The organism is Vibrio bivalvicida, assembly GCF_001399455.2.
In the GTDB taxonomy this organism is placed as follows: domain Bacteria; phylum Pseudomonadota; class Gammaproteobacteria; order Enterobacterales; family Vibrionaceae; genus Vibrio; species Vibrio bivalvicida.
On record NZ_LLEI02000014.1, the window covers coordinates 1 to 115343 of the forward strand.

Below are 115343 nucleotides of genomic sequence, written 5' to 3' on the forward strand. Positions count from 1 at the left end.
AACGTCTTTGGAGGATCGTTCAACCGATCATTTTAGGCTTAACTGATCGGCATTAACCCACTGGCGCCCTTCGTATCTTTTAATTTGCTCTGCTAAGCCGCTGTATTTAGCTTAGCTTTACCCTTTTTTGGCTTGCCATTGGTATGAACATCACTGAAGTCATGGCTAAAGTGGTCAACTTGAATTGCTTTATAACGCAGCTTGTCCGCCGCAACAATCTGATCAACCTCTTCTTGAGTCAGCACGTCAGCCTCTAATGCTTGTGCCAATTTGTCTGCCAGTAGGCCTTTACGAGCTACTTTGCCCTCTTTCGCGGCACGCATAAGCTTACGTTCCAGGCTCTTAACGTCGTACATCGCTAAGAATGCCGTTTCCATTAGACCAACGCTGTCATTCTCTTCTTTACCTACGTAGCACAACTTAGTAAGTCGATCACGTTGTGCGCCTGGAGTCATCAGGCTTTCTGCAAGTTTCACTGTTAAATCATCGCTTGGTTTAGCAAAATGGTTACCCAATGGGAAAATAAGTACTTTCAGTAAGCGGCCAACTGCCTTTTGCGGGTAGTTGCTAAACGCCTCTTGAAGCGAATTTGCCGCGTTATGCAAACAGTGCTGAACCGAGTAGTGAACAAAGTCTAGATCTTGTTGCTGACGCCCTTCATCTTCATACTTCTTAAGTGCTGCTGACGCCATATATAGGTAAGCTAGAACATCACCTAGGCGAGCAGAGATCATCTCTTTACGCTTCAGGTCGCCACCCAGTGTCGCCATTGCAATATCAGCGCTGACGGCAAGCGCACGGCTTAGTCGCGTCATCTCTTTGTAGTACTTCTGAGTCGCACCGCTCATGTCTGCTTTAATGAAGCGAGAACCAGTTAAAGCTGCGCCGAACGCACCGAATGTGTTGCCCATTGCGTGTTTAATATGTTTGAACAATAAGTCATCAAACTCTTTCGCACCCTGTTTCTGATCTGGGTTTGCTGCCGCTTCCATCTCTTTCAGTACGTATGGGTGACAACGTGTCGCACCTTGACCAAAGATCATCAGGTTACGAGTAAGAATGTTCGCACCTTCTACCGTAATAGCGACTGGAATACCTAGGTATGGTGATGCTAAGTAGTTCATTGGCCCATCTTGAATGGCACGACCAGAGTGAATATCCATTGAGTCATTAAGGATGGTGCGCGCCATTTCTGTCATATGGTACTTAGCAATCGCTGTCACGATACCTGGTTTCTCTTTTAGATCGAGAGAGGTCGTTGTTAGCGTTCGGCTCGCTTCTAGCAAATACGTTAGCCCGCCAATACGACCAAGTGCTTCTGCTACCCCTTCGAACTTACCAATCGACATACCGAACTGCTTACGAACGTAGGCGTAGGCACCTGTTGTACGAGAAGTCAGGTGACCAACCGCAGTACCAAGGGCAGGAAGAGAAATACCACGACCGGCAGAAAGACACTCAACCAACATACGCCAGCCTTTACCTGCGTAGTCTTGACCACCAATTAGCCAATCCATAGGAATGAAAACATCTTTACCAAATGTTGGGCCATTCATAAACGCGAGCCCTAGTGGGTCATGACGTTCACCAATCTCGACACCTTTGTGGTCAGCAGGGATAAGGGCACAAGTAATGCCAAGCTCTTTCTTGTCTCCCATAAGGCCTTCTGGATCGTACATTTTAAATGCCAAACCAAGTACAGTTGCCACAGGAGCAAGTGTGATGTAGCGCTTGTTCCAGTTAAGACGAACACCAAGGACTTCTTTACCTTCGTGCTTGCCATAACAAACAATGCCTTCATCAGGAATACCACCCGCATCAGAACCCGCTTCTGGGCCTGTCAAAGCAAAACAAGGGATATCAGTACCGTCAGCTAAACGTGGCAGCCAGTAGTCTTTCTGTTCTTGCGTACCATAGTGAGACAGCAGCTCACCTGGACCTAACGAGTTTGGTACCATAACAGATACCGCAGCGCTGATACTGCGCGTTGCAATACGGGTCACAATTGTTGAGTTAGCCAAAGAAGAGAACTCTCGACCACCATACTCTTTTGAGATGATCAAAGAAAAGAAACGCTCTTTGCGCAAGTATTGCCATACTTCAGGAGGCAAATCACGATCTTCTTTTACGATCTTGTGGTCATCCAACATTGCTAGCAGAGTCTCTAGCTCGTTATCCATAAACGATTGTTCTTCTGCTGTTAGCGTTGGTTTTGGGTACTGGTGCAGTTTGGTGAAATCAGGTCGACCTGAAAACAGCTCACCATCCCACCAAACGCTACCCGCTTCCATTGCTTCCTTCTCTGTGCTCGACAGAGGTGGCAACACTTTTTTAAACATTTTGAAAGCAGGGTCACTTACCCATTTTCTTCTTAGAGAGCCCATAATCAGATCCTTTTGTTCGCTATTTGTCTGGTCTAATATTCTTGTTATTTGTATTTTGTAAGTACTAGTTAAAACTTCTATTCCGCAGCGACGCCTGCTGCTAAGAATGGAATTAGTTGGTCAACAACCGATTTAGCATCCATTGCTTTTCCGTAATCATTCTCTGCGATCTCAAGCAGTGCTTGGCTCGAAGCCATTGTGAATACACAAGTACCGAGCGTAAAATGCAAACGCCAGAACAGCTCTTCTTGAGACAGTTTCGGATTGGCTTTCATTACTGACTCTGTAAATAGAGAAAGCGCATCCGAGTAACGAGTGGTGATAAACCAGCGGAGGTGCCCCTGCACATCTGTGTAACCACGACCAATCAATAGCATGAACCGACTGGTTCCATTTGGCCGTACATCATTTAGATTACGTAACGGCCCGCGTAAAGACTCAAACACGTCTGCCATCTCATAACGCTCGTTAAAGTTGAGATTGATTAATGCATCTTGCACAGCCGGCATAAATGCCTCTAGGTAACGATTAAGTACGGCTCTCACCAAAGTTTTCTTGTCACCAAAGTGATAATTAACCGACGCTAGATTCACGCCAGCTTTGCTGGTAATCGTACGTAGAGAAGTATCTTTAAAGCCATGCTCTGCAAAAAGCGCCTCTGCTACATCAAGAATTTTCTCTTTAGTGGAGTTTTTACTTGGCATTTTAATCACTCGTATTAAACAACTGTTTGAAATATACAATCGAAACAGAAAAGCAACAAGCCATTAACATCACACTTTTAGATATTGGTCTGACCAGAAGGTCGGAAAAGGGTTCTAAGCACCTGAAAGAAGAAAATTAAATATTTTTTGAAAAAAGTTGGAACTGTTTTGAAAACGCCCGGTCTGAATAATTGTAGTTAGCAGAGCATTCGAGGGTTTGAACAACCCATTAAGTTTACAGGCCGTCAACTTGTCTTCTTACTGAAGCTACTAATTTACGCTGCTTTTTCTTATTTAACTCCTATGTTTATTTGTATCCGCCCAGAGCCCGATTGCTCTGGGCTTTTTTTATTCTGCGCGTTTATTACCAACCTGAGCAAAAACCCAGCGCGAGCTTAACAAGTAGTTACTCACCATCCCTACCAGTATCCCAGCAACTAAAGCAATCAAAGGTCCAAACCCAGCCTCTCCTAAAACTGATGACAGCACCTTAAACACAATAAAATTCGGCAATGCAGAAAAGCTCGCTCCACACATGAACTTCATCCATTGCTGAAAAGCTTTTTGTTCTGTGCTGTAGAAAGTGAAGATACGATTACCAAACCATGTCACCGTAGCCGCGCCAACAAAAGCTATCGCACGAGCAAACATAATTGACGTGTCTGCTAGATAAAACAGAGCCGAAAAAACCGCAGCATCGCCGATAAAGCCGATGCCTCCTATCAGCGCAAAGCGTACAAGTCTGACATTCACACTCACGACTGTTGACCGCAACGATACAGCGAGCGGCGACTCTTAGAGGTAAACTCGATGATGCAACTTAATTGTTTCTCTTGAACAAGCTTATCGACAGCAGCGCGTTCACCAATCAACTGCACCTGAGGCAACGAGTCAAGCACGGTTTCATCACCCAATAATTTTGCCTGACCAAAACTGTAGAACTGGCCCGAAAAAGGACGAGACCCAACGTAGTAAGTCGCTACACTCGGGTCTGCCATCGTTAGAATGACTTTATCACTGCGCTTATCACCGACATCAAAATGAATAAACCCGATAGCAACAAGCAGTAATACAGGCACGATGGTAGCTGTGACCTTAAACCACTTGTGATCTTGTTTTACATCCGATACTAGAATGGCTATCAGCAAACCGATCGCTGGCACACCAGGCAGTACATAGGCAGGTAAAATATTTCCCGAAAAAGTAAACAAAACGAGTGGCGCAATAAGCCAAAGTAGGAGGAAGCTGACAATGCCATTTTCAGCACTAATAGCTGACTTCAAAATGCGACGTTTTTTCCATAATAAAACTGGTAACACAATAGACCATGGTGCAGCGGAATAGAGCCAAAATAGCCAAATAGTGCCGCGAGCCTCATTGTGTGCAGTCCCGTAAAGGTCACCTTCCCAGCCGCTGACCAAAAAGCGCTTAAAGTGTTCACCGATGATGAAGTAATCTAAAAACCCCGGGGTAGCTTGCTCTGCCAGTACATACCAAGGCAGTGCGATCGCCAACATAAGTAAAGTGCCTCCGACAAGTGGAAAACGTTGCCATATCACTTTGAATGCATGAACAAAACCGTGCTGCAAGATCAGCCAAGGCCCGACAGCCAATCCCATTAGCACAACAACAAGCGGGCCTTTCGCCAACAAACCAATAGCTAAGCCAATAAAACCGACATAGCCCCATACTTTATTAGGATGACTGCTTTCATAGCTCAACCAACACAGATAAAAGCCTATCATTGCGATTGTCATGCCGAATGTGAGCGCCATATCTGTCATCACAGCACCCGCTGCAATCGAGAAGATTCCGCAGGTCGCCAAGACCAACGAAGTGACTAAACCACTGTACCCCAGTCGCTTTGCGAATAACCCCATCAATAACAGAATGAACACACCTGCAATCCAGTGCGGCACTCGAACCGCAAATTCATTAACACCGAATGTTTCGATACCTAGCGCACTCATCCAGGTAAATAATGGTGGCTTACCCCAAAAAGGCACCCCGTAATCAAACTGCGGTGTGACCCAATTTCCGGTCTCTATCATCAAACGCGCCATTTCACCGTATCTGGCTTCAGTAGTATCCATTAATGGGTAGGCACCAAGGGTAACCAGTCGGATAAACAGAGCGGCACCTAAAATGGCCCACAAATGAACTCGGTTAAGACTCATGCTTGTTTCTCCGCTTTTTGATTCTGATGCAGTGCTTGCTTCTCAGTAACCGATTGCACGAGGTATAAAGGTCTTTGTTTGGTTTCGATGAAAATTCGTCCGATGTATTCACCTAATACACCGATACTGAGCAGCTGGATTCCACCCAAAGCGAGTTGCACCACCATCATTGACGGATAACCCGTGACAGGATCACCGAACAACAGTGTTTTAACCACAATCATCACACCATAGATAAAAGCACCACCAGCAATTAAACATCCTAGGAGTGTCGCAATTCGCAAAGGACGAATAGAAAAAGAAGTAATGCCATCCACCGCCAAACCGATAAGTTTTAGGTAGTTCCACTTCGTTTCACCACAAAAACGCGCATCGCGTTTAAACTGAATCGTTGCCTGCTTAAAACCAGGCCATGCAAAAATGCCTTTCATATAACGATTGCGCTCAGGTAACCGATTGATATGGTCAACAACCTCTCTTGATAGAAGTCGAAAATCACCAACATTTTCAGGAATGTTAGACTTAACCATCGAATTCAGAATCCGATAGAACGCGGCGGCAGATTTACGTTTAAACCACGTCTCCCCTAGCCTTTCTGCGCGCTGCATGTTAACGACATCATATCCCTCTCGCCATTTATCTAGCATCTGAGGAATCAGCTCTGGCGGATCTTGTAAATCAGCGTCAACTAAGATCACCGCGAGCCCGTTACAATGCTCCAGGCCAGCACTCATCGCAGCCTCCTTGCCAAAGTTGCGGCTTAAGGCAACACTTTGAATCGACGAAGAACGACTAATAAAACTCTCGACAACCGATAAGCTACGGTCTGTGCTACCATCATCGATATAGATAATTTCACTGCTATCAGGCAGCCGTTCGAGCACAGAGGTAAGACGAGAGTGCAGCTCTGGAAGGACATCTTGTTCGTTGAAGTAAGGAACGATAACACTGAGTGTGATGGGTGACTGAGTACGACTTGGCACTGAGGTTACATAACCCATATTGCCCCCTATGTTGGATTAGGTTCTCAAACGCAGCTCTGTCGAACTGCTTCATTGCAATCGAATCTATCAGTAGAGACGTGAAAAGCTTGTTATTCACGCTTTTTTCACGCTCCCATTGAGATCATCAACCTCCTTAAAATGAGAGTGTGTTATGAATAGAGTGCTACTGGTTGAAGATAATCGCGAAGTTGCGGGGATCTTGTTCGACTACTTTGAGTATGAAGGTATGGAATTAGACTACGCCGACAACGGTGAGTTGGGTCTTCAACTAGCGCTTGAAGGAGCATTCGACATCATTTTGCTTGATCTGATGCTGCCTAGAATGGATGGGCTGACGGTTTGCAATAAACTAAGAGACGCAGGCATCAACACGCCCGTGTTAATGTTGACCGCTCTGGACAATCGTGACGACATGCTTAACGGCTTTAAACATGGTGCAGATGACTACCTAACCAAGCCCTTTGATTTAGAGATCCTCGAAGCGCGAATTCATGCATTGATCAAACGCTACAAAGGACAAGTCGCCAACTCCATTTTACAATTTGGTAGCCTTAGAATTGATCAGAAAACTCGTCAAGCATACCGCCACAGCAAACTACTGGCTTTAAACCCAACCACCTACACTATTTTAGAAATGCTTTGCCAGCGCGCCCCAGAGGTAGTCACTCGTAGAGAAGTATCTGAAAAACTGTGGCAAGAGAGCGGACCAAACAATGACGTATTACGCAGCCATATTTATCAACTTCGCAATCAGCTCGATAAACCTTTTCATGCCCCTATGCTGACGACCATTCCCAAAATTGGCTTTCGCTTAGAGGACATCTAATGCCACACGGTTTTTTGTCAAACACCCGAACTCTGACTGGTCGACTTGCAGTATTCTTTACTGGCATGTCTTGCGTGATTGGCATCGTCACTTTCTTAATTTTCTATTTTGCTCTGCAATGGTCAGAAGACCGCGTGGGTGAACGACGCATCTTAATTGATCGCGATAGCGCCGTAGAACGCTTTCTCGCAGGAGAAAAAGGAGAGATTCGCCTCGATTCGTTAACCGTAGCTTACAATGACGTGAATTTGGTCCCCAAAGAGTACCGCAAGTATGTCGATGATCATGAAAGCTTTCTAGGTGAAGTGGGGTCTCTGCTCTCGCCTCATGGACATATGGTATACAACGGCTATTACTCAGACAAAGGAGAGCGAAAGGTCATTGTCTTGCTCTCTTTGATCGACAAAGTCGAGTTTGGCAATGAAGAAATTCTCTATTCTGGAATCATAGTCATAAGCTTTGTTTCCCTGCTTATGTTTACTTTCGGTGCGCTGCTGTTTCGTCTTTCTAGGCGCTTGATTGAACCTGTCAACGACATTACCAAACAGCTCAACGACCTCACAGGTGATACAACCCAAGCTTTCGATATTCATCATGAAGCAGCGGAAGAATTTCAGTTACTTACCACTCACCTCAATCAGTATCGCAAAGAACTTAATCTCGCATTAAAACGAGAACAAGCTTTCGCACGCTATGCTAGCCACGAGCTAAGAACACCGCTTACTGTGGTAAAAGGGGCAAATAAGCTATTGACTCGCTCTAGTCTCAGCGAGTTTCAGCACAGACAAGTCGCACGTATTGAACACGCAGCACTTGAAATGATTACTTTGGTCGATGCACTGCTCTCTATTGTGCGTTACGAGCGCAATGTTGATGATGCGCCACTTAGATCTATCCAGCCGCAAGAGATAGCGAACATTGTTGCTGCTAATAGGGTGCATGCGACAGAGAAACAGCTTGAGATTGATGTCCGCTTTAATGGTCAACCACAGCTCAGAGCCACACCTGCGGTATTAAACATGGTGCTAGGTAATCTTATCCGCAATGCAATCGCAGCGTCAGATCATGGCAGAATCGACGTTGAAGTTTCTTCTCAGCACATAGAAGTGATTGATGATGGTCCGGGTCTAACAGAAATACCCGATTCTGAAGGTCATGGGCTTGGCCTTTTGATCGTTGAAGACCTATGTAGACGCTACCAATGGCAATTTGAGTTGACCAATCATGACAAGCGTGGCTGCTGCGCCACCATTAAATTTTGATCTAGATTGATACTCGTAGCCGCTAATCCGTTAAGATAGTCGGCCAATTTTTTACTATCACTCTCTATGAAGCTTGCCAACACGCCAATAACCCAGCACCAGTTTGGAACTATTCCGTTTTTCTTAAAGCGTGATGATCAACTGCACAGCCATTTCAGCGGTAATAAAGCACGTAAGTTTATGGCCGTGTTAGAGCAAGACTACCCATCAATTCAAACACTAATCAGTTATGGCAGTACCCAATCTAACTCGCTCTATTCCTTGTCAGCTCTGGCGGCCATTAAGGGTTGGCAACTGGAGTTTTACGTAGACCGAATCCCATCGTGGTTGAGTGATACCCCGCTAGGAAACTATCGCGGCGCTTTAGAACTCGGCGCTAAGATCATTCCAACCGCCGATTATCACCTTCACCCCAAAGACTACATCGAGCAGATTCGACAACCAGATAACTCGTGCTTGGTGTTACCTGAAGGTGGGCGCTCTAAGCTCGCGAGACAAGGTGTTGATCAGCTAGCGGCTGAAATCCTGTCTTGGACAAGATTCGAGCCCAATCATCAGTTCGTTGTCGCCCTCCCAGCAGGGACTGGCGCGACTGCGCTGTATCTGCACAAGTATCTGAAACCACATTCAATCCCAGTTATCACTTGCCCTTGCGTAGGAGGAAAAGAGTACTTAATCCAGCAGTTTGAAGAGCTGGGTGAGAATGATTTCCCACACATCCTCGAGTTAGAGACCAAGCATCATTTCGCCAAACTGTATGAGCAAGATTATCGGATCTGGAAGCAGCTTCTCGCCGAAACCCACGTAGAGTTCGATCTTCTCTATGATCCGATGATGTGGCAGTGTCTACAATCATGGTATAAAGAAAACCAAGATAAGAGCATCATTTATGTTCATCAAGGTGGTTTGCTCGGCAATGAAAGTATGCTGCCGCGCTACGAGCGAAAATTTGGTGAACGCTTTGGGGACTAAATATGAAGTCATACATTATATTGCTACTTGCTACGCTCTCTTTACCTCTGTTCGCGAACACGATCATCACCACACCCGCGAAACCCATCATTGGTATTAACGCTAGTGAGATTAGTAAACGCGTCTGTTATTACCAAGATCAAGCTTATTCTGATGGCGCAATTATCCAAGTCGACGAATATTATATGATCTGTTCGTCAGCCAATGATTTTGAATCCAATGGCGCTTTAAAGTGGCACAGTATTGATGAGCACGAAGCGGCAGAATCGTCTAATCAAGAGCCCGCAGAAAAACCCGTCAAGCGATATTCAGTCAACTAGCGTATGTTCTACCAATAAACAAGGCACATTTTGATCACACCAATAGCCACTCGTCTAACTAAAGGTGACGACCTTAAGCATAGTATTCAGGACTTGGTCACTAAACACAGTATCAGCGCTGGGACAATCGCCTCTTGCGTAGGTTGCTTTACTCACTTTCATATCCGATTGGCGGGAGCAACTGACACTTTAGAATTAAGCGAACCATTAGAGATCGTCTCTATCATGGGCACGCTAACGCCCAACCACCAACACATTCATATCTCGGTGGCCAGACAAAACGGAGAGGTTGTGGGAGGTCACCTGCTGGAAGGATGCTTAATTGATACCACTGCAGAGCTGATCATTCATCAGTATCACAAGCTGAGCTTTAGCCGCGAAGCTGATCCCAAGACTGGATACACAGAATTGACCATTGGCACCCACGGCCATTGACGTTGTTTTCCAGCCAGATGGCATTGTCGTGACAAACGCTTTATCTATTTACCTCGACACTGGTGAATAGCACTAGCTTTACTATCCTTAGCAGAAAGAAGTAAAGTGAGATGCGCTATGAAAAACACGCAATCCGTCGGCCTCTTTGGCAACTTGTCCGTACGCTGGAAGTTTTTGCTTGCCGCAGGAGGAAGCCTAATTATTACAGCTTCGGCACTGATGGTTTCATTTTTGTACGCCAGTGACCAGGCTCAGCAGCTAGTCCGTCGACAAACTGAAAACAATTTAAAACAATCCGCCGAACAATACATCAATGAACTCGCGAACCAGCAATCTTTAAAGATGCAGAGCTTCTTTGACGGTTCGTTTGATCGAGCTGATATGTTGGTGAAAAACATTGTCTCTCTTAAAGAAAACACCGACCAAGGATTAGTTGATTCCGATTCACTGCGGCCTCTCCTGAATCAAATCATCAAAAAAACCGTGAGTGACCACAGCGAGATGCTAGGCCTATACGTGGTTTCAGAAACAGAGGCGCTCGATAACAGTGATGTGTATTACGTTAATAGTGAAGAAGCTGCGTCCAATGAAGTCGGTCGATTTGCTCCGTACTGGGCTCGCTCAAGTGATGGAAGCGTAGAGCTTGAAGTTCTGGTTGAAGAAGACATCAATGATACTGAACTTGACGAAACCAATACGCCGTTCAATGAATGGTATGCATGCCCAATACGCAATCAAAATGCCTGTGTTCTTAATCCATATCTAGATACTGTGGGTAATGAAGAAATACTGATGACCTCACTTACCTTACCCATTGTGTCGAAAGGGCAGCTCGTCGGTATGCTGGGGGTCGATTTTGGATTAAACAAGATCCAAACCCTAATCACGGACGCAGACCAGAATATGTTCTCTGGACATGGCCAAGTGTTATTGCTCAGTCATGGCGGGTTCATTGTCGGTTACGATGTAGACCAGAGTTTAGTGGGTACACATTTATCCGAAGCCAGTATTACTGGCTCTGATTCTCTGCTTAGCTGGCTTAGTCAGCCCACCTACTCGGTCAACTGGGAGGACAACGGTGAAACACTTCGCGCCAAGATTCCCGTTCAGTTGTCAGCTAATGCGCAGCCATGGGGGCTAGTTTTCGACGTTCCGCGTAAAGATGTTATGCAGCAAGCGCTGGAACTAGAAAAGACCTTAAATCAAGCCAATCGAGAGTCTGTCACGAATATCTTTCTGATTGGCATATTCATTACCATCACCGTTCTCATATTAAATGCGCTTGTGGCCTCCAAGCTAGTCAGCCCCATACGCGTTGTCTCCCGTAGTCTTGAAGATATCGCAGGAGGCGAAGGGGATTTGACCCGACGATTGGCGGTAAACAGTAATGACGAAATCGGTGCTCTCGCTTCTGGCTTCAACCAATTTGTTAGCAAACTTCAAGGTATAGTGGCTCAAATTTCGACCTCTGTCGCGGGAGCAAAACTAAACGCAGAAGAAGCGTCAAGTATTTCTCAACGCACTAATCAGGGAATGCAGCAGCAGTTTACCGAAATTGATCTGGTCGCGAGCGCCTCTGCTCAACTGGCTTCAACCGCACAAGAAGTCGCCAACAGTGCTAGCCAGGCTGTAAATTCTGCCAAAGAAGCCAACGATGCGGCAGAGCAAGGGAAAGTCGTCATTGACTCTACAACGCATGCAATGGAATCACTGGTTGCAGAGGTAAGTGCTGCCGTCCCGATAGCCGATAATCTCGCCCAAAACAGCGAAAATATCACCTCTATCTTGGTGGTTATTGAGAGCATCGCCGAACAAACCAATTTACTGGCACTTAACGCAGCAATTGAGGCCGCCCGTGCCGGAGATCAAGGCAGAGGTTTCGCCGTTGTCGCTGATGAAGTAAGAACCCTCGCGGGAAGAACTCAGGACTCTATCAGTGAAATTCGCGAAGTCATCAACCAATTGAAAACAGGTACTAACGAAGTCGTCGTTGCGGTACAAAAAGGTAATGAGAATGCTCAACAGACCGCAGAACAAGTCAACAATACTGTAACTGTATTAGAGCAAATCATTACCCATATCGTCAGTATTGATGAAATCAGCAACCGCATATCTGAAGCGGCAATGGAACAACGTGGCGTCGCTGAAGAGTTAAGCCACAACGTCACTAATATAAGAGATGTTAGCCAAGCGGTCAGCCAAGAAGCAGACTCATCTGCTAGGGTAAGCCAAGAGCTATCGAACTCAATGTCAGAGCTGCAAAGCTTGGTTCAACAATTTAAGGTCGAATAACCCGCAATAGTTCGATAGCAGTATTCATTCAGATAAGAAAAAGCTCCATCGACTGATGGAGCTTGGAGCATAAATAGTTCGGGGGAACTATTTGACTAAACTCCGTTTGGATTTGATCAACGCAGCGGCGTTATGCATAGCATCTTTGGTACTGACATCGATAATCGCGATATTGCTAAACCTTTCTGGCTCTTTTATTGCCACGTCATGAGCGAAGATCACCAGTTTTGCTCGCGCGATATCTAGTTCGGTGATGCGGTTGTTAATGCCATCTGCGCCTTGGGTTTCTACTTTAATTTTGATGCCCATAGAATAGGCTGCTTTCTCCAATGATTTAGCCGCTAGAAACGTATGGGCAACACCGGAAGGACATGAAGTCACCGCAAGTACATCGGCTTCCCCCTCTGTTTGCACTGATGAGTATGCGCGGCGAAACGAGTCATACTCTTCATCTTCTCGTACCGTTTTTTTCAATAGAATGACAATACACGCCGTCGTGAGTGCGCCCGCAACGGTTCCGACGATATAGCCCAACTTACCATCAACGACAGGAAGTACGATCCAACCTCCCCACGGTGCATGATTGATAACGTGGAACATAAAGCCAATGACATTACCAACAATCCCACCAGCAACAATAGCCGGAAGAACCCGAGTAGGATCTGCAGCAGCAAAAGGAATCGCTCCTTCGCTGATACCAATCATACCCATTATACCTGCTGCTTTTCCTGCTTCGCGTTCATCACGCCTAAATTTATTCGGTGACAGCAGCGTCGCTAATGCTAGCCCCAGAGGAGGTGTACAGATTGCAATACCAACGCCGCCCATAAGCCAAGGCTGAGTATTAACCTGAGTTTGAGCAAACAACGTGGCTACCTTGTTCACTGGCCCGCCCATGTCGAACGCGGTCATCGCACCAAGCACTGCGCCTAACACCACTTTCCCCGAACCTGCCATATCCGTTAACAGTAAATTCAAGGCATTCATGGTGGCTGAAATAGGTGCTCCTATTAACCACATGACGAGCCCACAAGTGGCAAATGTTCCGGCCAAAGGATAAATAAAGATACTGCCTAACGAAGTCATGCTATCAGGCAATTTAATCTGCTTAAGTAGCAGCACAAAGTAACCAGCAAAAAAACCGACAACTATGGCACCGAGAAACCCGGTATTGTATTGGTCTACCGCTACCCATGTACCGATCATCCCCGGTGCCAACCCCGGTTTATCTGCAATCGAATAAGCGATGTATCCACCCAGAACGGCAGTAAAAAGCGTTAATCCGGCAATGCCCATGTGCGCCATATCAGCCAGAACGCCCTGCTCTGGCAATGCTGCATGACCTGTCATCATTACCGACAGTGAGAGCAGCACACCACCCGCAACGATAAAGGGGATCATGTGCGATGTGCCAAACAGTAAGTGTTCTTTCACTCGCGCTAAATGCCTTTTGAACGGGCTTAGTGGCTCTATGCTTAACGCCTGCGCAAGGTTATCTTGTTCAAAATATGGTTCTGGCGTACTTTCAGTGATCAGCAATAAAGCCGCCTCTATACTTTCTGCCTGTTTAAGCTGATCGATAAACTCCTCTTCAATCAACTTGGTAGAAAGCTGCGCCAACACCTCTATATGATGGTGGTCGTCGCCATCTGGGGAAGCAAGCATAAAGAACACATTCGATCGCTCGCCATCTTCGGCGCCATAATCAATCCCACTACGGCTAATGCCAACTGCAACGGCAGGTTTTGCCACCGCTGAACTTTTGGCATGTGGAATGGCAATCCCATCTTCAAACCCGGTATTACCAATCTCTTCTCTTGCCCATAAATCAGCAAGAAACTGATCTTTATCGGTTAGCTTTTTGGCATCATGAAGCAATTCCACCAACTCTTTGAGCGCTGCCTCTTTTGTGGTTGCTTTTAAGTCGAGACAGATGGTCTCTGATTGAACTAGGTTTGTAATATCCATTATTTCTTGCCTTGCCATGCTCGCGCTCGAACATAGATTAATCACCTCGCCTCGCCCGATATATAGGACTAAAACGGCATTAACTGGATTATTGTAACACCCCATAAAAAGTGTGAAGCCTATCTTTCAAATTGTTGCTCTTGGTCGAGGCAATCACACGGCGCTGTGTTAATATCCGGCAAAATAGCCACAGAGAATTATTATGAAAATCATTGCTGTCACTGCTTGTCCAACAGGCATTGCACATACTTATATGGCAGCAGACGCGTTAACCAAAGCTGCGCCCAAACATAACGTGCAAATTAAAGTTGAGACCCAAGGTGCAATGGGAATCGAGAACCCGCTAACACCTCACGATATTACCCATGCAGACAAGGTGTTGATTGTCTCGGATATTGAGATTGAACAGGCAAATCGATTCGACGGCTTACCCTGTGTACAAATCCCTATCGAAGACGTACTGCTTAACGTTGATAAAGTTTTTATTCTCCACTGCAGAACGTAGCGCACTGTCATGACAGAGTATCAAATCACCTTTCTTGTCGAAGACTCCAATGCGAGTGCTCACGCTAGCAAGCCCTTGTGCAGTCTTGCTAGAAAGTTCAAAAGTAGCATAGATATTATCAACATCACCCGAAATCGTAGTGCTGATATGGCCAAGTCTGTTGCGTTGCTGCAAGCTGGGCTAGTAGAGGGGGATTTGTGCCAGATAACTGCTTTTGGCATTGACGCTGAGCTTGCTTGTTTTGTACTAAAAGATATCGTCGCAGAGCACTATGCCTTGGTTGGATCCAACATTAACTATGAGTTTTCCGACCAACTTGCCAAGCGATTACCTCAGCTTCGTACACCCAGTGAAATTAACTGGCACTATGCCAAAGCGCATACCGAGCTGACCAAGTTTGAATGCTTAAAAGGATTGGCTCAACTGATCTACCCGTGCTCTGCTGATGACCTGATCCTTGCTTTCATTAAACGCGAAGAGCGTTCATCAACGTGTGTTACAGCGGGTATTGCTTTGCCCCATGTCATGTTTGATGATGTCGACCAAATCTCCATTGCCGTGATTAGCAGCGATACCCCAATAGATTGGGCTTCAAAAGTGGGGGGGATTCACTTGGCTATAGCACTAGTGATGCCTTCATCACCGTCCCGTGAACAGATAGTGACCGCAACAAACCTAACCAGAAACCTGCTGTATGGAACGTTTGCAGAGCGTTTATTAATGACCAAAAGCAGTATCGATCTCCAAGCCCTGCTGATGTATTCCATGTCACGATTGATCGCTTAGCCACTAAATAGATCCACGATAATCAGATGGCGTTCTTCCAGTACGATTTTTAAATACTCGACAGAAATAATTCACGTCTTTAAAGCCACACCTTACCGACACCTCGTTGAGCTTGAAGTTATACTTCTTGAGCATGAACTTAGCACGTTCGATTCTTACCCACGTAATGTAGTCGGCTAATGTCATGTGCCCTTGCTGACGAAATAAGCGCGATAAGTGGTTGGCCGAGATACTAAAGCGCGTCGCGATGCTATCTCGGGTTATCTGGCGATGGAAGTTTTCCTGGATGTAGATACAGATCCCCTGATAAAGATCCTGAACTCGGCTATGAGACTGCTCTAATGGCGCATCAAGCATGGCTTTGCAGTATTGAAGTAACGCTTGCAGCAACAACTCATCCATCGGTTTTTTGGTGCACTCTCTAGCAAGCGAACTGAGCGCCTCTAGAATATTATCTATCGCAAACCCAGAGCGTGTCTGAATACTGTGTTTTTGGATGTCGTAAAAGGTAGCTTCTCCCTTGCGCTTACTGACCAAACTTAACCCCAGTTGACGCCGGCCAAAAAGAATACTCAGCACCGAGCAATTGGTGTCCCAGTCGGGTTTGTTCCAGCAATTAGGCGGAATAAAAATAGCATCTCCAACCTTAGCGACAATTTGCGTGACTTTGCGCTCATGGTCTTCCATCTCATTAATGTACTCACCCTCTAACACGATCTCCAAGCGCGGAAAGTTCACTTGATAACTGCATTCTGGTGGCGTGTGAAAATCTCCTGCAAACCATATGTGATGAAAAGCTTCCCTCTCGCTCAGTACAGAAGAAATTAGATCATGAAATACCATGTTGGATACTCTCAATAAGTCGCGCGTGTGCTACGGGCATAGGTATACCGCTAGTTGAGATTCTATGCTATTGAGCAAAATCACAATTTAAGATTAATGATACAAAAATCCAGCTTTAGCAATAAATTTCTAGCTAATTAGTATTATGGGCACCTCAAACCACAACCCAAAACAATACATAAGCCACTGTTTTATAACAACATACAATCAAAAACCCGCATGTAACCTTGACGATATAGGCGATCTTAATCACACCTCAAAAATGCCGTTACAATCCTCTAGTAAATGCATTTTTTCTTCACTACAGTCCATTTCGTACAGCTTCCAAAATACCCCTGATACAACATTAAAATTATTAGGGGTTCAAAATGATCACCAAACTCATCAATGAGAATTTGATTACGCTAGATCTTAAAGCGCAATCCAAAGAAGAGGTTTTTCAAGAGCTAATCGAGGTACTTTATTCACAGGGCAGAATCTCCGACAGACAGCGGTTTCTCGCTGACATCAAGGCTCGCGAAGAACTTGGCAACACCGGTTTTGAAGAAGGTATTGCCCTACCACATGCCAAAAGCGCTGCGGTTATCGAACCTGCGGTAGTGATAGGTGTCCACCGCTCGGGTATCGAATACGGTGCAGAAGATGGATTGCCATCGAAATTGTTCTTTATGATCGCGTCTCCCGATGGTGGTGACAACCACCACATCGAAGTACTGGCAGAGCTCTCTTCTAAGTTAATTGAAGAAGGGTTTATAGAGCGATTCTTAAGTGCCGCTTCTAACCAACAAGCATTGGAATTGCTGCTACAAAAACAGATTGAAAACGAGATTACTCATGATGAACCTAACGGCTTTGTCATTGGTGTAACAGGTTGTCCTGCCGGCGTTGCGCACACCTACCTAGCAGCAGAGGCACTTGAAAAAGGTGCAGCCAAACTAGGCTACGAAATCAAAGTCGAAACCAATGGCTCTATCGGGGTAAAAAACAGCCCTAGCGCAGAAGAAATTGCTCGCGCTGATGCCATTATTGTCGCCTGTGATAAGCAGGTAGACATGGCTCGTTTTGCGGGTAAACGTGTGGTTAAAACCAATGTAAAAGCGCCGATTAAAGATGCCGAAGGATTAATCACAAAGGCATTAAGTGCACCGACCTACCAAGCTGAAAGTCGGGCGAATGAATCTTCTGTAGCGGATAAAGCTTCTCAGGCTCGCTCTGACTTGTACCGCTTTTTGATGAATGGCGTATCTCACATGATCCCATTTGTTGTCACTGGCGGCCTATTAATCGCACTTGCTCTTGCCATTGGTGGCGAACCCACTGAATCAGGTATGGCGATTCCGGCGGGCAGCATGTGGAACCAAATCTTAGAAGTGGGTGTCGTCGCCTTTACTTTGATGATTCCTATTCTGGCAGGCTACATCGCTTACGCCATTGCTGATCGCCCTGCTCTCACTCCTGGCCTTATTGGTGGCTGGATTGCCAACAATGGTTCTTTCTATGGCGCAGAAGCCGGGACTGGTTTCATCGGTGCGATTGTTGCTGGCCTACTTGTCGGCTATTTCGTTAAGTGGCTTACATCCATCAACTATCACAAGTTCATTCAGCCACTTGTGCCTATCATGATCGCTCCCATTACAGGCTCTCTGTTTATTGCTGGCCTATTCATCTTTGTCATTGGTGCTCCCATTGCAGGACTGATGGAAGGCTTAACCGCACTACTTACCTCAATGAGCACTGGCAACGTTGTGTTACTTGGCATTGTACTGGGAGGTATGGCTGGCTTTGATATGGGCGGGCCATTCAACAAGGTCGCCTTCTTATTCTCTGTCGGCATGATCGCAAGTGGTCAAACTCAGTTTATGGGCGCAATGGCTTGTGCAATCCCGGTCGCTCCTCTTGGTATGGCGCTAGCAACTGCACTTGGACGCAAATTCGAACTATTTGAATCTTCAGAACTGGAAGCAGGTAAAGCGGCTGGCGCGATGGGCTTAGTGGGCATCTCTGAAGGTGCGATTCCTTTTGCAGCACAAGATCCGATGTCGGTTATCCCTGCCAACGTTCTTGGCTCTATGGTCGCCGCTGTAATGGCGTTCTCTTTTGGCATCACTAACAGCGTGGCACACGGCGGCCCAGTGGTGGCACTACTTGGTGCAATGAATTACCCGCTACTTGCATTGGTATGTATGGCTGCAGGTACGGTTGTCACCGCCTTAACGTGTATCTCACTGAAAAAACTTCGCAAAGAAAAGCTAGTTACCGCTACTGCTTAAACCTTTCCCACAACTCCCAATGGCTTGAGCGTCCCTCAGGCCATTCTTCCTATGGTGAACTCAATGCCAGAACTAACCACCTCAATAACAGAGACTCAACACGACTCTACAGCCACGACTCAATTATTTGAACCGAGTAACAGTTTAACCCCAAACAAGCCTCACCAAGCCTTCTACGTTATGAGCAACGTGATTCAAAGTTACGCTTGGGGTAGTAAAACGTCACTAGGTCAACTATTTGGCATCGATAATCCAGGTTCAACTCCGCAGGCTGAACTGTGGATGGGCGCGCACCCGAATGGCTGCTCTAGTGTATTGAAGCAAGGCATCCCCACTGCTCTATCAGCGCTTATCGCAGCCAACCCGCAGCGTTATTTAGGTAAGGAGACGGCAACCAAGTTCGGCGAACTTCCCTATCTATTTAAAATCTTGGCAGCAGAACAAGCCCTTTCGATCCAAGTCCATCCGAGCAAGGCTCAAGCAGAATCTGGCTTTACGAAAGAGCAGCAACTTGGTTTGCCATTAACGGCCAGCAATCGTAATTACAAAGATCCCAACCATAAACCAGAGTTGGTATACGCCCTTACCCAATACCAAGCCATGAATGGCTTTCGACCAATAGCAGAGATCATTGAATATTTTGAACAACTTGCGATTGCAGAGATACAACGGCTACTTGATGAGCTAACCAAGGAGCCCAACTCACACGGATTGGCAAGCTTCTTCGCGGGGATACTTTCGTTGCAAGGCGAACAAAAAGAAATGGCGCTAACGATACTGTTGCTCAAAGCTAAGCTTTCTACTGATCCCGTGTTTAATCTGATCATAGAACTCGCAGATCAGTATCCGGGAGATATTGGCTTGTTTGCCCCCTTGATGCTCAATGTTATTACATTACAGCCAGGACAAGCCATGTTTCTTGATGCGCAAACACCTCACGCCTATCTGCACGGAACAGGGCTAGAGATCATGGCGAACTCAGACAATGTACTCAGAGCGGGTCTAACGCCTAAGCACATAGATGTCGAAGAGCTAGTCTCATGTACCCGATTTACTCCAAAGCCAATCAATAACCTCAGGCTGGCCCCCTGTATTGAAAATGGCATTGAACAATTTCAGGTTCCCGTTGAAGACTTTAAGTTTGCGATTATTCACAACTCTGATAACCGCCTGATTTCCGCCACCAGCGCAGAGATTCTTCTACCGTTAGATTGTCCGATGAGCCTAACCGATTCACACGGTGAAACTTGCCAAATAGTAGTTGGCGAGTCTGTTTTTGTGCCTGCTGACACTAAAGATTATCAGCTCACCTGCCACGGCCGGGTGGCTCGAGCATACTGCTAGTTAAGCCAGACTCAATAATAAGCCTCACACCGCTGAGGCTTTTTTACGCTTGCTCCACAGTGAGCTTATCTAAATAAAATGACGCCAATCACAGTTAGTTTTAGCGGGTACAAAAGTATAGCAATAGCCTTATTTTTACTATTTCGACAAACCACCTAGTGAATTAATTTTAACTCACAGCAAATCGTATTGATCTCAATATTCAGGTTCTTCAAGAACAGGTAGGAAAGGCCAGCGAAGAATTTATAGAAAACATTATAAAAGCAATAAATGAACATCTGATCCTAGATATTTTAATTAATTCATAAGGTAATATAGATATGAGTACAATAACCGCTCAAGCTGCTAATAGTAGCGATCTTAAAAAAAACCTCAGTACCCTGAAACAACACCTTTTATTCGGTACCTCACATATGTTGCCATTTATTGTCGCGGGCGGTGTCTTGCTCGCACTGGCAGTAATGGCATCAGGTAAAGGGGCTGTACCGGCAGACGGCCTACTCGCTGATATTTCCAACATCGGCATTAAAGGATTAGTGCTGTTCCCAATTATTTTGGGTGGTTTCATCGGCTATTCTATTGCCGACAAACCAGCCCTTGCGCCTGCGATGATCTCTTCCGGCATTATGGCCGATATGGGTGGCGGCTTCTTAGGTTGTATTGTGGCAGGATTTATCGCCGGTGGTGTGGTTTTTCAGCTTAAGAAAATCCCTCTTTCTGCCAATTTGACCGCGCTTGGCGCTTACTTTATCTACCCTCTTGTCGGCACGTTAATCTCTGCGGGTATCGTTCTTTGGGGCATTGGTGAGCCAATTAAGCTGTTTATGGCATCTATGAACGAGTTTTTGGCATCTATGGCGGGGGCTTCTAAAGTAGTACTTGGTACCATTCTTGGTGGTATGACGGCTTTTGATATGGGCGGCCCAATCAACAAAGTGGCGACCCTATTTGCCCAAACTCAGGTTGATACCCAACCATGGCTGATGGGTGGCGTTGGTATTGCTATTTGTACTCCTCCACTAGGCATGGCGCTTGCTACTTTCCTATTCAAAAAGAAATTCTCTAAGCAAGAGCAAGAAGCAGGAAAAGCCGCAGCGATCATGGGCTCTATCGGGATCTCTGAAGGGGCTATCCCATTTGCTGCCAACGACCCAATGCGAGTACTTCCTTCTATTGTGGCTGGCGGCATTGTGGGCTGTGTATTTGGATTCTTAACCGATGTTCTACTGCACGCACCTTGGGGCGGTTTAATCACAGCTCCTGTATCAAGTAACATCCCAATGTATGTGGTGGGCATTGCTCTTGGTTCATTAACAACGGCTGTAATTGTCGGTTTTTGGAAACCAGTAGCGGAAGAAGAGAGTGAAGAGCAGCTATCAGAAGCTACTCCTGCGCAAGTTGCACCACAAGCCGGAGAAGGCGAGTACGATATTGTTGCTGTCACTTGTTGCCCATCCGGTGTTGCACATACCTTTTTGGCAGCCAAAGCGCTAGAAAAAGCAGGCGCTGCGGCAGGCATTAAGATCAAGGTTGAAACCCAGGGCCAAAACGGTATTCAGAACCGCATTACAGACCTAGACGTTGCTAATGCAAAACTGGTTATCTTAGCTCACGATATTCAAGTAAAAGATGCACATCGTTTTGCTAACGCAAACGTGGTGGAATGCTCAACCAAAGAAGCAATGAAAAAAGCGAGCGAACTCATCACTGCCTAGCGACGAGCTAACCGAGCAAAAGAATTATTCAAACAAAAACGCCACCTGACAAGGTGGCGTCAGACAGCGATGTCTGTTTTTTATTGGAAGTGCAGAAAAAGTTAGAACCCTTTAAACAACACCCCACGATGGTAGCCAAGATAAGGCTTATTCTCTCGTCTGATATTAAAAGACATCCCTTCACTAAGGCCTAAAACATCGGGCGCTTCAAGGTATTTTGAAATCATCACCTTGCCGCCATCATCAAAGGATATAAACCCGAGATCGAACGCCTTATCCAAGTTCGCAACAAGCAGCAATCCGTTATACTTATCGAGCCTCTCTTCGTTGTTTGAGTTACGCCAAGGCTTAATATGTGAAGCGAGCAGAAGTTGTGTATTACGATAACCCGTCACCGCGCAACCGCCCCACATTTCGATCAGTTTTGATCGAAACTGGCCCTGCCCCAACCGAGTGTTAATCAAGATCGCCTTTTCAGTTTCCGTCAGCTTTTTATCGCTCATAACACCGCGAACATCGGCATTAACATCAACCTGAGACAGATCGGCTAAAAATTGGTGGTAGTGATTTAGCGCCGCGCTATACATCCCTTTACCACGCGAGTCTCGAATCTTAAATTCATCCAACTGCCTGACTCGCTCCTCATAGCGAATAAACTGCTTGTAAGATTTAACCTCAGTGAGTGGCTGTTCGAGTTCACCTACATCTGCGAGCCAATTTGAGATAGAGCCTCGAATCGCTCCCACGTAGTTCTTCGCCGTTTTCTCAGACTTACCAATATCGAGCAGCCATTGGCGGAACAAGGATGGAAGATCGGCGAAATTCGCCACGAGGGCATCTTTCAACTCATTTGAAACGATAGAGCTATTCATATAGTCAAACAGCTCTTGGTCTAAATAAGCATACTCTATCGCTTTAGCTGAATACCTTTTGGTGTTTAGCTCATCAAAACCAGGGTGATAGCTCAGGTGCCAAAAGCCTTCACTTTTGAGATGGTAAAACGGGTTCTCTGGAGTATTACGATCATTTCCTTGGGCGAAACTCTCAAAGTAATGGCTAAAGCGATCTTTCACGGCTTGGTTGAACTCAATTCTGTTCTTTACCAGATGACCAGCTTGAATTAAATCCATGACCGTCAGCAGCATGCACACCTTATGCGGGCTTTTCTTACCACAAGCACTGTTCATATTCAGGTTCTGGAACTTTTCAACATAGAACTCAAGAGACACTACTTATTTCCTCTTTATCTGCATGTTTGACGCTTTTTCTAATACTACTGTTTGCCAAGTCAACCCTGTCCGAGATAGCCCATCTTCAGTATCTTCAACGTGGCAAACCACTAACTCTAACCGTTGAGCAATCTGTTCTAACTCCGCAAGAGAGACACCATAGCTTGTACGCCCATCACCGAACGCACCATGACGCAGAGTAATGACTATTCTGCCCCTTTCAGCTAACCGTTCCACCAAAGAGCAAAGAGACTGATAGCGCTTAGGCACAGGAATATGCATCCACACTGCTGAAACAAGAATAAGGTCGAAGCTATGGGATAAAGTATCTAGAGTGCTAAGGTCAGGGAGTTGGGCATCGACCCAATGAATTGCCGCCGAAGTACGCTTTTGGCCTAACTGACGAAAAACTGCCGAAGGCTCAATAGCCACAACCTTGCAGCCATGTGAATCAAACCACTGAGCATCTCTTCCCGAGCCTGCACCTACATCCAGCACTAAGCTACCAGATAAGGGCCAGTATGAACGCCAGCTGCTATGTACGGATTCAAAATCAACCGAGTCATACTGCTCAGCCAATTGAGCCGCATTTTCGTCGTAAAAAGAGAGGTTTACATCCATGGCCAATACCCAAAAGTTTCCCTAAAGGAATAATAACCATCTTGATTGCATATAGCGATAAAGTATTAAGAAGGAATGAGGGATTGCGATGAGAATACGGATCGATGAGGCCAGATACGAAATTCTCTGTTAAAAAGCTGAAGTCGAGCGTGTAAATCCACACTAGTTCACTCACACGTGTTTTAAAGTGCCCACTGGAACTGTTCTGGACAGAAGTTTGTTAGTGGTTTTGCTAAATTAGCAAGCGAAGAATAACTTCAAGTGTGGCAAACCGATTTGTGAAGGGTAGCGCAAGTAGTAAACCCGCGCTTGATTAAGCAACGACTTGGTATCCTTAGTTGGTATACACTAAAGAATTTAAGTTAAATTATCGCGCTTTCACATACATAAGGTGTATTCCTGTCGGGGTGATTTTGGTTAAATCTCGGCTGTATACATAACCATTTTTTTCTAACAAGTCGATAGAGTGATATGTCCATCCAGCAGCAAATGCTACGCCAGCTAACGCAAAATAAATAGTTACTTTATTAGCCAGTTGCATAGCTTTCGGTGAATATACTTTACCAATTCCTTTCCCTAAATAAATAGCTTTTGGTGACATAAAAATTAGGCTTAATACAGCCCCTAACATACCGATCGGACACCATAATGTAATAATAGAAACTTGGACTTTATCTAAATGATTTAATAAATCCATATAGTCCATAACTACTACATAGGTGATACTACTCCATAAAAAAATCGAGATAAGAAGGAGTAGTGAACAAGCAATTCTAGGACTAATCTTTCGTTGCACTTTCAAGTACCTCTGTAATCTCATTAGAGATTTTCAACTGTCCCCACAAAACTTCAATACCGACATAGACAGCAAACACTAAAGCAGCACCAACAAGAATAGGGGCGTTTGCACTAGCAGCAAGAAGTAACAAGGCCTCACCAGCCCCAAATTGAACTAAAGCCTTAAACATGTCTGAGCCAACGTTACCGAACCAATTAACAAGGTGATAATCGTCTTTGAATACTAAATCACTAGTAGCAATACTGGCGGACACCACAAACGTTAAGGCACCTGCCCCTTTGAAGTTTGCAGCCCTTGATTTCGGGCTAAAACCAGCTTGCATTGATTTAAATGAGTTGAGCGGATATTTTTTTCCGTTCATGTTGATACGAGTACTATTCACAAACGCATGTTTGAGTACTTTTCCGTTCTGATCTGTTCCATTAAAAGCGACAAATATTTTTCCTTTGCTCTCTACGAGATCTGCCTTAATGTTCATATCCCCGAATTGCTTAGTAATAGACGCAGCATCAAACATTGGATCGGTGTGGTTAAACCATGATTTCGCGGTGTTTATACTCGCAGCAAGAGCTGCAACGTCTTTACCAGAATCCAACCAAACGTTATGCAATATCTTGTGAGCATCTTCTAAATCAGTGATAAGTACATGCTGGTGATTCTTCGCCATTTCATCTTCAAGCGAACACTGTAGCCCGATAGAGTCACTCAGAATTTGAGGTGTTTTCAACCCATGAGAGATTTGACCTAACCCAGCTTCTTGTCTGTCTCGAAGAACCCTCTCTCTAATTTCTGCCCATCGTTTCTCATCGCTCGCGGTATATCTCAGCTCTTCCTGACGTTCTCGGTGTTGACGTGCTGCACGTTCTCTTGTGGTTTCTTGTCTTACTTCTGGAGCTACAGGAGCGGATTCATATCTCATGGGAGTCGGTTTGACGGATAAATAAAAAGGATAATAACAATATTTTCAGTGGTTTATCACCCTCAATAAGATAAACTGATGATTTAACCAGTTAAATAGGCAGTTTGATAGGTTAAACAGGCAGAATGAAAGATCAATCGCGTTAAGTTGCATTCTGTCGGATAACGTTTTGTAGAGTAAAATGAACGACACAGATCTTATAGAGTATTTGTTCTAGCTGGTTTAGGGGTAAAAATGTGTTTTATTCAGTGCAAGTTCGGCGACTGTTAAAGCGAAGATTCCTTTACCTGAAACCTGCTCAGCTTCACGTTCACAAATCACTAGTGTAACGACACTTCGGATAAGCAGAACAACCATAAAACTGACGCCCTGCTTTTGGCCCTCTCCTAGCTACGCGCAGCACAAGTTTGGATTGGCAGCTAGGGCAAACTTCGGAATCTGTCTTTGGCGCAGGTATTGGTTCAGGTACTGATGGCTGATCCTGAAAACGACGCCCATCTTCAATCATATGAACCAGTTCACTACCATTGACCAGCCACAGTCGCTTATCTAACGCAAAAGCGACAGCTTCGGACGTGAAATCTCCTGACGTTACAATAATCATTTTACTGGCATTGTTAGCAATCATTACCCCGTACATCTCGCGCAGCACTTGCACTCCAACTTTTCGAGATTTCCAATGTTTACATTGTACGAGGCTTAACTCATCATCCTTTGTAAGCCAAATATCAACACCCCCATCGGGTTTCTGTGAGAACTCCTGTTTGACTTTGTATCCCTGGCGTTTGAAGTACTCACCGATATAGCTTTCAAACTCTAACCAGCTAAGAGCATTCAATGGCGAGGTACTTTTGTGCGATTTAATCCGAGATGTCGTTGTGACATAGCTGCGCTTTCTCTGATACTGCTTAAATAACGCCACAGGTGCAGGGAGCAAAAATAAAAGCGCAAAGTAAGGCGCTATTTGAGGAAGGCTTTGACCAATGGCATCAAAAACAAAATTACCACTGTTTGTAGCCATGCTTGGTAAGATATATGAAAAACCGAGATAAATACTCGCAGAGAGTAAAACGCTTAACCACCAAGGCTTGTCCATTAAGTGCCATATAATCCCATCGTTCTTTCGCGCCATCTGACTCCCTCCAATAAGCATTTGAGCGCATTTAATCACAAACGATAAACACTGAGAATAGCAAATAGCCTTATAAGCTCAGTTTCATTTGAAATTACACAAATTATATAAGGTCTCCCGAAGTGCTCGCTTTAATTCGAGATAGCGGATTACAAGAAATATTACTTACCCTAAAAGTCTAAAATGGAATCTAAGCTATTGATTTATAATATTTCAGGCATAAAAAAGACGTCCTAGGACGTCTTTTTTCAAGAAGGTGGGAGGGAGACAGCAGGTTTTAACTCCTAAGTTATTGATTTAATGTTAATTATTAAAATTTTAACCCGGAAAGTATTACCGCAGGTATTACCTTATGCATTTACTATAATTGGCACTGACGACTAGAAATTTATCTTTACTGGATAACCCAATGCCCGTAGTGATTTGTTGGTTCTTCCATTCCTTGGTGGTGTGGTTTCCGGTTGAGCCCAACCCACAACTTCAGCAATTGAGTTTATCCCATAGTGAGGTATCCAAAGCTCGTCTGTTTTAGTCGCTGCATAGATTCTTTCCCAAATCTCATCAGACTTTCCAACATACAAAATATTGAACAAGATCTGTCTGATATCTTGTCCTTTCTTATTTCGCTGATTCATCAACCAACGCGCGTATAGCGGTACTCTTTCATCGCGCGAAAGTGTTTTGACTTCAGGTCGGCCTAATATTGCTGTGCTCATTTTTATCACATGGTCTTTAGTTGCATGAGTACACCAACATATTTCTTCTACTTCATCTATAGACAGATTAAGTATTCTATCTTTAGCAAGTAGTTCACGTAGCTTTGGAGCTGTATTATAAAATGTATCATCTTCGTGCGATGGGGCTGCAGGGTGCTTTTTCCACCAAGCCAAGGCATTCATTAACGCTGCATTTGGATCTTTTTCATGCCTTGAATGAAACTCTTCATAAGGATAAGTACCATTTTTTTGTTTTACTTCGTTATAGTAGTATGCATGTAAAAACTGGTCGACTTGCCAATATGCCGGAATATCCTCTGAAACCCAATCAGGACGAAAATCATTAATCTGTGAGGCTATATTGTCAATTTTTGAAATGGCAGATTGCCACTCTTTCCTGAAGTTTTCTTTTCTCTTATCAACAGTATTTGATTTGGTGCAATCACTAACTCCATTGAACTCTGGGATTTTTCTCCCTTTTCGAGTTTTGTCATCAAACTGATCAAGACCCGCCTTTTTTCTATCTTTAAGAAGTGTGAGCTGTTCATCAATGATGTCTTGTGAGAGAGGAAATGACTCCTCCAACTCTTTCAGCTCATCAAAGTAACTTTCTAGCTGTACGACCATATTATTTGAAACAAGATCTTCTTCCGTAAAGAACATTCCCGTTTCAATATTTGTCCACCAAGCTCTGTTTGAAAGGTTAGCTGAGCCGATGTAAGCACCATAGCCTTGCCACCAAATGATTTTAGCGTGAAGAACATCCGGGATTAGCTGACAAAAAATATTGTTCTTTATGTTTTTTAGTAACTGCGTAAGTAGCCTTGGTTGAACAGGAACGGTATGATCGTAACGCATCCAAATATCAAGCCGATACTTATTATCAATACAATTTTTCAACAACGTATCAGTGTCATCACCATATGCAATTGCTGCGAGCACGCCGTCAACTTCATCTTCAATTTTGGGCAAATAGGAGGATAAATAACGTTTATTAATTCCGTTGGCGATTAGCTCCATAAGTCACTATCTCCCAAACACTGCAGCTACTACCGGTTCAGGCGCTTTCTTTCGAATACAAGCTTCAGCTACAGACGAAAACTCCGCTTCATATTTAATATTGTCTTTCAATCTAGCTATTGCAGTCTCCTTCATGAGCCAAACTAAAGCTTGAGCCCCTTGCGCTCTAGCGCCCTTATAATCTTCAATAGCCGAAAGACACTCATCCCATTTTTTACCGCGCTTTTGGTTCAATTTATCTAAGCGATTCAACCCAAGGATCTCAATGGTTTTTTCAGCTTTGAATTTTTCAATATCATCAATACCACCAGCTAAGACAGCTATACAGCCATCGTCATCTCTATCGAAAGAAATCAAACGAGTCTCATCCGTTAAAGGATCAATTAGCACAGCCCCTTCAAGTTTCAGAATCATTTCCGTACAGTTAGCAGGGGCACGAATTTCACCGTCTAGGATAGGAAAAACATCACTTTTCTTGCTGTTAATTAAATGACCGGCGATTACGTAATTTTTCCAATTGAACGTTAACCACCAATAGCCAGGCTCATAAGTGCCATCGAGGTTTTTCACGCGACCTTTGGGCCTAAAGTGATCAACATGAATTGGGGAAATGGACTCTTCTGCTTCCGTATACCAGCACTTGTTTGAGAACTGTTGCAACAACCAATCACGAATTCTATCGTCTCGCCAAAAACCTTCTTTTTCCTGGAGAATAGTTTTCCTTGCCGCTTCATTGGGTGCAGCTCTTAATCTTGCGGTAATAGCGTCAGCTTCTGCAACCCAATCAGCTGGGGGGGTACCTTTAATAACGACTTTTCTCACTTGCTACCCCTTCACTTTTTCCGCCAACTCTCGCGCAAGAGCTGACAACTCATCCGTTCGTTGCGCCTTCACTAATTGCTCCATAATTTGCTCAGCAAGTGCATTCTGGGCATTAAGTTCTTCTTCATCTAATAATTGATCTAAAGGTTTTCTTCTCACCTCGTACATCTTTTCAATGAAAAGCTGATACATTGGGTCTCTATACTCTCTTGAAAAACCAAGATCTTCTAGGCGAACAACTAAACATTCTAGCTCTTCTCTCTCGTCATCAGACAGTTCACCTCGCTTCTTTCTAGCCAACAAATCATTGCGTCTATCTAGGGCGCTTAATGTGTGTCTATCCAACGTTGATGGTAAACCAAACATATCACTCTTCAATAAGCCCGAAACCCCCATTCCCTGAGGATGTTCATCTGGTTGTTCAACAAGAGTTTTCAAGCCATTTTTACGAATGATATGAACTTGTTCCTTCTTGAGTGAACCCACCATCATTGGGTCATGAGTGGTAATCAGGATCTGTGACTCACCTTGAATAGCATTTTCGCTACGAGGCTTAAGGACGTTTTCGATGTCATCAAAATAGCGAAGTTTCCAAATTGGATTTAGGTGAGTATCTGGTTCATCAAGAAGGAAAAGGCAATGATCTTCGCTGGTTATTCGCATCAGTCCAAGAACAGTCAGCATTTGTAGCTCACCTTCGGATAGTTGAGTAAAACTCACTTTACCACCATCCTCATCTTTCTTTTTAACGGTAATGCGCACTTCATCAATTAGATCACCAATGTAAGCACCTTCTGCATAACGGAAAAAGCTTTGAGGAGTCCCAACTAATTCGCCTAGCTCTCTTAACTTCTCTGATGTTGGTACGTACGTGTACAGCTGCTTTTGACGCTCTTGGCGACCACGAAAATCCACTAATTTTGACTCTTCGTGCCTAATGGGGGCCCAGCTAACCTGCCATAATTTGTCTAAGAACTCGGAAACCACATTACCGCGTGCGTACCAGAATCGTGGATCACCTTGTTCAATATCATCATCTTCCAGACGACGTAATCGATGAGGTTGTTTCAATACAAATAATGCCGAGTCTAACGATTCAATATTTAAACTCTCGAGTACTCTTTTAAATACAGGATCATCTGAAAGTAGGCACGCTAGAAGCACTAGTTGGCTATGACCTCCTCGACAATAGAAAAGTCGCCTTAGGCGATCATCGCCAAAGCTTTTAAGCTGCTTGTTTTCTTCACGTTTTCTAAGGCGCTCTATCGTCTCCCTATCAGCCTCAGAATCTGACAGGTTTCTCAATAGTTCTGCAGGAATAACTTCTTCGGCAATAATTTCTTGGCGTCGATTAAAACGTCGCTGGTGCTCTTGGAAAAGGGCTTCCATGCGCTCATTTCGCCCAGAATAGTAAGCAAAGATATGAGATGGCAGAAGCTCCTTATTTCTTAATAAGTAACCTTGAGATTGTGATTTCCCATCGACCCATACATAAGGGCGTTTTTGCTTCTTGGTATCAGCCTCAATCTTAACGATATGCTCTCGAATGCTATATTCCAACAAGAAATCAAACTCAGCATCTCTATCTAAATCGACATCTCTGAATATAGTGATCAACGCTTCCATCAAGTTCGATTTACCCGTACCGTTTTGACCAATCAGGGCATGACTTCGGATTGCCTTTTGTTCACAAGGCTTTGAATTTGATTGCCGTTCATATTTTTCTGCAAAAGTAATATCCACCCCACGCAGGTTACGATATTCCTTCAACTCAAACTTCCTCAACTGCATGGGGGGGTCCTTACTACTCTTCGTCTTTTTCCAACATACTCGCTGTTTCTGGCTCTGCTATCCAGCCATGGGCGACTTCCACTTTTAGCTGAGCATAAAAAGCATCTATTTCGCCATCAAAGCGTTGCCACAAGTCGTTTGCATTCATTTGACCATTTTGTCGAGCTAACAACGCAGCCAAAGGAGCATCATCTTTACTATTTGGTTTATTTTTACCAAGAACAACAGGAGCAACTAATTCGGTTTTTGGAACTTTCAAGGACTCTTCCTTTTGGGTTATATTGATTCCAGTTAATTCTGCAGTGGATGAAGAAGCTAGATTTTCAGCAACTCTATTTTTATTGCTAAGTCCTTGCTCCAGCTTTTCACAAAGAGAGAAAAAGTGATTCAGAATAACAACTATTAGATCCTGTTCGCTCTTAGGAGGAACTGGAACAAAAAGATTTTCAACTCCTCCAACTCGCAAATGCTTTACTGTCATTCCAACAGCAGCTTCTACCATACGCCTTTGAAAGCTTGGGCTTCTTATAACGTACAATAAGAATTCATTGTTGATGTGTTCTGGAAAGAGTCGTAATAACATTGTGCGCTGACCAAGGCATACCTTTTCCTTTTTTGGAACAACAGCCGCTTCCCCCATGGGAGCTTCTCTAGTAAAGAAGATATCACCAGGTTTTGGGGGCATTCTTCTAGACCAGTAATCGTAAGTTTCATCCGTTATTTTTTTTGTATTGCGAAGGTCCATTTTTCCATTACGAATGTCAGTAGTCCTAACAAGGTGAATGCCTTTCTCTACATACGGCGCTGTTTTGTTGTGACAGTCGATTACAGCCATCGATACTTGTAGAAATGTTGCCCATTGCCAGTGCTCAGGTAACTTCTCTGTTGGGGGCTCTACATTCTGCTTTCTCAGTTTGGTTAGCATTGTTTTTGCTTCTTTTAACTCTTGGTCAAAAGAGTTCTCAGCCCACTTAACTCTCAAATATTCAATATCAGTTAAAAGTTCTGCTCCTGTTGCGTCTTTCACATATTTTTCAGGAGAAAGCAGTTTTCCACTTACAGCTAAATCTAACAATAATCCTTTAAAATCCGTTACATCCTCTGGCGTAGAAAATAACTTCTCAAAGTTCTCTTGCAATCGTTGCCAATGCTGCTTGATTTCAAATGAGCTACTTGCTTCAGCTAAGGCTTGCAAAGTTGTTTGGCGCAGCTGATTTTGCAGTTGACGTTTTTGTTTTTGTTGCTCTTCTAATTTGTCACATAAAGCCATTAGTTCATCGACTTTTTCAACTATACGGGTTTGCTCATCATAATTAGGTAGCGGAATTTTTAGAGACTTTACGGTGCTAGTATTTAATTCGACTTGTTTTGTTGTTCCTGAAACTAAAGGAACTGGATGTTCAGGAGTAATTCTTTGTTGTATCCAGGGAGAAGCTAGCACGCACCATATGAATCTCGGGTTTGCATTCGCTAACCGGATCACCGTTACATGGCTATCGGCAACAGTTTTATGACATGAATCTAACTCGGGATAAATATTAACTCGGCCAACCGTTCCTGTTCCTGTACTGTTCCAAAGCAGATCTCCAGGAACTAAGAACCTTTCCTCGCTGTAGGACTCAATAGAATCTTCTTTAACAAAACGGGCTGGACCTAAATCAAATCCGGACCATTGAATACACTTCTGTGAAATCACTCTACATGAGCTAGATTCAGCATATTTCGGTCCTTTTCCTCGCTGTATGTACAAAGAAATCTCGTCTAATTCGACGATCTTCCAGTTACTCGGCACCTTAAAGTTGACCATTGATTTCGAAAAAGATTTTTTTGACTTTCTGATCTTATTCTCTTTCTCATAGTCTTTTTTATCTCTTAGAGCCTTTTTAAGTTCATCATCTAACGAATTATTTTCAAGATTTGGTTCAACCAGCCCTCCGGAGGTTGCAAGTTGTAAAACCATTTGTCTTAGTTGCTCAACCCCATTAGGCGCGTCTACTAAATGACCAAATTCAGCCAAAAACTTTTTAGCATCCATTAAGCTTCTTCCTCACCTTCAAAATGATGGTCAAGTGCTGCTGCTAATTCGCTCTTCAGCGTATTTTCGACTTCTTCTATCTCACCTAGTAGCTTTTTGTACTTTTCTAGTAAGACATCGGGATCATGGCTTTCTTCTTCTGGTGCATTAGGGTTTGGTATATCTAAGTTATAGATCGGCCAATACAAACGGCCACCAGCGACTTGAGCATCTTTTGCTTGAAGTCGTAATGGCTCTGCTTTCACTTGCAGCTCAGATATCTGACTGTTTACTCTCTCACGGTTATCTGAGTCTTTTGTACCTTTAAGGCTATCTCTCAATGAGCGGATCTGGTTTTCTAATTCACTTACTTGATTATTTAATTGTTCGGCCTTATCCCAATGAGGTTGAGCTGCAGCAATTGCTTCTGCACGCTTAGCCTTGAAGTCAACTTTCCAAGCAAATTCATTCTCTACACGTTCACTAAAGTCGTTCTCTTCACTTCCCCACCATGCTTTTTCCGCTTCAAACTCTTCGATACGGATAGGCTTTGTTTTTGAGTAACTCTTATAGCCTTTTGGATAAGGATGCTCGTAAAACCAAATATCACTTGTCGCAAATTCATCACTGCCGTCGGCAACCTGGCCTTTACGTGTGAAGAACAGTAAATTGGTTTTGATTGTGGTATACGGAGCAAATACGCCTTTAGGAAGGCGAATAATGGTATGTAAATTACATTCACGGAGTAGCAACTCTTTGAGCTTTCCTTTTATGCCATCACCAAACATTACCCCATCAGGTAGCACAACTGCAGCTCGGCCATTGTCCTTAAGTAGCTTTTTAATCATCAAAGCCATGAACATGTCTGCAGTTTCACGAGTACGTAGATCTGCTGGATAATCAGAGCCAACACCATCATCTTCATAGCCGCCAAACGGTGGATTAGTAATAATGCAGTCATGCTTATCATTGGCAGACCATTCATTCCACCCTTTAGCAAGGGTGTTACGGTGATCAATTTGACTAGGTACATCAATGTCATGCAATAGCATGTTAGTCGTACACAAAAGGTGAGGTAACTGCTTTTTCTCAAACCCAAAAATCAGTTCTTCAATCGCTTTTTTATCTTCTGCGCTCGATTTTTTGCTCACCTGCGTTCGGAAATGGTCTATTGCAGCAGTAAGGAAACCACCAGTACCACATGCAGGATCTAGTACTGTTTCCCTCTTATCTAGACGAGGATTCACCATTTGCGCCATAAATTGAGTGATAGCGCGGGGGGTGTAGAACTCACCAGCATTACCCGCACCACGAAGATCGTTGAGTAATTGCTCGTATACATCACCAATATTGGCGCGTGTTTTGAAGTCATGAAAGTTAATTGAGTCTTCAAGCTTTTCTATAATCGCCAGCATCAATGGGCCAGATTTCATATAGTTATTAGCATCTTCAAAAACTTGCTTAATAACTTTGTGTTGCTTGCCAGCATTCGCATCTATGCCATCTTTCAGTGCTGGGAAAAGCCTATTGTTGACAAAGTTAGTGAGTTCACTGCCAGCGATTTGCGGCTGTTTCTTACCTTGTGCATCAACTTTGAACGCAGCCCAGTTCCGCCAACGGTACTGTTCAGGAATCGGTGACTTGTAGGTTTTTCCTGCTTCTTCAGCATCGTCTTCCCACTCTTCTTCTCGCTGGTCGAAAACCTTAAGGAACAACATCCAAGTTAGTTGTCCCAAGCGCTGCGCGTCTCCATCAACACCATCATCTTTTCGCATGATGTCTTGGATGCTTTTTACTGTACTACTTAAATTCATCTTACTTCTCTGTTAAATCCACGATGACTATGCAGTTAGATCATCACGGTACAATTCGTTCTCAAGCTCTTTTATTGCTTGTTGGTACTTATCGAGCCCACCAAATATGTTTCGTCGTATCTGAGTCTTACTACCAAGCTGGTCAAACGGTGGAAGTTCTAATATTTTCGGATTTTCAATATCTTGAACACCATGTTGGGCAAACTTATCAACCAAAGCTTCAAGCACTAACTTCGCTTGTTCACCATATTTACCAAACACATCACGTTTTTTCACATTGTTGGCGCGCTCTTTTCGCGTCAATGGTTTTTGGTTGAAGGCGACATGAGCCACTAAGTCGAACACATCCAACTCGTCACCGTTAGGAATCGCTTGCTGCAACAATTCTAGTTTAATTCCGTGCTCCGCTAGCTCTTCAACAATCGCCTGCTTTCGATCGCTATCATTCCAACGTTTTAAAAAGTCGGAAAGTGTACCAAAATTCTCTTTGACTGACTGCTCTATTTGGCCTTTGAGAAGCACTCGGTAGTCTTCAGTAATGAGTTTTCCATCAGTATCTAGATACTGTGACCTTTCTGCAGCTAAATCTACATCAACATCGTCAATTACGAACTTCTTACGAGGCTCTTTCGGATCGTCAGGGTCTTCTGGAGGATCTGGAAAGTCTGGTTCTGGTCCATCACCATCATCTTCTATCGTTGGAACATCTTCTGGAGGAACCACTGGCTCATCCGGTTCTGGTTCATACACAATTACTGGCTCGCCATCGAACTCAGGATCAGAAAAAAGCCTAGTCGCCCCTTTAAAGTCCATAATGGTAAAGTAGAGTTTGTTATAGTCTTCTCTTAATCGGGTTCCTCGCCCTATGATTTGTTTAAACTCAGTCATAGAGTTTATGTTCTGATCAAGAACAATTAGCTTGCACGTTTTCGCATCGACGCCTGTGGTTAGTAACTTTGATGTTGTAGCGATGACGGGGTAAGGCTCATCATTATCAATAAAATAGGAAAGTTGGGCTTTACCTTCATTATCATCACCCGTAATACGCATGACATAACGTCTGTTGCTTGCTGCCGCTGGGATAAGCTTCACCAACTCTTGCCTCATTCTTTCTGCATGATCTTGCTCGTCACAGAAGATGATGGTTTTGGCCATGGGGTCAGTTGAGCTTAAATATTCCCATACCTTTCGGGCTACAAATCGGGTTCTTTTTTCAAGCACTAGATTCCGATCAAAATCCTTTGTGTTGTACTGCCTTTGCTCTACTTCCTGACCATATTTGTCTGTCTTGCCTTTCTCAGGTGTGTAACCGAGGGCGTCAACATTAGATGCAATACGAATCACTTTGTAAGGAGCCAGAAAACCATCTTCTATACCCTGTTTTAACGAATAGGTATAAATGGGTTCACCAAAATACTTAAAGTTAAATTCAGGATTGATGATCTGCCCGTCGACTGGTTTTACTTCTTTAGGTGTAGCTGTCAAACCGATGTGAGTAGCACTGTCAAAGTACTTAAGGATCTCATGCCAAGCAGAGTCTTCTCGAGCGCTACCTCGGTGACACTCATCTATTACAACTAAGTCGAAAAAGTCTCTTGGAAACTGCTTGTAGATTTGCTTCCACTCTTCTTTCCCTGTGACGGCCTGATATAGGGCCAAGTAGATCTCATAGCTTTTCTTAGCTTGTCTGTTTGTTACCTTATGCATGAACTCGCCAAAAGGAGCAAAATCTTGCTGCATAGTTTGATCAACAAGAATATTCCTATCAGCTAAAAACAAGATCCGCTTTTTTGCCTTAGCTTTCCAAAGACGCCAAATAATCTGAAATGCGGTGTAAGTTTTTCCTGTACCAGTTGCCATAACTAACAGAATACGTGATTGTTCTTTAGCAATAGCTTCTAGAGTGCGATTGATTGCTACACGTTGATAGTACCTAGGTTCCTTACCGGTGCCGTCCGTATAGTACGGCTGTTCGATTATCTTTTGAGCTTGCGTCGTTTCAATACCTTTCCACTGCTGATAGATAGGCCAAAGTTGGTCTAACGTTGGAAACTCATCCAAGGTTAGCTCGCGTACTACAGGTAGTGTTAATCCCGTACGATCATGGAGTAAAAAAGCATCACCATTACTACTTATCGCAAATGGAGCATCAAGCATCTCGGCATAATTGAGGGCCTGTTGCATGCCATGCCCCACTGAATAAGAATTTTTTTTAGCTTCAATAACAGCTATCGGCAAGTTTGGTTTGGCGTACAAAACATAATCAGCTCGCTTAGGACCACCTTTCTTTTCAGGATTCTTGATTCGTGCTGCAAGTTTGCCACGAACCATTACGCGCCCATCAGTAAGGTTTACCTCTTCACGAAACTGATGTTGCTTCCATTCCGCTTTTTCTATCGAAGGTGTAATGTACTTAGTGCATATATCTCTTTCCGAGAGCGATTTTTTGTCCATACTTTTTACACTCCAAACCTAACCATTTTTAACCTTCAAAAAACTCTTCATCAATCCGCTTGATATGTAAAACCTGCTCATCTCGGCTACCAATGTTGTAGCGCAGCATCAGCTTAGCCAACTCTTTACCATTGATAAGCACTATGCGCATACCTAGGTCTTTGGCTGTTTGAATAGCTGATGAGGTAAATTCGGATGTGGTAATGAAAATACCTTTTTGTGCTTTCTTCAGATTAAGCGCACCAAAGAAGTCTCGGATTTCACCAGCGCCAACATTGTTGCCATCAGCATAACGCTTGGCCTGGATGTAAACCTGATCAACACCAAGAGGGTCTTGATTAATCACGCCATCTACACCGTTATCACCACTCTTTCCTAGCGTATGGGCCATACCCTCATCGCTTCCGCCATAGCCCATTGCGAGTAGCAGGTCGATCAACAGTTGTTCAAAAAAGGCTGGAGACACTTTACGTGTTCGAGACAAGATGTCTGAGGCTAACGCGTCGTTAATCTGTTTGTAAGCAGCTCTTAGTACTTCATCTGGTGTCGCATCATTGTCAGACACAGTTGTTTCTTCGACTTTTTCTGAATCATCGTTCTTTTGCTTGGTGAACGCATTGAAGTCATCAAAACGTTTAAGGTATTGGTTATTGATCTCTTCGCCACTGTTTAGAGCATCTTGCCCCAACTCTGTTATCACGAAATGACCACGCCTTGTTGAATCCAAAAGCCCAGCTTTCGCAAGATAGGTTTTGGCCCATCCGACGCGATTTGTAAAAGCTGCTTGTCGTCCACTGGGAAGAAGCTCTGTTCTCTCGTCTTCTGACAGATTGAATTGCTCCGCTAGCAAGCCTACAACGTTGCTGAGCTTAACTTCTTCATTCTTCGCAGCCTCTAACACTGGCTTCATTAAATCCTGATAACTTGGAAGCACTACACACCCTAACCATTTTGACTTTTAATTTCGGCAATATACCAGGATATACAATCAGTTACATTGATATCCGTTACGTTTATTTGGACTTACCAGCCAATCCAATTATTAATGCTCCCAAGGCCGCTCCCGCAATGAAAGTACCGACATTGCTCCCCCCTTCAGACTTAGCTTTTGTGGCGTTACCTCTAGGTTGGGCTTGAACAGACACCTGTTCACTTTCCTTGAGATTATTAACGGTATTCACAACCGAATTAAAAAGTTCATCTGGATCAATACCAAGAGCTTTAGCACATTCAAACATCTGATCAACAGAGAACGTTGACTTTCCTGATTCCAAACGACTATAGCTAGCTTGTGAGAGCCCCATTTTTTCAGCTAATACGCTCTGCTCTATGCCTAGTTCTTTGCGCTTATTCGCGACGACCACACCCAGAATCGACGAGTAAGAAACCATTTTATCTTGCATTTTTACCACCAATAACTAAATAACACTTGATCAATTAAGTGCATAGGTATAACTTAAACGAATTAATATACGCTTTACGTATTTTAACATTAATTTTGAATACACTTACTTTAAATCAAAAAGGGGAAATTATGAATAGTAATCTTAGTATTGGTGACCTACTTTATCGTTCAAAGCTGCTGGTAGAGCATGCCGGAATCTACCTAGGTAAAGGGCGAGTACTTCACAACTCGCCAGATGGCAACGTAGAAATTTGTGCCTTAGAAGAGTACGCGAATGGAAAACCAATCAAGGTAGTCTTAAGTCACCTATGTGACGAAAAGAAAAATGAACTGTTCAACCAAGCAGAGCAATTGATTAAGAAAGCGAGAAAATATGGGGTGTTAGATAATAACTGTGAGCATTTAGCCTCTACAGTACTACACGGCAAACCATCAAGTGAGCAGTTACAGGGGGCGGGCCTTGGCGCTGTTGCAGGCTTACTTTTGTCTCACTACAACCAATCGAAAAACTCTTTGCTGTATATTTTAGCTGGTGGTCTTATTGGGTGTATGGCCGTCAATGCAGCTCGTAAATACGATTGTGTGGTTTAAATGAAAAGGAGTGGGACATTTCAAACCCTACTCCTTTCCTACTCAATCAGTTCAAAAAAAATGCCTACAAATGTACCGAAAACAAGGGTGTTACCTGCCCGGTGACACCATACTACTCGCGGATGCAGTTATCTCGTTTAATACAACTATTACCAAGATGTATCCATTTCAGGAGTATTTAAGATCTAGTTTCATTTTCAAATTAGGCTGTTGTTATGGCATCGACAACCGTAGCAGGTCTCCCTGATATGAAAGCCGCTTTTACGCTAAGATCGACAATACAAGGGAAGTTCATCTCTGCAAGTTGTGGCAACAATACTTCATCAAAATAGAGGCTTTGTACTTCATAACCACCATTTGCGCGCACTGTATAATTGGCCGTAGAATTCGAACGAATAGGGTTAGTTACATGGAGCATCGAGAAATCAAAGTTCCGTGCTTTTTTACGTGAGTAGCCATGCGCTGAGTTATAACCGAGTAGGAGCATCTGGTTTTGTTTGAGGGCAATACGAGTGTTCTGATTGCTCGCCTCTTGTTCCTCTAGTACAGCGAATCGCATTCGCTCATTGATTATCGAGATTTCAAATTCAAGTTCGTTTTGTAGTCTAGCTTCTAGCTGTTCGATAATTGGATGGTAAATCCATTGTCTCGGCGCTTGTTCAATTACGCTGGCCGTCAACGATTCTAGTGGTTCCATTAAGTCGAGCTCAGAGACATAAATCGCCATCATCGGAACACCTAAGCGCTTCACCTTCTCCAGCTTTTCTTCAGACACATCATTAGTCACCACAATTTCAATAAACACCTTCTGCTGGTGGTCAATCAATCCAGTAACATCAGGGATAAACTCCCTTTCACTTTGCTCTAATATAATCTCAGAAAACATCAACAGTTCCGGGGCTTGCGTTTCATGTTTGGCATGTTCTATACCAGCCAGATCAAGTTGATGGCAAAACACTGTTAGCTCTGGTGACAAAATACGCTTTTCTCTCTCAACAATGTGCTTGCAGATTTTGTGCAAAACGCTCTCACTGCATTCGTTACTGTCCATCGTATGATGAGCAAAATGGTGTTGTTTCACTTCCCCTTTTTTGGCCACTAGCTTATCGCCACAACCTATACAAGAACACTCACACGCTAGCCCACTTTCTACTTGTTCGATATGAACCAGTTGGTCGTTCATTAAGCCGTATGCGCAGATATTTTTTTCTAAATGACTCATGTTTATCTCCGACTTTCGTTTCTATTTTCTTAAGTAAATAAGAGGAACTCCCTCTAGAACGAAAACATCTTCATCTAAAAAAGTGCGTTGAAACAGAGCATTACCTTTCAATACTAGGTAATATTAGGTTCATGAATGCATACGAGACTTGATAATGAAAAGCAGTGTTGATGAAATTAAAGCGGCTATGGCGGTAACAGAACAGTTTTGGGACGAATATACCCATCAAGATAGAAATCACATGTTTTGGCATGTTTTCCACGCTATCGTTCTTTTAGTAAAAGAGAGCCCCTCTCTAGAAGCAGGGAAAACTGAAGAATGCTATTTCACATCGAGTGAACTTGCCGAAAAAACGGCTTATCTATCGAGCAAGAAACTCTCCATTTTTAGTAGTTCTCGATTAAATTCAGAATTTAAAATTCTAACTCAACGATTGGATGAGCTTTATCCTTCTTTAGAACGTGTCGCTAGTGAACTTGGTGTAGATGTGATTCCAGCAATACACAAGGAATCCAATTCAGGCGGGCAAGGAAAACAATCGATTTATCGGTTATGCGTGAACAAAATTGAGCCCAACAAAACTCAAAATACCGTAAAAAAAAGTACTGATGAAGTTCTCACAAGTTCTGATGTCATCGACTATCACCTAGAGTCTCTGCCTAAACTCCCTGTTTGGACTCGTTGGTTGCACAATGTTGATATGGATAAGCATCGCTGGAAGATACTATTGTTTACTGCTAGCCCTGTGATCCTGGTCGTATTGTGTTCAGCATCTTTCTACCTCTCACTTGCGGAGCTAATGACACCAAATTTTCTCGGAACACTTTTGGGTTTAACGGCGATATACGTCACCATCTTTTTATTATTCTTTAGGTATCTAATAGACGCGCTCAACAATAACATTACGACCCTTCCGGACATCATGCTTCCCTTAAGCCTGAAGTCAGCGCTGCTGCATTACGAACTAAAGGAACCTGGAAGTAAGGAAGGCCGCCTTAAACGTTTGACCATCAAAGTCTATAAAGCGAAATGTCCGATATGCGGTTACAGGGTAGATATTAAATCAATAGGTTTACCATTTCGTTCACGACTAATTGGCATCTGCGACAATAACCCGCTAGAGCATAGATACAGCTTTGATTTTACAACTAAAAAGGGTTCAAAGCTGATCTAAAACGAAAAAGCCCCAGCATTTCTGCTGGGGCTTTAGAATGTGGCGGTGAGTGAGAGATTCGAACTCTCGATACGTTGCCGTATACACACTTTCCAGGCGTGCTCCTTCAGCCACTCGGACAACTCACCGAATCAAATTGTGGTTGGTTTCGTTAACCAACGAGGCGCTAATTTAATGATTCTATTGGGTTAGGTCAAGCCTATTCCCTAAAAAAACCGCTCCACTGCTGCTGTTTGGTTACTAACTAGCTAATTCGAACGTGAATCGGCCAGTTTAGGCTTCTTGATAGTAACCAGGAACGCGGAACCACTTACGGCACATATCTAGAAAATAACCGTATAACACGCCCATTCCACAAGAAACTACCGCGTTAGAAGCAACCGCTGTAATAATCTGATCGGTTGATGCGCCAACGGTAAACAAGATTGCCGCATACACTGGTGATTGGAAAAGCACGTAGGCGACAAGATCAGAGATGTTTCTCATTACCCCAGTGTCAGATAAGCGAGCACCTTGGCGTAGCATGAAGTCACGAAACAAACCATAAGGCCACGCGATAGCGATGTTGACAGGGATCGATAATGTTCTTGAGGCTAAAGACTGCTCGAAGGTCATACCGGACACAAAAATTTCGATGAACATTCCGGAAATAAAACAAAATACAACCATTGCAAACGTATCTGCGGCAGCGTTACGAATACAGAAAGGCTCACGAGACTTCATTTTTACCTCAACACAAATAACTATAAAACAAACCAATAAACAAAACGAAAAACCAACCCATCAACAGATAGCCAGTCAATATCGCTATTAAAACATTATTTATTCAGTTTTAGATTTCAAAGTTACTTAAGTAAGGTAAATAAACAACCAAATTTCGTATTAAAACTAGATTATGTCGCTACAACTCCGACCAAAGGATGATTTTTAAGCAAATTTACGTAATTTAGTTACAGTAATCTTTTACTTGTACTGCTAGTAGATCTAACTCTTCCTGATGCGGGAACTCCCCCGCCATCAGCCTAGATTCAATATTAAAAAGGTTGTCGTCGAGTATTGGGGTTTGGACGCTATCAAGGTTTTGTTTTATCTGCTCAAATTTGCTTTTAGCATGCGGCAGATCTTCATTTTCAATCGCCATGAAAAACATCATCAGCGGTTCTTCGATTTCAATCTTGACCTCACACGAATTCCCAGTCCCCTTTAAGAGTTGTGGTTTAAACTGATAAAGCTTTTCGGAGTAGCTGATGAGCGCATCATCAAGCTCTGTTTCATCAATAGGTTTCGAAATAATGTAGTCTACACCAGCGCCAAGCATCCGTTCTCTGGTATCTTTGAACACGTCGGCAGTACATCCAAAAATCAGTATATTGGATCGTTCTCCAGCTAAAGCACGAATAGCGGTGGTCGATTCCACACCATCCATCACGGGCATATGGTTATCCATCAGGATAAGATCGAAATCTCCCTGGGCGATGGCTTCAACACCAAGTTCTCCATTTTCAACCGATTCGCAAGAGAAGCCTTTATTGGTCATGAAGGTATGTAGAATGATCGCGTTGGTCCGGTTGTCTTCTACGATAAGTACTCTTAACCCTTTATAATTGAGCTTTCTTAATTCCCGGTACTCAGCAAAAGCAGGTTGGCTAATGTCGCTACGAATGGACACTTCAAAACTAGATCCAATACCTAGCTCGCTTTTAACCGTTACACTGCCACCCATTAACTCACAAAGCTGCTTAACAATTGCCAAACCTAAACCTGTTCCTCCGAAGCGGCGCGTGGTTGAAGACTCTGCCTGTTCAAAAGGATTAAATATTTTATTTTGAGCCTCGCGCGCTACCCCTATCCCTGTATCTCTTACACGTATAAGTAAGAAGTTTTCACCCTCTCGAAGCTCTTCCTTAAAATAGACTTCAACATAACCACGAGAAGTAAACTTAACTGCGTTATTAAGTAGATTAAACAGGATTTGTCTTAAACGCGCTTTGTCACACATGTACCAGCGTTCGTGTGGGACTTCAGAATAGACTTTAAACTGCAGCCCCTTCTCGGCGCAAAGAGTAAAATAGACGCTGTTGATGCTGCCGATGATCGACTCTAGTGGAAATGGTGATGACTCAAGCTCTAAATGCCCTTGCTCTACTTTCGAGAAGTCGAGAATCTCATTGAGCAACGTCATCATGTGCTCGCCAGACTCGTACAAGGTTTTAAGGTGTTTACGCTGATCTTCGTTTAAGTCTGTTTTGAGTAGTATTTGCGCGGTACCAAGAACCCCATTCATTGGCGTTCGAATCTCGTGAGATAGTGTCGCGAGAAAGGCGCTTTTCGCTTTTGTCGAGGCCTGAGCTTTGACTTTCTCTTCTTCAAGATAGACGGTCTTTTCATTAAGAGAGTCTATTAGGTACTTGATCTCATCGTGGCTTTTGTAATCAATATCAATCGCGCCACCTTGTTTGGATTCATCAAGGCTACGCGCGATAACCACAATAGGCGAGATTAAAAACCGATTAATCAGAAAGTAGCCAAGCATGACGCAGGCAAGCAAGATCGGCATGATCACCGCCTCGACTTTAGACACCAAATCATAAACCTGTTCAGCCACCAATCGCTTAGCGTTAACTACATCCACACTCCACTTAAAACCACCAAACTCGTTCTGGCTGATGTAGATATCTTTAGCCAGTTGGAAGTTGTGCTCGGTAATCACATCTCCATAACCGTCACGGAGGATAACGCCTAAATCGTACTGTTCCGCATGTAGGCGAACAAAAGCGACTAAGGTTTCAAGAGAGAGATCAACCGTCGCGACACCAGAAAACTCACCATCAATGTAATACGGCGAGGAGGCGGTGATCATTTGGACATGAGTAAATGGATCGATGTAAACAGGAGACCAAGCAACGGTTCCTGTTGGTTTTTTTATAACCGAGGTGTACCAAAGCTCCTTATCGTACCCCCCCGACTCTGGGTTGTCCCACGATAGGACCCGATCGACTTTACCATCGATTGTACGATTAAAGAAAAGACTTTGGTATGGCGTTTGTCCGTCAATCGAGTAAGGTACAGGCCACAAACCGCCGCTCACCGCGACACCTTCGACAAGCGAAAAAAGTTTATGAAGTAAAAATGCTTGGTGTTCTTGAGTCTCGTGGTTGCTGCCAATGCTCACTACCGCTTGCAATATCCCAATAGAGCTATTGATCGGCTCTTCGATTTGCGTAGAAATAAGCTCGGTTCTTAGGTCTAGATTTTGCTCGAGCTGATCTCTAGTCGGCGGCTCGACGACCAAGTAGCTGACAGTACCAATCAAAGCGATTGCCATAGCAAGATAAATAGCTAAGGCAAAGATGCTCTTCCTTTTTAGCGATGAACGAATATCCATAAATCTTTGAATTTTGACCGTTTATAAAAAATTATAGCGAATATATCGATGCGGCAACCTTTTTCTCACTTCTGTAGGCTGTTACCATTGCGATATCACAACTCCCGATTGATATAGGACGTTTGTTTTGACCTTACAAGAACTTCTATCCTTACCTGAACTTGAAGGTAAGTTGATTAACGAAGCTAGGACGCATGGCTTCGTTACTGCGATGGCTGCCGCTCCCCATATGCTGACTCCGCATGAATGGCTACCTTTCCTTTGGGGTGGCGAAGAGGTGGCCCCTTTTGCTGATGGTGAGCAATTAGAGACTTACATCGAGCACATTATTGCTATTTGGAACGAGTATCGTCCTGCTCTGCTAGAAAATCGCTGGCAATGGCCGCAAGGGTGCACGCTGGATGAAGAAGAAATCGTGACTGAAGCTACCCGTGATTTCTGCGAAGGCGTACTTCAAGGCTGGCAGCTTGCTCGAGACGATTGGGAAACCATCATGCCAGAAGATAGCGAAGATAACGCTCTATTAGGTGGTGTACTGCTTTCTTTAAGCATGTTGTACGATCCGGAGACATCTATCGCGACACTGGCGGAGCAAGGTATCGAAGGCTTAGAGCAATTTGAAGAGATATTTAAAGCGATGCCAACCATGCTGTGCGGGTTGACCATGCGTGGCTCGATGTTAGCAGAGCAAGAATAGCCAAACGATAAATCGCAGCTCTCGCTGCGATTTTTTATCCAATTGACTGCCAATCAAAATCTTCAATACGTTCATCAGCAATGTAAAAGATCTTGGCGCCCGGAGTTATCTCTTTGTCGAGATCTGGGTTTAGCTCTATCCCTTTGCCAATATCTAATGCAATTAATGTTGCTTGATAGTCTCGTTTCATAAACTGAAAAGCATCTTCAACCTTGATCGTTGGCAGCTTTTCAGGATATACGGCTGAATACTGGGTCATCCCCCTTGTTGACGCGAGAAGCTCTTGGTGCAATGCACTTGAACCTGGGTCCACCGCCGCTTTCGCGAGCATTTCAGCACCAACCGCAGGGATACATTCAGCGTTAGGGCAATGCTGGCTCAATAGGTTACTCAGGGCTTCATCTTTGAAATAAGCGAGCAAATGCGCATTCGGATTAATGTTAGCACTGTAGAGCGCAGCCGAGAGCGTGACGTCATCTTCTAAGTTGTCGACCACAATGCAGCTTGCCGTTTCTATTGCGGCTTTTTCCATCTCTTGCGAGTCGGTATAGCTGTTGACCTTCACAAAACCAATTTCGCCAGGAAGTGGGTTTTCTATGTCAGAACGGCTACACAAGACAATCGGGCGTTTGCCGTGCTCTTCATGTTGCAGCATGCGAATCAAATGCATGGTGCGCTGCCCATTCCAACCTAATAATACGATATGATTTTCCACACCCATTCTCCGCTTTCCTAAAATACCTGCACGCCAATACTCCACCATCCCTGTTGCTAACCGACCAATCAAGGCAGCAAAAAGAGACAGACCTCCAGGGATAACAAACACCACCACGACCCATTTGCCTATCGACGTCTCTGGTGAGTAATCACCATAACCCACCGTCGATGCCGTCACCATCAAGAAATAGATAAAGGTTGATAAGTCGTTAGTGAGTGCATGCTCACCGCTTACACGTAATAAAACCCATGACAAAACGATATAAATCGCAAGCAGTATGGCTAAATTGCGATTACTAAGGTTAAACATGTTGGAGTTTAACCAGGTTCTAAATGTTAACCAAAGAGACATAGTGCTCCTTCACTTTTGTTACTTGTATGTATTTAAGCTCAAGAGCCAAAACAAAAAAACCAGCCATTGAGGCTGGTCTTTATAACTGTGACAAGCGCCCGTTTACGCGTTGCCTTTTACCTGCATATTAAGCTGTTCAGCAAAATCTAACATACGGTTCAATGGAATCAAAGATTTAACACGTAACTCTTCGCCAACAAAAATTTCATGCTCTTCGCCACCATCACGTAAGGCTGCTTCAATGGCTTTTAGGCCATTCATTGCCATCCAAGGGCAGTGCGCGCAGCTACGGCATGTGGCACCTGCACCTGCTGTTGGTGCTTCGATCAGCTCTTTTTCTGGTACAAGTTGCTGCATTTTAAAGAAGATGCCTTTGTCTGTTGCGACAATCATTTTCTTCTGAGGTAGCTCTTTCGCAGCTTTGATTAGTTGGCTAGTAGAACCCACCGCATCCGCTAGCTCAACCACACTCGCTGGTGACTCAGGGTGAACAAGAATGGCTGCGTCTGGGTAGAGCCCTTTCATCTTACGCAGTGCATCTGCCGAAAACTCGTCATGCACCACACACTCACCTTGCCACAGCAGCATATCTGCGCCAGTTTGGTTAGCGATGTATGATCCTAAGTGGCGATCTGGCCCCCAGATAATCGGCTTGTCTTCCGCGTCTAGGTGCTCGACGATTTCAAGTGCAATGCTCGATGTTACTACCCAATCTGCGCGAGCTTTAACTGCGGCTGACGTATTGGCATATACAACAACTGTATGGTCTGGGTGTGCATCGCAGAACTCTGTAAATTTATCGGCAGGACAACCTAGATCTAGTGAACACTCTGCTTCAAGAGTTGGCATTAAAATGCGCTTCTCAGGAGTCAGGATCTTTGCAGATTCACCCATAAAACGTACGCCACCAATAATGAGTGTGCTTGCAGGGTGACGGTTACCAAACTTGGCCATTTCTAACGAGTCACCAACAAAGCCACCCGTTTCCTCTGCCAAAGCTTGGATTTCTGGGTCGGTATAATAGTGAGCAATCAATACCGCATCTTTTTCTTTAAGCAGCACTTTGATGTTTTCAATGTGTGCTTGTTTTTCTTGTTCTGTTAGCGGGATTGGTTTTGGTGGGAATGGGTAAACTGTATCAATTCTATCTAATATGTGGCTCATTGCTTTTGCGCTACGCTACTTCCAGTAATCCGAGTATTGTAACCTTAACGCTATTGCAGATTCCAGCTTCGGCGCCAATGAAAACTAAAAAGGAGTGCTCTGCACCCCTTTTTAAACTTGAAACTCAATCCTATAGTCGTTCTTTTGCCAATTTAGCCGACGCACTATTAGGATATTCTTCAACCACTTGCTGGTAGTATTTTTTCGCTTGTTCCGCATTGTTATTGCGCTGAGCGATATCACCAAGTTTTACCAACGCATCTGCGCGTTTGTTAGACTCTTTATACGCGATCACCGCCGCAAAGCTCTTCACCGCTTCTTTATCTTGCTTCTTAGCAAAGTAAAGTTGCCCTAACCAATAATGAGAGTTAGGCGTAAAGGTTGAATCTGGATAATCCTTTTGGAACTGCTGGAACGCGGCAATCGCTCCAGTGTAGTCACGTTTCTTTAGGATTAAGTCCACAGAGTTTTGATAAGCAGTTTGCTCATCAACATCAGAGCTGAATGTGCCACCTTTTGGTTTTTCAGAGGTATCGCTTGTAGCTTGAACAGCAGGTACTGACGCTTGGCTACGAACTTTATCCAACTCGATAAACAATTCTCTTTGACGCTGCAACATCTGCTGCATGTCATAAGTACTTCTTTCTAACTGGCCGCGGAGTTCACTAATTTCTAGAGCCATTTCATCTAGCTGTTGCTGCATTTGCAACTGAACGCGATTGCGGTTTTCCAATAGGCGCTCTAAGCGCTGAACATCAGTTTCGTTGCCACGAACTGAAGATGACGAAGTGGCAGTATTGCTACCGCTTAGATCGGATACTGGAGCTGGTGCAGCGAGTACACTACTCGCTGCACTTGCCAGTAACGTAAGCGTAACAACGCGCTTAAGGTTACTGAACATGAGGCAATTCCTCAATTAGTACACTAGAACAGCGCGGCGGTTCTTAGCGTATACATCTTCTGATTGACCTAGAAGAAGTGGTTTTTCTTCACCGTAGCTTACCACTTCGATTTGATCAGCTTGAACACCTAGCGCTTGTAGGTATTTTGCTACTGCTTCAGCACGACGCTCGCCTAGAGCAATGTTGTACTCTGGAGTACCGCGCTCATCTGCATGACCTTCGATTTTAACTTCTAGAGTTGGGTTTTTGCTTAGGTATGCTGCGTGAGCCGCTAGCATTTCTTCGTAGTCACCCGCGATTGTAGAGTTGTCGAAAGCAAAGTAGATAGTTTGAGATTCGCGCAGTGCCTGCTCTTTAAGCTCTTGCTCAGTAAGCTGACCGTTCGCTTCTAGTGGAGAAACAGCCGTGTTATCTGTCGTTTGAACTTGGTTCGTTTCAGCAGAACCAGAAGTGTTCGCTGCGTCATCACTTGAGCTACATGCTGTAACCGCTAGAACTGGTAGCGCAATTAGAAGCCCTTTAAGAACTTTGTTAAGTTGCATTGTTATAGTTTCCTTTGTTATTAATACTTACTTGCTACAAAAACGGTGACCATGCTGGTGCACGAACTCGACCATTTGTTGCCGGTAACCTTGCTTTAAAGCGCCCATCAATGGAGACCATTGAAAGAACATTGGTCTTGTTATAGATCGAACTATAAATGACCATTCCACCGTTCGGTGCAATACTCGGTGATTCATCTAACAGTGTTTTCGTCAGAATCTGCATCGCACCGGTTTCCATATCTAGCTTGGCTAAATTGAATCCAGTGTTGCTGCGATTAACCATCACTAAGAAGCGACCATCTGGGGTAATTTGCCCGCCAAGGTTCTGGCTGCCTTGCCATGTTAAACGCTTGGTCGAATTACTTGCCAAATCTACTTGATAAATCTGAGGTTTTCCACCCCGATCCGAGGTAAAGATCAGAGATTTACCATCTGGATGCCAAAATGGTTCGGTATTATTCGATCTACCGCGTGTAATTTGGGTCAGTTTTCTGGTGTTAAGATCCAGAGTGTAAACTTGTAGGCTACCTGTTTTAGATAGAACCAAAGCGAGTTTACTGCCATCAGGAGAGAATCTTGGCGCGCCATTATGACGAGGATATGACGTCAACCTCTCACGCTCACCGGTATAAATATTCATGATGAATATTTCAGCTTGGCCATTTTGGAAGCTCACATACGCAAGTTTTTTACCATCTGGTGACCACGCAGGAGACATCAGTGGCTGCTTAGAACGCAATACTAATCGCTCGTTATAACCATCGTAATCTGATACGCGTAGCTGGTAAGGGAATGTATCTTTGTCATTGACAACGACGTAAGCGATACGGGTTAAAAACGCCCCTTTTTCACCAGTTAGCGCTTCGTAAACAAGATCAGAAATGCGGTGTGCATATTCTCTTAAACGCTTGCCCGGTACTGTGGCTCTCTTGTTGAAGACAACATGATCTTTAGAAAGAACAAGCTGACCATCACCACTTAAGGACTTACTTTGCCCCTGCGTAAGCTGACCACGTACAACATCAACAAGCTGGTAATTGATGACGTAATTGCCCTCTGCATTTTGTGAGACTGAGCCTGTCACTAAAGCGTCAACACCCAATCCGGTCCAAGCATTAAAATCAACTTCCGCTTCACTATATGGTGTTTGCGGCATTTTGCTCGTTGCGACTGGGCTAAATTTACCACTGCGCTGCAAGTCAGAAGCGATCACTTTTGATACATCTTCAGGAAGTTTCCCTGGTCCTTCCCACTTAAATGGCACAATAGCGATTGGTCTTGCCGAGTCGATACCATCTGTAATCACTATTTCTAGCTTCGCATTCGCACTCAAGGGCAATAACAATAGCAGCAAGCAAAGTGATTGCTGTATCAAACGCTTAATTTTTTCTTTCACGGTAAGTCCCTATAAATTAAACCTAAAGTCAAAGTCTCTAAATTCCTTTTGAAGCTCTGGCTCCTGCGGAAAATCGAACTCTCTAGCTTTTGCGATTGAAGCTTTAGCTGCACGGCATAGGGAAGAATCTCCCTCAATTACAGTGGCTGACGAAACAAAAGCCTTATTGCTCCCAGCAGGAACAAGCTTGATATTCAACAAACAACTTCGACCGGCGTAGGATTGGTCTTTAAGTAGGTTACTTTCTACTGTCGTTTGATATATCGCGATGTAACGCGAGCGTTCATCCATTAGATGACGAGAACGTGCAGAAGAATTCGCCTCTGCTTCCGTCTCTAAGCCTGAGAATATATCGTTAAGGGCCGCTTCTTGCTCTTTACGCTCACGCTCAATACGCTTTAAGCGCTCTTTCTCTTTACGCGCTTTTTCTGCGGCCTCTTTAGCGGCCTTTTCTTTCGCTATTCGATCTTTTTCCGCTTTTGCGGCTGCTTCTCGCTCACGGCGGGCCTTTTCTTCAGCCTCTTTCGCCGCTTTTTCACGCGCAATGCGCTCTTGCTCTGCTTTGGCAATCGCCTGCTCTTTGGCTTTACGTTCCACCTCTAGTTTTGCAGCCCGTTCTTTTTCTTTTTTCGCGCGCGCTTCTTCCGCTTTACGCTCTTTTTCTTTCGCTACACGACGCTTTTCTGCCTCGCGTGTCGCTTTGGCTTCTTTCACTTGCTGTTCTTTCAGCTTACGAATACGTTCTTCTTCGGCTTTGCGGTTCTTTTCAAGCTGTTCGCTCTCACGGCGCAATTTGTCTAAGCGCTCTTGCTCTTTCTTTGCCGCTTCTTCCCGTTTACTACGAATTTGTTGTGCCTGTTGCCTGACAAGATCCGGGTCAATGACCACCGCTTGTACGAGGCGCCCAGTCGGTTCTGGCTTAGACATGGTAAAGTCCGTGCCCCAAATCAAAGCCGCAATAAGAAGCGCATGCAAAGCAGCCGATATGATAATCGGCTTCTTGAAATCGTTCTTTTTAGATTTGTTCTCTTTCATCGCAGCGACGATTATTCCTTAATATCTGTCAGCAAACCGACTTTCGGAATGCCTGCACGACTCAATTCGTCTAATACCAATACGACTTCTGCATAAGGCGTAGCGGCATCACCGCCCACCGCTACGGGTGAATCAGGTTTTAAAGACAATTCAGCTTTCACACGTACGATCATATCTTGCAGTGAGATGCCTCGCGTAACTTCTTCATCGTTGACACTTAGGCCAAGGTTTCCGTCTTTGTCTATTTCGACAATGATAAAGCTTGCATCGCTATCACCTGCGAGGTCGGAAGCTGGCTTAGCCGTAGCGGTTTTTGGCAGTTCGACATCGACCCCTTGTGTAACAAAGGGAGAAGTCACCATGAAAATGATCAGAAGAACCAACATAACGTCGATATAAGGGACAACGTTAATCTCGGCAGTCATCTTGCGCTTTTTAGGTTGGTAACCAGCCATAGCAACTATTCCTTACTTGCAGTATCGCGGCCAGCCATTGCTTGACGGTGCAAAATACTGTGGAACTCTTCTGAGAAGGTTGCGTAATTGTGCTCTAGCTTACCCACTTTACTGCTGAATCGGTTATATGCCATTACCGCTGGAATTGCTGCAAACAGACCCATCGCCGTTGCAACTAGCGCTTCAGCGATACCAGGAGCAACCATTGCGAGTGTCGCCTGTTTGACTTCACCTAAAGCGATGAAAGCGTGCATGATGCCCCAAACAGTACCAAACAGGCCAATATAAGGACTGATAGAGCCTACGGTGGCTAGGAACGGCAGGTTGGTTTCAAGCTCATCCACTTCACGCGCCACGGCGACACGCATTGAACGGCCAGTGCCTTCCATAATAAAGTCTGGAGAATCTGCGTTGGATTTACGTAATCTGGCAAACTCAGTAAAGCCTGAATAGAAGATCTCTTCTGTTCCCGCTAAGTCGTCTTTACGCTTTTTGGCATTTTGATAAAGAATCGACAAATCGGTACCTGACCAAAACTTGTCTTCGAAGGTTTCTGTCTCTTTAGAAGCTTGAGATAACACTTTGCTGCGTTTTATGATCATTGCCCAAGAAACAATCGACATGCCTAAAAGGATCAGCATAACCATTTTTACAAGCAGGCTCGCCTGCAAGAAAAGGTCTAGCATCGAAATATCAGCGGTCACTATTAGTTAACTCCATAACTATTGATTGAGGCATTGCTTTCGGCCTCATTTTTATATTGTCGATACATGCTACCTTAACCATTGCCTTACACAATATCTTAGTGTCAGGATTAACGATCTCCTGACAGAAACAGAGTGTCGCTTTTTTAAGGTCAGCGATTTGCGTCCTTACGGTAAGGTGATCGTCAAGACGAGCACCCTGCAAAAAATCGATGTCAATGTGTCGGACTACGAAACCGATGTTTTGTTCCAATAGGACCTGCTGAGAAACGCCAATTGTTCGAAGCAGTTCGGTTCTTGCTCGTTCAAAGAACTTGAGATAGTTCGGATGGTATACCAGCCCACCAGCATCGGTATCTTCATAATAAACCGTCACCGGCCACTCAAATGTCATTACATGCTCTTGCACGTTAGCGTCCACAACTTGTTGTTCTAGACGGTTACTATAACGCAACTCATTACTGTCTATGCAAGCGTTAATAAGTGAATTCAAAGCTTGAAACAAAAAAAAGCGCGACCCATTCAATGCGTCGCGCTTTTTTTAAACAAAATGAGCGGAGTTTAGCCCCTAGATCAAACGAAATACCGTTAGGTAGATAAGAATCGTAAGAGAACAATATGGGCTAAACAGCACCTGCCAGTACCAATTGCGAGGTTTAAAACCAAGACCAAACACCATGCTAGAGCAAACCGCCCAGATCAGCATTGGTGAAATAATGGCATTGAACCCACCAATTGAAGCGGAGTACAGTTCTGGATCCCACATCACCATAGCGACATGGTAAAAACCAAGAACCAGAGATAAGGCTCGAAACAGAACCTTATCAACAGGTGCATGTAGCTTAGCTACCTGCGCAGCGAGATCACTCACTGTCTTTATCCATCATTTCAGAGTGCTCTAACCACAGAGCGTTAATGATACCGAATGCACAAGCGAGTAATACACCCAGAATCCATGCGAAATACCACATAATCGTTGCTCCTTAGTAAGCTGAAACGTCGTTGTCTTCGATGTGTTTCTTATCAAGACGACCAAACATTTTGTAGTATGTCCAAGTCGTGTAGCCAAGAATCACGGGTACCATCACTGCTGCTACTAGCGTCATCAGGCCAAGTGTCAGTTCACTTGCTGTTGAATCCCACATAGTTAAGCTGTGGCTAGGTACCAGGCTTGAAGGCATTACGAATGGGAACATCGCAAAACCTGCCGTTAGAATCACACCTGCGTTCGCTAGGCTTGAGAACAAGAAAGCAAAACCGCCACGTTCAATGCGAGAAGCGAATACAGCCAATAGCGGCATTAGCACACCAATAACTGGTGCTGCCCACATTGCTGGGTAAGTTTCAAAGTTCTGCATCCATGCACCTGCTTGGATTGCCACTTCTTTATTCAGTGGGTTCGATGCTGCCATGGTATCGATAGTACTTGTAATCACGTAACCATCGATTGACTGAACCCAGAAACCACCTAAAACAAACAATGCCGTCGCAACTAGGCCCGCTATTTGAGCAACATTGCGCGCACGTAAGTGTAGCGCTTCTGTTGTCTTCATCTGAAGCCAAGTCGCACCTTGTAGTACGAATAACATCAGGCTAAGCACGCCACAAAGTAGCGCGAATGGGTTTAGTAGCGCGAAGAACGAACCTTTGTACTGTGACATTAGCAGATCGTTTAGCTCAAATGGTACACCTTGAAGCAGGTTACCAAATGCGACACCGAAGATGATTGGCGGAACAGTACCACTAAAGCAAAGTGCGTAGTCCCACGCCTTACGCCATTTTGGATCTTCAATCTTAGAACGGTAATCAAGAGCTAGTGGACGTAACCAAAGTGCAGCTAGAGTCACGTACATTGCTAGATAGAATCCAGAAAACGACGTTGCGTAAACGAGAGGCCATGCAGCGAACAATGCTCCACCCGCTGTAATTAGCCAAACTTGGTTACCATCCCAGTGTGGGGCAATAGTGTTGAGCATAATACGGCGTTCAGTGTCGCTCTTACCGATAACAGGTGAAAGTGTAGCAACACCCATGTCGAAGCCATCAGTTACGGCAAAACCAACCAGTAAAACACCAATCAGAATCCACCAAATAAGTCGTAAGATTTCGTAATCAAACATAATATTCCCTCACTTATACTTCGACTGAACGACCAACTTTGTCTTCAACAGAGTCAGCGTTTTGTTCGAAGTGGTAGCGACCCGTTTTCAGGCTGCTAGGACCTTTACGTGCAAATTTAAGCATTAAGTAAACTTCAGCGATCAGGAACACTGTATACAGCGCAATGATGGCAAATAGAGAAGTCCAAAGTTCACCTATTGTCAGAGCTGAAGCTGCTACATGTGTCGGAAGGATTTCACCTACCGCCCATGGCTGACGACCGTACTCTGCAACGAACCAACCTGCTTCAATTGCAATCCAAGGAAGAGGAATACTGAATAGAGCCGCTTTCAGAATCCAAGGTTTCTGCTCAATTTTTTGGCGACACGTTTGCACGAATGCAGCACCGAATACGAATAGCATAATAAAGCCACACGCTACCATGATACGGAATGACCAGAATAGAGGCCAAACAGTAGGGATAGAATCATCCGCTGCCGCTTGAATTTGCTCTTCTGTCGCATCAACGACATTTTCCGTGTAACGCTTAAGAAGCAGGCCATAACCTAGGTCGCCTTTCACTTCATCAAACGCTGCCATGTTCTCTTCTGACTTGTCACCAGCACGTAGCTTCTCTAGAAGCTCATACGCATACATACCCGTACGAATACGATCAACGTGATCATCACGTAGATCACGCAGACCTGTAACCTGCTCATCAAGAGAACGTGTTGCGATGATACCCATCACATATGGAATCTTGATTGCGTAGTCGGTATGCATCTCATCTTGGTTTGGTAAGCCAAACAGTGTGAATGCTGCTGGGGCTGGTTCTGTGTGCCATTCAGCTTCTACTGCGGCTAGTTTCACTTTTTGAACTTCACCAAGCTCGTAGCCTGATTCATCACCAAGAACGATAACCGACAAGATAGCTGCCATACCGAAAGATGCCGCGATAGCAAATGAACGACGAGCGAATGCGATGTCACGACCTTTTAGTAGGTAGTATGAGCTGATGCCTAGAATGAACATTGCACCAGTCGTGTAACCAGATGCCACGGTGTGAACAAATTTAACCTGAGCAACTGGGTTTAGAACAACCTCAGCAAAGCTCACCATTTCCATACGCATGGTTTCAAAGTTAAATTCTGCGCCAACTGGGTTTTGCATCCAGCCGTTTGCAACCAGGATCCAAAGTGCTGAGAAGTTAGAGCCTAGAGCAACTAACCAAGTAACCACAAGGTGTTGACGTTTAGAAAGACGATCCCAGCCAAAGAAGAAAAGACCAACAAAGGTAGATTCCAAGAAGAAGGCTACTAGGGCTTCGATCGCCAAAGGTGCACCGAAAATATCACCTACGTAATGCGAATAGTAAGACCAGTTAGTACCAAACTGGAACTCCATGGTAAGGCCGGTAGCCACACCAAGTGCAAAGTTAATACCGAATAGCTTACCCCAGAACTTTGTCATGTCCTTATAGATTTGCTTGTTCGTCATTACGTACATTGATTCCATGATGGCCAGTAAGAAGGCCATACCTAGAGTCAACGGTACGAATAGGAAGTGATACATCGCTGTCAGTGCAAACTGCAGTCGCGATAGATCAACAACATCGATCATGATTACTCCTATGTGTCGGCTGAAGACACTTTTTACATTAATGCATTGTTATTAAAGGTTGAACTACTTAGATAGTGTTATCAAAGATAGTCACTCTGTTGCAAAAATGTACCGTAATGGTTAGTTAATTGTTAAGCATCAGCTAATATAGCTGCGGCTAATATTACTGCTAAAAACGGGTTGTTTCAAAAGGTTTATAGCCAAAGTTCGCTTTGATTTGTATCAAGTTTTGTTCGGCATTTTTGATTAAAATTCCATCACATTGATCTGTATCAATAGTTTGAAGGTCATTTTGTTACGAAGGGGTTATTGCCGCAAGGGTGCTAAGTATTTATGCAAAACAAGCAGTTAACAAGTCACTCAATTGTGCTACCTATTAAGTAGTAAGTAAATTACATTAGCGTGATATAGATCACCAAATTAAAAAGCCAGCTTCTGAGAGCTGGCTACTGAAAACTTATTTTTCAATTCCGAAATGAAGATAGGCGCGATCCGTGGCAATTCTTCCTCGTGGCGTTCGTTGGAGGTAGCCTTGCTGAATGAGGTAAGGCTCTAGGACATCTTCTATGGTGTCTTTTTCCTCACCTATCGCTGCCGCCATGTTATCTAACCCTACAGGGCCGCCAGCAAACTTCTCCATTATTGCCAGAAGCAGCTTTCTATCCATATAGTCGAAGCCTTGCGCGTCCACGTCGAGCATATTCAGTGCTTTGTCGGCAACATCGGCACAAATATGGCCATTACCTTTCACTTCCGCGTAGTCACGAACGCGACGTAGTAATCGGTTGGCTATTCGTGGTGTACCGCGGGCGCGTCTTGCCACTTCTAGTGCCCCTTCAGATTCCATCGACAAACCTAGACAGTCGGCACTGCGCTGAACAATGTTTTGCAGATCCGGGATCTTGTAATACTCCAAACGTTGAGTTATACCAAAGCGATCACGCAATGGTGAGGTCAATGAGCCTGCACGCGTCGTTGCGCCAATCAGAGTAAATGGAGGCAAGTCAATTTTTATAGAGCGAGCAGCCGGACCTTCGCCGATCATAATATCAAGCTGGTAGTCTTCCATTGCGGGATAAAGCACCTCTTCTACCATAGGGCTAAGACGGTGGATCTCATCAATGAATAGCACATCGTTTTCTTCTAAGTTGGTTAAAAGCGCGGCTAAATCCCCTGCTTTTTCCAATACAGGTCCAGATGTGGTACGGATATTCACTTCCATTTCATTGGCGACAATGTTCGCTAAGGTGGTTTTCCCCAATCCTGGTGGACCAAATATCAACAGATGATCGAGCGCTTCATTACGTAGCTGTGCTGCCTTAATGAAGATCTCCATCTGACTACGAACATGATCTTGACCTTTATAGTCTTCAAGCTTTTTAGGACGTATCGCACGATCGATCACATCCTCTTCTTTATATACCGTGTTATCTGGTGCTATTAAGCGATCCGCTTCTATCATTATTCAAGCCTTTCTCTATACCATCGATTTCAGCGCTTCACGGATAAGCTGCTCACTACTCATGTCTTCCATTTTAACCTGAGAAACCACTTTAGACGCCTGAGTCGGCTTGTAACCAAGTGCAAGCAGTGCACTGATCGCTTCTTCTTCGGCATTAGACTGAGCAGGTTGCGGAGCAGAGTCTACTGGTGCTGCATCGGTAAATGGAGTAAACAAGTCACCGGCGCTCCAACCTTTTAAGCGATCTTTCATTTCGACCACTAAGCGTTCTGCTGTTTTCTTACCTACGCCAGGCAACTTAACTAATGTTGAGACATCTTCACGTTCAACACTGGCAACAAATTGACTTGCTGTCATCCCTGAAAGAATAGCTAAGCCAAGTTTAGGACCAACACCATTGGCTTTAATCACTTCTCGGAACAACGCACGCTCTTTCACCGTGTTGAAACCATACAGTAGCTGCGCATCTTCGCGTACAACAAAATGAGTATAGATGATGGCTTCTTCGCCGATATTCGGTAGCTCATAGAAGCAGCTCATCGGCATTTGAACTTCATAGCCAATGCCATTGACTTCAATCAGTAATTCAGGGGGTTGTTTCTCAATAAGAATGCCGCGCAGACGTCCAATCACGGTGATGACTCTTTAGAAATGGATTTGCGACAGGATAATAAAGAACTGGATAGACATCCAGTTCTTTATTGAATGAGATTAGATTTTTGAGACCACTTGATCGAGTTGAGAAGTTAGGGTTCGGACTGCATCGACCTGCGCGGTCAAATGAGCGCCATTTTGCGCCACATGTTCTGAGATGGTTTTGGTTTCAACCACACCGTTGGCGACTTCGCTACTGGCTTGATCAAGCTCTTTCAATGCTAGCATCTGATTTGACATGATATTCGCTAATCCATTCACGTCTTGCGAAATTGCCGAGACCTCAGCAATCATAGATCTCATTTTCCCCGCACTCGAATTGACCACATCTTGACCATGCTTGACTTCCTTTTCGCTTCTATCAAGCAGGTTTCTTATCTCAACGGCGGAATGGCTACTTTTAGCTGATAAGTCACGTACTTGCTCAGCAACCACCGCAAAACCACGGCCTTGCTCCCCTGCCCGTGCGGCTTCAATCGCCGCATTAAGTGCTAGCAGATTAGTTTGCTCGGCAACTGAGGTGATCAGATCAGCGACCTTCATGATCTCTTGATGGCTACCAATAATCTGGCTTATTGCAGAGGTAGAGTCTTCAAGCAGTTGTGAGCTTGTTTCTGCTTGTTGGTGAACGGCATCACTCCGTTCTCTTAACTCATCAACAAATCGCGTCGAGCCTTCGATTCCTTCTGCCAACTGATGAACCTGCTGACTCATCTGCTCGGCTGCACTAGCTTGGGATTCACAGTTAATGTTCAAATTAGAGACCTGATCGTCTAAGGTAAGCGACTGTGACTCAAGGGTTTGAGATACATCTTTTAGTTGCAATGAGTTTTGGTTTGCTTGCGCCAATACATGAGATAGGCTTTGCTCACCAAGCGTCGCTTTTTCAGCAATGACTTCACTATCACTTTTAGCTTGCTCCGCAATTTCGATCGCTCTATCTCTCTGCTTGGCGGTAAAGGCCTGAGCAATACAGATCACAGCAAGAGGCAGCACAGTACCCGACCAGATCTCGACGCGCCGCGCAGATTCAGATAGCTCTAACACTGGAAATTCGCTTCCTGAGACATGCATGTAGGTCATGAACGCAGCACACACTATAACGGTAACACTCCAACTGATTGCCATCCCTCTCGTACCAGACAAAAAGAACGCAACCACTAGTAGTGGTACCCAATACGTTTGGGTTGATTCAACCACGCCACCACTTTGGTAAATAATATTTAGTGCATGAACTGACATGCCAATAAAACCAAGATTAAGCGCAAAGGTAGGATTTTTAATCGCTTTTAAGCAAGCCACTGCCGCCAGTTCGAAGCCAATCAAAAGTACCGATGTCATGATTAAGCTGTCATGACCGTGTTTAGACCATTTGATCAGGCTATAAATACCGACAAGAAACGCAATGAAAGTAAAGAGGGAAAGGGTATCCGCCTGGCGCTGTTGATTTTTTGTCCATTGAGATTGTGCTGGCATGCAAAGTCGTCGCCATAAGTTGACAGGGTTCATTTTCAATCTTCCTTGATTGATATCTTGTTAGACCTCTGACCACTATATTAATGCAACATTTTTATAACAAACCTCATATTCAGATCTGTTTTATATGTCTCAGTTTTGAATCAATAGGAAGCAAATAATGTGGAATGGCTAACGGTAACGCCCCCGTCTTGCACTGGTCGCTTTGCCAGCAAGTGCAACCAGTGTTTTGTTAGTGTTGGCATGACAAATAGCCACCCCTAGAGCGTCAGCAGCATCAGCCTGAGGTTTCGAAGGTAACTTAAGCATATGTTGAACCATATGCTGTACTTGTTCTTTGTCAGCCGCTCCCGTTCCTACGACCGCTTGCTTGATCAAACGAGCGGCGTACTCGTAGACAGGTAGTTCAGCATTTACCGCGGCAACAATAGCGCTACCGCGTGCTTGACCAAGTTTAAGCGCCGAGTCTGCATTGCGAGCCATAAACACCTGCTCGATAGCAAATACATCGGGTTGAAACTGAGTGATGATCTCAGAAACGCCCGCGTAAATTTGCTTAAGACGCCCGGGTAGCTCTTTTTCAGAGGTACGAATACAGCCGCTACCAAGATATTGCAGATGACGACCCGTTTGACGAATCACTCCATAACCAGTGATACGCGAACCTGGGTCAATACCTAGTATGATTGACATTGTTTTCTTTGTTATCGCTAAATCTAGCCCGACATCTTAATCTAGCCAAAGCGCTATAGCGAGGTAATTATCGCTCTGCTCGACAACCCAGATTCTAAACCGACCTCGAGGACTTGCGTTGGCTCATTGACGAGCTTCTCACCTGTCCAATAATCATACCAGTTGACGGGGAAATTGGCGGTTAGTGTCACCTCGCGAGCTGTGTTGTGATAATTAAACAGGCAATGAAGATCATTACGCTCAGTCAGTTGCAAAAATGCATGATGAAGATTGAGGGCGGTAAATCTCGCCGCATCTTGATTATGTCTGTGCCGAATCGTCAACTTCGCCAATGTCCGCTTGGCAAACGGTGTTAGATCAGTAAGTGGATCACCAGAAAGCAACAGACCACCGCTCGCCAACAAGGCATCTCGGTGAAATTCGTAGTACTTTCTCTCTGTGGCTTGATTAGCCAAAGAGACAAAGGTTGCGCAATCAGGATCAATCTGCCACAGTTTTCGGTGCTGCCAACTGCGGTAAAATGTCTCTTTGGCAATTTGCTCGAAACGCGTCGCACAACGCTCTACATCGTCAGAGACTCGCATGGCATCCACCAGCCCTAGTGAAGGCCACATTGGTGCATTACAGCCAAGGACCAACGCGTCGCCAGCGCCCTCTATAATGGCCTGCATACCTAATCGATAGGCTTCAACGCCTGTTACACCGGACTGACTACGAACACCTTTTAACGTACCCCAGTAATTGGCGTCGAGTTTAAACATCTCAACGCCCCACTCTTCACGCATAGTACGCACAACGCGAGTTAGATGTTCTTGCACTTCAAGATTGGTCGTATCTAAGATGTACCAAGGTGTACAACGCCAACCTGCGTAAGTGACATCTTCTGCTTTCAGCAAGCGGCCATCACTGTGGCGAACAAACCAATCCGGGTGCTGTCGAAACACCTCAGATTCAGGTTGAACAATAAAAGGAGCCAGCCAAATCGCCGGTTTCTTACCATTTGCCCGAATCTCTCTTAACACAGACTTGATCCCTGAAGGGAATTTTTCAGACGGCGTTAGCCAATCACCCATAAAGGCTTGGTATCCATCATCTAAAAGTACATAGTCAAATGATTTGAGATGCTCACGCATTTGCTCTACGTTGGCATGGATGTTTTGCTCTGTTACCTCAGCATAATAGGCATACCAAGAGCACCAACCTAATGGTGAGTCTTGTTTCACCCCAGCTCTAATTGGATGGTGGCTCTGAATCAATTGGCTGTATTGCTCATACAACTCAGACAACGAATCTCCTCTCAGAGCTACAACTGACTCTAAGCAAGTCGTTGACCAATCTTGGGGGGCAGTCTGTTCACCATCAATATAAGCATTGATTTTCAATTGCCCTTCTCGATGACTGATGGTGAAGTAACCTGCAAACCGGTGACACGAAGTAAAGCCAAACAAGGCGTAGCCTAACGAGTCTTCGACCACCAAGTAGTTATAGTAACGTTTAGGCTCTTGAGACGAATAGATACGATAGCTCGAACTATTATCTGGGCAACGCCCAATATCCACTGGGTCATCAAAAGTACCTGTCGTCTGAGCCAACATTTGAAAGCCATCACCTAGCAGTGTTGCGCGACGTTCAAAATCAAAGTCAGTGTCAAAGAGTAGATACTGCTCGGAGATAGGTTCGTTGGATAAACCACGATAATTAAAGGAGACTTGATTGCCGTTTAGCTCGGCAGAAAGATCACTGTTGGGGATCCGAATGATACGCTCATTGGCTAAGTGCAGGACTTGCGACATATAACGCTCAGCTTTGTAGTTATTTTTCTCAATTAGAGCACTGGCGCACGTCGTTGTCTATTTGCCCAACAACACATAGCTATACGACGATCACGTTTCTGCCATCCTGATAGATCAGAAGATTGAATCTGTCTCATTGACAGACGAAAAAACCCTCCAACTCCGGAGGGTGAAAGGCAGTGGATTATGCATCAAGCATCCTGCTTTAAAAAGCCCACTGACGTGGGCTAAAAACGTAGAGACGAACTTTAGTTTAGAATGCGTAAGCCAGTTTTAGGAATGACTCGATATCACCTTTCTCAACGCCAACGCCTGTCGCAGAGTTGTAACCCTCATCAGACACGTGGTAAGCGATATCAACCAGCGCAGTGAAGTTCGAGGTAAACGCATAAGAACCACCGAAGTTAACCGCTTCGCGAGTATCTTCAATCGTGACATAGCCTGCTGCTAGGTAAAGCGCATCAAGTGTGTAGCCAACTGACGTGTTGTACATTTTCACTTTTTTGCCGTCTGCAAACTCTTCTTCTGCGAATGTCGCACCAATACCGACCGAACCTAGGTTAACCGCACCGTTAACTAGGTATAGTTTGTCTGTATCACCTTCAGTTTCATCGTTGTCTTCGTAACCAAGGTTAACCATAAAGGTTTCGTTTTCGTAGCCTAGGTAGCCGTTGTAACCACTTTGACGGTCTGTACCTTCATAGTTACGGTCGCCGAAGTATGAGATACCGTATTTAACACCTTCTTTGTCGCCTTCAAATTTCACAACTTGACGTGCATCAGAGGCATCGTTTGGAGACCATAGGAACTCGATTGTTTTGTCAGCTGCGCCATCTACTGCATCAAGAGCGGTGTCATTTGCGTAACCAATAGACGCTACACCAGCACCCGTTTTGTAGCCTACCCAAGTATCAGTGATCGTAAACGTTGAATCTGACGTGCCGTAGTCATCTTCAACATCAAACTCACCACCAAACTTACCAACAATGTTACCGTTTTCGTAGTCAGCAAAAATATCGAACCCCGTTACGCCACCGTTGTAGAATTCTTCATCTTTCTGCTGTTCAACGTTGTTTACCGCGCCGTTTTCTTTACGGTCTTCTTGGTAATAGCCACCAATCGCAAACTCTCCAGAAACGGTAAATTGATCACCTGAAAGCGCTTCTGCTGCTACTGCTGAACCGGCTACAAGAGATAGTGCTACTGCTAGTGCTGTCTTTTTCATTTCTTTGTTCCTATAGATTTTTATTTATGAGCGTCAAAAGCCATCTGATCGCTCTGAAAACAAAAACTATTGGTGCTGACAATGATTAACAAATGAATCACTAAAAAAGCAGCCCTCTTATTGTGATTAAGGGTTTGGTCAAAAGCTAAATATCTCTAATGGCTAGCTGTAAAGTTAGGTGAATCGTGGGTTTCACTGCCATAGCTAAACAGTTAGGGAAGCCGAATGTGCCGGATTAAGCGACTGGTAAAGTTCAAAACATCAAGTAAAAAGTACCGATACTTATCGTATCTAAAGCACATTTTTAGTTATCTATGCCTAAACTTAAGGGTGAGTTGATAGATGGACATATCAGGTGAAAAGATACAAATCGAACAAACTCATTCTTGGCATCTTATGGCTTTGGAGTAGCCTTCCCCTTGCCGAGCCGATAAAAGTCGCCCAAGACTTGTGGCCACCCTACGTTATGAACTCTGCTCTGGGCAGTGGTATAGCCCATGACCTGGTGATTGAAGGGTTGGTTTCAGCTGGCTTTGAAGTTGAGTACTCGGTCAAGCCTTGGACACGTGTTCTTAAAGAAACCATCAATGGCAAAAATGACGTAATCATCGCGATCTGGAAAACGGATCAGAGAGCTAGAGATTACATTTTTACTGATATGTACATGCACAATAAAATGGCAGTCGTTTCACGCCAAGAAGCTAATTTCGAGTTTTCATCTCTCCATAGCTTGGCTGGAATTCGCGTGGCGATGATCGATAACTACGCCTACGGAGCAAAACTTGTAGATTACCAAGAACTAATTCCGGTTAGCTCGATTCATTTACCTAATAGTATTCGCCTTATCCTGACGGATAGAGCAGATGTCCTAGTCACCGACGAAGCCGTTGGTCGCTGGACAATTAAAGAAATGAGAGTAGATGCTTCGAAACTGAGTTTTAGCCCGATCTATTTAGATACAACCCCACTCTACGCAGCGGTTAGAAAAAACCACCCCCAAGCGCAAAAGATCGTCGCAGCACTCAATGCTTATTTTAACGCTCACGGTGAACAAAAACTCAAACAATTAAGAGTGAAATATGGATTAGCAGAATAAGTTAAATAGCAAACTACAGATAAAAAAATACCAGCCGCTTGGCTGGTATTTTTAATTCTAGTGTCGATTACGCCACTTCGATTGGACCGCCGAATGAAGTCACTGGTGGAACTTTGCCTTTGAACTTCTCAAAGTCAACGATACAGGTGTTAGCCGATGTTGCCTGCGCTAGTTCAGAAGAACCGATATCTTGAGTTAGCGTGTTTGGATCGCCATAAGTACAGATTGCACCCTCTTTCTCATTTAGAGGACCATACCATGCACCTTCCTCGATACGGATAACACCACTAGGGTAGCTATCAGTCACAACAGCGCCTGCCAAAAGTTGACCACGGTCGTTGAATACACGGACCAAGTCACCATCTTTAATTCCTTTCGCTTTCGCATCAACTGGGTTGATGTATACCGGCTCACGACCTTGCACCGCGTACGTTGCACGGAACTCTTCAGACTCACACATCTGAGAGTGCAAACGCTTGTCTGGGTGACAAGACTGTAGCCAGTACGGATGCTTCTCAGAGCCTGGGCCGCCGTGTGAACGCTCTGATTTTTCGAACCACATCGGGTGCTCTTGACAGTGATCGTAACCGTAGCGACCGATCTTACGCGACGTAATTTCGATAAAGCCAGATGGCGTACCTAACGGGTTGATCTCTGGGTCTTTACGGAACGCTTCATGACGAACCCAAGGTTTACCTTGACCGAAGTCTAGCACGCTTTGTTCCCAGAACTCAGCGAACTCAGGCATCTCAAATTTACCTTCGTTAGACTTCTTACAGTCGTTGTACAGGCTCTCGATCCACTCCATCTCGCTCATACCACGTGTGTATTCATCACGGCGACCAAAGCGTTGAGTTAGTTCACTCATGATCTGGAAGTCAGGCTTAGATTGGAACAATGGATCCACTAAGCGATGCATCGCGACCAAACCTTTGCTTGAGTATGAACCGTATACGTCGATATCGTTACGTTCCCACTGAGTACAAGCAGGAAGAACAATGTCAGAGAAACGACATGTTGCTGTCCAAGCAAACTCTACCGTTACCACAGTCTGAAGCTTTTTGAATGCTTTCTTCATGCGGTTGCGATCTTGGTGGTGGTGCCAAGGGTTGTTACCCGAAATTACCATCATCTTGAAATCCGGTAGCTTCACTTTACCGCCGTTGTAACGGATCTCTTTACCTGGTTCAAGTAAGCAGTCAATCCAGCGTGCAACTGGGATTGTGCGGCTGTAACCGTTAAAGTCATTGTTGTCCCATTTTGGTTTCATACCTTGGTCAAGGTTGCGTGGGAAACCACCAGGACCAGCAAAACCAGTTGAAGGAACACCGATACTAGAGTAGTGATGGCCGTAAGAAATACCGCCACCAGGTAGACCAATTTGACCAACCATAGCTGCGACAACCGCTGCTGCCCAGTATGGCTGTTCGCCATGCTCCTGACGCTGGATACACCAACCCATCAAGATTTGGGTACGACCATTCACTAGCATGCGAGCAAATTCGCGGATCTTGTCAGCTTTAACACCACAGATTTCGGCTGCCCATTCAGGCGTTTTAACCACTTTATCTTTGGTTTCACCCTGAACATATTGAATGAACTCAGCAAACCCAAGACAGTAAGTCTCAATGAACTTCTTGTCGTACAGATCTTCGTTGTATAACACATGAGCAACAGCAAGCATGAATGCCACATCTGTCATCGGGTTGATGTACAGGTGGTCATTTTCTAGGTAACGCTGCGTTTTGTTCTTAACTGGATCAACAGAAAGTACGTTGATCTCACCTTTCGCTACTTTCTCTTTTAGCTGAGACAGATAGTCGAAAGATTCGTGCGTTTCACAGTTCCAACCAACTTGCAGGTTCTTCACTGGGTCATTTGCCCAAAGAACGATGTTATCTGCATTTTTTAGGATCTCAGACCAAGAAGTACCTTGTGCGTATACCTCAGTTGAACCTAGTACGTATGGCAAGATGGTTTGACCTGCACCTGTAGAGTAATCCCCTACTTTAGTAATGAAGTTACCGTGCATACCAACCGCACGTTGCATATGCGCTGTACAGTTGTTGAATGCACCAGTTTGGTTCCAACCTGTCTGACCTGCGTGCAGGGCCCAAGGACCATAATCTTTTTGTACTCGCTCAAGCTCGCGGTAGAACAGATCGATTGCTTCATCCCAAGTCACACGGATGAATCGGTTGTCACCGCGAGTGTCTGCGCTGTATTTATGTTTCTTCAGCCAATCTAGGCGTACCATTGGGTAACGGACACGCGATGGGCTATAGATGATACCCTTGATACCGTTAAGCATCTCTGTTGGGTTCTTATCTAGCTCTAACGGTTTGATCTCTTGAACTTTACCCGCGTAGATGTGGGCGCGAAACGCGCCCCAGTGTGAACCTGTAACCTTCCAAGTACCTGTTGATTCTGCAGCGCTAGCAGAAGCAGATGCCAATAAGCTTGGACCGATGACTGATGCCGCGCTCGTTGTCGCTACACCTTTAAGAAAACTTCTTCGTGTAATAGCCATTTCAAATACTCCGTCTGACGCTTATTAGTGGTGGCCTTCAGCATAATCTGAAGAGTGCTTCTGTAAGTACTTCAAGATCAATGCTTCACTGTCTGTATCTAGGTTAACGAATGCAAGCATACCGTCAAACATACCTGGCCAAGTGTTGGCATCAAAGTGCGCTTCATCTGGCTGGGTGTGACACACAGAACAGTTTGTTTTGTAAGCTTCTGCTGATTTTTCCCAAACAGGAGTAATGTCATTTAGCATAGATTCTTTCTTAATCCATACTGTGGCTGCCACTTTTTCCCAAGGAAGGCCTGTCAGTTCATCGACTTTCTTCTCGCCAGTTGTAACAATGCTGTCATTTGTCGACGCTTCTTTAAGAAGAGAAGCAACGGCAATGTTTTTACCAAAGTCTTCTTGGATTACGCGACCAAAGCCTTTCGCCTTGCGCCAGCCATCAATTTCGATTGAAACGAATTCACCTTTTTCTTCAAGTACTTTCACTGAAGAGGCAGGGTTTAGAAGGCCTGCTTCTTTCTGGCCTTGTGCATCGAAATAGATAGGTAGGTGGCGCACGCTTACAAGGGTTTGACCCACATCGTAGCTTGTGTTCGAAGCCATAGACTCAAGATCACCTACGATACCGCCAATACTGTCCATTCCAGCAGGTAGGTTATGTGCAATACCCTTGTGGCAATCAACACAGCTTTGATCTTTCTCTGCAGCCTGTTTCATCTGGATACGAGCCGTTGGCGACATTTGTTCGAAGTCCATAGATTCGTAGTTGTGGCAGTTTTTACACTCTAGAGACTTATTTGCAGAGAAACGATCCCACTCGTGTTTAGCAAGCTCGATACGACGCTCTTCAAACACACCCGGTTCATCATAGTTACCAAACACTTGGGCAAACACTTCTTTAGAAGCCTGCATCTTACGCGCGATCTTATCTGTCCAGTTATGCGGAACGTGGCAGTCTGGACACGTTGCACGAACACCAGAGTGGTTTTTCCAGTGCACAGTGTCTTGTAGTTCAACGTATACGTTGTCACGCATGGTATGGCAGCTAATACAAAACTCTTCAGTGTTAGTTGCTTCTAATGCGGTATTGAAGCCACCCCAAAAGATAACACCCGCGATAAAGCCGCCCATAGTCAGCACACCTAGGCTGATATGAACCGCTGGGCGCGTCATGGTACGCCACAGTTTAACGATCAATGATTTCATGATTTGCTCTCTTAAAATTTTTATAAAAATGTGGAATTGAGCTCAATGGCTTACAGGCCATGCACGCCTGGCGGTCCCATAACGAATACTTGCAGCATCCATATAAGGAATCCGTAGCCACCTACGAACGCCACACTCAAAATTGGAAAGAGAACAACCGCGATGAAGAGGAAAGACTTCCACTCCAGAGAACGTTTTTCACCGCTCTCAATTTTGTTAACATCACTCATACATTTGCCTATTTTGTATCTAGTGTTATTGGTCAGCTCTTATGGTCGAGCCAATTTTTTTTACCATCTCTAAGAAGAAATGTTAGACCATACTCTTTGTAAGGTTCAATCAAATACGCCCTTTCATTCCTTGTTATTCAATACTTTTTTGAGCTCATCCCGAGATGTGTTTGATCGTGATTGTATATATAAACTTGCCACTAAATATGAATGATTATTAACAGAAACAAGCCCGTAAAACTCAACCATTTTACGTAACAATTTGGTAGCAAGACGAAACATCTACCACTTTAGAGGCACGCCTATTACGTGGTAATTCTAGTTCAAATGTAACAAGTTTGTTTCAATTCACGACCCTTTCTTACTCTATTTCAGCTTTCAAGATGGGGTGACGAAAAGGCAATTTCGCGTACAATAATGGCGTGATTGAAGGAGAAAATATGGACAGTGTGGTAGATATCTCTTGGCCTGTTTTAGCACTATTTTTCAGCCTACTAGCAGTTCCTCTGCTTATAAGCCATCACTATCAATTGAAGATAGGTAAAGAGGCAATTATCAGTGTGTCGCGGATGACCTTGCAATTGTTGATGGTGGGTATCTATCTTCAGTACCTTTTTCAACTAAATAGCTTGGCCATTAACACTCTGTGGTTAGTAATAATGACTCTAATAGGTGCGAGTGCCATCATAGCAAAGGCTACGCTCCCAAAACGAACGCTGCTATTTCCTGTCACTATGGCTTTAGCAACAGCTTTATTCCCTATGCTAGCTGTCATCTCGCTCGTTGTAATTCAACCGCAACCTTTCTATAGCACTCAATACGTGATCCCTCTCGCTGGCATGTTGCTCGGCAACTCGATGAGCGGCAATATCGTTGCTTTACAAAACTTCTTTACCGCAATAGAAGAACGAAAAAGTGAATATGAAGCAGCTATCTCATTAGGGGCTTCACCTTCGTATGCCACTTTACCCTTTGTTCAAGATGCCATTCGTCGTTCTCTCGCTCCCACACTAGCGACGATGAGCGCCACAGGGCTGGTCACTTTACCAGGAATGATGACAGGGCAAATCCTTGGGGGCGCTAGCCCAATTGTTGCGATTAAGTACCAAATCATGATTATGGTTGCGATCTTGGTAATGATGTCGGTCTCGGTGACACTCTCTTTGCACCTAACCATTAGAAGATGCATTAACAAAGAAGGAAGAGTATTAGTCAAAACCAAGCCTCCACATTGATCGTTTGTGCAAAGTAAAATGCCTTGGGGATCTTATCCACAGATTCTGTGGATAACCGTGGTGATACATAGGAAACAACTGGTCTATCCAGAATTCAAGAGAATTCTCAATAAAAATTTTCTTTGCATTCATACGCATATAATTTAATTCGAGAAGTGTAATAAAGATGTCATACCAAGCTCATAGGTTTGAAGCTAGTTAACCAAGGAGTGCGTTATGTTGACCCCAATTGACACCTATGATGTAGAAGTTCAAGAAATTGAACTTACCAACATCCGAGACTGGCTGATTGCTCTGCCGAAAGAGATGGCTCCAAGAGAAGAGATTCCGGAATCAGAATTTGGCTGCTGGCATTAAAAAGGCTCACATCATGTGAGCCTTCAAAAAACATCAAGTACGCTAGTCACGTAGATAGATTAACCAGTACCACATGCCAACGAAGACTCCACCACCGATAATATTACCAAGTGTCACAGGAATGAGGTTGTTGGTGATGAAATCGATCATGTTCAAATCGGCGTAGTCTGCAATATTCGCCCCTGTCATCTGCCAAAACTCTGCGGGTGCAAAATTCTTGATCCCGATAGCCATTGGAACTTGAAACATGTTGGCGATACAGTGCTCAAACCCCGCAGAGACAAACATAGCGACTGGCAATATCAGCACAGCAATTTTGTCCGTCAGTGTACGACCGCTGAATGTCATCCAAACAGCAATACATACCAAAACATTACACATCACCCCTAGTGATACTGCGGACAGAAAAGTGTGATGTAACTTATGCTGTGAAATTGCCATAGCGTTAAGGCCCACTTGACCATGGTCGAACATGTACTGCTTTGTTAGTAGCATGCACACCACCAAAAGCAAGGCACCTACAAGGTTGCCACCGTAAACGACCGCCCAATTTTTAAACAGCATTTTCCAAGTTATTTTGCCACTGGCTCGTGCAACCAGAGTCAAGACTGAACTGGTGAATAGTTCACCGCCAGTCACTACGACTAAGATAAGACCTAGACTAAACGCGAACCCACCTAGAAGGCGAGTGATGCCCCAAGGTAGCTCACCGGCGCCGGTAGTAACAATGGTATAAAAGACGAAAGCGATACCAATATGTATTCCGGCAGATATCGCCAACAGAAAAGATTTAACGGGATCTTTCGTCGCTTTGCCAACGCCAATTTCTGCAGCGCGCTCAGCCATTTGTGGGGGTAGGAGAGAATCAAACTGGTGGTTTAAGTTCATCATGAGTGAAACATTTTGCAACATGTGGATTGATGGAGGCGGATAATCACTCGATTTTTATTCAAATTCAAGCGTTAATTAGCCACACAAGACAAAATGTTATTTCTCTACAGAAAACACTTAGTATATGTTGACAATATAGAGCTAAAAATAACTAAATTAGCCATTACCATTTCACATGTATACCATAATAATCAATCACTTAACTAAAGGGCAATGATCATATTTTTGTTCTGACACTACTTTAGTCTTATTTTTCATAACAACAGCCATTTTTATTCACTATTTTCATTACAAGAAGAACAACGTGCTACTGACCAACAAAAGCGTCTGACAATCTTTGATTCTGATCTAGTGACAGGGCGATTGAACAACTACTAACCAATCCCTGCAATTCCTTAAGTGAAAGTAAGGGGTAGCTAACACTTCTCAACTCGTAACATTGCCGATTTATAACTTCATGATTAAGTTGAAAACAGTACTTTCTAAAAGGATTCGATTATGAAATTTACGCCTGAACATATGTCTGAACTTAACCTTTTACTTCAGTTTGACATCAGCAGTGCCGCGACAGGTATTAAGGTTCATCATGAAGCTTCTAAAGAGATGCAGGCAGCCGTTCAGCGCCTTTATGAAAAAGGTCTATGTACGTTACCTGATGGTGGATACCTAACTGACGAAGGCATTGAAATGGCTGAACACGCTGACAAAGCACTAAGAGTCCTAACTAGTTAGCACGATAAGGAACAATTGGAGAGCTAATACTTTTTTTCTTCGATAAATAGCGGCTGTACTTTTCGACAATTAGGGAAATATCAATCTTTTCCAAACCATCATTAAATACATCACGCCAGTTTTGCCCGTCTGGCGTGTTTTTGAACGCTAAGTACAGCTCTTTGCTTTCAAGTAGTCGCTCATTCATTCTTACTCGATTAGCTAGCACGTCTGCTCTAGGGTCAATACCGATCAAATACTCGAGTACATTAGAGTCTATAACAGCAGCATCCAAGCGCCCCTTAGCCACTTTGTATATGTTGCGGAGGTCATTTGCTGACGCTTCAACCTGAATTAGCCCTTCTTCCACTAGTAGGTCAAACTCGGTCGTATTTACATACCCTTGAACGACACCTATCCGATACAGAGTTAGATCATCGAGTGAATTCCATTTAATAGGGAATTTGGTATTTTCAACCAGCCCTAGAGGCCCTTGACCAATAGAGTTAGAAAAGACAAACTCGTCGGTTTCAAAGTAATATTCGGGAAAGTAGCCAATATACTTATTGCTTTTGTTTGCCAGCGCAACAGTGCGCACCCATGGTTTGAACTCAACAATAAGCTCATATCCCATGGCAGCAAATGCTTCACGTGCAACAGCAACCGACAACCCATATCCTTCGAGTTCTTCCCCAGAATACGGCGGCCACTCAAGTGAGGTCATATAAACTCTCTGAGTCGCCCCGCATGGAATTACACTGAATATGAGTATTACTATTAACAACCACTTCATGCTCACCTCTGACATGTAGGTAAACAACACCTACATAGTTAATAATAGGCACAGTGGTTTAATTATCTAGGCGCGCTCAAAGCACCATTTGTATGGCTGAAGGCGATCATATAGCCAGTTGAAGCCTGTCGCGTAAAAGAAAAAGAACACCAGAAACCCAGCTTCAAGCATTAGTGCTTGGAGGTATGTTATATTTAAGAACCAAGCAACAGTTGGTAAAGTGACAAAAATAAGCCCTCCCTCAAAGCCCGCCGTATGCCAAATACGGGTTGATAATGCTCTCTCAGCCCTAGGAACACGACAAACGCGATCAAAGCCAATATTGTAAAAGTAGTTCCAGACCACCGTAAACAAACTCAGCCCAACTCCTACCACAACTAAATCACTCGCCCCTTTGCCCGAAAACAGTGAAGCTACGGGAATAATGATGGCCAGCGCAATCAATTCAAAAAATAGTGCGTGGAAAATACGTTCTCTAGTTTGCATGTTAATTTCTCTCTTTAGTCACAAACGATGAGCTTATTTTCATCTATAATAACGATATTAAAAAGTTAGATACCATCAGTAAAAGCGATATGTTTAGTATTGAGCAACTAGAGGCCTTTGTGGCTACCGTTAAGGCAGGTTCATTTTCAGCAGCGGCTCGTCAATTGAATAAAGTCCAATCGGCCATCAGTCAGCATATTATGAACCTTGAACTTGATTGCGGTGTTGATCTGTTTGATCGTGCTGGTCGCTACCCTACATTAACCGAAGCAGGTAAACGCCTTCTTCCACATGCGAATGCCACCTTAAAACAGCATAAAAGGTTGGTCGAGTGCTCAGCATCATTGTTTAAAGAAGAAGAGTCGAATATCAGCATCGCTATTGATGAGGGCATTCCGGTCGAAAACTTTTCGCGCGCACTCGATTCCGTTTCAAGCCGCTATCCCGAGTTAAAAGTGGAAGTTCTCGTCGCTTCAAGTATCGACATTATTGAGCTAGTCGCAGATAAACGGGTCACCACTGGGCTCATTTTTTCTGAGATTGAACTTCCACCAAATGTCGATTTTGAGTCAGTGGGGCATATTGAGTTTGATCTCTATGTTGGACATACTCATCCACTTGCCAACCAACAATCCGAAAATGTCGACCAGCTATTGCTTCATCGACAATTGTTGTTACGCTCTAAAAATGCAAAAGTTAGTGGTTTCCAGCAAGCACATAGTCCAGACCTGTGGTATGCAGACAGCTACTACGTTCTGCTGGAGTTGATCAGCAATGGCTTTGGCTGGGGCTTCTTACCTACTCATATCGCATCTGTGTATGAGCAAAGTGGGAAAATTACCAAAATTCCGGTTCGCTACGAACAACTATGTTGGCACGCTAATGTCGATGTGATTCAACATCAAGCATACGGTTTTAAGCCGATACACCAACTTTTACGTAGTGAATTGCGTAAGTTATTATCAGGGACAGAGCAATGAAAACGATCTCAATCGTCGGCGGAGGTTGGCTTGGTCAGCCTCTTGGTCAATACCTTACTTCTATCGGTCATAAAGTCTATGTAAGCAAGACGACGGCCGAAGGTGTTGATGAACTGCGCAGTAAAGGAATCGACAGCTTTCTATGCGACCTAAATGGTGGTAGCGAAGCACTTACCGCTCACCTAAATAACCATCCGAGCGAGATAGTGATTGGCTGTTTTCCACCAGGATTCCGAAAAGGTGGAGGAAAGCAATACGTTAGTCAGTGGGCTGCCCTGATTGAGTCTGCTAAGCAACAGGGGGTCTCTCGCGTTGTCATGGTGAGTTCGACAACTGTCTATCCAAACATTGCTAAAGAGATGGACGAAGAAGATGCTACCCTCGCGCTTGCGAAGGGAAGTCCAGATTTTAGCGACAATGCGACAACTATGCTGCAAGCAGAGGATGCGTTAATCAATTCAGGACTGAGTTTCGCTATTGTTCGCTGTAGCGGGCTAGTCGGTCCAAACCGTCACCCTTCAAGGTTTGCCGCCAAGCTAAAACAGGTTAGCCAACAAGCCCCCGCGAATATGATTCATCTGCAAGATGCAATTGGCGCTGTCAGTCACATGGCTTTTTGCGCGAAATCGACCACAGTAAATGCAACGACTCCTAACACAGTCAGCAAAGCTGAGTTCTATCAGGCGGCACTAAGTAGTGTCGGTTCCGCAGAGCCATTACCCCCCATCTCCCAGCAAGCCGATAAAAGAATTATCGCAGGTAAACTGATTGAATTGGGTTACCGCTTCCACTATCAACACACCTTAGAATTGGTTTAACAGTCAAAGAGTCGATGATGAGTAAACTTAAACTATACCAACATATCGAGCGTCTATGGTCATATATGCAACTTAACCATACATTGATAAAATCGGATTGCATCTTTGTATTGGGAAGTAATGATGTACGTGTGGCTGAGTATGCCGCGCAGCTTTTCTTAGACGGTTGGGCAGGTAAGCTGATATTTTCTGGCGGCGTCGGACGCCTTACCGACGGGATATTTGAATCAACCGAGGCATTGACGTTCGCAGCCCTTGCGCGCGATATGGGCGTTCCTAGCGACTGTATTATTATTGAAAATAAGGCCACCAACACGGGCGAAAACATTCGTTTTACATATGAGCTGATGAACCAATTGGGCGAAGAGTTCCGCTCGTTTATCCTCGTTCAAAAACCTTATATGGAAAGGCGAACTTATGCCACATTTACGAAACAGTGGCCAATCCCATATGAGGCCATCTGTGTAACATCTCCCAAGACCAAATTCTGCGACTATTTCAACGAAGATATTGATCTTGAAACAACAGTCACTGCAATGCTAGGAGACTTTGAAAGGATTAAGACATACCCTGCCCTTGGCTTTCAGGTCGAGCAAAAAATTCCTCAAGAAATCGATGACTCTTATCATTTGCTCAAGACAGTATTTGGATAAATACAACTGCAAACTTATGGCTAGAGCCTTTAGCGAGGTTATTAGAACAGATCCAGCTTTGCGTCATTAGGGTTTTAAGTAAACCACACAACAAAAAGCCAGAGCGATTGCTCTGGCTTTTCCTTACTTCTGCTACGACTACTTAGTGAATCGCTGCTTCTTTCTCGCTTAAGTATTTAAACCTAAGCTCGTCACCTTTAAGATCTACTTTCACCGTGCCGCCATCAATTAAAGAACCAAACAATAATTCGTTGGCCAGTGGTTTCTTAAGCTGGTCTTGAATCACACGACCCATAGGACGAGCGCCCATCGCTTTATCGTACCCTTTAGTTGCAAGCCAGTCGCGAGCATCATCAGAGACTTCAAGGGATACACCACGAGCATCCAGTTGAGCTTGAAGCTCAACGATAAACTTATCAACCACTTGGTGAATAACATGCTCATCTAAGCTGTTAAACCAGATGATATTATCAAGACGATTACGGAACTCTGGTGTAAACACTTTCTTAATTTCAGACATCGCATCATGGCTATGATCTTGTTGGATCAAACCAATCGATTTCTTCTCTGTCATCTGGACACCCGCGTTAGTTGTCATCACGACAATTACGTTACGGAAGTCAGCTTTGCGACCATTATTGTCAGTTAATGTACCGTTATCCATGACTTGTAACAGCAAGTTGAAGATGTCTGGGTGAGCTTTCTCGATTTCATCCAATAGCACAACAGAATGAGGATGTTTGATAACAGCATCTGTTAGCAAACCACCTTGGTCATAACCAACATAACCTGGGGGGGCACCAATCAAACGGCTCACAGAATGGCGCTCACCGTATTCAGACATATCAAAGCGTAATAGCTCGATGCCGAGCAGTTTAGAAAGCTGCACAGTTACTTCTGTCTTACCTACGCCTGTCGGGCCTGCAAACAGGAATGAACCAACAGGTTTGTTGTCCGCTCCAAGGCCTGCACGCGTGAGTTTGATCGCTTCACTTAGCACATCAATCGCATCATCTTGACCAAACACCAGCATCTTCATCTTCTCATCAAGCTTTTGCAAAATCTCTTTATCAGAAGACGACACTGATTTTTCAGGAATACGGGCCATTTTCGCCACCATTGCTTCAATATCGGCTACGCTTACCGTCTTCTTACGACGGCTTGCTGGCGCTAAACGGCTGCGTGCACCGGCTTCATCAATGACGTCAATCGCCTTATCTGGCAAATGGCGCTCATTAATGTATTTCGCCGACAACTCAACGGCAGCACGAAGTGCCTTGTTGGTGTAGCGGACTTCATGGTGAGCTTCATATTTTGGTTTCAGACCGATCAAAATCTTAGTTGTGTCATCCAAAGAAGGTTCGACAATATCGATTTTTTGGAAACGTCGAGACAGAGCACGCTCTTTCTCAAAGATATTACTGTACTCTTGGTAAGTCGTTGAACCAATACAACGTAGCTTACCACTACTCAGTAGAGGTTTAATTAAGTTAGCCGCATCTACTTGGCCACCCGATGCCGCACCCGCACCGATAATGGTGTGAATTTCATCAATAAATAGAATGGCGTCGTCTTCTTTTTCAAGCTGCTTCAAAATCGCCTTGAACCGCTTCTCAAAATCTCCGCGGTATTTAGTACCAGCGAGTAAAGAGCCAATATCTAAAGAATAAATAACGCTATCAGCAATGATATCTGGCACTTGGCCTTCGACAATACGCCATGCTAGACCTTCTGCAATTGCAGTTTTACCTACACCTGCCTCGCCAACAAGAAGTGGGTTGTTTTTACGGCGACGACACAAAACCTGAACCGTCCGTTCAAGCTCTTTATCGCGCCCGATAAGTGGATCAATCTGACCTTGTTTGGCTAATTGATTGAGATTGGTTGCAAAACTTTCTAGACGCTCTTCTGAACCCGTATCTTCAGCACTCTCGCTACCAAATGAATCGGAAGAAGGCTCATCACCAGAACTAGAAGCTTTCGTAATTCCATGAGAAATAAAGTTAACAATATCTAGGCGACTAATATCATTTTTCTTAAGAAGGTAAGCCGCATGAGATTCTTGTTCACTAAAAATTGCCACCAGTACATTTGCACCTGTGACTTCGCTGCGTCCTGAAGACTGAACATGGAACACTGCTCTTTGCAAAACGCGTTGAAAACTCAAAGTGGGTTGCGTTTCGCGAGTTTCGTCGTTTTCTGGGATAAGAGGTGTTGTTTGATCGATAAATACATCGAGTTCACCTCGAAGGGCCTCGATATCTGCCTGACACGCTTGCAGGGCCTCACGCGCAGCATCGTTTTCTAGCAATGCTAACAGGAGGTGCTCGACGGTCATAAACTCATGTCTTTTGTCTCTAGCGCGAGCAAATGCGCCATTCAGACTCGACTCCAATTCTTTATTCAGCATAAGTACCTCCTTTAAGAACAACTTAGGTTGCTCGAACAAGCGCTATGCTTGCTCCATTGTACAAAGCAAAGGATGCTCATTCTCTTTCGAATACATAGTAACTTGCGCTACCTTCGTCTCAGCAACTTCTGCAGTATACGTGCCACAAATTGCCTTGCCTTCATAATGCACCTTGAGCATCACTTGTGTCGCCTTGTCGATATCCATAGAAAAAAAACGTTCTAAGATTTCAATCACAAAGTCCATCGGGGTGTAATCATCGTTGTTTAACACAACGTTATACATGGACGGCGGCTTAATTTTTGTTTTTTCTAACTCCAGTAAATCGGAACCGGGAGTGACCCATTCAAAATGTTTGCTCATGACTCATCGTTGCTGCTGTTTTATCTTTGTTAATTTTACCACTTCATTGAGCGTAAGTTTCGAATTTAGTTCTAACTATTAACGGTTTGTTTATCTTACATGGTTGATTTTCGCGAGAAAGACCAGCATAGCTTCAGACAAAATACGTCAAACTTTTTTTGCCCTTACTTAGAGACTAATGCAGCATTAGAGTCGCTGCAAATAAAAGATTTCACTTATCAGAAGAGCTGTATCTAATTGATTAAAAAGAAACCAAAAACCATTCACCCCGCCTATATTTATGCATAATTAACAAAATCATTAGTTGCGAAAATGTAAATCTCAAAAGCGATTTGTTTGTAAATATGTAGACTGTAATACCTTTTTCCTATTGACTGTCACCCATCATTGGCTACATTGGTCAAATAGTGACTGAAATTTTGGCAGCGGCTGAATGAAAATTCACTTTCTGTTTACAAGGAATCAATGTAAACACCTTAACAACATCAGTAACAATATGCATGAGGGATGTATAGCATGGCTACAGGTACAGTAAAATGGTTTAACAACGCCAAAGGATTTGGCTTTATTTGTCCTGAGGGAGAAGATGGAGACGTGTTCGCACATTACTCCACAATTCAAATGGACGGTTATCGTACTCTGAAAGCTGGCCAACAAGTGAGTTTTGAAGTGGAAGAAGGACCTAAAGGCTACCACGCTAGCTCTGTGGTTCCGGTTGAAGCTCAACCAGCAAAATAATCGCTGCCAACTTAAACTAAGTTTAAATCATCGAAAAAAAACCCGCCAGTTGGCGGGTTTTGTTGTTTATCTCGCTAAGTCTAGCGATTGATCACACCATTAAGTGTTGCGCTTGGGCGCATCAGTGGTGCTGCTTTATCAAATACCGGCGCGTAATAACCGCCTAGTTCACCCGCCACACCTTGAGCGTCGTTTAGCTCTGCAACAATCTTTTCTTCATTTGCAGATAGTGCCTGTGCTATTGGTGCGAATTCCGCAGCTAGCTCCGCATCCGCGCTTTGAGAAGCCAATGCTTGCGCCCAGTATGTCGCTAGGTAGTAGTGGCTACCACGGTTATCTAGCTCACCTACACGACGTGATGGAGACTTGTTGTTGTCGAGGAAATCACCTGTTGCTTTATCTAAAGCATCAGCAAGCACTTGTGCTTTCGCATTGCCCGTTACTGTGCTTAAGTGCTCTAGAGAGGCTGCTAGCGCTAGGAATTCACCCAGTGAGTCCCAACGTAAGTGGTTTTCTTTTTCAACTTGTTGAACGTGCTTCGGAGCCGAGCCACCAGCACCCGTTTCAAACAGGCCACCACCGTTCATCAGTGGAACAATTGAAAGCATCTTAGCTGAAGTACCAAGTTCTAGGATTGGGAACAAGTCAGTTAGGTAGTCACGAAGTACGTTACCCGTTACAGAAATTGTATCTTGGCCCTGTTTGATTCGAGCTAGAGAGAATTGACATGCTTCTAATGGCGCTAAGATCTTAATCTCTAGACCTGAAGTGTCGTGGTTAGGTAAGTAGGCGTTTACTTTTTTGATTAACTGAGCATCGTGTGCGCGGTTTTCGTCCAACCAGAAGACTGCCGGTACACCCGTTGCACGAGCGCGAGTTACCGCAAGCTTAACCCAGTCTTGGATTGGCGCATCTTTAACCTGACACATACGGAAAATATCGCCTTCTTCTACTGCTTGCTCGAGTAGAGCAGCACCAGAAGCGTCAACAACACGCACCGTACCAGCAGCGTCTAGAATGAATGTTTTGTCATGCGAGCCGTACTCTTCAGCTTTTTGAGCCATTAGGCCCACGTTCGGCACACTACCCATTGTAGTTGGATCGAATGCGCCGTTTTCTTTACAGAAATCAATAACTGCTTGGTAGATACCTGCGTAGCTACGATCTGGGATTAGCGCTTTGGTATCTTTCTGTTTGCCATCTGGGCCCCACATCTGACCTGATGAACGCAGCATTGCAGGCATAGACGCATCAACAATAATGTCGCTTGGTACATGTAAGTTAGTAATACCACGGTCTGAATCAACCATCGCTAATGGTGGTTGAGTTTCGTAAACAGCCTGTAGAGCCGCTTCGATCTCTTCTTTTTGAGCAGCAGGAAGCGCTTGAATCTTAGTGTAAACGTCGCCAATTCCGTTGTTTACATCAACGCCTAGCTTGTCAAACACATCACCGTATTTCGCGAAAACGTCTTTGTAGTAAACCTTAACTGCATGACCGAAGATCACGGGATCAGAGACTTTCATCATGGTCGCTTTCATATGCAATGAAAGCAATACATCTTGCTTTTTCGCTTCTACGATTTGTGCTTCAAAGAATTCGACTAGCGCTTTCTTGTTCATTACAGAGCAGTCGATGATCTCTTGGTCTTGAAGTGGGAAAGCACCTTTTAGCTCTTTCACCGAGCCATCAGCTGCAACAAATTCAATCTTAACGTCAGTTGCGCCTTCTACCGTGTGCGATTTTTCACTACCGAAGAAATCGTTGCCAGCCATGCTAGAAACGTGCGATTTAGAGTCCGCAGACCAAGCACCCATTGAGTGTGGGTTCTTCTTGGCGTAGTTCTTTACAGATAGCGGTGCACGACGATCAGAGTTGCCTTCACGTAGTACAGGGTTCACTGCACTACCTTTGATCTTGTCGTAGGTCGCTTTAATCGCTTCTTCTTCGTACGTGCTAGGCTCTTCAGGATAGTTAGGTAGGTTGTAACCTTTATCTTGCAGCTCTTTAATTGCAGCTTTTAGTTGAGGAATCGAAGCTGAGATGTTTGGCAGCTTAATAATGTTTGCTTCTGGTGTTTTCGCCAGTTCGCCTAATTCAGCTAGTGCGTCACCAATGCGTTGCTCGTCTGTTAGATGCTCTGGGAAGTTAGCGATAATACGCCCAGCAAGAGAGATATCACGAGTGTCAACATTGATACCTGAAGAAGCAGTAAACGATTGAATAATTGGTAGTAGTGAGTATGTCGCTAGCGCAGGTGCTTCGTCAGTAATCGTGTAAATGATTGTAGGTTTTTCTGTAGGCATGAAATTTCCCTATTTGTTCTAACCGGATCGCTTAGAGAAGTGATCCTGTGTGTGTTTCCGCTAACAAGTTATGAATAATCCCCTCACTTGTTGCGCTTTGTCCGTCTCTTTTTGTTTTCGTCACTTAGTCAGCGACATCCTTGAGAGCGATTCGTTATAATTAAACAAAATGACAAGAATAGTCTATTATCTTGTTCGCCAATCCTGTTTTCGGGCGCGCAAATGGTAGCTTATTTGGCATCTCGTTAAAAGTTATACCCACACTTCGTTTACATTTTTGCAAGGTAGTTAACATGTCACCACGCTCACAACGTGAGTCCAAACCGTCTTCAACACGTCACGGTAATCCCGGTTTTAAACGCCCTTCTTCGGCAAAAAAGAGCAATAAACATTCGTCTCGAAATCGCCAGAAGCTGACCAGCAATAAGCCAAGAATAGCACCTGAGGATCGCAAGGTGGTTATATTCAACAAGCCTTTCGACACTCTTAGCCAGTTTACAGACGGTGAAGGTAGAAAAACCTTGGCTGACTTCATCCCTGTTAAAGGCGTCTATGCTGCTGGCAGACTTGATCGTGACAGTGAAGGTTTAATGGTACTCACCAATGACGGTATCTTGCAGGCTAAGCTCACCCAGCCTCAATCTAAGTCACCAAAAACCTATTGGGTGCAAGTTGATGGCGCACCATCAAAATCTGATTTAGATAAACTGCGTAAGGGCGTAGAGTTAAAAGACGGCATGACACTTCCTGCAAAAGTAGAAGTAATAGAGCAACCAAAAGTGTGGGATCGCAACCCGCCTGTTCGTTTTAGAGCCAACATTCCTACTACATGGCTAGCGATTACCATTATTGAAGGACGCAACCGACAAGTCCGCCGAATGACGGCAAATATCGGTTTTCCTACCCTGCGTTTGATTCGCTACTCAATGGGGGATATAAAGCTAGGTGACCTGTTACCGGGAGAATGGAAACAAATCCAGATCTAAGACTTTAATCCAATTATCATTGAGTTAGCTTTTTTGTATAGCAAAACAAGCTGCTCATTTTATGCATACACATCACATTACGTTAGGGATGAGATTGAGGTTTTATCCTCCTCCCTCTCTACGTCCCCAAGCGTAAGTTTGCTGAAACAATCGATCCCACATCACGCATTCAGTTGCCTATCACTGCACGATTTGTGACAGCGAGCCCCGAAACGGTAATTTTCGCACTAAGAAATAACTTAGCTTAAATCGCTCACACATTGTTGGCTCACGATCCCCCTAAAATCGTTACGCTTAACTATAACAATGGACGTGAATCGTGAAACAACAACTAAACTTGTCAACACTAACCAAAGCAATGCTACCGGTACTCACAGTACCGTTGCTCATGGCTTGCCAGCAAGAAACCGACTGTACCTCTCCTCAGCAATCTGCAGATCAAATCAACATCCCAGCATGGTGTGAGATGCCAATAGAACCGGAGGTAAAGGAAAAACGGCGCTTAATTAGCTACATCATGGCTCCCGAAGAGAGTAGCTCGCACCTTTCGCATCGCACAAAAAAGCGAGATTGGGTACTAGAATGTGGCAACAAAAAATATCGCGCAAGTGGCTCGGATGAGTACGGCCCATACTGGCTACTTAAATCCCGAAAAACAACTGGCGCATGTACCGTCAACCACAAGGGCTCCGAGGTCATCTCGGTGACTCTTGATCCTCAAGCCAAATTTCAAGGCATCACAGAACACGGTGAAGTGGTTAATGAGAACCGCCGTGCAACCTTGTTAACATCACTGGGGCTCGATCAACAAGGGACAGATGTTAAGCTTCCACAAATTGATGCTCCGGGAGAGCTCGCTGCACCACCAGCAGGCCACTTCGCCATTCAACTCTATGATCCTATGGGCGATTATCAAGAGGTGGGACAAGGTCTCAACGGCTACGCTAACTACAACCTGCACCTGTGGAACAATGGAACGCCTTGCGCTGCAGGCGATCCTGCTGGATTCAACAACGGTTGGGACGATACTTCGATAACACCAGATGCGGCTGATCATTTTGGTCCAATTTGGTACGTGCCCGTAACCGACGACCCTAGCCAGTGTTTCAACGCGATTGTCCGCAATGGAAACAAAGACAAAATCATCGGATCCGACCTTGCTATCGATATTTCAGCCATGGATAGCCACCCTTCGGTGACTTTTGTTCCTGGAGACAGCACTGCCTACGCAAGCCGAACCTTTGTATACAACAACCTTGACCTAGGCTTCAATGTAGATACGGTGGGAGCTATCTTATTAGATGAGCGTACCCTTGTGTGGAAAGGTGCCAAAGGTGCCGATCAAGTGCAACTCATGTTCTCTGAGCAAGGTAAGTACCAAGTTTCGGAGCAAGGAATTGTAAGTGCACTTTCAATTAAGCTGACTCCAACATCGCTAAGCAGTGAACAAAAAACCCGCTACCCACATCTTGCCGACTACCCTGCTTATGAGGTACCCGCCGCGTTATATGGTTTGGTAAAAACCAGCCTGGTGGCAGTTGCGTCTAATAGTAGCGGGGCTGAGAAGCCTTCGACTCTTCGAGCGGTAACAGGCGTTCAATACGCTGGTGCACTCGACGCCATGTTCGCACAAGAGGCAACTGAACTTGAGTATGGTGCTGTTTATGATGATAACCGAGTGACGTTCCGACTTTGGGCACCAACTGCCCACAATGTCGAGTTAGTGGTTTATGACCAGAACAAAGTTGAACTCAAACGCTACCCAATGACCGAAGATATCTATTCAGGTAGTTGGAGCGTGCGCAAGCGGGTAAAAGCAGTCGACGGTAAATACTACCGCTATGCTATGAAGGTATTTCAGCCTAGAGAGCAACTTACCGCTGAATATGAAGTCACGGATCCATACTCAGTAAGCTTGGCAATGAACTCAACTCACAGCCAAGCGATCAATCTTGATGCAAGCGAGTTAAAACCATCGGGATGGGACGCTCTCCAAGCACCTCATTCACAAAATGAAAACAACGGTGACTTGGCTAACCTTACAATTTACGAGTCACATGTAAGAGATTTTTCTGCTCATGACGCGTCAACCGTCAACAAAGGGAAGTACCTTGCGTTCACTGAAAGTGGCAGCGTACCAGTTAACCACCTTAAAGAACTTGAGCAAGCAGGCATGACCCACTTACACCTCATGCCTGTATTTGATATTGCTACCATAAACGAAGACCCTGATCAGGTAGCGAACATTGATGAGCCATTTAGCAAGCTATGTAACTTAGTACCAAAAGTTAACAGTGACGCAAACTTTAGTGGCTACTGTGAAACCGGCCTATCCATCGCTGATGTCTATTCTGAAATCTTAACCTCAGATGACAAATCGACTCCACTGGTTCAAGATCTCACCCAATATGTACGTACAGTAGACAGCTACAACTGGGGATATGACCCATTCCATTACACGGTTCCAGAAGGCTCATACGCGACGGACGCGGAAGGTACTCAGCGTATCGTTGAATTCCGCGAAATGGTTCAAGCCGTGAAACAAGATATTGGCATGAACGTGGTTGTTGATGTTGTTTACAACCACACTAATGCATCGGGCTATCAGAGTGATAAATCTGTACTTGATAAAGTTGTGCCGCTTTATTACCACCGCCTCGTTCCAGATACGGGGGTAGTCGAAACCTCGACCTGTTGCGAAAACACGGCACCTGAACATGCCATGTTTGCCAAGCTTATCGATGACTCTATCCAAACATGGGTTCGTGACTATAAAATCGATGCATTCCGTTGGGACCTTATGGGGCATCACCCGTTAAGTCAGATCCAGCAAACACTGGCCGCCGCGCGCGACATTAATCCTGACGTTTACTTCTACGGCGAAGGGTGGAACTTTGGTGAAGTCGCGGATGACAAACGCTTTATTCAAGCCACTCAAAAGCACTTAGGTGGCACTGGAATAGGATCATTTTCAGACCGATTGCGCGACGCCGCTCGTGGAGGAAGCCCGTTTGAGTCTGGCGATGACATCCGTCGTATGCAAGGCTTTGCGACAGGTGCCGCAGTGCTAGCAAATGAACTCACGGACTATAGCGGTAATGAAGCCGAAACTGAGCTTGCGCGAGCACTGCACCAAGCTGACCTAATTCGTCTAGGTATGGCAGGCAACTTAAAAACGTTCAAGCTTATCGACTCTAGTAACCAAACGCTGTTAGGCCAAGACGTTGACTACAACGGTCAAGCGGCAGGCTATGCAGACCAACCTTGGGAGATCCAAAACTACGTCTCTAAACACGATAACCAGACGTTTTGGGATATCAACATGTATAAGGTGGCAGAATCAGCAAGCACTGATGTAAGAGTCAGAATGCAGACCATTGGCACCGCAACTGTTTTACTAGGACAAGCAATGCCGTTCAACCATATGGGTGGTGAACTGCTTCGTTCAAAATCAATGCAGCGTGACTCTTACGATTTTGGTGATTGGTACAATCTTGTCGATTTTGACCGTTCAGACAACAACTGGAATAAAGGCTTACCCGCGGCAGAAAAGGATCTGGCTAACTACGAACAAATTGAGCGTGCCATTGCAGACGCGAACACACACCCTACTCCGTCTGATATTGATGCGATGTTCGCCAACTACAAGGAGCTGCTTCAACTACGTCAATCAAGCAAACTATTCACATTGCCAAGTGGTGACGAAATCATTAGTCGCGTCGATTTCCGCAATACTGGCAGCGCACAAACACCAGGTCTAATCGTCATGACGGTGGATAACGGTATCACGCAAAGTTCAGACATGGATCCTAACCTCGATGCCTTGGTAGTTATGATTAATGCAACACCGAACCATCAGTCATTCGGTCATTTCAATGACCATTTGGGTAATCGTATTGAGCTTAGCGGCTTTGAACTTAGTGATACACATAGTCAAGGCAACATGTCTAATGGTGCTTACTTCAACGCTAGTAAACAAACATTTGAAGTACCTGCTTGGTCAGTGGCTGTGTTCGAACAAGCTCGCGCAGTTGAACGAGGGCTTGGCCTGCCTGTTTCAGAAAAGCAAGGTGATCTGCCACCATTTGGCGCACGTAAAGTGTACATCGCTGGAGGATTTCCTCTCTCAGTTTGGGACCCAGCAACAATTGAAGTTCCTTACCTAGGCGAAGGTATCTATGGTGTGACACTTGGGCTAGATAGCGATACCGGTTACAAGTTCACCATGGGTTCTTGGGATGAGCAGTACAGTTGTGGTGGTGGCAATTGCCCTTCAAACTATCAAGAATTGGGGATGTACCAATTCAAGCTTGATGCCACTAACACCGTATCTCCAAACGTCATTGAGGCACAGCTTGTCGAAAGCTATGAAGGCAAAGAGTGGTTCATTCCAGGCGCTCTATCCGGTGGTTGGGATCATACTGTCGCTCGCAAGATGGACCTAACAACAAGTAGTCTGGCTACGTTTACCACCTCAACGCTAACAAGTGGTACAAGTTACGACTTCAAATTCACCTGTGGAGATTGGGGACAATGCGAGCATGGTTTTGACGCAGTTATTGCAGGAGAAAATTCTCTGCCATTTGGCAGTAACTCAGGAAACATCAGCTTCACTCCTGACAGTGATGGAGCTTTCCAAGTACAGTTTAACGTCTTAACCAAAGCTCTTACCATTAGTACTCTGTAGAGAATCTACAGACGTAAAAAAGCCGCTTCATTGGTATGAAGCGGCTTTTTATTATCAACGGAAAGAGAGACTTACTGTTCTTCTTTCTTCTCAGCGGCTTTCACTGCGATCGCTAGCTCTTCAAGTGCTGCTGGGTTAGCCAGGCTTGGTGCATCGGTAAGTAAGCACGACGCGGCTGTTGTTTTAGGGAATGCAATAACATCACGGATATTCTCTGTACCACATAGCAGCATAACTAGGCGGTCAAGACCGAATGCTAAACCTGCGTGCGGTGGCGTACCGAACTTCAATGCTTCGAGTAGGAAGCCAAACTTGAGCTGCTGCTCTTCTGCTTCGATACCTAGAATATCGAATACAGCCGCCTGCATTTCAGCATTGTGGATACGTACTGAACCACCACCAACTTCGTAACCGTTTAGAACCATGTCGTATGCGTTTGAGTTCGCAGCTGCAGGATTCGATTTTAGCTCTTCTGCTGTCACACCTAAAGGCGATGTGAATGGGTGGTGCATTGCATGTAGGTTACCTTCGTCATCTTCTTCGAACATCGGGAAGTCAACAACCCATAGCGGTGCCCATGCAGACTCATCTGTTAGCTCTAAGTCTTTACCTAACTTCAGACGCAGCGCGCCCATTGCTTCTGCAACAGTGTGTGATTTGTCTGCACCGAAAAGAATAATATCACCAGACTCAGCCTGAGTGCGGTCGAGAATTCCATTGATCACATCTTCGTTAAGGAACTTAGCCACTGGAGATTGAACACCTTCAGCACCGGCTGCACGGTCATTAACCTTCATCCATGCTAGGCCTTTCGCGCCGTAGATACCTACGAACTCTCCGTAGCCGTCAATTTGTTTACGAGTTAGAGACGCACCACCTGGAACGCGGATCACTGCAACGCGGCCTTTTTCGTCGTTTGCCGGACCAGAGAACACTTTGAACTCAACGTCTTTTACTAGATCAGCAACGTCAACTAACTCTAGTGGGTTACGTAGGTCTGGTTTGTCAGAGCCGAAACGGCGAATCGCTTCAGAGAATGGCATCACAGGGAATTCACCTAGGTCTACGTTTAGTAGCTCTTGCCACATGTCACGGACCATTTTCTCAGTGGTTGCACGAACTTCGTCAGCTGTCATGAAAGACGTTTCGATATCGATCTGAGTGAATTCTGGCTGACGGTCAGCTCGTAAGTCTTCGTCACGGAAACACTTAACGATTTGGTAATAACGGTCAAAACCAGACATCATTAGCAGCTGTTTGAATAGCTGTGGAGACTGAGGAAGTGCGTAGAAGCTGCCTTTGTGAACGCGGCTTGGTACTAGATAGTCACGTGCACCTTCTGGCGTTGCTTTTGTTAGTACTGGTGTTTCGATGTCTAGGAAGCCGTTGTCATCTAGGAAACGACGAACAAAGCTAGATGCTTTAGCGCGAAGCTTAATGCGATCGCTCATTTCAGGACGACGTAGATCTAAGTAACGGTATTTTAGGCGCTGCTCTTCTGTATTCTTCTGGTTGAAGTCTAGAGGCAGAACGTCTGCACGGTTGATGATCTCAAGGCCTTTAGCGATGATCTCAACTTCACCCGTTGCCATATCTTTGTTTACTTGACTATCGGGACGAACGCGAACTTCACCCGTCAACTTGATACAGAATTCATTACGCAGCGTGTTAGCCACTTTGTACGCATCAGCCATATCTGGATCGACAACTACCTGAACAACGCCTTCACGATCTCGCATATCAATAAAAATAAGACCGCCTAAATCACGGCGGCGGTTAACCCAGCCGCAAAGTTCTACAGTTTGTCCTGCAAGGGACTTGTTCAGGTGACCACAGTAATGGGTACGCATAATGAATTTCCCAATCTCTTAAAATTTGTTGATTACTATCTATCGGTGTTAAGTTTACCGATAGAGCAAAGTTCCATTTATACGCTGAAAGTGTGTCGAGATCGACTACCCAGCGTACAATTTATTGCGATTTATTATCTATTGATGCTTTTTAAACCAACAAAGGCGTAAAACAGCAGCAATATGAAAAATTGGCGCTGATTATAGCCCTAATCTGGGCAGTTCGGCAAAACTCTCGTTCAAGCGACGAAAACAAGACAATGTAACTGCGAATATGGATGCTTTACCCATCAGACTAGGACTGACCATGTGGTCACACAACAATTGGCAGCAGAGCTTTTATGGCACTGGCACCAAGCCCAATGAAAGATTGGAAAAATACGCCAGTGTCTTTCATACCGTTGAAGGAAACACGACCTTTTACGCTACGCCAAACAGTGTCACCGTCAACAATTGGCGAGCGGCAACACATGATGATTTTCGTTTTACTTTCAAATTGCCGCAAAGCATCACCCACCAGCAAATGTTACGCGGTTGTCAGGCCGAGTTAAAAAGCTTCATGACGATAATGGAGCCTTTGCACGAGCGCATCGGCCAGTGGACAATACAGTTGCCCGCCGCATTTGGACCAGACCACTTAGAGCGCTTGAAACAGTTTTGTGCCCTGTTTCCACCTAATTACCCTATCGGAGTCGAAGTTCGCCATCCGGCTTTTTTTGCCAAGGACGATGTAGAGCGAAAGCTCAACTCTTGGCTTGTAGAGAAGGGGTACGATCGCATTATAATGGACAGCCGCCCTGTATTTGCCGCGAAGCCAGACAACGAAGCCATTATTGATGCTCAACAAAAGAAACCTAAAGTACCCGTTCATGCGATTGCTACTGCCAGTCATCCTATGGTTCGTTTTATCGGTCATCCTCAGGAAGAAAAAAACTACGATTTCTTTACCCCTTGGCTAACCAAGCTTCCCCAGTGGATTGAACAGGGCAAGCAGCCCTATGTGATGATTCATACTGCAGACAATATCGTTGCCCCTGAATTAGCTGCAAACCTCTATAAGCAGTTGCAATTAAACGTTAAGTTACCAGACTTAAATGCCTTTCCTACATCAGATGGCAACACACAGATACAGATGTTTTAGAACCAATTACTTCAAAGCATGACATAGACGTGAATTTCTCTTAAAATACGCGCCTTTTTAATCGCTGTAGCGCGCGAGATAAACGTTGTTTCGTGCTGAAGAGAACTAAGTTATGAACCCTAAGAGCAATCCAGATACTATTTTTTCGGCTCCAATCGATAAAATTGGGGATTTCACCTTTGATGAACGTGTTGCGGAAGTCTTTCCTGACATGATCCAACGCTCAGTACCCGGTTACAGCAACATTATTTCTGCTATCGGCATGTTGGCTGAACGCTTTGTAAAGCCACATTCAAAGATTTATGACTTAGGCTGTTCTCTCGGTGCGGCAACGCTTTCAATGCGACGTCACATTAATCAGGAAGGCTGTCAGATTATCGCCGTGGATAACTCGTCAGCCATGGTAGAGCGCTGCAAACTGCACGTAAACGCTTACCGCAGTGACACATCTGTCGATGTCGTTGAAGCGGATATTCGTGACATCGAGATCGACAACGCTTCGGTTGTAGTGCTGAACTTTACGCTGCAATTTCTATCACCAGAAGATCGCTATACTTTGCTAAAAAAAATCTACGCAGGCCTTCGCCCTGGAGGGATTTTGATTGTGTCAGAAAAGTTTGTCTTTGAAGACCAAGCCTCTAACGAGCTACTGATCGATTTACACCATGACTTTAAACGTGCCAATGGCTACAGCGAACTTGAGATTAGCCAAAAACGCAGTGCGATTGAAAATGTCATGCGCCCAGACTCGAAAAAAGAACACAAGGAACGTTTCGCCAAGATTGGCTTTAGTAGCTACGATGTCTGGTTCCAGTGCTTTAACTTTGGTTCTATGTTTGCGATAAAATAGCGAGAAGCGAGAAGCGAGAAGCGAGAAGCGAGAAGCGAGAAGCGAGAAGCGAGAGAAGTGTTGGTTAGCGCTTATCTCGTGTCAAATTATTAATTTATTATCAGTGAAAAACTATGTTTAACTTTGCCAATTTTTATCAGCTAATTGCCACAGACACACGCCTTCAGCCTTGGCTCAATGTATTGCCTCAACAGCTAACCGATTGGCAAAATGCAGAACATGGTGATTTTGGTCGCTGGCTTAAGGCGCTTAACAAAATCCCGGAAGGTCACCCTGACCAAATTGACATAAAAAATGCAGTTTTGCTTGCTAACGATACACCTTTTCATAGTGGTGAACTAAAAAAACTCGAAAGCCTACTGCGTACCTTCCACCCTTGGCGAAAGGGACCGTACACTGTGCATGGTATTCATATTGATACCGAGTGGCGAAGCGATTGGAAGTGGGATCGCGTATTACCACATATCTCACCGCTAAAGAACCGCAGCGTACTGGATGTCGGTTGTGGCAATGGCTATCACATGTGGCGCATGCTTGGTGAAGGTGCTCGACTTACCGTAGGTATTGATCCTTCACATCTATTCTTGATCCAATTTGAAGCGATTAGAAAGTTAATGGGTGGTGATCAACGCGCACACTTACTCCCACTTGGTATTGAACAACTACCGAAGCTTGAAGCCTTCGATACTGTATTTAGCATGGGCGTGCTGTACCACCGCTGCTCACCACTTGACCACCTTATCCAACTTAAAAACCAGTTGGTCTCAGGTGGCGAACTAGTACTAGAGACACTGGTCATTGAAGGTGATGAAACCTCGGTACTTGTACCTGTAGACCGTTATGCCCAAATGCGTAACGTCTACTTCTTCCCATCCGCGAAAGCACTCAAAGTATGGTTAGAAAATGTTGGCTTTGAAAATGTTCGCATTGTCGATGAGAACATCACTACGACAGATGAACAAAGAACAACAGATTGGATGACGCACAACTCTCTGCCCGACTATCTAGACCCGAATGACCCAAATAAAACCGTTGAAGGTCACCCTGCACCTCGTCGTGCCGTCTTAGTTGCAACGAAACCATAAAGAGTTGCAACGAAACCATAAAGCAGTCGCGAATTGACAGAGAGTTAACTCATCTCAAACGAGAAATCGTTTCTCTTTGACACAATCCCTCATACAATACCAAGGATGCCCAACATCCTTGGTTTTTTATACGTATTTGTTCATCAATCACTATTTGATGACAGAGAATGAACAACTGCTTGTTTATAGCAAAATGAGTACGCTAAACTACTTATTTATCTATTGTTTTAATTACTTTTAGGTTTATCAATGTTGACAAGATTTACCCCTATCGTAGTAATGATGTTGCTGTCTGGCTGCACTCTTACGAATAGCGAGCAATACCACCAAGAAACATTAGCCGCAATCAAAGCCTCAGAGGCAAATCTCACCAACCAGTACACAAACCTAAACTTACAGTTAAATAATCAGTCCGACTATGTTGAAAGTCTCGAAGAGCAAGTTCATGAATTAGAACAACAACTATTGGCTTTTAAAGCAGAAACATTAGAAGCCGTGCGTAAAAAGCCCGAACCTATTGTCATTCCAGCTTCAACTCAGACTGAACCGACTCCAAGCCATGAAATCGTGCTTGGTGAAGTCGAAAAAGTCACCATAGATTCAATAAAACAATCCTTTGATGCTCGTGTAGATACCGGAGCGGCGACCTCTTCACTCAATGCAATAGATGTCGAGCAATTTGAGCGCAATGGGAAAAACTGGGTACGTTTTCATCTATCCAGCAGTGACACCGAACCTAACGATTCAAGCTGGATTGAAGCCCCTATCATACGCTTTGTAAAAATCCGCCAATCGACCAACGAAGAAGTAGAAAGACGCGCTGTTGTAGAATTGTGGGTCAAACTCGGAAAAATCCATGAAAAAGCGCAATTTACCTTGGCAGATCGATCGCAAATGAGTCATCCTGTACTCTTAGGTCGCGAGTTTATCCGTGATATCGCAGTGGTTGATGTAAGTAAGAAATACATACACACGGAAGTTCCCCAGAAATAATAAGGTAGCGTAAGCTTATGACGTCTAAAATCCCCTTTTACATATCAGTTGTATTGATTATCGTAGCTGGTATCGCTTTAAGTATCTTTCGTCACCAAAACTATGGTGTTCCATGGACGCCAGGTGAGGCTCGACAGGTTTGGGATATCGAAGCGCGAATTGAATTTAATGGCCAAGGTAAGCCTGTTAAAGCCTCTTTGGCAGCACCCCATACTCAGACTGGATTTACTTTAATTAACGAATCCTCTTCTTCTCCTGGCTACGGTATCTCATACATTCAAACCGATACTGGGCGCAGGGCTGAGTGGTCTATCCGCAGTGCAACCGGCCCACAAACTATTTACTACAAAACTCAATTTCTTGTTGACCCGCAGGCAAATGTCGAGCCAATAGAGCCAAGCGAGGAGATAACTTCCCCTACATTCGATGGGCCTGTCGAAGCGGCTGCAGTTGCACTCATTGAACGTGCTAACGAGCGTTCTGCTGATGACATTACTTTCACAAGAGAGCTAATAAAATCACTCAATGATTCTGATAGCCAAAACTCATCATTGATTCTCAACCGCATGACGAAAGTTGACGCTGTCGATAAGATCCTCGCTTACGCGAAGATTCCAAGCAAAGTAGTTGGGGTTATCGAACTTGAAGACGGTCGCCGCCGTCAAACTATTCAGCAGATGAATCATGTTTGGGACGGTAAAAACTGGATCTTGTTTAATCCAAATAATGCCAACCAAGTCATCAAAGAGAACATCCTCGTTTGGGATGAATCAAATGTTTCGTTATTGGATTTGATTGGCGGTCAAAACAGCCAAGTTCACTTCTCAATGATTGCGCAAGATGTGACGCCATCACAAGCAACTCAAGATAAAGTCGAAGCTGACGGGCTATTAAACTTCTCAATCCATAGCCTGCCACTTGAAGAACAAGCAATGTTTAAAACCATTATGCTTATTCCGATTGGTGCACTTATCGTCGTATTCTTACGCGTTATTATTGGCCTCAAGACTTCCGGTACCTTTATGCCTGTGCTTATCGCAGTTGCCTTTGTACAAACACAGCTAGTCACAGGTATCGTTGGTTTCTTATTGATTGTCGGCACAGGCCTGGTGATACGAAGTTATCTCTCCAAGCTTAACTTGTTACTCGTAGCGAGGATCTCTGCGGTCATCATCACAGTTATCATGATCATTTCTGTGTTTACTGTTGTCGCATTCAAGATTGGTTTAACTGAAGGTCTTTCGATTACCTTCTTCCCAATGATCATCCTGTCGTGGACCATAGAACGTATGTCGATTCTATGGGAAGAAGAAGGTGCTAAAGAGGTTGTTTTGCAAGGTGGCGGTTCGCTACTAACCGCTGTACTAGTTTACTTAGCAATGACTAACCCGTTCATTCAGCACCTAACGTTTAACTTTATTGGTCTGCAGCTAATTGTCTTGGGTGGTATTCTACTGCTAGGTACTTACACAGGTTACCGCTTAACAGAACTTCGTCGCTTCAAACCACTTGCGGAGGACTAAACATGCTTTCACGTTTTACCTCGCAATTTACCTCTCCCGGTAAGCTTCACCATAAAGGTATTATGGGGATGAACCAACGTAACCATAGCTATATTGGGCGCTATAATGACCGCTCAAAATACCCGTTGGTGGATGACAAGCTTAAAACAAAGATTATTGCCCAACAGCATGGCGCAACAACACCTGAACTTATTGGCGTTATTAGTAGCCAAGTTGAAGTAAAAACCATTCATAAAATGGTGAAGGACTGGCCTGGTTTCGTCATTAAGCCTGCTCAAGGTAGTGGTGGTAAAGGTATCTTAGTTATCACATCTCACAAAGATGGCATCTATACCAAGCCTTCTGGTGCGACGATCAACCAAGAAGATGTTGAACGTCATATCAGTAATGCGCTAGCTGGGCTCTTCTCACTTGGTGGTAAGAACGACGTTGCTGTTGTTGAGAATTTGATTAAGTTCGATAGCTGCTTTGATGGCTTTAGCTACGAAGGTGTTCCTGACGTGCGTATTATCGTCTTCAAAGGCTACCCTGTAATGGCAATGATGCGTTGCTCAACTTCAGCCTCAGATGGCAAAGCCAACTTGCACCAAGGCGCAGTGGGTGTTGGCATTGATATCGCTACAGGTCGCGCGGTAAGAGCCGTGCAATTTGACCAGCCGATCACTCACCACCCTGACACCGGTAAAGAGCTATCCACTCTACAGGTTCCACACTGGGAACGATTATTAACCTTAGCTTCTAGCGCTTGGGAAATGACCGGACTTGGCTATATGGGCACTGATATGGTGTTAGATAAGGAAGAAGGCCCTATGGTACTTGAGCTTAATGCTCGCCCAGGATTAGCGATTCAAATTGCTAATGGTGCTGGCCTTTTACCTAGGCTCCACCACATAGAAAATCTGGGGCTAGGCATCGAGTATCCAAAACCTGCCGAACGCGTCGCTTATGCGGCAAGGCAGTTTGGTATATTCGCCAAAGAAGTGACAAGCTAAGGCTTAAATGACGAAAACCCGCGATATGCGGGTTTTTTAATGTTTCGAGCCAAACAATCAAGCTGAACTGAGGTTTGTGTGATTGGTACACAAACCATATTTCGACTTGATCTTATCAGCCACTTTTTCGGCAATCATTATCGTTGGTGCGTTGGTATTTCCGCCTATCAACGTTGGCATAATTGAGGCGTCTACCACTCTTAGACTCTCTAAGCCATAAACAGAAAGATTATTGTCTACAACCGCCAATGGGTCTTGCTCTATCCCCATTTTGCAAGTTCCTACCGGATGATATTGGGTGTCAGCACGATTACGAATATCTTGCTCAATACTATTGTCATCAATTACATCTAATGGGTAAAAGCTCTCTCTACGAACATCATCAAACGCTTTACTTTCTAGCATTTTATACTGCTTTTTCCACGCTTTTATCATCACGTACATATCGTCAGGGTGACTAAAGAAAGCAGGGTCAATGCTTGGCGGATCATAAGGATCTGTACTTTTTAGTTTTACAGTTCCCCTACTTTTAGGTCGTAGTAAGGTGACATGACAACTAAAGCCATGACTTGTATGAATTTTCCGCGCATGATCATCTACAACGGCAACAACAAAGACAAACTCCAGATCGGGCACTTGCACATCTTCAGCCGAGCAAAAAAAACCAATCCCTTCGGCATAGTTACTGGTTAGCTTTCCACTTCGGTATTTTCGCCACTCAGGAAGCGCTTTACTTATGTCTGCTGCCATTTGCAGTGAAATACCAAAAGTCGACCTTTTGGCGCTGCATTTATAGGAGTGAATCAGATCAATGTGATCTTGTAAGTTCTCACCTACACCAGCAAGCTGATGAACCTGATAGATACCGTGTTTATCCAGATCTTTTTTAGGTCCAACACCAGAAAGAAGCAAGATCTGTGGTGACCCAAAAGCTCCTGCCGATAAGATCACCTCTTTTCTGCACTTAATCTGGATTCGCTTACCAGACAGACCATATTCCACACCAATAGCGCGTTTATCACGAAACAGGACCTTATGTGTTGTCGCTTTGGTGATTACAGTAAGATTCGGGCGGGACAAGTTAGGAGTCAGGTAGGCTTTCGCTGCACTGCATCGCTCACCATTATGTTGCGTCACTTGGGTTGCCATTGCCCCCAACTGTTCAGCACCATTTATATCTTCATTTCTTGGAATGCCGATAGATTCACAAGCCTGAAGGTATTTCTCTAACATCTCACTAGGTGAGCGGAGGTTGGCGACGTTGAGCGGCCCGCCTTGACCATGATATTCATCATGATAAATTTCGTTATTTTCAGACTTTTTGAAATAGGGCAAACAGTCATCAAACCCCCAGCCTTCATTGCCTAAACTCGCCCACAAATCATAATCATAGCGGTGCCCACGCGCATACATCATGGCGTTGATTGAGCTTGAACCACCTAAGGTTTTTCCGCGTGGCTGGTAGCCCTTTCTTCCATTCAAACCAGCTTGAGGAACCGTTTCGAACCCCCAGTTATTGTATTTTGTCGGTAGCATTGCTACTGCGCCAACTGGAGTATGAATAAGCGGGCTAGTATCTTTGCCACCAGCCTCAAGCAAGCAGACACTAACTGCAGGATCTTCTGTCAGTCGAGCAGCTAATACGCAGCCCGCTGAACCACCACCGACAATAATAAAATCATAGCTGTCCATCGCTTTCTCCAATCAACTCACGAAATTCACACCCTGTTCTACTTTCTTAAGCTTGGGTCTGGCTTACCAACAAATAACCGCACAGCCAGTTTTTGAATTGGATTACCATATGGCGGTGTGAATAGTTCAATAGGAAACCACTTACGCATGTAAAAAACACTGCGTGCATGACTGAGTTCGCGAAACCCTTCTTCACCGTGGTAGTTGCCAATACCCGAATGACCTATCCCACCAAAAGGTACGGAATGATTAAGTACATGCCAGCCCCAGTCATTGATGGTGACACCACCACTATGAGTATTTGCTAGAAATTTTTCACGTTGCGATTTGTCATCACTAAATAGATAGCAAGCCAAAGGTCTTGGACGCTCAGTGATGTAATCAATGACTTGATCCAAGTCTTGATAGCCATGCACTGGAAGAAGCGGTCCAAAGATCTCTTCTTGGCAAATACGCATATCTGGTTGTAAGTTAGTTGCAATATACAGAGGTGTCTTACGCCCTTCCCCATCCTCGAGACACTTGGTGATGATCGCACCTTTTTGTCGAGCATCATCTAACAAGTCATGAAAACGTTGGTTTTGAGCTTCATCGACCAATGCCGTATAGTCCGGGTTACTCTCTAGTTGCCCATACATTTCTTTGTGGGCATGAGACACTGCCGCTACAAACTGATCGACATTGCTTTGCGGTACAAACACGTAATCAGGCGCAATACAAATCTGTCCTGAGTTAAACCCTTTGCCATGGGCAATACGCCGAGCTGCGCGCTCAACATCATAATCATCAAACACAATCACTGGAGACTTGCCTCCTAGCTCCAATGTCACTGGTGTTAGATGAGCTGCGGCATTAGCCATAATGGTTTTTCCGCTGTTTGGTGAACCGGTAAAAATAAGGTGATTAAAAGGGAGATGGGAAATACCCATCGCCTGAACATGATTCCCTTCCACAACACGCACCAAATCAGTTGCGAATACTTCCCCTAACAAAGCCGTCAGCACTATAGTCGTCTGGGGGCAATTTGGTGGCATTTTAATCATGCAGCGATTGCCTGCAGCTAATGCAGTGATAAGAGGACCGACAGACAAATAGATCGGAAAGTTCCATGGACAGATGATCCCAACCACCCCCTTTGGCTGATATCGAACCTCTAGCTTATTACCTTTGAAAAGCCACTCCGTAGGACGGCGGCTTGGCTTCATCCAACTTCCAATGTGACTTAACACGTGATTGATATCTAGTATAGGTGCGAGTACGTCGGCCATAATAGACTCAGTATGGCTACGCCCACCAAAGTCTTGACTCATCGCATCGGCTAACACATCTTGGTAACGCGAAAGCTGCTTCTTGAGCGCTTTTAATCGCTGCTTCCTGAGCGCTAGACTTGGTGAGGGTTCATTTTGGTAAGCTGACTGGAGTTCACAGAACCATTGCATTAATTCATCATCCGTTTGTCCAGAGTCTGGTTTATGTTGCCCAGCTAAACGGGTTGCCATCACGTTCATTTTTGGTGCCTCACTTATAGCAATGCCTTATTACAACATCTCATTAACATCTAACACAGGTGGTAGAAAGACATAAATCGGTGAAATTCGGACACAATTAACAGATTGAACTACACTAGTCACGCTATAAAAGAAAGATCACCAGCGGTAGCAACCTAAGGGAAGAGAATGGAATATAGTGCGGTGTACGAACCAGACATGCAAGCCAGTGGTATTCTAGATGTTCAGTTGTTAACAAGGTATTTAGAAAATCGCTCTCCAATACAAGAGTTGCTTGAAGGAAGCGATATCTCTCCCATTCAACTCTACAGCCCTGAAACTCATATTACCCTAGCGCAAAAACTCATCGTGTTTAGCAACGCAATCCGCCTATCTGACGAGCCGGATCTAGGTTTAAAAGTCGGGCAACAAGCTCGATTCAGTGATTTTGGTGTTTTGGGCTACGCAGCCTTTAGTAGCAGCACTTTACTTGATGCCTTGCTACTTGGGTTCAAGTATCTGCGTCTTGCCGGCCCAGTATTGAGGAAGAAAATGCAAATCGAGCAAAATCGCGGCTATTTTCGTGCAGAACAAATGATCGAGTTAGATACGTTATTGCCGTTTTGCTGTGAGTATTGGCTCGCCGCTATCCTCAATCTATGTCAAGAATTGATGCAACAGCCATTTCCTTCTCAACACCTTAAGTTCCCCTACCCTCGGCCTGAATACGGTGATGCTTATAGCAAGGTGTTCCACTGCCCTATTGAGTTTGATAGTCAAGAGTTAGAATGGCAGTTTGACGCCAGCAGATTGTATGATCCTCTGCCTTCTGCAAATACAATGACATTACAGATGTGTTTAAAGTCATGTGATGAGATGTTGGCTCAAGTCAGCCGTTCACCGAGCCTAAAAGACAAGATTACCCAGATATTTGTCGAGAGACCAGGTAGTTATCCGTCAATTGAATCACTTGCCTCTGAACTAGGTATGTCGTCACGAACCCTACGTCGACACCTTAGAAATGAAGATACGAGCTACCAACAAATACTCGATACCGTCCGATTTCGCCTCGCAAGGCATTACCTTATTTCTACACGATTAAATATTGAAGAAATCTCAGAACGCGTTGGCTTCTCAGACAGTGCCAATTTCCGCCACGCTTTTCGCAAATGGAGTGGCAGCTCACCGCGAAAGTATCGTACTAGCGCAACTAATACCAAATAGTGTCGACGCTATCGACAGCCATCAGCTTTAAAAATGTTTTACTGACAAACATACGCTTTTATATGGGTATCACACATTGACTGTCATTTTTTGGATTAACCGATCACATCGTTTATCTTAGTGGGGCTTACTCCCCCAAGCATATAGGTGACTGTTATGAAAGAACTCAAATACACACCCCCACCAAACATCGATGAATCCAATCATCTAGAAGAAGAATTAAAACGTATTTCCGAAAAATCTTTTGAGGCACTGAATGAACTCGAAAGACTTGTGGAAAAAGGGTTAGCTCTTGAGCAAGAAAAATAGCTAGAAAAGAAAAGTCCCGACGCAATCGCGCCGGGACTATTCGATTTAAGGCGTGAACCTAAAAACGTTAAAGAGTCTCGATGAATGCTTGCGCATCACTCCTTGTTTTCGGTTCTTGACCGAAGCCTCTTAACCCAACCACATGCACATGCTCATGATCTTTGAACACTTTACGTACAAGCTTGTAGGTGGTTCCTTTCTCTGGGCTAATATTCTCAGGTGCTGCAATCAAAAGCTGCATGTCTAAACGGTCACACAATTCAAATAGCGTCGAGATTGACTTAGCATCAAGACGTGCTGCCTCATCAAGAAACAGCAGACGACAAGGAACAATATCTTTGCTACGTAGGCGGCGTGACTCTTCTTCCCAGCTTTGTACCACCATGAGAAGAATCGACTGACCGGTACCAATCGCTTCACCTGTCGATAGCGCGCCAGATTCCGCTTGTAGCCAACCATCAGAGCCACGATTAACCTCTACACTTAGTTCAAGGTAGTTGCGGTAATCCAGTAGCTCCTCACCAAGCACCTGTGGAGAACGCTGCCCCATATCAATATGCGGGTTAACACGCTGGAACAATTTCGCCATTGCTTCAGAGAAGGTGTAACGTGGCGACTCAAACAAATCTTTATGTTGCTCTTGCTGGGCAGACAACCCGTGAAGAAGCACTTCGTGGCTTTCACGAATCTTAACGTTTAAGCGCACACCTTTAACCTGACCAAATGAGATGTTTGACAAGCCTTGGTTAAGCATACGAATACGGTTTTGCTCACGCTGAATCGTCTTCTTAATAATGCTTGCCACAGATTCAGAGCTGATCGCCAGGCGGTTTTCACGCTGAGTCAGTTCTTCTGTTAGACGAGCAAGCTCGACCTCCATCTCTTCGATGGCTTCAACTGGGTCATCGGTGCGGATAATATCCTGACGGATACGCTCTCGTAAGTGCTGGTAAACAGCGATATAGAACAGTACCTTACGCTCTGGGCGTGCGTTGTCTTCAGACAAGCGAAGCGCGTCACGTAAGTCTTCGTTATCGGCTACGGCTAAACGAAGCGCACCGAGTGACTTATCCGACATTGAGCGTAGCTCGTTGTCAGACATATAAGCTAGTTCGCGCTTATGGAGACGACGCTCTACATCGTTCTCACGAGCCAAACGCAGTACAGAACACCAACCTGCTTTTGCAGCCACAACGAAAGTACGCAGTTCAATGTACTCTTTCTGCACCTTCTTCAAACGCTTAGCCAGCGACTTCATCTCTAGCTCAGTGGAAGTAATGGTACGCTCATATTCGCTCTTACGTGAGCGAGAAGTATGTAAACGCTCCTGAAGCTCATCACGACGACGCATAGCACGCTCTGCCGCGCCTTCATCGGCTGTGACACCGTACTCTTGAAGTTCTTGTTTAAACTCTTGGACCGTTTCGAGTTTGGCTTGATGCGAACTCTTCAATGACGCCAACACTTGATTGTATTGGTTCATTTGACCTTGCGCTTGCTTAAGCTCATCACGAGAGCGAGTACGCGCACGCTCTGCTTCAACCAATTTCGCTTTTAACTGCTCGCTTAGCTCACTGCTTTGATTAAGCAAGTCAACCGAATCGGCGTAGGCAAAGTAATGACGACGCTCAACAAGATCAGACAGAGCAAAGATCTGTTTTTTCAATTGCTGAAGTTTTTGATCAGCTGCTTGATACTCCGCTTCTAGCGCATCAAATTGCTCAGGGTCAGCATCAAGTGCTGAAACGATCTTCTCTAGCTCAGCGATCGCTTTGCTGTGATTGGTGACGAATGACTTCGCTTCGGTTAACTTGGCAAGATTCTGTTCTAACTCTTCAAATTGAGCAGATAGGGCATCATCTTCAATCAGCGCCATGTTCGGCGCGATTTTATCTAACGCTGCTAGTGCTTGCTTGCTACCTAGTAATTGGCTGCGCTGCTGCTGCTCTTTAGCATCGAGATCAGCTAGAACACGCACAAGCTGATTACGCTTGTCACGAATAGTTGCCAGAGCTTGTTCAGGGTCTGATTCAAACGCTACCTGAATATGTTTAGCGACAAAGCTGTTGAATGCTTGGTACATACGCTGAAGTTTCTGCGAGTCGAACGCCGCTTTTGCATGCTCTTCAACCACTTCTTCACGCTCATCACGCAATAGCTCCAGACGTTGCTCACGCGCTGCTCGACCAAATAGAGGAATATCAGGCAAACGAGAGTAACGCATTTGGCGGTCGTTCATACGCACGCACACAGCGCCTTCAAGCTCTTCTGCATCGAATGAGCTGTCATCAAACGCGTCTATGTCACCTTCAATGATGTAAAGGTCTTCTGGGCAGTCATCTAGCTCTACCAACTTCTCTTCAATACCAGAGAGATCGGATACCACAATCGCATGACGCGCCGGACCGTACATTGCGCTGAAATATGGTGCATCACCAATTGTGATGTCATCGTAAATTTCAGACAGCAACACGCCACCAAGTGTGTCAGCTAGCCCTTTCAAACGTGGGTCATTGGAGCCACCAGGGGACGCTAAGCGCTCAATTTCACCTTCAAGTTGAGTACGGCGCTCTGCCAACTTATCTTTAGCAACAGACTGCTTCTTCTCTTCTTCCAGCACAACCTGCATATGACTCATTACAGACTGGCTATCGTAAAGGTCAGCACCACTTTGCTCACGAAGAGACTCAAGTGCATCATGCGCAGCAATCCAAGTTGGCGCAATTGCCTCTAGCTTTTTGATTTCCACCGAGGCGTCTTGTTCCAGACGGCGCTGTTCACTGCGCTGCTCACGAACCTCTTCTTGAGACATCTCCAGCGATTCAATTTGCATCGCATGACGCTCACGCTCTTGCTCAAACACAAGTTCGTCAGTCAGTTCAATATGGTGCTGCTTTTGATATTCACCAACCAGTTCTTGAGTCTGACGCTGCTTATGCAAGCGGCGCTCTACATCGCGATGCTGGGCACGCCACTGCTGTTCATTTTGTACCAGTTGCTGCGCTTCTCGGCCTTGTGCAATTGCCGCTTTCGCTGACTGAGACGCTTGGTTACGTTCAACATTGCCAACTATGCTCTTGACCAGTTTTAGCGCCGTTTCAAACTGCTCTGCTGCCGCAGAAGACATATCAAGCTTGTGCTTAGTAGCCAGTAGTTCATTGGTGCTTTGCGCTTCGTTGTCTTTTAGCTGCGTAACCAAAACCTGCGCTGACTCGGCGGTTAACGCTTCATCTTGGAGTAACTGCTTCGCTTTCTCTAATGCTTGCACCGCTTGTTGATACTGTAGCGCTCGCGTTTGTTGAACATCCAGTGCTTGTTGGTAGTCAGCAAGCTGAGTTTTCAAGCTGTCGACTTCTTCCTCAGAAACCGTCGCTTGTTCTTCAACCATAAGCACACGTTCTTGCGCTTCTTCCACCACCATCATCTGCTCTTCAAGACGCTCTTGCAGCTCTTCAAGATCTTCTTGGTAGCGTTCGATTTTCTCTTGCTGACGCAGTGCATTTTGCACTAACTGCAAGTGGTCTGAAGCCGCTTGATAGTCTTGTTCTAACGATGACTCAGACTCAACCAGTAGCTCCAACTCTTCTTGCACGCGGTTAAGTAGGTTGTTTTGTTCTAACAAAGTTTCACGCGAACTAAACAACTCAGAGCGCAGTGACAAGGTCTGCTCAAGCTTGTTACGTCGATCATTAGCATGACGCATGTAGTCTGCGGCCACGTAGTTAGTCGATTCAGTGATTAAATGCTTGAACAGATCGCGATCAGCCTGGGTGGTTTTAATCGCCTCAAGTGTCATGCGGTTTTCGCGCAGCGCGGATTCCATATCTTGGAAAGCTTTTTTAACACCGCCGTTTTGTGGCAACAGGTAGTCTCGCAGTGAGCGAGTAATCGCGCTTGAGATACCACCGTATAGTGAAGCCTCAATCAAACGGTAGAACTTGGAACGATCGCTAGAATTACGTAGCTTCTTCGGAATAACCCCAAATTCAAACATCTGTGAGTGGTAATCCACAATCGAAGAAAATGCTTTGAACTGCACACCTTCAAACTCGCTAATGGCTTGTTTGACTTCATTGACCTGGCGAACACGCGCTTGAGTATCTGACACACTTTCAATCAGAACATCAGTTGGCTTGATATGACTCGGTAAACCTTGAATCACAAATGGCTTAATGTCGACTTTCTTATCTCGACCCGCGACCTGCTGCAGCTTAACCGCAAATAATAAACGTTGGTTGCGCGAGTTCACGACATCCAAAGCGGCGTAACAAGCACCGGCTTGTAATTTACCGTATAAGCCTTTGTCACGCGAAGATTGACTGCTGCCTGCTTCGGTCGTGTTACGGAAGTGAAGTAAGGTTTGATCAGGAATCAACGCGGTAATGAAGGCCGCCATGGTAGTTGATTTACCTGCACCGTTACCACCAGAAAGCGTGGTGACTAGGCCATCAATATCAAAAGTACGAGCAAAAAAACCGTTCCAGTTGACCATGGTTAGCGATTGATATTTACCTCTTTCAATCATGCTTCACCCTCTTCCATCATTTCTTGTTCAGCGTTGTCGTCGCTGTCAGTTTGTTCTAGTAAGCTACCCTGGCTTGGCTCTTTGGTATGCACCACAGCTTCGCCATCACGAATTAGACGTAGCTGCGCTTCACGCATGTCATCACCCACACGCACGTCCGCACCAAAGCGAAATACCGATTCACTGATGCTGAATTTACCTGTTTCACCAATATTGATGATCATGCCTAAGCGGCGCAGGCGGCGTAGCGACGTACGTACTTTCTCAAAGAGCTTCTCTTTGTCTAAGTCGGAACCTGTTGCACGATTGGTTACTAACTTCATTAGCTTCGCTTCATCGGCAAGTGCTAATAGCTCTTCATACAGCTCTTGGTTAGTAAAGATACCTTCATGAGCCAAACGCTCTGGGCTTAGATAAAGAAAACACAATACCTTACCCACCAACATATCAAGCTCTGAAAGCACACTGCGACCAATCAGTGACGTAGAACGCGGTCGCAAGTAGAAAAAACCTTCCGGCGCTTTCACTAGTTCAGTGTTGTAACGTTGGTAGAAAGAGGACAACTCAACTTCGAAATCTGACAACATTGCATGGTTATCAAGATCTTCGCTTGAGATGTGACGCCCTGCTCGCAGCATGCTGTCTAGCGCTGGGAACAAAGGGTTTGAAATTGCTTTTGCCAGATTGTCTGACATGTATTCATTAATATCGGTCGATGACATTTGCTTGTACCTTTGCACCAAATTCGTTGATCGCTTGCCAGTCTGGTTGAATGGCCTGGTAGTCAGACTCTGAGTAGCCTAGACGCACCGCTTGGTCGATAACAATTCGTGCTAAATCAAAATGATGAGTTTGAGGGTGCTGTGCTAGGTAATCACGTAACACGAACCCCAGATCAATTGGCGCGCCTTGCTCTTTATGAACTTTAAGCATACCAGCTATGCGATCTGACAATTCATCATTGACCTGTTGAAACTCTTCGTATTCCACTTCTAGTGGCACTTGGCCGGTTACTTCATCGTCTCTCAGTACCAAAGCCTCATCACGAAGATCAGTTAGACGCTCAGCATCTGCATATGTCAGATACCAAGGCATATCGAAATATTCTTTCACCGATTGGCGTAGACGAGAACTGAATGCTCGGTTCTTATCCATATCAATCGCAGTTCGAATAAATTTGTGAACGTGGCGGTCATAACCGATCCAAAGATCGATCGCTTGCTGACCCCAACTGGTGATTCGGTCTAGCTTCATTTGCAGCCCAAACAGGGTTTCCGCAATAAACTCTAGTTCGTCATCACCATAAACGAGCTCTTGGATATCGAGAATCTGTGTTTGTAGCTCGTCACCCGCGGCTTGCAACGTATCTTGTAGCTCTTTTAGCGTATTAGATGTTTCAGAAAGCAGCGCTTCACAGTTGTTGATCGCATCGCGCCAATCTTTGTTTAGTAGCTCTGCGATCTGAATCTTAACCGACTGCTGCTGCTCATCCATAACACGCTGGTTAAGATCGATCTGATCAAAGATCTCACCCACTGAGTACTTAAGCACGCCATAAACGTTTTTACGCCAATGACCCGCAGTCCCACCTTGACGCGCAGATTCAATCGCCTTCGACATTTCGTCAGCAACCATTGAAAGCTGGATAGAGAGCTTAAGTTTAGAAAATTCGCGGTGACGAACGTAGTAGTCCGTTATACCGATAGCTAAAGGAGAAAGACGATAAATACTCGCCCCTTCAGTCACTTCACTGGTGAAACGGCTAATGAGCCTTTGCTTAACCATTTCGTTAATCGCGTTGTTGGCGCGAAATGCAGACGCATCACCTGTTTCTTCAAATAGTCGGGTAACAATAGTAAACGCATCATGCAGTTCACCCTCACCCAATTCTTCATCAAACCTTTCATTACTGAGCACAGCAATAGCGATCAAAAATGCCAGTCGCTCTGTTGTCAGGTTCAATGAGAAATCCTGCTGCTTTACCCAACCGACTAGTTCATCAATCGGTTGTTCAGCATTTAGAGTCATCTCACTCATTGTTAGTCCTGCTTATCTTTCTTTTGTGCCCATACATGTATGTATCGACCTAACGAGAGGTATGGCTCTTCTCTGCACAGTTGTCTTTCCAGTGCCAACACATCTTCATACTGGTAATCGCCCATGTACTCCATATTTCCTATGTAGTCACTAAAACAGCGAATACCAGACTTGCCACAAATTGAAAAGCCAGCGTCTTCAATCCACTGGTAGACCTCTTCAGGTCTTAAGCCTTTTTGTGGCTGCAATTTAAATCTTTTGCGATGCGGCATTCCATCCAATACATGAGGAACATTGCCACACACGACATTCTTATAGACCAGACCATGGTGGTTGTAGAACATGACGGATGCCATGCCACCAGGTTTAACTTGTTCTAAGACTTTTTCTAGAGCAGGTTGAGGGTCTGCTAGCCACTCCATCACCGCATGAAACAGGACTACATCCACTGGGGACTCTAAGTGCTGGTCAATCGATTGGACTGGCGAATGAATGAAGCGATACTGCTCAAGCAGGTCATTATTTGCAATATCCTGCTCTGCCAACAGCAGCATTTCAGAAGATAGATCACATAACGCGACATGATGTCCGAGCTTAGCCAGCTTTTGCGACATTTGTGCCAAACCACCTCCGGCATCTAGCACATTGAGTCGCTTATTTGCCCCATCAACAGCATTAAGTATCTGTTGAAGATCTTCCCAAACAATGACTTGGCGAATCTCTCCTTTGTCAGAACCGTAAATATTTTTTGCAAATTTGTGGGCAATATCGTCGAAATTGCGGTCTTCAGTCACAGCAGCTTAGGTTATCATGTCTAATCGTGCTGCTATTCTGTCATAAGAAAAGCAGGAATAAAGAGGCTTTCTCTTAAATTATAATCAATTGATGTTTTTTCGGACTATTTAAGTATGTTTGAGCTGAAAAAAGTTGTGTCTTCTCTACTTATGCCGCTTCCGGCGATGCTAATCATCGGGTTATTCGGCTTAATGTTGATCATGTTTACTCGTAAACAGAAGACAGGCTGCTTTGTTGTTCTATTCTCTTTCATCGGTATCTTCCTTATCGCCTTTCAACCAATCTCTTCTCGTTTGTTGATGCCGCTTGAACGCCAATACTCCGCCTTTTTCCCCGTTGACGAATCTATCGACTACGTTATGGTGTTGGGCAGTGGTCATGTGGTTGACGATAAAATACCTCCTACGTCTGAGCTTAGTCGTACTGGGTTAATGCGCCTTGCTGAAGGTATTCGCATTATGCGTATCTACCCTGGTTCCAAACTCATTTTATCGGGTTACTCGGGGGGGTCTGAAGTGAGTAATGCGCGTATGATGGCTAAAGTTGCCCTAGCGCTTGGTGTATCTAAGTCGGATATTATTTTGTTAGAAACCGCAAAAGATACTTGGGAAGAAGCGAGACAAGCGGCAGCTTTCGTCAATACCAAAAAACTGGTTGTGGTTACTTCAGCGAGCCATATGAAGCGGGCACTTAACGAATTCCATGCTGCTGGGCTTAAACCCTACCCAGCTCCCACCAATTATTTGGCTCATAACAACATTAGCCAAGCATGGGAAAAATACACACCCAAAGGTAAGTACCTCGAGCAAACTGAACGATACTGGCACGAGACATTGGGCCGAATCTGGCAAACCTTGAGAGATTGGGCGTCAGACTACGAAGAGCAAGCTCTTCAAGCCTCTGAAAGCAAACTGTAACTATCAGTATCTCTAGGTAGAAAAATACCGAGGCAAGCCTCGGTATTTTTATGCAAGTCACATGTTCCAACCGTCGAATTTAATCACCCGCGAACATATAGCCTTCACCATGAACGGTAACAAAAATCTGCGGATTCTTTGGATCGAACTCCATCTTAGCTCGCATGCGACGAATCAACACATCAATCGTGCGATCATTCGGCGCATCAACACGATGGCTGATCATATTCAAAATACGCTCACGGCTGAGAACCTGATTCGGGTATGAAGACAAAGCAACCAGCAGCTCATACTCTGCTTTAGTCAGCTTCACAGGCTCTCCATTTCGGCTTAAAGCGCGGCGCTGAACATCAAACGTCCACTCGCCAAAGCGAACAACATTATCATCTTGCTTCGCTGCGCTATCCACTCCTGACGAATTACGTGCAGCGGAAATTCGCCACAATAAGTTCTTAACTCGAACCAGTAGCTCTCGTAATTCAAAAGGTTTAGTGACATAGTCATCGGCGCCCATTTCGAGGCCAACAATTTTGTCGATGCTGTCCGTGCGTCCTGTTACTAGGATAATTCCAATGTCTGATTGACTGCGTAGTTCGCGAGTTAGCATTAATCCATCTTCACCCGGTAGATTAATATCCAACATCACCAAATCAATCGCGTTGTTTTGTAGCATGTCTCGCATCTGCTCACCGCTTTCTGCTTCGCTGACTTGGTAACCTTCGTTCTGAAAGTAGCCAACGAGCTTGCTGCGAGTCACTACGTCATCTTCTACTACTAGTACATGATAACTCATCTGCACCACTTAATTTGCATTGGGAATAGTTCTATCATTTATTCTATTCATAAATAGTAACATTTCTAGTATTTATCACTTTAAAAACGAGAAAGATGATTTTTTATTGATTCAAGACAAAACCTCCGCCCTTGTTAATAAATGCTCATAATTCGTCTTTTATTGTCACGTAAGCCATTACCGCTATTCATTTTTATTAGTTACACTAATAGGTAGTTATTTTGGGAGTGATACCTAATGCAAGAAATCAAAGCATTCAACGAAAAACGTGCAGAAATCTATTGGTGGCTTTCAAGCCTTTACGCCAAAGAGCTAACCGAAGAGAACCTTGAGCAGTACCATTCAGCTCAAATCCGCTCTTTCCTTACTGGCCTTGGCGAGAATGCCGATCTCAAACCGTCGATTGATCGTGTCATTGACGCACTCAATCGCTTGATCGATCGCGAAGATGCTCAGCTTGAATTAGCCGCTGACTTTTGTGATCTGTTTTTGAAATCTGACCGCGACTCTGCACTGCCTTATGCTTCTATGTACATCGGCGAGTCGGGCCTACTCGATGACAAGCCGGCGAAAGAGATGGAAGCGTTAATGCTAGAGCATGGCGTTGCTGTCGATGAAAGCTTAAACGAGCCTGCTGATCACATTGCCATTGAACTCGATTTTCTAGGCAATCTCATCATTCGCTCCAATGAACTCGAACAAGAGCGCCATATTGAAGAAGCACTTATCGAGCAAGAGAGCTTCATTCGCCAGCACATTCTAAGCTGGGCACCTAAGTTTTCGGCTAAGTGCCAAACGCTCGATGAGTTCGGTTTTTACTCTGCTATTACGTCTCTAACAGTGGCATTCTTGGAATTGGACTGCGCATACTTAATCGGCGAGTAGAGTCTGACAATGTGAACTGGCACAGGTCAGGACAACGAATTTTGTTTGCCCTCAGTCAGATTGCGGTCTAAAATCGTGACCGCAAACGATAAAAATGAACTATTCAAATACAAACCGCTAAATAAGAGCGGTTTTTGTGTTTCTGATACTTTCTGCCAACTTATTCTAAACTGAATATATTCTCGTGGCAGTCATCGACAGGACAGAATTTATGGCCACTATTAAAGATGTTGCTCGCCTTGCAGGTGTTTCAACAACCACCGTGTCTCACGTCATCAACAAGACACGCTTTGTTGCAGAAGCGACACAAGAAAAAGTGATGGAAGCGGTAAATGAGCTTAACTACGCGCCAAGTGCCGTTGCGCGAAGCCTTAAGTGCAACACAACTCGCACAATTGGTATGCTAGTTACTCAATCGACTAACCTATTTTTCTCTGAAGTTATCGACGGCGTAGAAAGCTACTGTTATCGCCAAGGTTACACTCTGATCTTGTGTAACACAGGTGGTATCTATGAAAAGCAGCGTGACTACATTCGTATGCTTGCTGAAAAGCGGGTAGATGGCATTCTAGTCATGTGTTCCGATCTGACTGAAGAGCTGAGCGAGATGTTAGATCGCCACAAGGACATCCCTAAAGTTGTTATGGATTGGGGGCCAGAAAGCTCTCAAGCAGATAAGATCATCGACAACTCAGAAGAAGGTGGATACCTTGCGACCAAGTATTTAATCGAGCATGGCCACAAGGAGATTGCTTGCCTGAGCGGTCACTTTGAAAAAGCAGCTTGTGTCGAACGTATTCGAGGCTTCAAGCGTGCTATGGCTGAAGCTAAACTGCCCGTCAATGAAGACTGGATCTTAGAAGGCAACTTTGAGTGTGATACCGCGGTATTGGCGGCAGATAAGATCGTAGCAATGGATAACAAGCCGACAGCTGTGTTCTGTTTCAACGATACAATGGCATTAGGCCTGATGAGTCGATTACAGCAGAAAGGCATTCAAATCCCGCAAGATATGTCGGTGATTGGTTACGACAATATTGAGCTTGCAGAATACTTCTCTCCTCCACTAACAACGGTTCACCAACCAAAACGACGTGTAGGTAAAAACGCCTTTGAGATCCTTCTAGAGCGCATTAAAGATAAAGAACATGACAAACGCGTGTTCGAAATGCACCCTGAAATCGTCGAGCGTAAAACCGTTCGCAATCTAAATAAGTAACCTCAAGTCAAACGCTTAGCTAGTAGTCGTTTTATTGGCTAAGCGTATATATCCCCCCCTATTTATTGAACCAATATCACATTTATGCCATTCAAATGTGATGCTCTGCGCAGTTTTATTTATTCTTAAAATGTTCGATTAATGCCACGAACAGGGCAAACCACTCCGAAAGGGTGGGACGCAAAGCCTCCGGCCTTAAACAATTTATTGTCTGGTAGCGGGGTTGCCGATGGCGAATATGCAAACTGTCATACCGTTTTTACTTGTTCTTGAGCTCGTATGACACCTTACTGACATTGTATCTGCATTATTTTGCTAATCTCTCGGACCTGCATTGGTGGCGTATACATATACACCGAGAAAACACAGCATGGATAAACCAATACTAAAAGACTCAATGCGTTTGTTTGAGCAGTTAGGCCATATTAAGTCTCGCTCAATGTTTGGTGGTTTTGGCATTTTTGCCGATGACACCATGTTCGCACTTGTAGTCAACGATAAGCTTCACGTACGCGCGGATGCCACTCTCGCTAAACAGTTTAAATCTCAAGGGCTGGAACCCTATGTTTACAAAAAACGCGGTTTCCCTGTCGTAACTAAATACTTTGCTTTGTGTGACGATTTGGCGTCAGACAGCAGTAAAGCCCTAGAGATTGCTGACGTCGCACTCAGAGCAGCGAACGTAGAAAAACAAAGTCAGTCGCAAGCAAAACCAAATCGCTTGAAAGATCTACCTAACCTAAGGCTCGCTACTGAGAGAATGCTTAAAAAGGCAGGTATTGAGTCGGTTAAAAACCTTGAAGACGTCGGTGCAGTTCACGCTTTCAAAGCCATTCAATCCACACACTCTGCCGATGTAAATATCGAACTTTTATGGGCATTGGAAGGCGCGATCAACGGAACTCACTGGTCGGTCATTCCTCAAAGCCGTCGTCAAGAGCTATTAACTCAAGTTAGTTAATCAAGCAGTACGTATCTAAGAAGTCAGCCACAGCGCTGACTTTTTTATTTTTATCCATCGCAATGAAATTTGCTGCTTGCTTTCCCTGTCTTGTCTAGTAACACTTAATACATCTATCCTCGATGTAAGATGGAGCAGCTTCAACATGAATAAAAAAATCGTCCTTGGTATTCTCTTCGTTGCACTAATTGTTTTACTAGGCGTAAACTTTGGTCAATATCTCACGCTGGAAAATGCGAAAGCCCAACAAGCTGAGTTGGCTACCTTTATTGCCGACAACTTTACGGTTGCAGCGGCCACTTATTTTCTGGCTTACATAGCTATTACGGCCTTTTCTATCCCCGGAGCTGCAGTTGTGACGCTGCTAGGCGCCGCACTATTTGGTTTCTGGACTAGCCTACTGCTGGTTTCATTCGCCAGTACAATAGGTGCAACCCTGGCATTTTTAAGTAGTCGATATTTGCTACGTGATTGGGTACAGAGCAAATTTGGTGAGAAACTCAATGCCATTAACCAAGGCGTTGAGAAAGACGGTGCATTCTACCTTTTTTCTCTTCGCTTGATTCCAGTGTTCCCATTTTTCCTGATCAACTTGCTCATGGGTTTAACCCCAATCGCAACGGTACGTTTTTACCTTGTTAGCCAATTAGGCATGTTGCCTGGCACCGCTGTCTACTTGAACGCTGGCACGCAACTGGCTCAAATTGAAAGCTTGTCTGGCATAGTGTCTCCGACGGTGCTGGCATCTTTTGCCTTATTGGGACTGTTCCCCGTCATTGCTAAATGGGTCATGGCGAAGGTTAAGGCCTCTCCTTCAACTTCAAATGGCAATGCTTGATGAGAATCTACTCGGCATCGACACCTACCGAAGCTCACATTGTTTGTGAGCTTTTAAAGTCTTGCCATATCGAATGTGAAGTACGCGGAGAAGGCGTATTTGGCTTACAGGGTGAAGTGCCATTTGGAGAGAGCAGCGAACCTTACATCTGGCTGCTGAATCACAGTCAAATCATTCAAGCCAATGCAGTCATCAAAGAGTTTAGGAATGCGCAGATAGGTTCAAATTGGAACTGTAGCAATTGTGGTGAGTCCAACGAGTCCCAGTTTGGCGCATGTTGGCAATGCGGCGAAACTGCACCTTAACTGTTAGGCGCTTTAATTTGCTGCTGAATAAACGAAATTGAGTGGTGATTGAACTCTTCTGGTCGTTCAACGTTACAAACGTGTCCGCAGTCACGAATTTCTTGAAGCTGACTCTGCCTATGGACTGCGACCATCTCTTTCACGGGCTGGATAAACATATAGTCCCGTTCTCCCATCAAATAGAGGGTTGGTATTGGTAACTCTCTATCTTTGAAATACTTCATCAGAGGATTGACTTCGGCAGTAAGGATAAACCAACGCTTAAATTCTTTTTGACACAGTTTCTTTGCTTCGTGGATAAATAGGTGTCGAGACTCTCTTTGAGTACGCTGTGGCATCACGATATAAGCAAATAGGCTATACAGCCACATGTAAGGCACGACATGCTTGCACATACCGCCTAAACGGACCAATATCTGTGAACGCACGTTAAACCGCGTGACAGCGCCGCCAAGCACCATTGACTTTACTCGATCTGTCGCAAGCTCTGCCAAATTTCGAACAATAATCGTACCCAGTGACATTCCAACAAAATGCGCTGAACGAATCTTAAGATGATCTAGTACCTTTAAGATGTCCATTGTTACCGATTTGAATGTGTAGCGATTGGCGATCAGCTCTTTGATCAGTTGGTTGGATTTGCCGTGACCTCGAAGGTCGATTAGCAACAAATTAAAGTGCTGCTTGTACGCTTTAATCTGTTTAAACCAGATAGATGAACTTCCACCAGCGCCATGCACAAAAACGACCCATTCGTCGCTTGTTGGGTGGGCATAGGTTTTGTGGAAAAGTAAAGCGTCACTCATATTTAAAAACGAATACTCAAGTTCAAAATTCGGTTACGAAGATTAGCATAAACATAGAGGGATTTACGTCAAAATGCGTCAAATCTTAATTATTCTTTTATTTAAAATGTAAGCAACCATCAAAAAGGCGCCTTTAAGACGCCTTGTTTCATATCGTTTTCAGCTTAATGCACTACGGTACAAGGTTATGTATTCATCCGCCGCTTTGTTCCAACAGAAGTCTTGCTCCATAGCATAAAGCTGCGCGCGTTTAACTTCATTGGGCTGCTGAGCATACAGTAACAAAGAACGCTGCAAAACATGAAGCAAAGCCGCTGGCTCGGGCTCATAGAAGACAAACCCAGTTGCAACCTCAGGATCTGCATCATAATCATTAACGCTATCTCTTAGGCCCCCAACACCACGCACAATTGGCAATGTGCCATAAGCCATACTATAAATTTGGTTCAAACCACAAGGTTCAAATTCTGACGGCATAATGAAAAAATCGGAGCCTGCTTCAACCAAGTGTGCCAGTTCGTTATCGTAGGCCTCCACAAAAACAAAATTATCACTGTATTGCGCCGCCACCTCTTTAAGCTGAGCGGCAAGAGCTGGGTCCCCGGTACCAACGATGACCACTTGAACCTGGTACTTAAGAAAGTCTCCAAGTATTGGCAACAAATAGTGGACACCCTTTTGATGAGTCAGACGACAAACCATACCATAGACTGCAATATCTTGTGCCTCTAG

The 115343-nt window shown here is 44.6% G+C and carries 99 protein-coding genes, 1 tRNA gene and 1 riboswitch (1 of these 101 running past the window's edge); of the genes, 38 read left to right on the forward strand and 62 right to left on the reverse strand.

From position 1 onward, the window contains the following. Positions 1 to 92: 92 nt before the first annotated feature. The 5 genes from APB76_RS01865 to APB76_RS01885 form a co-directional block, all read right to left on the reverse strand. Positions 93 to 2384 (reverse strand): acyl-CoA dehydrogenase, encoded by a 2292-nt coding sequence (locus tag APB76_RS01865; protein ID WP_054961442.1) that lies wholly within the window; start codon positions 2382 to 2384, stop codon positions 93 to 95. A gap of 77 nt (positions 2385 to 2461) precedes the next feature. Then, the gene (locus tag APB76_RS01870) at positions 2462 to 3088 is read right to left on the reverse strand and encodes a TetR/AcrR family transcriptional regulator (protein ID WP_054961441.1); all 627 of its coding nucleotides are present in this window, start codon (positions 3086 to 3088) and stop codon (positions 2462 to 2464) included. A 348-nt stretch (positions 3089 to 3436) separates the two neighbouring features. Next, complete coding sequence (locus APB76_RS01875; RefSeq protein WP_054961452.1) at positions 3437 to 3841, reverse strand: GtrA family protein; 405 nt, start codon at positions 3839 to 3841, stop codon at positions 3437 to 3439. Between the two features lie 2 nt (positions 3842 to 3843). Next, on the reverse strand, positions 3844 to 5265 hold the full coding sequence (locus APB76_RS01880; protein WP_054961440.1) for an ArnT family glycosyltransferase: 1422 nt from the start codon (positions 5263 to 5265) through the stop codon (positions 3844 to 3846). Then, positions 5262 to 6266 (reverse strand): glycosyltransferase family 2 protein, encoded by a 1005-nt coding sequence (locus tag APB76_RS01885; protein WP_054961439.1) that lies wholly within the window; start codon positions 6264 to 6266, stop codon positions 5262 to 5264. The genes APB76_RS01880 and APB76_RS01885 overlap by 4 nt, the downstream gene beginning before the upstream one ends. A gap of 154 nt (positions 6267 to 6420) precedes the next feature. Between APB76_RS01885 and APB76_RS01890 the strand changes: the two genes are divergently transcribed. The 6 genes from APB76_RS01890 (at position 6421) to APB76_RS01915 (ending at position 12376) form a co-directional block, all read left to right on the forward strand. After that, complete coding sequence (locus APB76_RS01890) at positions 6421 to 7095, forward strand: response regulator transcription factor (RefSeq protein WP_054961438.1); 675 nt, start codon at positions 6421 to 6423, stop codon at positions 7093 to 7095. Continuing rightward, on the forward strand, positions 7095 to 8357 hold the full coding sequence (locus APB76_RS01895) for a sensor histidine kinase (RefSeq protein WP_054961437.1): 1263 nt from the start codon (positions 7095 to 7097) through the stop codon (positions 8355 to 8357). The genes APB76_RS01890 and APB76_RS01895 overlap by 1 nt, the downstream gene beginning before the upstream one ends. A gap of 66 nt (positions 8358 to 8423) precedes the next feature. Next, positions 8424 to 9329, forward strand: a complete 906-nt coding sequence (locus APB76_RS01900) for a 1-aminocyclopropane-1-carboxylate deaminase/D-cysteine desulfhydrase (RefSeq protein ID WP_054961436.1) — start codon at positions 8424 to 8426, stop codon at positions 9327 to 9329. A 2-nt stretch (positions 9330 to 9331) separates the two neighbouring features. Further along, positions 9332 to 9649, forward strand: a complete 318-nt coding sequence (locus tag APB76_RS01905) for a DUF1496 domain-containing protein (protein WP_049846879.1) — start codon at positions 9332 to 9334, stop codon at positions 9647 to 9649. 30 nt (positions 9650 to 9679) lie between these two features. Next, positions 9680 to 10084, forward strand: a complete 405-nt coding sequence (locus APB76_RS01910) for a PPC domain-containing DNA-binding protein (RefSeq protein ID WP_054961435.1) — start codon at positions 9680 to 9682, stop codon at positions 10082 to 10084. A gap of 117 nt (positions 10085 to 10201) precedes the next feature. Beyond that, on the forward strand, positions 10202 to 12376 hold the full coding sequence (locus APB76_RS01915) for a methyl-accepting chemotaxis protein (protein WP_054961434.1): 2175 nt from the start codon (positions 10202 to 10204) through the stop codon (positions 12374 to 12376). An 87-nt stretch (positions 12377 to 12463) separates the two neighbouring features. Here the strand turns inward: APB76_RS01915 and APB76_RS01920 are convergent, their stop codons facing one another. Then, entirely contained in the window at positions 12464 to 14344 is a 1881-nt protein-coding gene (locus APB76_RS01920; protein WP_054961433.1) for a fructose-specific PTS transporter subunit EIIC, read from the reverse strand. 202 nt (positions 14345 to 14546) lie between these two features. Here APB76_RS01920 and APB76_RS01925 point away from each other — a divergent pair, with 202 nt between their 5' ends. Further along, positions 14547 to 14849 (forward strand): PTS fructose transporter subunit IIB, encoded by a 303-nt coding sequence (locus APB76_RS01925; protein ID WP_049846875.1) that lies wholly within the window; start codon positions 14547 to 14549, stop codon positions 14847 to 14849. Between the two features lie 9 nt (positions 14850 to 14858). Further along, positions 14859 to 15635 (forward strand): PTS sugar transporter subunit IIA, encoded by a 777-nt coding sequence (locus APB76_RS01930; protein ID WP_054961432.1) that lies wholly within the window; start codon positions 14859 to 14861, stop codon positions 15633 to 15635. Positions 15636 to 15638: 3 nt separating this feature from the next. Here the strand turns inward: APB76_RS01930 and APB76_RS01935 are convergent, their stop codons facing one another. After that, entirely contained in the window at positions 15639 to 16478 is an 840-nt protein-coding gene (locus APB76_RS01935; RefSeq protein WP_049846873.1) for an AraC family transcriptional regulator, read from the reverse strand. A gap of 368 nt (positions 16479 to 16846) precedes the next feature. Between APB76_RS01935 and APB76_RS01940 the strand changes: the two genes are divergently transcribed. The 3 genes from APB76_RS01940 to APB76_RS01950 all read left to right on the forward strand — a co-directional run bounded on the left by APB76_RS01940 (position 16847) and on the right by APB76_RS01950 (position 21807). Further along, positions 16847 to 18748, forward strand: a complete 1902-nt coding sequence (locus tag APB76_RS01940) for a PTS fructose transporter subunit IIABC (protein WP_054961431.1) — start codon at positions 16847 to 16849, stop codon at positions 18746 to 18748. 180 nt (positions 18749 to 18928) lie between these two features. Beyond that, positions 18929 to 20092, forward strand: a complete 1164-nt coding sequence (gene manA, locus APB76_RS01945) for a mannose-6-phosphate isomerase, class I (RefSeq protein WP_330220425.1) — start codon at positions 18929 to 18931, stop codon at positions 20090 to 20092. A 320-nt stretch (positions 20093 to 20412) separates the two neighbouring features. Further along, entirely contained in the window at positions 20413 to 21807 is a 1395-nt protein-coding gene (locus APB76_RS01950) for a fructose-specific PTS transporter subunit EIIC (protein ID WP_054961429.1), read from the forward strand. A 101-nt stretch (positions 21808 to 21908) separates the two neighbouring features. Here APB76_RS01950 and APB76_RS01955 read toward each other — a convergent pair whose 3' ends face one another. The 13 genes from APB76_RS01955 to APB76_RS02015 form a co-directional block, all read right to left on the reverse strand. Then, positions 21909 to 23036, reverse strand: coding sequence for an HNH endonuclease (locus tag APB76_RS01955; protein WP_054961428.1), 1128 nt, complete (start codon positions 23034 to 23036; stop codon positions 21909 to 21911). A 3-nt stretch (positions 23037 to 23039) separates the two neighbouring features. Then, positions 23040 to 23657 (reverse strand): class I SAM-dependent methyltransferase, encoded by a 618-nt coding sequence (locus APB76_RS01960; RefSeq protein ID WP_054961427.1) that lies wholly within the window; start codon positions 23655 to 23657, stop codon positions 23040 to 23042. Between the two features lie 367 nt (positions 23658 to 24024). Next, positions 24025 to 24363: a hypothetical protein gene (locus tag APB76_RS01965; protein ID WP_237767873.1), complete on the reverse strand. Its 339-nt coding sequence runs from the start codon at positions 24361 to 24363 to the stop codon at positions 24025 to 24027. A gap of 73 nt (positions 24364 to 24436) precedes the next feature. Further along, positions 24437 to 25375, reverse strand: coding sequence for a hypothetical protein (locus APB76_RS01970; RefSeq protein WP_054961425.1), 939 nt, complete (start codon positions 25373 to 25375; stop codon positions 24437 to 24439). A gap of 310 nt (positions 25376 to 25685) precedes the next feature. After that, positions 25686 to 26507 (reverse strand): restriction endonuclease, encoded by an 822-nt coding sequence (locus tag APB76_RS01975; protein WP_054961424.1) that lies wholly within the window; start codon positions 26505 to 26507, stop codon positions 25686 to 25688. Positions 26508 to 26887: 380 nt separating this feature from the next. Then, positions 26888 to 28243 carry a phospholipase D-like domain-containing protein gene (locus APB76_RS01980; RefSeq protein ID WP_054961423.1) on the reverse strand — a complete coding sequence of 452 codons (1356 nt, stop codon included), beginning with the start codon at positions 28241 to 28243 and terminating at the stop codon, positions 26888 to 26890. Positions 28244 to 28249: 6 nt separating this feature from the next. Then, on the reverse strand, positions 28250 to 29065 hold the full coding sequence (locus APB76_RS01985; protein ID WP_054961422.1) for an HNH endonuclease family protein: 816 nt from the start codon (positions 29063 to 29065) through the stop codon (positions 28250 to 28252). Between the two features lie 3 nt (positions 29066 to 29068). Then, positions 29069 to 30856 carry an AAA family ATPase gene (locus APB76_RS01990; protein ID WP_054961421.1) on the reverse strand — a complete coding sequence of 596 codons (1788 nt, stop codon included), beginning with the start codon at positions 30854 to 30856 and terminating at the stop codon, positions 29069 to 29071. 13 nt (positions 30857 to 30869) lie between these two features. Further along, positions 30870 to 32891, reverse strand: a complete 2022-nt coding sequence (locus tag APB76_RS01995) for a restriction endonuclease subunit S (protein ID WP_054961420.1) — start codon at positions 32889 to 32891, stop codon at positions 30870 to 30872. Next, positions 32891 to 34684 carry a class I SAM-dependent DNA methyltransferase gene (locus APB76_RS02000; protein WP_054961419.1) on the reverse strand — a complete coding sequence of 598 codons (1794 nt, stop codon included), beginning with the start codon at positions 34682 to 34684 and terminating at the stop codon, positions 32891 to 32893. The genes APB76_RS01995 and APB76_RS02000 overlap by 1 nt, the downstream gene beginning before the upstream one ends. A gap of 27 nt (positions 34685 to 34711) precedes the next feature. Further along, a complete protein-coding gene (hsdR, locus tag APB76_RS02005; RefSeq protein WP_054961418.1) occupies positions 34712 to 37138 on the reverse strand; it encodes an EcoAI/FtnUII family type I restriction enzme subunit R in 2427 nt (808 codons plus the stop codon). A gap of 28 nt (positions 37139 to 37166) precedes the next feature. Further along, positions 37167 to 38072: a restriction endonuclease gene (locus APB76_RS02010; RefSeq protein ID WP_054961417.1), complete on the reverse strand. Its 906-nt coding sequence runs from the start codon at positions 38070 to 38072 to the stop codon at positions 37167 to 37169. A gap of 79 nt (positions 38073 to 38151) precedes the next feature. Continuing rightward, complete coding sequence (locus tag APB76_RS02015; protein ID WP_054961416.1) at positions 38152 to 38541, reverse strand: helix-turn-helix domain-containing protein; 390 nt, start codon at positions 38539 to 38541, stop codon at positions 38152 to 38154. 131 nt (positions 38542 to 38672) lie between these two features. Here APB76_RS02015 and APB76_RS02020 point away from each other — a divergent pair, with 131 nt between their 5' ends. Then, a complete protein-coding gene (locus tag APB76_RS02020; RefSeq protein ID WP_004745833.1) occupies positions 38673 to 39134 on the forward strand; it encodes an NlpC/P60 family protein in 462 nt (153 codons plus the stop codon). 202 nt (positions 39135 to 39336) lie between these two features. Here the strand turns inward: APB76_RS02020 and APB76_RS02025 are convergent, their stop codons facing one another. Next, positions 39337 to 40356 (reverse strand): competence protein CoiA family protein, encoded by a 1020-nt coding sequence (locus APB76_RS02025; protein ID WP_054961415.1) that lies wholly within the window; start codon positions 40354 to 40356, stop codon positions 39337 to 39339. Between the two features lie 154 nt (positions 40357 to 40510). Between APB76_RS02025 and APB76_RS02030 the strand changes: the two genes are divergently transcribed. Beyond that, positions 40511 to 41530: a hypothetical protein gene (locus APB76_RS02030; protein ID WP_054961414.1), complete on the forward strand. Its 1020-nt coding sequence runs from the start codon at positions 40511 to 40513 to the stop codon at positions 41528 to 41530. Between the two features lie 40 nt (positions 41531 to 41570). Here the strand turns inward: APB76_RS02030 and APB76_RS02035 are convergent. The 3 genes from APB76_RS02035 to APB76_RS02045 form a co-directional block, all read right to left on the reverse strand. Then, a tRNA-Ser gene (locus APB76_RS02035) sits at positions 41571 to 41658 on the reverse strand. Positions 41659 to 41803: 145 nt separating this feature from the next. Then, positions 41804 to 42253: an L-alanine exporter AlaE gene (locus APB76_RS02040; RefSeq protein WP_054961413.1), complete on the reverse strand. Its 450-nt coding sequence runs from the start codon at positions 42251 to 42253 to the stop codon at positions 41804 to 41806. Positions 42254 to 42476: 223 nt separating this feature from the next. Then, positions 42477 to 44915 carry an ATP-binding protein gene (locus APB76_RS02045; protein WP_054961412.1) on the reverse strand — a complete coding sequence of 813 codons (2439 nt, stop codon included), beginning with the start codon at positions 44913 to 44915 and terminating at the stop codon, positions 42477 to 42479. A gap of 127 nt (positions 44916 to 45042) precedes the next feature. On the opposite strand from APB76_RS02045, the gene APB76_RS02050 reads away from it, so the two are divergent. Continuing rightward, the gene (locus APB76_RS02050; protein WP_049846856.1) at positions 45043 to 45612 is read left to right on the forward strand and encodes a UPF0149 family protein; all 570 of its coding nucleotides are present in this window, start codon (positions 45043 to 45045) and stop codon (positions 45610 to 45612) included. A gap of 34 nt (positions 45613 to 45646) precedes the next feature. Here APB76_RS02050 and APB76_RS02055 read toward each other — a convergent pair whose 3' ends face one another. The 19 genes from APB76_RS02055 to APB76_RS02145 all read right to left on the reverse strand — a co-directional run bounded on the left by APB76_RS02055 (position 45647) and on the right by APB76_RS02145 (position 63905). Then, positions 45647 to 46681, reverse strand: coding sequence for a potassium channel protein (locus APB76_RS02055; protein WP_049846855.1), 1035 nt, complete (start codon positions 46679 to 46681; stop codon positions 45647 to 45649). 102 nt (positions 46682 to 46783) lie between these two features. Then, positions 46784 to 47845 carry a quinolinate synthase NadA gene (gene nadA / locus APB76_RS02060; protein ID WP_049846854.1) on the reverse strand — a complete coding sequence of 354 codons (1062 nt, stop codon included), beginning with the start codon at positions 47843 to 47845 and terminating at the stop codon, positions 46784 to 46786. Between the two features lie 130 nt (positions 47846 to 47975). Further along, entirely contained in the window at positions 47976 to 48746 is a 771-nt protein-coding gene (ybgF, locus tag APB76_RS02065; protein WP_054961411.1) for a tol-pal system protein YbgF, read from the reverse strand. 15 nt (positions 48747 to 48761) lie between these two features. After that, positions 48762 to 49289 (reverse strand): peptidoglycan-associated lipoprotein Pal, encoded by a 528-nt coding sequence (gene pal, locus APB76_RS02070; RefSeq protein ID WP_049846852.1) that lies wholly within the window; start codon positions 49287 to 49289, stop codon positions 48762 to 48764. Between the two features lie 34 nt (positions 49290 to 49323). Beyond that, the gene (gene tolB / locus APB76_RS02075; RefSeq protein ID WP_074181684.1) at positions 49324 to 50676 is read right to left on the reverse strand and encodes a Tol-Pal system beta propeller repeat protein TolB; all 1353 of its coding nucleotides are present in this window, start codon (positions 50674 to 50676) and stop codon (positions 49324 to 49326) included. A 21-nt stretch (positions 50677 to 50697) separates the two neighbouring features. After that, positions 50698 to 51723, reverse strand: a complete 1026-nt coding sequence (tolA, locus tag APB76_RS02080; RefSeq protein ID WP_054961410.1) for a cell envelope integrity protein TolA — start codon at positions 51721 to 51723, stop codon at positions 50698 to 50700. An 11-nt stretch (positions 51724 to 51734) separates the two neighbouring features. Then, positions 51735 to 52178 carry a protein TolR gene (gene tolR, locus APB76_RS02085; RefSeq protein ID WP_049846850.1) on the reverse strand — a complete coding sequence of 148 codons (444 nt, stop codon included), beginning with the start codon at positions 52176 to 52178 and terminating at the stop codon, positions 51735 to 51737. A gap of 5 nt (positions 52179 to 52183) precedes the next feature. After that, complete coding sequence (gene tolQ, locus APB76_RS02090) at positions 52184 to 52882, reverse strand: protein TolQ (RefSeq protein ID WP_049846849.1); 699 nt, start codon at positions 52880 to 52882, stop codon at positions 52184 to 52186. After that, positions 52872 to 53276: a tol-pal system-associated acyl-CoA thioesterase gene (gene ybgC, locus APB76_RS02095; RefSeq protein ID WP_054961450.1), complete on the reverse strand. Its 405-nt coding sequence runs from the start codon at positions 53274 to 53276 to the stop codon at positions 52872 to 52874. The genes tolQ and ybgC overlap by 11 nt, the downstream gene beginning before the upstream one ends. A 174-nt stretch (positions 53277 to 53450) precedes the next feature. Beyond that, a complete protein-coding gene (gene ybgE, locus APB76_RS02100) occupies positions 53451 to 53753 on the reverse strand; it encodes a cyd operon protein YbgE (RefSeq protein ID WP_054961409.1) in 303 nt (100 codons plus the stop codon). Then, the gene (gene cydX, locus APB76_RS02105; protein ID WP_000270284.1) at positions 53746 to 53853 is read right to left on the reverse strand and encodes a cytochrome bd-I oxidase subunit CydX; all 108 of its coding nucleotides are present in this window, start codon (positions 53851 to 53853) and stop codon (positions 53746 to 53748) included. The genes ybgE and cydX overlap by 8 nt, the downstream gene beginning before the upstream one ends. Positions 53854 to 53865: 12 nt before the next feature. After that, positions 53866 to 55002: a cytochrome d ubiquinol oxidase subunit II gene (gene cydB / locus APB76_RS02110; RefSeq protein ID WP_049846847.1), complete on the reverse strand. Its 1137-nt coding sequence runs from the start codon at positions 55000 to 55002 to the stop codon at positions 53866 to 53868. 13 nt (positions 55003 to 55015) lie between these two features. Beyond that, on the reverse strand, positions 55016 to 56602 hold the full coding sequence (gene cydA / locus APB76_RS02115) for a cytochrome ubiquinol oxidase subunit I (protein WP_049846846.1): 1587 nt from the start codon (positions 56600 to 56602) through the stop codon (positions 55016 to 55018). A 457-nt stretch (positions 56603 to 57059) separates the two neighbouring features. After that, positions 57060 to 58064, reverse strand: coding sequence for a Holliday junction branch migration DNA helicase RuvB (ruvB, locus tag APB76_RS02120; RefSeq protein ID WP_049846845.1), 1005 nt, complete (start codon positions 58062 to 58064; stop codon positions 57060 to 57062). Between the two features lie 15 nt (positions 58065 to 58079). Next, entirely contained in the window at positions 58080 to 58697 is a 618-nt protein-coding gene (ruvA, locus tag APB76_RS02125) for a Holliday junction branch migration protein RuvA (RefSeq protein WP_049846844.1), read from the reverse strand. Positions 58698 to 58775: 78 nt separating this feature from the next. Then, on the reverse strand, positions 58776 to 60227 hold the full coding sequence (locus tag APB76_RS02130; RefSeq protein WP_054961408.1) for a methyl-accepting chemotaxis protein: 1452 nt from the start codon (positions 60225 to 60227) through the stop codon (positions 58776 to 58778). A 138-nt stretch (positions 60228 to 60365) separates the two neighbouring features. Next, entirely contained in the window at positions 60366 to 60887 is a 522-nt protein-coding gene (gene ruvC / locus APB76_RS02135) for a crossover junction endodeoxyribonuclease RuvC (protein WP_049846842.1), read from the reverse strand. A gap of 53 nt (positions 60888 to 60940) precedes the next feature. Then, positions 60941 to 62680 carry a glycoside hydrolase family 36 protein gene (locus tag APB76_RS02140; protein WP_054961407.1) on the reverse strand — a complete coding sequence of 580 codons (1740 nt, stop codon included), beginning with the start codon at positions 62678 to 62680 and terminating at the stop codon, positions 60941 to 60943. Between the two features lie 253 nt (positions 62681 to 62933). Beyond that, positions 62934 to 63905 carry a porin gene (locus APB76_RS02145; protein WP_054961406.1) on the reverse strand — a complete coding sequence of 324 codons (972 nt, stop codon included), beginning with the start codon at positions 63903 to 63905 and terminating at the stop codon, positions 62934 to 62936. 355 nt (positions 63906 to 64260) lie between these two features. Between APB76_RS02145 and APB76_RS02150 the strand changes: the two genes are divergently transcribed. Then, positions 64261 to 65001 (forward strand): substrate-binding periplasmic protein, encoded by a 741-nt coding sequence (locus APB76_RS02150; RefSeq protein ID WP_054961405.1) that lies wholly within the window; start codon positions 64261 to 64263, stop codon positions 64999 to 65001. Positions 65002 to 65068: 67 nt separating this feature from the next. On the opposite strand, the gene torA is transcribed toward APB76_RS02150, so the two are convergent. Genes torA through torE form a run of 3 tightly spaced genes read right to left on the reverse strand, consistent with a single transcriptional unit; the run spans position 65069 to position 68970 of the window. Further along, positions 65069 to 67531 carry a trimethylamine-N-oxide reductase TorA gene (gene torA / locus APB76_RS02155; protein WP_054961404.1) on the reverse strand — a complete coding sequence of 821 codons (2463 nt, stop codon included), beginning with the start codon at positions 67529 to 67531 and terminating at the stop codon, positions 65069 to 65071. A 24-nt stretch (positions 67532 to 67555) separates the two neighbouring features. Continuing rightward, entirely contained in the window at positions 67556 to 68740 is a 1185-nt protein-coding gene (torC, locus tag APB76_RS02160; protein ID WP_049846838.1) for a pentaheme c-type cytochrome TorC, read from the reverse strand. A 50-nt stretch (positions 68741 to 68790) separates the two neighbouring features. Then, positions 68791 to 68970: a trimethylamine N-oxide reductase system protein TorE gene (gene torE / locus APB76_RS02165; RefSeq protein ID WP_049846837.1), complete on the reverse strand. Its 180-nt coding sequence runs from the start codon at positions 68968 to 68970 to the stop codon at positions 68791 to 68793. 440 nt (positions 68971 to 69410) lie between these two features. Between torE and APB76_RS02170 the strand changes: the two genes are divergently transcribed. After that, positions 69411 to 70205, forward strand: coding sequence for an ABC transporter permease (locus tag APB76_RS02170; RefSeq protein ID WP_049846836.1), 795 nt, complete (start codon positions 69411 to 69413; stop codon positions 70203 to 70205). Between the two features lie 216 nt (positions 70206 to 70421). Further along, positions 70422 to 70562, forward strand: a complete 141-nt coding sequence (locus APB76_RS22885) for a hypothetical protein (protein WP_157633180.1) — start codon at positions 70422 to 70424, stop codon at positions 70560 to 70562. A 42-nt stretch (positions 70563 to 70604) separates the two neighbouring features. On the opposite strand, the gene focA is transcribed toward APB76_RS22885, so the two are convergent. Further along, positions 70605 to 71450, reverse strand: a complete 846-nt coding sequence (gene focA, locus APB76_RS02175) for a formate transporter FocA (RefSeq protein WP_049847004.1) — start codon at positions 71448 to 71450, stop codon at positions 70605 to 70607. 501 nt (positions 71451 to 71951) lie between these two features. Between focA and APB76_RS02180 the strand changes: the two genes are divergently transcribed. Then, the gene (locus tag APB76_RS02180) at positions 71952 to 72185 is read left to right on the forward strand and encodes a TIGR02647 family protein (protein WP_049846835.1); all 234 of its coding nucleotides are present in this window, start codon (positions 71952 to 71954) and stop codon (positions 72183 to 72185) included. On the opposite strand, the gene APB76_RS02185 is transcribed toward APB76_RS02180, so the two are convergent. Next, positions 72178 to 72957, reverse strand: coding sequence for a substrate-binding periplasmic protein (locus APB76_RS02185; protein ID WP_049846834.1), 780 nt, complete (start codon positions 72955 to 72957; stop codon positions 72178 to 72180). The two genes, APB76_RS02180 and APB76_RS02185, sit on opposite strands and share 8 nt — an antisense overlap. Positions 72958 to 73023: 66 nt before the next feature. Next, on the reverse strand, positions 73024 to 73443 hold the full coding sequence (locus APB76_RS02190) for a PACE efflux transporter (RefSeq protein WP_049846833.1): 420 nt from the start codon (positions 73441 to 73443) through the stop codon (positions 73024 to 73026). A gap of 89 nt (positions 73444 to 73532) precedes the next feature. Between APB76_RS02190 and APB76_RS02195 the strand changes: the two genes are divergently transcribed. From APB76_RS02195 to APB76_RS02205, 3 genes are read left to right on the forward strand one after another with little or no spacing between them, the layout of a single operon-like run. Then, positions 73533 to 74423 (forward strand): LysR family transcriptional regulator, encoded by an 891-nt coding sequence (locus APB76_RS02195; protein WP_049846832.1) that lies wholly within the window; start codon positions 73533 to 73535, stop codon positions 74421 to 74423. After that, positions 74420 to 75241, forward strand: coding sequence for an NAD(P)H-binding protein (locus APB76_RS02200; protein WP_054961403.1), 822 nt, complete (start codon positions 74420 to 74422; stop codon positions 75239 to 75241). The genes APB76_RS02195 and APB76_RS02200 overlap by 4 nt, the downstream gene beginning before the upstream one ends. 17 nt (positions 75242 to 75258) lie before the next feature. Next, entirely contained in the window at positions 75259 to 75894 is a 636-nt protein-coding gene (locus APB76_RS02205) for a YdcF family protein (RefSeq protein ID WP_054961402.1), read from the forward strand. A gap of 142 nt (positions 75895 to 76036) precedes the next feature. Here the strand turns inward: APB76_RS02205 and clpA are convergent, their stop codons facing one another. Further along, positions 76037 to 78304 (reverse strand): ATP-dependent Clp protease ATP-binding subunit ClpA, encoded by a 2268-nt coding sequence (clpA, locus tag APB76_RS02210; protein ID WP_049846829.1) that lies wholly within the window; start codon positions 78302 to 78304, stop codon positions 76037 to 76039. Between the two features lie 42 nt (positions 78305 to 78346). Next, positions 78347 to 78667, reverse strand: a complete 321-nt coding sequence (gene clpS / locus APB76_RS02215; protein WP_049846828.1) for an ATP-dependent Clp protease adapter ClpS — start codon at positions 78665 to 78667, stop codon at positions 78347 to 78349. A 516-nt stretch (positions 78668 to 79183) separates the two neighbouring features. Between clpS and cspD the strand changes: the two genes are divergently transcribed. Further along, positions 79184 to 79405 (forward strand): cold shock domain-containing protein CspD, encoded by a 222-nt coding sequence (gene cspD, locus APB76_RS02220; protein ID WP_049846827.1) that lies wholly within the window; start codon positions 79184 to 79186, stop codon positions 79403 to 79405. Positions 79406 to 79485: 80 nt separating this feature from the next. On the opposite strand, the gene APB76_RS02225 is transcribed toward cspD, so the two are convergent. Further along, complete coding sequence (locus APB76_RS02225) at positions 79486 to 81711, reverse strand: NADP-dependent isocitrate dehydrogenase (protein ID WP_054961401.1); 2226 nt, start codon at positions 81709 to 81711, stop codon at positions 79486 to 79488. A 293-nt stretch (positions 81712 to 82004) separates the two neighbouring features. Here APB76_RS02225 and APB76_RS02230 point away from each other — a divergent pair, with 293 nt between their 5' ends. After that, positions 82005 to 82697 (forward strand): pseudouridine synthase, encoded by a 693-nt coding sequence (locus tag APB76_RS02230; protein WP_054961400.1) that lies wholly within the window; start codon positions 82005 to 82007, stop codon positions 82695 to 82697. Between the two features lie 319 nt (positions 82698 to 83016). Further along, positions 83017 to 87384 carry a pullulanase-type alpha-1,6-glucosidase gene (gene pulA / locus APB76_RS02235; protein WP_237767874.1) on the forward strand — a complete coding sequence of 1456 codons (4368 nt, stop codon included), beginning with the start codon at positions 83017 to 83019 and terminating at the stop codon, positions 87382 to 87384. Between the two features lie 71 nt (positions 87385 to 87455). On the opposite strand, the gene aspS is transcribed toward pulA, so the two are convergent. Further along, complete coding sequence (gene aspS / locus APB76_RS02240; protein ID WP_054961399.1) at positions 87456 to 89234, reverse strand: aspartate--tRNA ligase; 1779 nt, start codon at positions 89232 to 89234, stop codon at positions 87456 to 87458. A gap of 274 nt (positions 89235 to 89508) precedes the next feature. Here aspS and APB76_RS02245 point away from each other — a divergent pair, with 274 nt between their 5' ends. The 6 genes from APB76_RS02245 (at position 89509) to APB76_RS02270 (ending at position 95818) form a co-directional block, all read left to right on the forward strand. Further along, positions 89509 to 90375 (forward strand): DUF72 domain-containing protein, encoded by an 867-nt coding sequence (locus tag APB76_RS02245; protein ID WP_054961398.1) that lies wholly within the window; start codon positions 89509 to 89511, stop codon positions 90373 to 90375. A gap of 112 nt (positions 90376 to 90487) precedes the next feature. Next, positions 90488 to 91225, forward strand: a complete 738-nt coding sequence (gene cmoA, locus APB76_RS02250) for a carboxy-S-adenosyl-L-methionine synthase CmoA (protein ID WP_054961397.1) — start codon at positions 90488 to 90490, stop codon at positions 91223 to 91225. 113 nt (positions 91226 to 91338) lie between these two features. Then, entirely contained in the window at positions 91339 to 92310 is a 972-nt protein-coding gene (gene cmoB / locus APB76_RS02255; protein ID WP_049846821.1) for a tRNA 5-methoxyuridine(34)/uridine 5-oxyacetic acid(34) synthase CmoB, read from the forward strand. A 249-nt stretch (positions 92311 to 92559) separates the two neighbouring features. Continuing rightward, positions 92560 to 93303 (forward strand): ATP-dependent zinc protease family protein, encoded by a 744-nt coding sequence (locus APB76_RS02260; protein ID WP_049846820.1) that lies wholly within the window; start codon positions 92560 to 92562, stop codon positions 93301 to 93303. A 17-nt stretch (positions 93304 to 93320) separates the two neighbouring features. Then, complete coding sequence (locus APB76_RS02265) at positions 93321 to 94826, forward strand: inactive transglutaminase family protein (RefSeq protein ID WP_049846819.1); 1506 nt, start codon at positions 93321 to 93323, stop codon at positions 94824 to 94826. Between the two features lie 2 nt (positions 94827 to 94828). After that, complete coding sequence (locus tag APB76_RS02270; RefSeq protein WP_049846818.1) at positions 94829 to 95818, forward strand: alpha-L-glutamate ligase-like protein; 990 nt, start codon at positions 94829 to 94831, stop codon at positions 95816 to 95818. A gap of 57 nt (positions 95819 to 95875) precedes the next feature. Here APB76_RS02270 and APB76_RS02275 read toward each other — a convergent pair whose 3' ends face one another. Together APB76_RS02275 and APB76_RS02280 are read right to left on the reverse strand one after the other, a co-directional pair. Next, on the reverse strand, positions 95876 to 97510 hold the full coding sequence (locus APB76_RS02275; protein WP_054961396.1) for a GMC family oxidoreductase: 1635 nt from the start codon (positions 97508 to 97510) through the stop codon (positions 95876 to 95878). Positions 97511 to 97548: 38 nt separating this feature from the next. Beyond that, positions 97549 to 99018: a coniferyl aldehyde dehydrogenase gene (locus APB76_RS02280; protein WP_049846816.1), complete on the reverse strand. Its 1470-nt coding sequence runs from the start codon at positions 99016 to 99018 to the stop codon at positions 97549 to 97551. Between the two features lie 168 nt (positions 99019 to 99186). Here APB76_RS02280 and APB76_RS02285 point away from each other — a divergent pair, with 168 nt between their 5' ends. Together APB76_RS02285 and APB76_RS23055 are read left to right on the forward strand one after the other, a co-directional pair. Then, positions 99187 to 100221: an AraC family transcriptional regulator gene (locus tag APB76_RS02285; RefSeq protein ID WP_049846815.1), complete on the forward strand. Its 1035-nt coding sequence runs from the start codon at positions 99187 to 99189 to the stop codon at positions 100219 to 100221. A gap of 156 nt (positions 100222 to 100377) precedes the next feature. Further along, a complete protein-coding gene (locus APB76_RS23055) occupies positions 100378 to 100530 on the forward strand; it encodes a hypothetical protein (protein ID WP_167350309.1) in 153 nt (50 codons plus the stop codon). 67 nt (positions 100531 to 100597) lie between these two features. Here the strand turns inward: APB76_RS23055 and mukB are convergent, their stop codons facing one another. The 4 genes from mukB to cmoM are packed head-to-tail and all read right to left on the reverse strand — an operon-like array spanning position 100598 to position 107886. Then, on the reverse strand, positions 100598 to 105055 hold the full coding sequence (gene mukB, locus APB76_RS02290) for a chromosome partition protein MukB (RefSeq protein ID WP_054961395.1): 4458 nt from the start codon (positions 105053 to 105055) through the stop codon (positions 100598 to 100600). After that, a complete protein-coding gene (gene mukE, locus APB76_RS02295) occupies positions 105052 to 105777 on the reverse strand; it encodes a chromosome partition protein MukE (protein WP_049846813.1) in 726 nt (241 codons plus the stop codon). The genes mukB and mukE overlap by 4 nt, the downstream gene beginning before the upstream one ends. After that, complete coding sequence (gene mukF / locus APB76_RS02300) at positions 105758 to 107092, reverse strand: chromosome partition protein MukF (RefSeq protein ID WP_054961394.1); 1335 nt, start codon at positions 107090 to 107092, stop codon at positions 105758 to 105760. Before mukF ends, mukE begins: the two co-directional genes overlap by 20 nt. Before the next feature lie 2 nt (positions 107093 to 107094). Continuing rightward, on the reverse strand, positions 107095 to 107886 hold the full coding sequence (gene cmoM / locus APB76_RS02305) for a tRNA uridine 5-oxyacetic acid(34) methyltransferase CmoM (protein ID WP_054961393.1): 792 nt from the start codon (positions 107884 to 107886) through the stop codon (positions 107095 to 107097). A gap of 114 nt (positions 107887 to 108000) precedes the next feature. Between cmoM and elyC the strand changes: the two genes are divergently transcribed. Beyond that, positions 108001 to 108804, forward strand: coding sequence for an envelope biogenesis factor ElyC (elyC, locus tag APB76_RS02310; protein WP_049846810.1), 804 nt, complete (start codon positions 108001 to 108003; stop codon positions 108802 to 108804). 79 nt (positions 108805 to 108883) lie between these two features. Here the strand turns inward: elyC and torR are convergent, their stop codons facing one another. Then, positions 108884 to 109597, reverse strand: coding sequence for a two-component system response regulator TorR (torR, locus tag APB76_RS02315; RefSeq protein WP_049846809.1), 714 nt, complete (start codon positions 109595 to 109597; stop codon positions 108884 to 108886). A 237-nt stretch (positions 109598 to 109834) separates the two neighbouring features. Between torR and torD the strand changes: the two genes are divergently transcribed. From torD to APB76_RS02340, 5 genes are all read left to right on the forward strand, one after another. Beyond that, positions 109835 to 110482 (forward strand): molecular chaperone TorD, encoded by a 648-nt coding sequence (gene torD, locus APB76_RS02320; protein WP_049846808.1) that lies wholly within the window; start codon positions 109835 to 109837, stop codon positions 110480 to 110482. A 211-nt stretch (positions 110483 to 110693) separates the two neighbouring features. After that, positions 110694 to 111701, forward strand: coding sequence for an HTH-type transcriptional repressor PurR (purR, locus tag APB76_RS02325; protein WP_049846807.1), 1008 nt, complete (start codon positions 110694 to 110696; stop codon positions 111699 to 111701). A gap of 144 nt (positions 111702 to 111845) precedes the next feature. After that, positions 111846 to 111932, forward strand: a riboswitch (cyclic di-GMP riboswitch). Between the two features lie 139 nt (positions 111933 to 112071). Beyond that, positions 112072 to 112662: a TfoX/Sxy family DNA transformation protein gene (locus tag APB76_RS02330; RefSeq protein ID WP_054961392.1), complete on the forward strand. Its 591-nt coding sequence runs from the start codon at positions 112072 to 112074 to the stop codon at positions 112660 to 112662. Between the two features lie 145 nt (positions 112663 to 112807). Continuing rightward, positions 112808 to 113500 (forward strand): TVP38/TMEM64 family protein, encoded by a 693-nt coding sequence (locus APB76_RS02335; RefSeq protein ID WP_054961391.1) that lies wholly within the window; start codon positions 112808 to 112810, stop codon positions 113498 to 113500. Further along, positions 113500 to 113805: a DUF2007 domain-containing protein gene (locus tag APB76_RS02340; RefSeq protein WP_049846804.1), complete on the forward strand. Its 306-nt coding sequence runs from the start codon at positions 113500 to 113502 to the stop codon at positions 113803 to 113805. Before APB76_RS02335 ends, APB76_RS02340 begins: the two co-directional genes overlap by 1 nt. Here APB76_RS02340 and APB76_RS02345 read toward each other — a convergent pair. Together APB76_RS02345 and glgA are read right to left on the reverse strand one after the other, a co-directional pair. Further along, positions 113802 to 114611 (reverse strand): alpha/beta fold hydrolase, encoded by an 810-nt coding sequence (locus APB76_RS02345; protein ID WP_049846803.1) that lies wholly within the window; start codon positions 114609 to 114611, stop codon positions 113802 to 113804. The genes APB76_RS02340 and APB76_RS02345 overlap by 4 nt on opposite strands. 159 nt (positions 114612 to 114770) lie before the next feature. Continuing rightward, positions 114771 to 115343, reverse strand: partial view of a glycogen synthase GlgA gene (gene glgA / locus APB76_RS02350; protein ID WP_054961390.1) — the final stretch only. It continues 885 nt past the right edge of the window; the window shows 573 of its 1458 coding nt (coding positions 886–1458); the start codon falls outside the window, past its right edge — the gene reads right to left on this strand; its stop codon occupies positions 114771 to 114773.

Coding starts and splice junctions, on each gene's coding strand:
- APB76_RS01865 (WP_054961442.1), bottom strand. CDS start 2,384: ATGGGCTCTCTAAGAAGAAAATGGGTAAGTGACCCTGCTTTCAAAATG.
- APB76_RS01870 (WP_054961441.1), bottom strand. CDS start 3,088: ATGCCAAGTAAAAACTCCACTAAAGAGAAAATTCTTGATGTAGCAGAG.
- APB76_RS01880 (WP_054961440.1), bottom strand. CDS start 5,265: ATGAGTCTTAACCGAGTTCATTTGTGGGCCATTTTAGGTGCCGCTCTG.
- APB76_RS01885 (WP_054961439.1), bottom strand. CDS start 6,266: ATGGGTTATGTAACCTCAGTGCCAAGTCGTACTCAGTCACCCATCACA.
- APB76_RS01890 (WP_054961438.1), top strand. CDS start 6,421: ATGAATAGAGTGCTACTGGTTGAAGATAATCGCGAAGTTGCGGGGATC.
- APB76_RS01895 (WP_054961437.1), top strand. CDS start 7,095: ATGCCACACGGTTTTTTGTCAAACACCCGAACTCTGACTGGTCGACTT.
- APB76_RS01900 (WP_054961436.1), top strand. CDS start 8,424: ATGAAGCTTGCCAACACGCCAATAACCCAGCACCAGTTTGGAACTATT.
- APB76_RS01905 (WP_049846879.1), top strand. CDS start 9,332: ATGAAGTCATACATTATATTGCTACTTGCTACGCTCTCTTTACCTCTG.
- APB76_RS01915 (WP_054961434.1), top strand. CDS start 10,202: ATGAAAAACACGCAATCCGTCGGCCTCTTTGGCAACTTGTCCGTACGC.
- APB76_RS01920 (WP_054961433.1), bottom strand. CDS start 14,344: ATGGATATTACAAACCTAGTTCAATCAGAGACCATCTGTCTCGACTTA.
- APB76_RS01925 (WP_049846875.1), top strand. CDS start 14,547: ATGAAAATCATTGCTGTCACTGCTTGTCCAACAGGCATTGCACATACT.
- APB76_RS01930 (WP_054961432.1), top strand. CDS start 14,859: ATGACAGAGTATCAAATCACCTTTCTTGTCGAAGACTCCAATGCGAGT.
- APB76_RS01935 (WP_049846873.1), bottom strand. CDS start 16,478: ATGGTATTTCATGATCTAATTTCTTCTGTACTGAGCGAGAGGGAAGCT.
- APB76_RS01940 (WP_054961431.1), top strand. CDS start 16,847: ATGATCACCAAACTCATCAATGAGAATTTGATTACGCTAGATCTTAAA.
- manA (WP_330220425.1), top strand. CDS start 18,929: ATGAGCAACGTGATTCAAAGTTACGCTTGGGGTAGTAAAACGTCACTA.
- APB76_RS01950 (WP_054961429.1), top strand. CDS start 20,413: ATGAGTACAATAACCGCTCAAGCTGCTAATAGTAGCGATCTTAAAAAA.
- APB76_RS01960 (WP_054961427.1), bottom strand. CDS start 23,657: ATGGATGTAAACCTCTCTTTTTACGACGAAAATGCGGCTCAATTGGCT.
- APB76_RS01965 (WP_237767873.1), bottom strand. CDS start 24,363: ATGGACTATATGGATTTATTAAATCATTTAGATAAAGTCCAAGTTTCT.
- APB76_RS01970 (WP_054961425.1), bottom strand. CDS start 25,375: ATGAGATATGAATCCGCTCCTGTAGCTCCAGAAGTAAGACAAGAAACC.
- APB76_RS01975 (WP_054961424.1), bottom strand. CDS start 26,507: ATGGCGCGAAAGAACGATGGGATTATATGGCACTTAATGGACAAGCCT.
- APB76_RS01980 (WP_054961423.1), bottom strand. CDS start 28,243: ATGGAGCTAATCGCCAACGGAATTAATAAACGTTATTTATCCTCCTAT.
- APB76_RS01990 (WP_054961421.1), bottom strand. CDS start 30,856: ATGCAGTTGAGGAAGTTTGAGTTGAAGGAATATCGTAACCTGCGTGGG.
- APB76_RS01995 (WP_054961420.1), bottom strand. CDS start 32,891: ATGGATGCTAAAAAGTTTTTGGCTGAATTTGGTCATTTAGTAGACGCG.
- APB76_RS02000 (WP_054961419.1), bottom strand. CDS start 34,684: ATGAATTTAAGTAGTACAGTAAAAAGCATCCAAGACATCATGCGAAAA.
- hsdR (WP_054961418.1), bottom strand. CDS start 37,138: ATGGACAAAAAATCGCTCTCGGAAAGAGATATATGCACTAAGTACATT.
- APB76_RS02015 (WP_054961416.1), bottom strand. CDS start 38,541: ATGCAAGATAAAATGGTTTCTTACTCGTCGATTCTGGGTGTGGTCGTC.
- APB76_RS02020 (WP_004745833.1), top strand. CDS start 38,673: ATGAATAGTAATCTTAGTATTGGTGACCTACTTTATCGTTCAAAGCTG.
- APB76_RS02025 (WP_054961415.1), bottom strand. CDS start 40,356: ATGAGTCATTTAGAAAAAAATATCTGCGCATACGGCTTAATGAACGAC.
- APB76_RS02030 (WP_054961414.1), top strand. CDS start 40,511: ATGAAAAGCAGTGTTGATGAAATTAAAGCGGCTATGGCGGTAACAGAA.
- APB76_RS02040 (WP_054961413.1), bottom strand. CDS start 42,253: ATGAAGTCTCGTGAGCCTTTCTGTATTCGTAACGCTGCCGCAGATACG.
- APB76_RS02045 (WP_054961412.1), bottom strand. CDS start 44,915: ATGGATATTCGTTCATCGCTAAAAAGGAAGAGCATCTTTGCCTTAGCT.
- APB76_RS02055 (WP_049846855.1), bottom strand. CDS start 46,681: ATGTCTCTTTGGTTAACATTTAGAACCTGGTTAAACTCCAACATGTTT.
- nadA (WP_049846854.1), bottom strand. CDS start 47,845: ATGAGCCACATATTAGATAGAATTGATACAGTTTACCCATTCCCACCA.
- ybgF (WP_054961411.1), bottom strand. CDS start 48,746: ATGTTCAGTAACCTTAAGCGCGTTGTTACGCTTACGTTACTGGCAAGT.
- pal (WP_049846852.1), bottom strand. CDS start 49,289: ATGCAACTTAACAAAGTTCTTAAAGGGCTTCTAATTGCGCTACCAGTT.
- tolA (WP_054961410.1), bottom strand. CDS start 51,723: ATGAAAGAGAACAAATCTAAAAAGAACGATTTCAAGAAGCCGATTATC.
- tolR (WP_049846850.1), bottom strand. CDS start 52,178: ATGGCTGGTTACCAACCTAAAAAGCGCAAGATGACTGCCGAGATTAAC.
- ybgC (WP_054961450.1), bottom strand. CDS start 53,276: ATGACATTTGAGTGGCCGGTGACGGTTTATTATGAAGATACCGATGCT.
- cydX (WP_000270284.1), bottom strand. CDS start 53,853: ATGTGGTATTTCGCATGGATTCTGGGTGTATTACTCGCTTGTGCATTC.
- cydB (WP_049846847.1), bottom strand. CDS start 55,002: ATGTTTGATTACGAAATCTTACGACTTATTTGGTGGATTCTGATTGGT.
- cydA (WP_049846846.1), bottom strand. CDS start 56,602: ATGATCGATGTTGTTGATCTATCGCGACTGCAGTTTGCACTGACAGCG.
- ruvB (WP_049846845.1), bottom strand. CDS start 58,064: ATGATAGAAGCGGATCGCTTAATAGCACCAGATAACACGGTATATAAA.
- APB76_RS02130 (WP_054961408.1), bottom strand. CDS start 60,227: ATGAACCCTGTCAACTTATGGCGACGACTTTGCATGCCAGCACAATCT.
- ruvC (WP_049846842.1), bottom strand. CDS start 60,887: ATGTCAATCATACTAGGTATTGACCCAGGTTCGCGTATCACTGGTTAT.
- APB76_RS02140 (WP_054961407.1), bottom strand. CDS start 62,680: ATGTCGCAAGTCCTGCACTTAGCCAATGAGCGTATCATTCGGATCCCC.
- APB76_RS02145 (WP_054961406.1), bottom strand. CDS start 63,905: ATGAAAAAGACAGCACTAGCAGTAGCACTATCTCTTGTAGCCGGTTCA.
- torA (WP_054961404.1), bottom strand. CDS start 67,531: ATGGCTATTACACGAAGAAGTTTTCTTAAAGGTGTAGCGACAACGAGC.
- torC (WP_049846838.1), bottom strand. CDS start 68,740: ATGAAATCATTGATCGTTAAACTGTGGCGTACCATGACGCGCCCAGCG.
- torE (WP_049846837.1), bottom strand. CDS start 68,970: ATGAGTGATGTTAACAAAATTGAGAGCGGTGAAAAACGTTCTCTGGAG.
- APB76_RS02170 (WP_049846836.1), top strand. CDS start 69,411: ATGGACAGTGTGGTAGATATCTCTTGGCCTGTTTTAGCACTATTTTTC.
- APB76_RS22885 (WP_157633180.1), top strand. CDS start 70,422: ATGTTGACCCCAATTGACACCTATGATGTAGAAGTTCAAGAAATTGAA.
- focA (WP_049847004.1), bottom strand. CDS start 71,450: ATGAACTTAAACCACCAGTTTGATTCTCTCCTACCCCCACAAATGGCT.
- APB76_RS02180 (WP_049846835.1), top strand. CDS start 71,952: ATGAAATTTACGCCTGAACATATGTCTGAACTTAACCTTTTACTTCAG.
- APB76_RS02185 (WP_049846834.1), bottom strand. CDS start 72,957: ATGAAGTGGTTGTTAATAGTAATACTCATATTCAGTGTAATTCCATGC.
- APB76_RS02190 (WP_049846833.1), bottom strand. CDS start 73,443: ATGCAAACTAGAGAACGTATTTTCCACGCACTATTTTTTGAATTGATT.
- APB76_RS02195 (WP_049846832.1), top strand. CDS start 73,533: ATGTTTAGTATTGAGCAACTAGAGGCCTTTGTGGCTACCGTTAAGGCA.
- APB76_RS02200 (WP_054961403.1), top strand. CDS start 74,420: ATGAAAACGATCTCAATCGTCGGCGGAGGTTGGCTTGGTCAGCCTCTT.
- APB76_RS02205 (WP_054961402.1), top strand. CDS start 75,259: ATGAGTAAACTTAAACTATACCAACATATCGAGCGTCTATGGTCATAT.
- clpA (WP_049846829.1), bottom strand. CDS start 78,304: ATGCTGAATAAAGAATTGGAGTCGAGTCTGAATGGCGCATTTGCTCGC.
- clpS (WP_049846828.1), bottom strand. CDS start 78,667: ATGAGCAAACATTTTGAATGGGTCACTCCCGGTTCCGATTTACTGGAG.
- cspD (WP_049846827.1), top strand. CDS start 79,184: ATGGCTACAGGTACAGTAAAATGGTTTAACAACGCCAAAGGATTTGGC.
- APB76_RS02225 (WP_054961401.1), bottom strand. CDS start 81,711: ATGCCTACAGAAAAACCTACAATCATTTACACGATTACTGACGAAGCA.
- APB76_RS02230 (WP_054961400.1), top strand. CDS start 82,005: ATGTCACCACGCTCACAACGTGAGTCCAAACCGTCTTCAACACGTCAC.
- aspS (WP_054961399.1), bottom strand. CDS start 89,234: ATGCGTACCCATTACTGTGGTCACCTGAACAAGTCCCTTGCAGGACAA.
- APB76_RS02245 (WP_054961398.1), top strand. CDS start 89,509: ATGGATGCTTTACCCATCAGACTAGGACTGACCATGTGGTCACACAAC.
- cmoA (WP_054961397.1), top strand. CDS start 90,488: ATGAACCCTAAGAGCAATCCAGATACTATTTTTTCGGCTCCAATCGAT.
- cmoB (WP_049846821.1), top strand. CDS start 91,339: ATGTTTAACTTTGCCAATTTTTATCAGCTAATTGCCACAGACACACGC.
- APB76_RS02260 (WP_049846820.1), top strand. CDS start 92,560: ATGTTGACAAGATTTACCCCTATCGTAGTAATGATGTTGCTGTCTGGC.
- APB76_RS02265 (WP_049846819.1), top strand. CDS start 93,321: ATGACGTCTAAAATCCCCTTTTACATATCAGTTGTATTGATTATCGTA.
- APB76_RS02270 (WP_049846818.1), top strand. CDS start 94,829: ATGCTTTCACGTTTTACCTCGCAATTTACCTCTCCCGGTAAGCTTCAC.
- APB76_RS02275 (WP_054961396.1), bottom strand. CDS start 97,510: ATGGACAGCTATGATTTTATTATTGTCGGTGGTGGTTCAGCGGGCTGC.
- APB76_RS02280 (WP_049846816.1), bottom strand. CDS start 99,018: ATGAACGTGATGGCAACCCGTTTAGCTGGGCAACATAAACCAGACTCT.
- APB76_RS02285 (WP_049846815.1), top strand. CDS start 99,187: ATGGAATATAGTGCGGTGTACGAACCAGACATGCAAGCCAGTGGTATT.
- APB76_RS23055 (WP_167350309.1), top strand. CDS start 100,378: ATGAAAGAACTCAAATACACACCCCCACCAAACATCGATGAATCCAAT.
- mukB (WP_054961395.1), bottom strand. CDS start 105,055: ATGATTGAAAGAGGTAAATATCAATCGCTAACCATGGTCAACTGGAAC.
- mukE (WP_049846813.1), bottom strand. CDS start 105,777: ATGTCATCGACCGATATTAATGAATACATGTCAGACAATCTGGCAAAA.
- mukF (WP_054961394.1), bottom strand. CDS start 107,092: ATGAGTGAGATGACTCTAAATGCTGAACAACCGATTGATGAACTAGTC.
- elyC (WP_049846810.1), top strand. CDS start 108,001: ATGTTTGAGCTGAAAAAAGTTGTGTCTTCTCTACTTATGCCGCTTCCG.
- torR (WP_049846809.1), bottom strand. CDS start 109,597: ATGAGTTATCATGTACTAGTAGTAGAAGATGACGTAGTGACTCGCAGC.
- torD (WP_049846808.1), top strand. CDS start 109,835: ATGCAAGAAATCAAAGCATTCAACGAAAAACGTGCAGAAATCTATTGG.
- purR (WP_049846807.1), top strand. CDS start 110,694: ATGGCCACTATTAAAGATGTTGCTCGCCTTGCAGGTGTTTCAACAACC.
- APB76_RS02330 (WP_054961392.1), top strand. CDS start 112,072: ATGGATAAACCAATACTAAAAGACTCAATGCGTTTGTTTGAGCAGTTA.
- APB76_RS02335 (WP_054961391.1), top strand. CDS start 112,808: ATGAATAAAAAAATCGTCCTTGGTATTCTCTTCGTTGCACTAATTGTT.
- APB76_RS02340 (WP_049846804.1), top strand. CDS start 113,500: ATGAGAATCTACTCGGCATCGACACCTACCGAAGCTCACATTGTTTGT.
- APB76_RS02345 (WP_049846803.1), bottom strand. CDS start 114,611: ATGAGTGACGCTTTACTTTTCCACAAAACCTATGCCCACCCAACAAGC.